Source organism: Rhizobacter sp. P2_G4, from assembly GCF_056403575.1.
In genome coordinates, this window is record NZ_JBFUFG010000002.1 from 171,326 (window position 1) to 286,668 (window position 115,343).

At 65.9% G+C, this 115,343-nt stretch carries 99 protein-coding genes (2 of these 99 running past the window's edge); 69 read left to right on the forward strand and 30 right to left on the reverse strand.

Features of this window, described 5'->3' with window-relative positions:
* From lpdA to AC1DYS_RS07445, 15 genes are all read left to right on the forward strand, one after another.
* Nucleotides 1-1,605, forward strand: partial view of a dihydrolipoyl dehydrogenase gene (gene lpdA, locus AC1DYS_RS07375; protein WP_477897593.1) — the 3' portion only. Its footprint begins 162 nt before the window's first position; 1,605 of the gene's 1,767 nt are visible here — the last part of the coding sequence; its start codon lies beyond the left edge, outside the window; its stop codon occupies nt 1,603-1,605.
* A gap of 6 nt (nt 1,606-1,611) precedes the next feature.
* Nucleotides 1,612-2,415, forward strand: a complete 804-nt coding sequence (locus AC1DYS_RS07380) for an alpha/beta fold hydrolase (protein WP_477897595.1) — start codon at nt 1,612-1,614, stop codon at nt 2,413-2,415.
* Complete coding sequence (locus AC1DYS_RS07385; RefSeq protein WP_477897597.1) at nt 2,412-4,715, forward strand: NADP-dependent malic enzyme; 2,304 nt, start codon at nt 2,412-2,414, stop codon at nt 4,713-4,715. The genes AC1DYS_RS07380 and AC1DYS_RS07385 overlap by 4 nt, the downstream gene beginning before the upstream one ends.
* Nucleotides 4,716-4,746: 31 nt before the next feature.
* Nucleotides 4,747-6,132, forward strand: coding sequence for a dicarboxylate/amino acid:cation symporter (locus AC1DYS_RS07390; protein WP_477897599.1), 1,386 nt, complete (start codon nt 4,747-4,749; stop codon nt 6,130-6,132).
* Nucleotides 6,133-6,166: 34 nt separating this feature from the next.
* Nucleotides 6,167-7,501, forward strand: coding sequence for an NAD(P)/FAD-dependent oxidoreductase (locus tag AC1DYS_RS07395; protein WP_477897601.1), 1,335 nt, complete (start codon nt 6,167-6,169; stop codon nt 7,499-7,501).
* Nucleotides 7,502-7,515: 14 nt separating this feature from the next.
* Entirely contained in the window at nt 7,516-8,973 is a 1,458-nt protein-coding gene (locus AC1DYS_RS07400; RefSeq protein WP_477897603.1) for a PHA/PHB synthase family protein, read from the forward strand.
* A gap of 40 nt (nt 8,974-9,013) precedes the next feature.
* Nucleotides 9,014-10,195 (forward strand): acetyl-CoA C-acetyltransferase, encoded by a 1,182-nt coding sequence (locus tag AC1DYS_RS07405; protein ID WP_477897605.1) that lies wholly within the window; start codon nt 9,014-9,016, stop codon nt 10,193-10,195.
* Between the two features lie 30 nt (nt 10,196-10,225).
* Nucleotides 10,226-10,972 carry an acetoacetyl-CoA reductase gene (gene phbB / locus AC1DYS_RS07410; protein ID WP_477897607.1) on the forward strand — a complete coding sequence of 249 codons (747 nt, stop codon included), beginning with the start codon at nt 10,226-10,228 and terminating at the stop codon, nt 10,970-10,972.
* 7 nt (nt 10,973-10,979) lie between these two features.
* Complete coding sequence (locus AC1DYS_RS07415) at nt 10,980-11,666, forward strand: DUF6781 family protein (protein ID WP_477897609.1); 687 nt, start codon at nt 10,980-10,982, stop codon at nt 11,664-11,666.
* A gap of 63 nt (nt 11,667-11,729) precedes the next feature.
* On the forward strand, nt 11,730-13,115 hold the full coding sequence (locus tag AC1DYS_RS07420; RefSeq protein ID WP_477897611.1) for a cytochrome ubiquinol oxidase subunit I: 1,386 nt from the start codon (nt 11,730-11,732) through the stop codon (nt 13,113-13,115).
* A gap of 5 nt (nt 13,116-13,120) precedes the next feature.
* A complete protein-coding gene (locus AC1DYS_RS07425) occupies nt 13,121-14,116 on the forward strand; it encodes a cytochrome d ubiquinol oxidase subunit II (RefSeq protein WP_477899583.1) in 996 nt (331 codons plus the stop codon).
* Between the two features lie 155 nt (nt 14,117-14,271).
* Complete coding sequence (locus AC1DYS_RS07430) at nt 14,272-16,023, forward strand: sensor histidine kinase (RefSeq protein WP_477897613.1); 1,752 nt, start codon at nt 14,272-14,274, stop codon at nt 16,021-16,023.
* Complete coding sequence (locus AC1DYS_RS07435) at nt 16,016-17,377, forward strand: sigma-54-dependent transcriptional regulator (protein WP_477897615.1); 1,362 nt, start codon at nt 16,016-16,018, stop codon at nt 17,375-17,377. The genes AC1DYS_RS07430 and AC1DYS_RS07435 overlap by 8 nt, the downstream gene beginning before the upstream one ends.
* Nucleotides 17,378-17,535: 158 nt before the next feature.
* Nucleotides 17,536-17,784, forward strand: coding sequence for a hypothetical protein (locus AC1DYS_RS07440; RefSeq protein WP_477897617.1), 249 nt, complete (start codon nt 17,536-17,538; stop codon nt 17,782-17,784).
* Between the two features lie 211 nt (nt 17,785-17,995).
* Nucleotides 17,996-19,456: a toll/interleukin-1 receptor domain-containing protein gene (locus AC1DYS_RS07445; RefSeq protein WP_477897619.1), complete on the forward strand. Its 1,461-nt coding sequence runs from the start codon at nt 17,996-17,998 to the stop codon at nt 19,454-19,456.
* A 200-nt stretch (nt 19,457-19,656) separates the two neighbouring features.
* Here the strand turns inward: AC1DYS_RS07445 and AC1DYS_RS07450 are convergent, their stop codons facing one another.
* Together AC1DYS_RS07450 and AC1DYS_RS07455 are read right to left on the reverse strand one after the other, a co-directional pair.
* The gene (locus AC1DYS_RS07450) at nt 19,657-20,955 is read right to left on the reverse strand and encodes an O-acetylhomoserine aminocarboxypropyltransferase/cysteine synthase family protein (protein WP_477897621.1); all 1,299 of its coding nucleotides are present in this window, start codon (nt 20,953-20,955) and stop codon (nt 19,657-19,659) included.
* A 115-nt stretch (nt 20,956-21,070) separates the two neighbouring features.
* Nucleotides 21,071-21,898, reverse strand: coding sequence for an alpha/beta fold hydrolase (locus AC1DYS_RS07455; protein ID WP_477897623.1), 828 nt, complete (start codon nt 21,896-21,898; stop codon nt 21,071-21,073).
* Nucleotides 21,899-21,963: 65 nt separating this feature from the next.
* On the opposite strand from AC1DYS_RS07455, the gene AC1DYS_RS07460 reads away from it, so the two are divergent.
* Together AC1DYS_RS07460 and AC1DYS_RS07465 are read left to right on the forward strand one after the other, a co-directional pair.
* Nucleotides 21,964-22,596 carry a TetR/AcrR family transcriptional regulator gene (locus tag AC1DYS_RS07460; RefSeq protein WP_477897625.1) on the forward strand — a complete coding sequence of 211 codons (633 nt, stop codon included), beginning with the start codon at nt 21,964-21,966 and terminating at the stop codon, nt 22,594-22,596.
* 212 nt (nt 22,597-22,808) lie between these two features.
* Nucleotides 22,809-24,008, forward strand: a complete 1,200-nt coding sequence (locus tag AC1DYS_RS07465; RefSeq protein WP_477897627.1) for a M20 aminoacylase family protein — start codon at nt 22,809-22,811, stop codon at nt 24,006-24,008.
* Nucleotides 24,009-24,053: 45 nt separating this feature from the next.
* On the opposite strand, the gene AC1DYS_RS07470 is transcribed toward AC1DYS_RS07465, so the two are convergent.
* The 4 genes from AC1DYS_RS07470 to AC1DYS_RS07485 form a co-directional block, all read right to left on the reverse strand.
* A complete protein-coding gene (locus tag AC1DYS_RS07470; RefSeq protein ID WP_047498997.1) occupies nt 24,054-24,551 on the reverse strand; it encodes an Lrp/AsnC family transcriptional regulator in 498 nt (165 codons plus the stop codon).
* A 39-nt stretch (nt 24,552-24,590) separates the two neighbouring features.
* Nucleotides 24,591-25,985, reverse strand: a complete 1,395-nt coding sequence (locus AC1DYS_RS07475; RefSeq protein ID WP_477897630.1) for an aspartate aminotransferase family protein — start codon at nt 25,983-25,985, stop codon at nt 24,591-24,593.
* 136 nt (nt 25,986-26,121) lie between these two features.
* Nucleotides 26,122-27,057, reverse strand: coding sequence for a 2-hydroxyacid dehydrogenase (locus AC1DYS_RS07480; protein WP_477897632.1), 936 nt, complete (start codon nt 27,055-27,057; stop codon nt 26,122-26,124).
* Nucleotides 27,054-27,926 carry a GNAT family N-acetyltransferase gene (locus AC1DYS_RS07485; protein WP_477897634.1) on the reverse strand — a complete coding sequence of 291 codons (873 nt, stop codon included), beginning with the start codon at nt 27,924-27,926 and terminating at the stop codon, nt 27,054-27,056. Before AC1DYS_RS07485 ends, AC1DYS_RS07480 begins: the two co-directional genes overlap by 4 nt.
* 583 nt (nt 27,927-28,509) lie before the next feature.
* Here AC1DYS_RS07485 and AC1DYS_RS07490 point away from each other — a divergent pair.
* From AC1DYS_RS07490 to AC1DYS_RS07535, 10 genes are all read left to right on the forward strand, one after another.
* Entirely contained in the window at nt 28,510-29,178 is a 669-nt protein-coding gene (locus AC1DYS_RS07490; RefSeq protein WP_477897636.1) for a haloacid dehalogenase type II, read from the forward strand.
* A gap of 28 nt (nt 29,179-29,206) precedes the next feature.
* Nucleotides 29,207-30,499, forward strand: coding sequence for an NAD(P)/FAD-dependent oxidoreductase (locus AC1DYS_RS07495; RefSeq protein WP_477897637.1), 1,293 nt, complete (start codon nt 29,207-29,209; stop codon nt 30,497-30,499).
* A gap of 55 nt (nt 30,500-30,554) precedes the next feature.
* A complete protein-coding gene (locus AC1DYS_RS07500) occupies nt 30,555-32,177 on the forward strand; it encodes an ABC transporter substrate-binding protein (RefSeq protein ID WP_477897639.1) in 1,623 nt (540 codons plus the stop codon).
* A gap of 16 nt (nt 32,178-32,193) precedes the next feature.
* Nucleotides 32,194-33,150: an ABC transporter permease gene (locus AC1DYS_RS07505; RefSeq protein ID WP_477897641.1), complete on the forward strand. Its 957-nt coding sequence runs from the start codon at nt 32,194-32,196 to the stop codon at nt 33,148-33,150.
* Nucleotides 33,151-33,163: 13 nt separating this feature from the next.
* A complete protein-coding gene (locus AC1DYS_RS07510) occupies nt 33,164-34,048 on the forward strand; it encodes an ABC transporter permease (protein ID WP_477897643.1) in 885 nt (294 codons plus the stop codon).
* A 225-nt stretch (nt 34,049-34,273) separates the two neighbouring features.
* Nucleotides 34,274-35,890 (forward strand): ABC transporter ATP-binding protein, encoded by a 1,617-nt coding sequence (locus AC1DYS_RS07515; protein WP_477897645.1) that lies wholly within the window; start codon nt 34,274-34,276, stop codon nt 35,888-35,890.
* A gap of 13 nt (nt 35,891-35,903) precedes the next feature.
* Nucleotides 35,904-36,992 (forward strand): tartrate dehydrogenase, encoded by a 1,089-nt coding sequence (locus AC1DYS_RS07520; RefSeq protein WP_477897647.1) that lies wholly within the window; start codon nt 35,904-35,906, stop codon nt 36,990-36,992.
* Between the two features lies 1 nt (nt 36,993).
* Nucleotides 36,994-38,460 (forward strand): NAD-dependent succinate-semialdehyde dehydrogenase, encoded by a 1,467-nt coding sequence (locus AC1DYS_RS07525; RefSeq protein ID WP_477897649.1) that lies wholly within the window; start codon nt 36,994-36,996, stop codon nt 38,458-38,460.
* Nucleotides 38,461-38,462: 2 nt separating this feature from the next.
* Nucleotides 38,463-39,755 (forward strand): D-amino acid dehydrogenase, encoded by a 1,293-nt coding sequence (locus AC1DYS_RS07530; RefSeq protein WP_477897651.1) that lies wholly within the window; start codon nt 38,463-38,465, stop codon nt 39,753-39,755.
* Nucleotides 39,756-39,937: 182 nt separating this feature from the next.
* Complete coding sequence (locus AC1DYS_RS07535) at nt 39,938-40,408, forward strand: cupin domain-containing protein (RefSeq protein ID WP_477897653.1); 471 nt, start codon at nt 39,938-39,940, stop codon at nt 40,406-40,408.
* On the opposite strand, the gene AC1DYS_RS07540 is transcribed toward AC1DYS_RS07535, so the two are convergent.
* Nucleotides 40,398-41,129, reverse strand: a complete 732-nt coding sequence (locus AC1DYS_RS07540) for a helix-turn-helix domain-containing protein (protein ID WP_477897655.1) — start codon at nt 41,127-41,129, stop codon at nt 40,398-40,400. The genes AC1DYS_RS07535 and AC1DYS_RS07540 overlap by 11 nt on opposite strands.
* 51 nt (nt 41,130-41,180) lie before the next feature.
* Here AC1DYS_RS07540 and AC1DYS_RS07545 point away from each other — a divergent pair, with 51 nt between their 5' ends.
* Entirely contained in the window at nt 41,181-43,031 is a 1,851-nt protein-coding gene (locus tag AC1DYS_RS07545; RefSeq protein ID WP_477897656.1) for an aspartyl protease family protein, read from the forward strand.
* Between the two features lie 746 nt (nt 43,032-43,777).
* On the opposite strand, the gene AC1DYS_RS07550 is transcribed toward AC1DYS_RS07545, so the two are convergent.
* Nucleotides 43,778-43,981 (reverse strand): hypothetical protein, encoded by a 204-nt coding sequence (locus AC1DYS_RS07550; protein ID WP_477897658.1) that lies wholly within the window; start codon nt 43,979-43,981, stop codon nt 43,778-43,780.
* 92 nt (nt 43,982-44,073) lie between these two features.
* Between AC1DYS_RS07550 and AC1DYS_RS07555 the strand changes: the two genes are divergently transcribed.
* Both AC1DYS_RS07555 and AC1DYS_RS07560 read left to right on the forward strand, forming a co-directional pair.
* Complete coding sequence (locus tag AC1DYS_RS07555; RefSeq protein ID WP_477897660.1) at nt 44,074-44,928, forward strand: SMP-30/gluconolactonase/LRE family protein; 855 nt, start codon at nt 44,074-44,076, stop codon at nt 44,926-44,928.
* A gap of 362 nt (nt 44,929-45,290) precedes the next feature.
* A complete protein-coding gene (locus AC1DYS_RS07560; RefSeq protein ID WP_477897662.1) occupies nt 45,291-45,983 on the forward strand; it encodes a CE1 family esterase in 693 nt (230 codons plus the stop codon).
* A gap of 68 nt (nt 45,984-46,051) precedes the next feature.
* On the opposite strand, the gene AC1DYS_RS07565 is transcribed toward AC1DYS_RS07560, so the two are convergent.
* Nucleotides 46,052-46,366, reverse strand: a complete 315-nt coding sequence (locus tag AC1DYS_RS07565) for a hypothetical protein (RefSeq protein ID WP_477897664.1) — start codon at nt 46,364-46,366, stop codon at nt 46,052-46,054.
* Nucleotides 46,367-46,464: 98 nt separating this feature from the next.
* Between AC1DYS_RS07565 and AC1DYS_RS07570 the strand changes: the two genes are divergently transcribed.
* The 3 genes from AC1DYS_RS07570 to AC1DYS_RS07580 all read left to right on the forward strand — a co-directional run bounded on the left by AC1DYS_RS07570 (nt 46,465) and on the right by AC1DYS_RS07580 (nt 49,114).
* On the forward strand, nt 46,465-48,153 hold the full coding sequence (locus AC1DYS_RS07570) for a glycoside hydrolase (RefSeq protein WP_477897666.1): 1,689 nt from the start codon (nt 46,465-46,467) through the stop codon (nt 48,151-48,153).
* A gap of 87 nt (nt 48,154-48,240) precedes the next feature.
* The gene (locus AC1DYS_RS07575; protein WP_477897668.1) at nt 48,241-48,639 is read left to right on the forward strand and encodes an iron chaperone; all 399 of its coding nucleotides are present in this window, start codon (nt 48,241-48,243) and stop codon (nt 48,637-48,639) included.
* A gap of 40 nt (nt 48,640-48,679) precedes the next feature.
* Nucleotides 48,680-49,114 carry a VOC family protein gene (locus AC1DYS_RS07580; RefSeq protein ID WP_477897670.1) on the forward strand — a complete coding sequence of 145 codons (435 nt, stop codon included), beginning with the start codon at nt 48,680-48,682 and terminating at the stop codon, nt 49,112-49,114.
* Between the two features lie 82 nt (nt 49,115-49,196).
* Here AC1DYS_RS07580 and AC1DYS_RS07585 read toward each other — a convergent pair whose 3' ends face one another.
* Nucleotides 49,197-52,430, reverse strand: a complete 3,234-nt coding sequence (locus AC1DYS_RS07585; protein WP_477897672.1) for a sensor histidine kinase — start codon at nt 52,428-52,430, stop codon at nt 49,197-49,199.
* A 335-nt stretch (nt 52,431-52,765) separates the two neighbouring features.
* Nucleotides 52,766-53,215, reverse strand: a complete 450-nt coding sequence (locus AC1DYS_RS07590) for a hypothetical protein (RefSeq protein ID WP_477899646.1) — start codon at nt 53,213-53,215, stop codon at nt 52,766-52,768.
* Nucleotides 53,216-53,271: 56 nt separating this feature from the next.
* Here AC1DYS_RS07590 and AC1DYS_RS07595 point away from each other — a divergent pair, with 56 nt between their 5' ends.
* Nucleotides 53,272-54,162, forward strand: coding sequence for a glycoside hydrolase family 62 protein (locus AC1DYS_RS07595; protein WP_477899585.1), 891 nt, complete (start codon nt 53,272-53,274; stop codon nt 54,160-54,162).
* Nucleotides 54,163-54,273: 111 nt separating this feature from the next.
* On the opposite strand, the gene AC1DYS_RS07600 is transcribed toward AC1DYS_RS07595, so the two are convergent.
* Both AC1DYS_RS07600 and AC1DYS_RS07605 read right to left on the reverse strand, forming a co-directional pair.
* On the reverse strand, nt 54,274-55,218 hold the full coding sequence (locus tag AC1DYS_RS07600) for an AraC family transcriptional regulator (RefSeq protein ID WP_477897674.1): 945 nt from the start codon (nt 55,216-55,218) through the stop codon (nt 54,274-54,276).
* A gap of 75 nt (nt 55,219-55,293) precedes the next feature.
* Entirely contained in the window at nt 55,294-55,956 is a 663-nt protein-coding gene (locus AC1DYS_RS07605) for a DUF1579 family protein (RefSeq protein WP_477897676.1), read from the reverse strand.
* Nucleotides 55,957-56,277: 321 nt separating this feature from the next.
* On the opposite strand from AC1DYS_RS07605, the gene AC1DYS_RS07610 reads away from it, so the two are divergent.
* The 3 genes from AC1DYS_RS07610 (at nt 56,278) to AC1DYS_RS07620 (ending at nt 62,252) form a co-directional block, all read left to right on the forward strand.
* On the forward strand, nt 56,278-58,056 hold the full coding sequence (locus tag AC1DYS_RS07610) for a response regulator (protein ID WP_477897678.1): 1,779 nt from the start codon (nt 56,278-56,280) through the stop codon (nt 58,054-58,056).
* A 192-nt stretch (nt 58,057-58,248) separates the two neighbouring features.
* Nucleotides 58,249-60,537, forward strand: a complete 2,289-nt coding sequence (locus tag AC1DYS_RS07615) for an ATP-binding cassette domain-containing protein (protein ID WP_477897680.1) — start codon at nt 58,249-58,251, stop codon at nt 60,535-60,537.
* A 275-nt stretch (nt 60,538-60,812) separates the two neighbouring features.
* Entirely contained in the window at nt 60,813-62,252 is a 1,440-nt protein-coding gene (locus tag AC1DYS_RS07620) for an MATE family efflux transporter (RefSeq protein WP_477897682.1), read from the forward strand.
* A 78-nt stretch (nt 62,253-62,330) separates the two neighbouring features.
* Here the strand turns inward: AC1DYS_RS07620 and AC1DYS_RS07625 are convergent, their stop codons facing one another.
* A complete protein-coding gene (locus AC1DYS_RS07625) occupies nt 62,331-64,142 on the reverse strand; it encodes a sulfatase-like hydrolase/transferase (RefSeq protein WP_477897684.1) in 1,812 nt (603 codons plus the stop codon).
* Nucleotides 64,143-64,558: 416 nt separating this feature from the next.
* Here AC1DYS_RS07625 and AC1DYS_RS07630 point away from each other — a divergent pair, with 416 nt between their 5' ends.
* Together AC1DYS_RS07630 and AC1DYS_RS07635 are read left to right on the forward strand one after the other, a co-directional pair.
* Complete coding sequence (locus AC1DYS_RS07630; RefSeq protein WP_477897686.1) at nt 64,559-65,020, forward strand: cache domain-containing protein; 462 nt, start codon at nt 64,559-64,561, stop codon at nt 65,018-65,020.
* Between the two features lie 27 nt (nt 65,021-65,047).
* Nucleotides 65,048-66,607: a methyl-accepting chemotaxis protein gene (locus AC1DYS_RS07635; protein ID WP_477897688.1), complete on the forward strand. Its 1,560-nt coding sequence runs from the start codon at nt 65,048-65,050 to the stop codon at nt 66,605-66,607.
* A 56-nt stretch (nt 66,608-66,663) separates the two neighbouring features.
* Here AC1DYS_RS07635 and AC1DYS_RS07640 read toward each other — a convergent pair whose 3' ends face one another.
* From AC1DYS_RS07640 to AC1DYS_RS07650, 3 genes are read right to left on the reverse strand one after another with little or no spacing between them, the layout of a single operon-like run.
* Complete coding sequence (locus tag AC1DYS_RS07640) at nt 66,664-66,855, reverse strand: hypothetical protein (protein ID WP_477897690.1); 192 nt, start codon at nt 66,853-66,855, stop codon at nt 66,664-66,666.
* Nucleotides 66,852-67,154 carry a DUF1127 domain-containing protein gene (locus AC1DYS_RS07645; protein ID WP_477897692.1) on the reverse strand — a complete coding sequence of 101 codons (303 nt, stop codon included), beginning with the start codon at nt 67,152-67,154 and terminating at the stop codon, nt 66,852-66,854. The genes AC1DYS_RS07640 and AC1DYS_RS07645 overlap by 4 nt, the downstream gene beginning before the upstream one ends.
* A gap of 52 nt (nt 67,155-67,206) precedes the next feature.
* Nucleotides 67,207-68,391 (reverse strand): FAD-dependent oxidoreductase, encoded by a 1,185-nt coding sequence (locus AC1DYS_RS07650; protein ID WP_477897694.1) that lies wholly within the window; start codon nt 68,389-68,391, stop codon nt 67,207-67,209.
* Nucleotides 68,392-68,543: 152 nt separating this feature from the next.
* On the opposite strand from AC1DYS_RS07650, the gene AC1DYS_RS07655 reads away from it, so the two are divergent.
* Together AC1DYS_RS07655 and AC1DYS_RS07660 are read left to right on the forward strand one after the other, a co-directional pair.
* The gene (locus AC1DYS_RS07655; protein ID WP_477897696.1) at nt 68,544-71,465 is read left to right on the forward strand and encodes an ATP-binding protein; all 2,922 of its coding nucleotides are present in this window, start codon (nt 68,544-68,546) and stop codon (nt 71,463-71,465) included.
* Nucleotides 71,466-71,578: 113 nt separating this feature from the next.
* A complete protein-coding gene (locus AC1DYS_RS07660; protein WP_477897698.1) occupies nt 71,579-71,806 on the forward strand; it encodes a glycosyltransferase family protein in 228 nt (75 codons plus the stop codon).
* Nucleotides 71,807-71,810: 4 nt separating this feature from the next.
* On the opposite strand, the gene AC1DYS_RS07665 is transcribed toward AC1DYS_RS07660, so the two are convergent.
* Complete coding sequence (locus AC1DYS_RS07665; protein ID WP_477897700.1) at nt 71,811-72,452, reverse strand: TetR/AcrR family transcriptional regulator; 642 nt, start codon at nt 72,450-72,452, stop codon at nt 71,811-71,813.
* 65 nt (nt 72,453-72,517) lie between these two features.
* Between AC1DYS_RS07665 and AC1DYS_RS07670 the strand changes: the two genes are divergently transcribed.
* The 4 genes from AC1DYS_RS07670 to AC1DYS_RS07685 all read left to right on the forward strand — a co-directional run bounded on the left by AC1DYS_RS07670 (nt 72,518) and on the right by AC1DYS_RS07685 (nt 78,149).
* Complete coding sequence (locus tag AC1DYS_RS07670) at nt 72,518-73,711, forward strand: TCR/Tet family MFS transporter (protein ID WP_477897702.1); 1,194 nt, start codon at nt 72,518-72,520, stop codon at nt 73,709-73,711.
* 173 nt (nt 73,712-73,884) lie between these two features.
* On the forward strand, nt 73,885-74,253 hold the full coding sequence (locus AC1DYS_RS07675; protein WP_477897704.1) for a CopG family transcriptional regulator: 369 nt from the start codon (nt 73,885-73,887) through the stop codon (nt 74,251-74,253).
* Between the two features lie 29 nt (nt 74,254-74,282).
* Nucleotides 74,283-75,482 (forward strand): extracellular catalytic domain type 1 short-chain-length polyhydroxyalkanoate depolymerase, encoded by a 1,200-nt coding sequence (locus AC1DYS_RS07680; RefSeq protein ID WP_477897706.1) that lies wholly within the window; start codon nt 74,283-74,285, stop codon nt 75,480-75,482.
* 21 nt (nt 75,483-75,503) lie between these two features.
* A complete protein-coding gene (locus AC1DYS_RS07685) occupies nt 75,504-78,149 on the forward strand; it encodes an excinuclease ABC subunit UvrA (RefSeq protein ID WP_477897708.1) in 2,646 nt (881 codons plus the stop codon).
* 36 nt (nt 78,150-78,185) lie between these two features.
* On the opposite strand, the gene AC1DYS_RS07690 is transcribed toward AC1DYS_RS07685, so the two are convergent.
* The gene (locus tag AC1DYS_RS07690; protein ID WP_477897710.1) at nt 78,186-80,300 is read right to left on the reverse strand and encodes an ATP-dependent helicase; all 2,115 of its coding nucleotides are present in this window, start codon (nt 80,298-80,300) and stop codon (nt 78,186-78,188) included.
* A 56-nt stretch (nt 80,301-80,356) separates the two neighbouring features.
* Here AC1DYS_RS07690 and AC1DYS_RS07695 point away from each other — a divergent pair, with 56 nt between their 5' ends.
* The gene (locus AC1DYS_RS07695; RefSeq protein ID WP_477897712.1) at nt 80,357-81,322 is read left to right on the forward strand and encodes a DUF72 domain-containing protein; all 966 of its coding nucleotides are present in this window, start codon (nt 80,357-80,359) and stop codon (nt 81,320-81,322) included.
* Nucleotides 81,323-81,442: 120 nt separating this feature from the next.
* Complete coding sequence (locus AC1DYS_RS07700; protein WP_477897714.1) at nt 81,443-82,663, forward strand: hypothetical protein; 1,221 nt, start codon at nt 81,443-81,445, stop codon at nt 82,661-82,663.
* 119 nt (nt 82,664-82,782) lie between these two features.
* Here AC1DYS_RS07700 and AC1DYS_RS07705 read toward each other — a convergent pair whose 3' ends face one another.
* A complete protein-coding gene (locus AC1DYS_RS07705; protein WP_477897716.1) occupies nt 82,783-84,030 on the reverse strand; it encodes an MFS transporter in 1,248 nt (415 codons plus the stop codon).
* A gap of 236 nt (nt 84,031-84,266) precedes the next feature.
* Here AC1DYS_RS07705 and AC1DYS_RS07710 point away from each other — a divergent pair, with 236 nt between their 5' ends.
* The 6 genes from AC1DYS_RS07710 (at nt 84,267) to AC1DYS_RS07735 (ending at nt 91,574) form a co-directional block, all read left to right on the forward strand.
* Complete coding sequence (locus AC1DYS_RS07710) at nt 84,267-85,016, forward strand: SDR family NAD(P)-dependent oxidoreductase (RefSeq protein ID WP_477897718.1); 750 nt, start codon at nt 84,267-84,269, stop codon at nt 85,014-85,016.
* Between the two features lie 11 nt (nt 85,017-85,027).
* Nucleotides 85,028-86,692 (forward strand): alpha,alpha-trehalase TreF, encoded by a 1,665-nt coding sequence (gene treF, locus AC1DYS_RS07715; RefSeq protein ID WP_477897719.1) that lies wholly within the window; start codon nt 85,028-85,030, stop codon nt 86,690-86,692.
* Nucleotides 86,693-86,815: 123 nt separating this feature from the next.
* Complete coding sequence (locus AC1DYS_RS07720; protein ID WP_477897721.1) at nt 86,816-87,685, forward strand: NmrA/HSCARG family protein; 870 nt, start codon at nt 86,816-86,818, stop codon at nt 87,683-87,685.
* Between the two features lie 300 nt (nt 87,686-87,985).
* Nucleotides 87,986-89,512, forward strand: coding sequence for an aldehyde dehydrogenase family protein (locus AC1DYS_RS07725; RefSeq protein WP_477897723.1), 1,527 nt, complete (start codon nt 87,986-87,988; stop codon nt 89,510-89,512).
* Entirely contained in the window at nt 89,509-90,228 is a 720-nt protein-coding gene (locus AC1DYS_RS07730; RefSeq protein WP_477897725.1) for a cupin domain-containing protein, read from the forward strand. The genes AC1DYS_RS07725 and AC1DYS_RS07730 overlap by 4 nt, the downstream gene beginning before the upstream one ends.
* Nucleotides 90,229-90,248: 20 nt before the next feature.
* The gene (locus AC1DYS_RS07735; RefSeq protein WP_477897727.1) at nt 90,249-91,574 is read left to right on the forward strand and encodes an NAD(P)/FAD-dependent oxidoreductase; all 1,326 of its coding nucleotides are present in this window, start codon (nt 90,249-90,251) and stop codon (nt 91,572-91,574) included.
* Nucleotides 91,575-91,622: 48 nt separating this feature from the next.
* Here the strand turns inward: AC1DYS_RS07735 and AC1DYS_RS07740 are convergent, their stop codons facing one another.
* The gene (locus AC1DYS_RS07740; RefSeq protein WP_477897729.1) at nt 91,623-92,525 is read right to left on the reverse strand and encodes a LysR family transcriptional regulator; all 903 of its coding nucleotides are present in this window, start codon (nt 92,523-92,525) and stop codon (nt 91,623-91,625) included.
* A 107-nt stretch (nt 92,526-92,632) separates the two neighbouring features.
* Between AC1DYS_RS07740 and gstA the strand changes: the two genes are divergently transcribed.
* Together gstA and AC1DYS_RS07750 are read left to right on the forward strand one after the other, a co-directional pair.
* Nucleotides 92,633-93,259, forward strand: a complete 627-nt coding sequence (gene gstA / locus AC1DYS_RS07745) for a glutathione transferase GstA (protein ID WP_477897731.1) — start codon at nt 92,633-92,635, stop codon at nt 93,257-93,259.
* Between the two features lie 83 nt (nt 93,260-93,342).
* Nucleotides 93,343-93,672 carry a DMT family transporter gene (locus AC1DYS_RS07750; RefSeq protein WP_477897733.1) on the forward strand — a complete coding sequence of 110 codons (330 nt, stop codon included), beginning with the start codon at nt 93,343-93,345 and terminating at the stop codon, nt 93,670-93,672.
* Nucleotides 93,673-93,728: 56 nt separating this feature from the next.
* Here the strand turns inward: AC1DYS_RS07750 and AC1DYS_RS07755 are convergent, their stop codons facing one another.
* The 3 genes from AC1DYS_RS07755 to AC1DYS_RS07765 all read right to left on the reverse strand — a co-directional run bounded on the left by AC1DYS_RS07755 (nt 93,729) and on the right by AC1DYS_RS07765 (nt 98,007).
* Nucleotides 93,729-94,040 (reverse strand): hypothetical protein, encoded by a 312-nt coding sequence (locus AC1DYS_RS07755; protein WP_477897735.1) that lies wholly within the window; start codon nt 94,038-94,040, stop codon nt 93,729-93,731.
* A 166-nt stretch (nt 94,041-94,206) separates the two neighbouring features.
* The gene (locus AC1DYS_RS07760) at nt 94,207-96,726 is read right to left on the reverse strand and encodes a catalase (protein WP_477897737.1); all 2,520 of its coding nucleotides are present in this window, start codon (nt 96,724-96,726) and stop codon (nt 94,207-94,209) included.
* A gap of 336 nt (nt 96,727-97,062) precedes the next feature.
* The gene (locus AC1DYS_RS07765) at nt 97,063-98,007 is read right to left on the reverse strand and encodes a YicC/YloC family endoribonuclease (protein ID WP_477897739.1); all 945 of its coding nucleotides are present in this window, start codon (nt 98,005-98,007) and stop codon (nt 97,063-97,065) included.
* A gap of 28 nt (nt 98,008-98,035) precedes the next feature.
* Between AC1DYS_RS07765 and AC1DYS_RS07770 the strand changes: the two genes are divergently transcribed.
* Genes AC1DYS_RS07770 through hemW form a run of 5 tightly spaced genes read left to right on the forward strand, consistent with a single transcriptional unit; the run spans nt 98,036 to nt 102,535 of the window.
* Nucleotides 98,036-99,004 carry a serine/threonine protein kinase gene (locus tag AC1DYS_RS07770; protein WP_047498909.1) on the forward strand — a complete coding sequence of 323 codons (969 nt, stop codon included), beginning with the start codon at nt 98,036-98,038 and terminating at the stop codon, nt 99,002-99,004.
* A gap of 13 nt (nt 99,005-99,017) precedes the next feature.
* Nucleotides 99,018-99,932 (forward strand): PP2C family protein-serine/threonine phosphatase, encoded by a 915-nt coding sequence (locus AC1DYS_RS07775; protein ID WP_047498906.1) that lies wholly within the window; start codon nt 99,018-99,020, stop codon nt 99,930-99,932.
* 48 nt (nt 99,933-99,980) lie between these two features.
* Nucleotides 99,981-100,706 carry a ribonuclease PH gene (gene rph / locus AC1DYS_RS07780; RefSeq protein ID WP_477897742.1) on the forward strand — a complete coding sequence of 242 codons (726 nt, stop codon included), beginning with the start codon at nt 99,981-99,983 and terminating at the stop codon, nt 100,704-100,706.
* A gap of 4 nt (nt 100,707-100,710) precedes the next feature.
* Nucleotides 100,711-101,316 (forward strand): RdgB/HAM1 family non-canonical purine NTP pyrophosphatase, encoded by a 606-nt coding sequence (gene rdgB, locus AC1DYS_RS07785; RefSeq protein ID WP_477897744.1) that lies wholly within the window; start codon nt 100,711-100,713, stop codon nt 101,314-101,316.
* A 58-nt stretch (nt 101,317-101,374) separates the two neighbouring features.
* A complete protein-coding gene (gene hemW, locus AC1DYS_RS07790; protein ID WP_477899587.1) occupies nt 101,375-102,535 on the forward strand; it encodes a radical SAM family heme chaperone HemW in 1,161 nt (386 codons plus the stop codon).
* Here the strand turns inward: hemW and AC1DYS_RS07795 are convergent.
* On the reverse strand, nt 102,504-103,451 hold the full coding sequence (locus tag AC1DYS_RS07795; protein ID WP_477897746.1) for a LysR substrate-binding domain-containing protein: 948 nt from the start codon (nt 103,449-103,451) through the stop codon (nt 102,504-102,506). The genes hemW and AC1DYS_RS07795 overlap by 32 nt on opposite strands.
* Nucleotides 103,452-103,554: 103 nt before the next feature.
* On the opposite strand from AC1DYS_RS07795, the gene AC1DYS_RS07800 reads away from it, so the two are divergent.
* The gene (locus AC1DYS_RS07800; RefSeq protein ID WP_477897748.1) at nt 103,555-103,839 is read left to right on the forward strand and encodes a hypothetical protein; all 285 of its coding nucleotides are present in this window, start codon (nt 103,555-103,557) and stop codon (nt 103,837-103,839) included.
* Between the two features lie 14 nt (nt 103,840-103,853).
* Here the strand turns inward: AC1DYS_RS07800 and AC1DYS_RS07805 are convergent, their stop codons facing one another.
* From AC1DYS_RS07805 to AC1DYS_RS07815, 3 genes are all read right to left on the reverse strand, one after another.
* Nucleotides 103,854-104,948: a protein-glutamate methylesterase/protein-glutamine glutaminase gene (locus tag AC1DYS_RS07805; protein ID WP_477897750.1), complete on the reverse strand. Its 1,095-nt coding sequence runs from the start codon at nt 104,946-104,948 to the stop codon at nt 103,854-103,856.
* Nucleotides 104,949-104,980: 32 nt separating this feature from the next.
* Nucleotides 104,981-105,625: a chemoreceptor glutamine deamidase CheD gene (gene cheD / locus AC1DYS_RS07810; RefSeq protein ID WP_047498896.1), complete on the reverse strand. Its 645-nt coding sequence runs from the start codon at nt 105,623-105,625 to the stop codon at nt 104,981-104,983.
* A 61-nt stretch (nt 105,626-105,686) separates the two neighbouring features.
* Nucleotides 105,687-106,559 carry a CheR family methyltransferase gene (locus AC1DYS_RS07815; RefSeq protein WP_477897753.1) on the reverse strand — a complete coding sequence of 291 codons (873 nt, stop codon included), beginning with the start codon at nt 106,557-106,559 and terminating at the stop codon, nt 105,687-105,689.
* A 191-nt stretch (nt 106,560-106,750) separates the two neighbouring features.
* On the opposite strand from AC1DYS_RS07815, the gene AC1DYS_RS07820 reads away from it, so the two are divergent.
* The 3 genes from AC1DYS_RS07820 to AC1DYS_RS07830 are packed head-to-tail and all read left to right on the forward strand — an operon-like array spanning nt 106,751 to nt 108,705.
* Complete coding sequence (locus AC1DYS_RS07820; protein WP_477897755.1) at nt 106,751-107,479, forward strand: GGDEF domain-containing protein; 729 nt, start codon at nt 106,751-106,753, stop codon at nt 107,477-107,479.
* The gene (locus AC1DYS_RS07825; RefSeq protein ID WP_477897757.1) at nt 107,476-108,282 is read left to right on the forward strand and encodes a MinD/ParA family protein; all 807 of its coding nucleotides are present in this window, start codon (nt 107,476-107,478) and stop codon (nt 108,280-108,282) included. The genes AC1DYS_RS07820 and AC1DYS_RS07825 overlap by 4 nt, the downstream gene beginning before the upstream one ends.
* A 21-nt stretch (nt 108,283-108,303) precedes the next feature.
* Complete coding sequence (locus tag AC1DYS_RS07830; protein WP_477897759.1) at nt 108,304-108,705, forward strand: group II truncated hemoglobin; 402 nt, start codon at nt 108,304-108,306, stop codon at nt 108,703-108,705.
* 18 nt (nt 108,706-108,723) lie between these two features.
* Here the strand turns inward: AC1DYS_RS07830 and AC1DYS_RS07835 are convergent, their stop codons facing one another.
* A complete protein-coding gene (locus tag AC1DYS_RS07835; RefSeq protein WP_477897761.1) occupies nt 108,724-109,380 on the reverse strand; it encodes a Smr/MutS family protein in 657 nt (218 codons plus the stop codon).
* 442 nt (nt 109,381-109,822) lie between these two features.
* Here AC1DYS_RS07835 and AC1DYS_RS07840 point away from each other — a divergent pair, with 442 nt between their 5' ends.
* From AC1DYS_RS07840 to AC1DYS_RS07850, 3 genes are read left to right on the forward strand one after another with little or no spacing between them, the layout of a single operon-like run.
* Nucleotides 109,823-112,105: a di-heme oxidoredictase family protein gene (locus tag AC1DYS_RS07840; protein WP_477897763.1), complete on the forward strand. Its 2,283-nt coding sequence runs from the start codon at nt 109,823-109,825 to the stop codon at nt 112,103-112,105.
* Nucleotides 112,106-112,115: 10 nt separating this feature from the next.
* Nucleotides 112,116-113,120 carry a glycosyl hydrolase gene (locus tag AC1DYS_RS07845; RefSeq protein ID WP_477897765.1) on the forward strand — a complete coding sequence of 335 codons (1,005 nt, stop codon included), beginning with the start codon at nt 112,116-112,118 and terminating at the stop codon, nt 113,118-113,120.
* 5 nt (nt 113,121-113,125) lie between these two features.
* A complete protein-coding gene (locus tag AC1DYS_RS07850) occupies nt 113,126-114,052 on the forward strand; it encodes a LysR family transcriptional regulator (protein ID WP_477897767.1) in 927 nt (308 codons plus the stop codon).
* Nucleotides 114,053-114,065: 13 nt separating this feature from the next.
* On the opposite strand, the gene radC is transcribed toward AC1DYS_RS07850, so the two are convergent.
* Nucleotides 114,066-114,740, reverse strand: a complete 675-nt coding sequence (gene radC / locus AC1DYS_RS07855) for a RadC family protein (protein ID WP_477897769.1) — start codon at nt 114,738-114,740, stop codon at nt 114,066-114,068.
* Nucleotides 114,741-114,810: 70 nt separating this feature from the next.
* On the opposite strand from radC, the gene AC1DYS_RS07860 reads away from it, so the two are divergent.
* Both AC1DYS_RS07860 and ispH read left to right on the forward strand, forming a co-directional pair.
* On the forward strand, nt 114,811-115,290 hold the full coding sequence (locus AC1DYS_RS07860; protein ID WP_477897771.1) for an FKBP-type peptidyl-prolyl cis-trans isomerase: 480 nt from the start codon (nt 114,811-114,813) through the stop codon (nt 115,288-115,290).
* Nucleotides 115,290-115,343 carry the start of a 4-hydroxy-3-methylbut-2-enyl diphosphate reductase gene (gene ispH / locus AC1DYS_RS07865; protein ID WP_477897773.1) on the forward strand. It continues 933 nt past the right edge of the window, so the window shows 54 of its 987 coding nt (coding positions 1-54); it begins with the start codon at nt 115,290-115,292; the stop codon falls past the right edge of the window. Before AC1DYS_RS07860 ends, ispH begins: the two co-directional genes overlap by 1 nt.

Below are 115,343 nucleotides of genomic sequence, written 5' to 3' on the forward strand. Positions count from 1 at the left end.
GGGACGGTCAAGGAGCTGAAGGTCAAGCTCGGCGACAAGGTCAGCGAGGGCTCGGTGATCCTGGTGGTCGAAGCGGCGGGTGCCGCCGCACCGGCGCCGGCCGCAGCACCCCCCGCGAAGGCCGCGTCTGCGCCGCCACCTGCTGCGCCCGCGGCAGCGATCCCGAACGCTGCCACGTACAGCGGCAAGGCCGACATCGAGTGCGAGGTGCTCGTGCTCGGCGCGGGCCCGGGCGGCTACTCAGCTGCATTCCGCAGTGCCGACATCGGCATGAAGACCGTGCTCGTCGAACGCTATGCCACGCTCGGCGGTGTGTGCCTGAACGTGGGCTGCATCCCCTCGAAGGCGCTGCTGCACACCGCCAGCGTGATGGACGAAGTCAAGTCGCTGGCCCACCACGGCATCAAGTTCACCGCGCCCGAGATCGACATCGACGCCTTGCGCGGCTTCAAGGACGGCGTCGTCAAGAAGCTCACCGGCGGTCTCGCCGGCATGGCCAAGGCGCGCAAGGTCGAAGTCGTGACCGGCGTCGGCAGCTTCCTCGATCCGCACCATCTCGAGGTCGTCGGCGCGGGCGGCGCCAAGAAGGTCGTGAAGTTCGCCAAGGCCATCATTGCCGCCGGCTCGCAGGCAATGAAATTGCCCTTCATGCCCGACGACGAACGTGTCGTCGACTCGACCGGCGCGCTGCTGCTCAAGGGCATCCCGAAGCGCATGCTCGTCGTCGGCGGCGGGATCATCGGGCTCGAGATGGCGACCGTTTACTCGACGCTCGGCACGCGCATCGACGTCGTCGAGATGCTCGACGGCCTGATGCAGGGCGCCGACCGCGACCTCGTGAAGGTGTGGGAAAAGTTCAACAGCGCGCGCTTCGAGAACGTGATGCTGAAGACCAAGACCGTCGGTGCGAAGGCCACGAAGGCCGGCATCGAAGTCAGCTTCGAGGGAGAGAAGGCACCGAAGGAGCCGCAGGTCTACGACCTGGTGCTGGTCGCGGTGGGGCGCAGCCCGAACGGCAAGAAGATCGCGGCCGACAAGGCCGGCGTTGCCGTCACCGACCGCGGCTTCATCAACGTCGACAAGCAGATGCGCACCAATGTGCCGCACATCTTCGCGATCGGCGACATCGTCGGCCAGCCCATGCTCGCCCACAAGGCGGTGCACGAAGCGCACGTGGCGGCCGAGGCGGCGCATGGCGAGGCGGCGTTCTTCGATGCGCGGCAGATTCCATCGGTCGCCTACACCGACCCCGAGGTGGCCTGGGCCGGCAAGACCGAAGAGCAGTGCAAGGCCGAAGGCATCAAGGTCGGCAAGGCGGTGTTCCCGTGGGCCGCCTCGGGCCGCGCCATCGCCAACGGCCGCGACGAAGGCTTCACCAAGCTGCTGTTCGACGAAGCCACACACCGCGTCATCGGCGGCGGCATCGTCGGCACACATGCCGGCGACCTGATCGGCGAGGTTTGCCTGGCAATCGAGATGGGCTGCGAGCCGGCCGACATCGGCAAGACGATCCACCCGCATCCGACGCTCGGTGAATCCATCGGCATGGCGGCCGAGGTCTTCGAAGGCCATTGCACCGATCTGCCGCCGCAAAAGAAGAAGTAGGCGACCGTGGCACTCAATCTGACCTGCGAAACCACCGGCAGCGGCCCGCCGCTGGTCGTTCTGCATGGGCTGTTCGGCTCGGGCGGCAACTGGCGCGGCGTGGCCCGCGGCTTGGCCGACAGCCATACCGTGCATTGCGTCGACTTGCGCAACCACGGTGCCTCGCCATGGGCCGACTCGATGGACTACATCGAGATGGCCGACGACGTACTGCAGCTGTTCGATCGCCTCGGCCTCAAGGCGCCGGCCGTGATGGGCCACAGCATGGGCGGCAAGACGGCGATGGCGCTGGCGCTGCGCCACCCGGCGCGGGTCGGCCGGCTGATCGTGGTCGACATCGCGCCGCTCGCCTACGGCGACACGCTGATGCCGGTTGCGCACGCGATGTGCAGCGTCGACGTGATGGCCGCCGTGAGCCGCGCCGAGGTGCAGCGCCGGTTGCAGCTCGCGCTGCCCGATGCCGGCATCGCGCCGTTCCTGATGCAGAACCTGGTGACGCACAACGATCACTTCGACTGGCGGATCAACCTGATGGGCATCAGCTCGGCGATGCCCCAGCTGTGCGAGTTCCCTTCCGACTTGCTGGGCGCTCACTTCGGCGGCCCCGTCACGGTGATCGCCGGCGAGAACTCCGACTACGTCGCACAGCGCGATGGCGCGGCGTTCCATCCCTTCTTCAGCCAGGTCCAGATCGAATTCATTGCAGACGCCGGCCATTGGGTCCATGCGGACCAGCCGGCGGCCTTCATGAGCAGCGTCAAGCGAGCCTTGAGGCCCAACAAGACCAGACAACCGGAGAACGAGACATGACCGAAAAGACCGAGAGCCTTCGCGAGGCTGCGCTCGACTACCACCGCTACCCGACGCCGGGCAAGATTTCCGTCACGCCCACCAAGGCGATGGCCACCGCGCGTGACCTGTCGCTCGCGTATTCGCCAGGTGTCGCCGATGCCTGCATGGCCATCGCCGACGATCCGAGCGAGGCCGGCAACCTGACCTCGCGCAGCAACCTGGTGGCGGTCATCACCAACGGCACCGCGGTGCTGGGGCTGGGCAACATCGGCCCGCTGGCCGCCAAGCCGGTGATGGAAGGCAAGGCCTGCCTGTTCAAGAAGTTCGCCGGCATCGACGTGTTCGACATCGAGCTCGCCGAGAACGACCCCGACGCGCTGATCGAGACCATCGCCCGCATGGAGCCCACCTTCGGCGGCATCAACCTCGAGGACATCAAGGCACCCGAGTGCTTCTACATCGAGACGAAGCTGCGCGAGCGCATGAAGATTCCGGTCTTCCATGACGACCAGCACGGCACCGCCATCGTCGCGGCCGCAGCCATCCTCAATGCGCTGAAGCACGTGGGCAAGAACATCGCTGAGGTCAAGCTCGTGGCTTCGGGCGCGGGTGCGGCGGCGCTTGCCTGCCTGGACCTCGCGGTGAGCCTGGGCCTCAAGCCCGAGAACATCTACGTCACCGATGCGAAGGGCGTGGTCTACCTCGGCCGTGCGGAAAGCATGGACCCGAACAAGTCGCGCTACGCCCGCGACACCAGCGCGCGCACGCTGGCCCAGCTGATCCCGGGCACCGACATCTTTCTCGGCCTGTCGGCCGGCGGCGTGCTGTCGCCCGAGATGGTGAAGACGATGGCGCGTGACCCGATCATCCTCGCGATGGCGAACCCGACGCCCGAGATCACGCCGGAGGATGCGCTGGCGGTGCGGCCCGACGCGGTCATCGGCACCGGCCGCTCCGACTACCCGAACCAGGTCAACAACGTCCTGTGCTTCCCGTTCATCTTCCGCGGTGCGCTCGATGCGGGCGCGACCACCATCAACGAGGCGATGAAGCTTGCGGCCGTCCACGCGATCGCCGACCTGACTCATCAAGAGATCCCAGAGATCGTGGCCCAGGCCTACGGCGTGGTCGGCCTGCGCTTCGGGCGCGACTACCTGATCCCCAAGCCCTTCGATCCGCGTCTGATCGAAGCCGTGGCGCCGGCTGTGGCACAGGCCGCGATGGACAGCGGCGTTGCGACCCGGCCGATCGCCGACATGCCGGCCTACCGGCAGCGCCTCTCGCATTTCGTCTACCAGTCGGGCAGCAGCATGCAGCCGCTGTTCGCGGCGGCGCAGCGTTCGCCCAAACGCGTGGTGTATGCCGAGGGCGAGGACGAGCGCGTGTTGCGCGCCGCGCAAGTCGTGGTCGACGAGGGCCTGGCTCGGCCGTTGCTGCTCGGGCGTCCGGAGGTGATCGCCCAGCGGCTGTCGGAGTTCGGGCTGCGGCTCGAGATCGGCAAGGACTGCGACACCATCGACCCGCTCGACCCCGCGGTCTACGGCGATGCGGCTGACGCCTATTTCGAGCTCAAGCGCCGCGACGGCGTGTCGCGCGCAGTGGCGCGGGTCGAGATGCGCAGCCGTGCCACGCTGCTCGCAGCGATGCTGGTGCGCCAGGGCAAGGCCGATGCGATGCTGTGCGGCACCTTCGGCGGCTACAGCGACCATTTGCGCCATGTGCGCGACGTGATTGGCATGCGCCCCGGCACGAACACTCTGGCCGCGATGCAGATGTTGATGCTCCCCGGGCGGCAGCTGTTCATTCTCGACACCCACGTCAACCGGGACCCGACTGCCGAGCAGGTGGCCGAGATCGCGTTGCTGGCGGTCGAAGAGGTTCGCCGCTTCGGCGTGACGCCGAGTGTCGCGCTGCTGTCGCATTCGAGCTTCGGCGGCTCCGATGCGGCTTCCGCAGTGAAGATGCGTGAGGCGCTGGTCCTGATCAAGAAGCGCGACCCGCAGCTCGCGGTGGACGGCGAGATGCGGGGCGACGCTGCGCTCTCCAAGTCCATCCTGGACCGCGAGTTCCCCGACTCGAACCTCACGACCGAAGCCAACGTGCTCGTGATGCCGAACGTCGACGCGGCCAACATTTCCTACAACCTGCTGCGGGTCGCCGCCGGCAATGGCATCACGGTCGGCGCCATCCTGCTTGGCGCGGCGCGGCCGGTGCACATCCTGACGCCATCGTCGACCGTGCGGCGCATCGTCAACATGACGGCGCTGGCGGTCGTGGATGCGACCTCGCAGCGCGCAGTGGCCAGCGACACCGACTGAGCCTGAGCCCACCGATTCCAAGGAGACTTTCGTGAACGACCAGCCCGTATCCAAGCGGTTCTACCAATCGCTGTATTTCCAGGTCATCACCGCCATCGTCATCGGCGTGCTGCTGGGTCACTTCTACCCCGAGAGCGGCGAGGCGATGAAGCCGCTCGGCGATGGCTTCATCAAGCTGATCAAGATGGTCATCGCGCCGATCATCTTCTGCACCGTCGTGGTCGGCATCGCCGGCATGGAAGACATGAAGAAGGTCGGCAAGACCGGCGGGTTGGCGCTGCTGTACTTCGAGATCGTCAGCAGCATCGCACTGGTCGTGGGCCTCGTGATCATCAACCTCGTCCAGCCCGGCTCCGGCATGAACGTGGATGTCAAGTCGCTCGATGCCAAGAGCATTGCGGCCTACACCGGCCCCGGCAAGATGGCCACCACCACCGAGTTCCTGCTCAACGTCATCCCGAGCACGGTGGTCGACGCTTTCGCCAAGGGCGAGATCCTGCAGGTGCTGCTGTTTGCCGTGATGTTCGGCTTCGCGTTGCACAAGTTCGGCGGCCGCGGCACGCTGGTGTTCGACTTCATCGAGAAGTTCTCGCACGTGCTGTTCACGATCGTCGGCTACATCATGAAGCTGGCCCCGATCGGTGCGTTCGGCGCAATGGCTTTCACCATCGGCAAGTACGGCGTGGCGTCGCTGCTGCAGCTCGGCCAGTTGATGGCGACCTTCTATGCCACCTGCCTGTTCTTCATCTTCATCGTGCTCGGTTCGATCGCGCGCTTCCATGGCTTCTCGATCTGGAAGTTCATCAAGTACATCAAGGAAGAGCTGCTGATCGTGCTCGGCACGTCGTCTTCCGAATCGGTGCTGCCGCGCATGATGGCCAAGCTCGAGAACCTGGGAGCCAAGAAGTCGGTGGTCGGGCTGGTGATCCCGACCGGCTATTCGTTCAACCTCGACGGCACGTCGATCTACCTGACGATGGCCGCGGTGTTCATCGCCCAGGCCACCAACACGCCGATGACCCTGGCGCAGCAGTTCACCTTGCTGCTGGTGCTGCTGCTCACCTCCAAGGGCGCGGCCGGCGTGACGGGCAGCGGCTTCATCGTGCTGGCGGCGACCTTGTCGGCGGTGGGCCATGTGCCGGTCGCGGGCCTGGCGCTGATTCTTGGCATCGACCGCTTCATGTCGGAGGCACGCGCGCTGACCAACCTGATCGGCAACGGCGTTGCCACGGTGGTGGTTGCCAAGTGGACCGGCGAACTCGACGTCGAACGCATGCATCGCCACTTGAACAACGAGACGGCCACAGCCGCCGACGCACCCGAAGATGTGCTCGACGCAACCGAGTTCCACATGCCGGCCGCCGGGCACACGGGAGCGGCAGCGGTGATGCCCGCGCGCGACGCGACCGGACGCTGAGCCGGTACGCCCTGTGCGTTCGAAGCAGAGCCTCATGAGCGCCCCGCAAGCCAGGCACCGGATCGTCATCGTCGGTGGTGGCGCGGGCGGGCTCGAGTTGGCGACGAGCCTGGGCGACTCGTTGGGCAAGCCCGGCCGCGCCGACATCACGCTGATCGACAAGAACCGCACCCATGTCTGGAAGCCCAAGCTGCATGAGATCGCTTCGGGCAGCATGGACCTGAGCGCGCACGAGGTCGATTACCTGGCGCAGGCGCACTGGCATCACTTCCGCTTCCGCATCGGCGAGATGATCGGGCTCGACCGCGAGCGCCGCGAGGTGCACGTGGCACCGTGGCTCGACGACGAAGGCCGGGAGGTGACCCCCGATCGTGTGTTCGGCTATGACACGCTGGTGCTTGCACTCGGCAGCCTGAGCAACGACTTCGGCACCCCTGGCGTTGCGGCGCACGCGCTCAAGCTCGAGTCGAAGGCCGACGCGCAGCGCTTCCATTCGCGCATGGTCAACGCGTGCATCCGCGCCCATGCCCAGACCACGCCGGTGCGGCCCGAGCAATTGCACGTGGCCATCATCGGCGCGGGCGCGACGGGTGTCGAGTTGGCGGCCGAATTGCACCGCACCACGCGTGAAGTCATCGCCTACGGCCTGGACCGTGTCGATGCCGACAAGGACATCCAGGTCAGCCTGATCGAGGCGGCCGACCGTGTGCTGCCGGCGCTTCCGCCCCGACTGTCTCGGGCGACGGTCGAGTTGCTGCGCAAGCTCGGCGTCACCGTTCACACCGACGCAAAAGTGGCCGAGGTGCTGCCCGATGGCGTACGCCTGGCCGACGGCCGCAGCCTGCCCGCCGAGCTGGTGGTCTGGGCTGCGGGGGTGAAGGCGCCCGACTTCCTGAAGGACATCGCCGGCCTGGAGACCAACCGCATCAACCAGATCGTCGTGCGGCCCACCTTGCAGGCCACACGGGACGACGACATCTTCGCGCTCGGCGACTGCGCGGCCTGCGCGTGGCCACAGGCCAACGGCGGCAAGGGCGGCTGGGTGCCGCCGCGTGCGCAGGCATCGCACCAGCAGGCGTCGCACATGGCAGCCCAGATCTACCGGCGCCTCGCGGGCCGGCCGCTCAAAGCCTATCGCTACCGCGACTTCGGCTCGCTGGTGTCGCTCGGCGAGTACAGCACCGTCGGGAACATGATGGGCGGCCTGATCGGCGGCAGCCTGATGATCGAAGGCGGCTTCGCCCGCCTGATGTACGTGTCGCTCTACAAGATGCACGAACTCGCGCTGCACGGGTTCTTCAAGGTCGCGCTCGACACGCTCGCGCGTCTGATCACGCGGCGGACCGAGCCGCACGTCAAGTTGCACTGAACGGGCCGACCCCCATGGACGATTCACCCAACCCTGCCGATCCTTTCGGCTGGTTCCAGCAGATGGCGCTGGGCCACCAGCAGTTCGCCACCTTCATGCGCAGCACCGTCGACGCCGCGCCGCTCGACGAGCGGAGCAAGGCCCAGTGGAGCTTTGCGCTGCGCCAGGTGGTCGACGCCGTGAGCCCGAAGAACTGTTTGGCCACCAACCCGGATGTGCTCCAACTCGCACTGGAGAGCGGCGGTTCGAGCCTGGTCGAAGGCGCGCGCCTCTTCTTCGACGATCTCGCCAAGGGCCGCATCTCGATGTCGGACGATCAGGCCTTCGAGGTCGGCCGCAACCTGGCGACGACTCCCGGCAGCGTGGTGTTCGAGAACGAGCTGATGCAGCTCATCCAGTACGCGCCGGTGACGGCCAAGGTGCACAAGCGGCCGCTGGTCATCGTGCCGCCGTGCATCAACAAGTTCTACATCCTCGACCTGCAGCCCGAGAACTCGTTCGTCGGGCACGCCGTGGCCGCGGGTCACACGGTGTTCCTCGTGTCGTGGCGCAACGTCGGCAAGGCGCAGGGCCACTTGAGCTGGGATGACTACATCGAGCAGGGTGTGCTGCAGGCGCTGTCGGTGGCACGCCGCATTCGCCGCGCCGACAAGGTCGACACGCTTGGGTTCTGCGTCGGCGGCACCTTGCTGGCGAGCGCGCTGGCCGTTGCAGCGGCACGCGGCGAGCAACCGGCCTCGAGCGTCACGCTGCTGACGACGATGCTCGATTTCTCGGACACCGGCGAACTCGGCCTGATGGTCGACGAAGCCAGCGTCGCGGCGCGCGAAGCGAGCCTCGGTCGCGGCGGCCAGTTGCACGGGCGCGAGCTCGCCCAGGTGTTTGCCGCCTTGCGCGCCAACGACCTGATCTGGCCGTACGTCGTCAACGGCTACCTCAAGGGCCAGGCGCCGCGCGCCTTCGACCTGCTGTTCTGGAATGGCGACGACACCAATCTGCCGGGCCCGATGTACTGCTGGTACCTGCGCAACACCTACCTCGAGAACCGGCTGCGCGAACCCGGCGGCACGGTGCAGTGCGGCGTGCCGGTCGATCTGTCGCGCGTCGACGTGCCGGCATTTGTCTATGCCTCGCGCGAGGACCACATCGTGCCCTGGCAGACCGCCTACGCCAGCACGCGCCTGCTCGGCGGCGAAACCCGCTTCGTGCTCGGCGCGAGCGGCCACATCGCCGGTGTGATCAACCCGCCTGCCAAGCGCAAGCGCAACTACTGGACTGCCGACCTTGCGCCCGATGCACAGGCCTGGCTCGCCGCCGCGCAAAGCGTCGATGGCAGCTGGTGGCCCGCCTGGACCGAGTGGCTCGCCGCGCACGGCGGCACGCTCGTCGCCGCGCCGCGGCAGCCCGGCAACGCCGAATACGCCGTCATCGAGCCGGCTCCCGGCCGCTACGTCAAGGCGCGGGCCGAATGAACCCGCGGCCGCCCATTCCCACCAACCTGAGGAGATTTGCATGACCGACATCGTCATCGTGGCCGCCCAACGCACTGCAGTGGGCAAGTTCGGCGGCACGCTCGCCAAGACCGCGGCGCCCGAGCTCGGGGCCCACGTCATCAAGGGGCTGCTCGCGAAGACCGGCGTGCCGGCGGATGCGATCTCCGAAGTGATCATGGGACAGGTGCTCGCGGCCGGCGCTGGGCAGAACCCCGCGCGCCAGTCGGTCATCAAGGCCGGCTTGCCGAACTCGGTGCCCGGCCTCACGATCAACAAGGTCTGCGGCTCCGGCCTCAAGGCTGTCATGCTGGCGGCGCAGGCGGTGCGCTGCGGCGATGCCGAGATCGTCATCGCCGGCGGCCAGGAGAACATGAGCGCTTCGCCGCATGTGCTGCTGAATTCGCGCGAGGGCAACCGCATGGGGGACTGGAAGATGGTCGACTCGATGATCACCGACGGCCTGTGGGACGTCTACAACCAGTACCACATGGGGACGACCGCTGAGAACGTCGCCAAGGAGTACGGCATCTCGCGCCCGATGCAGGACGCGCTGGCGCTCGCATCCCAGCAGAAGGCGGCGGCTGCCCAGGAAGCAGGGCGCTTCGCCGACGAGATTCTGCCGCTCACGCTCCCGCAGAAGAAGGGCGACCCGATCGTCTTCGCGAACGACGAGTTCATCAACAAGAAGACCAGTGCCGACGCATTGGCCGGCCTGCGTCCGGCCTTCGACAAGGCGGGCTCGGTGACGGCGGGCAACGCCTCGGGCCTGAACGATGGTGCAGCGGCGGTGATGGTGATGTCGGCACAGCGAGCTGCATCGCTCGGCCTGCAGCCGCTCGCAGTGATCCGCGCCTATGCGAGTGCAGGCCTCGACCCGTCGCTGATGGGCATGGGGCCGGTGCCGGCGTCGCGGCTGTGCCTGAAGAAGGCCGGCTGGATTGCGCAGGACCTCGACCTGATGGAGATCAACGAGGCGTTCGCCGCACAGGCCTGCGCCGTGAACCAGGAGATGGGCTGGGACACCAGCAAGATCAACGTCAACGGTGGGGCCATTGCGATCGGCCACCCGATCGGCGCATCGGGTTGCCGCATTCTGGTGACGCTGCTGCACGAGATGCGCCGCCGTGGCGCGAACAGGGGCCTGGCCTCGCTGTGCATCGGCGGTGGCATGGGCGTGGCGCTTGCCGTAGAGCGAGCCTGAAGCTTTTCAAATCAACCCAAGGAGACAGCGATGAACAAGGAACGAGTGGTGCTGGTGACCGGTGGCATGGGCGGCCTCGGCGAAACGATCTCGACCAAGATGGTCGATGCGGGCTACAAGGTGGCCGTCACCTATTCGCCCGGCAACAAGACGCATGCCGAGTGGGTGGCGCAGATGAAGTCCAATGGGTACGACATCCTCGCCGTGCCGTGCGACGTGTCCGACTTCGACTCGTGCAGCAAGGCCGTGGCCGAGGTGCAGAACAAACTCGGCGCGGTCGACGTGCTGGTGAACAACGCTGGCATCACGCGCGACATGACGTTCAAGAAGATGGACAAGGTGAATTGGGACGCCGTGATGCGCACCAACCTCGACAGCCTGTTCAACATGTCGAAGCAGGTGGCCGACAACATGGTCGAGCGCGGTTGGGGCCGCATCATCAACGTCTCGTCGGTCAACGGCAGCAAGGGTGCCTTCGGCCAGACGAACTACTCGGCTGCGAAGGCCGGCGTGCACGGCTTCACGAAGGCGCTGGCGCTCGAGGTCGCGAAGAAGGGCGTCACCGTCAACACCATCTCGCCCGGCTACATCGGCACGAAGATGGTCACCGCGATCCCAAAGGACGTGCTCGACAGCAAGATCCTCCCGCACATCCCGGTGGGCCGCCTGGGCCGCCCCGAAGAGGTGGCCGGCCTGATCATCTACCTCGCCTCGGAGGAGGCGGCGTTCGTCACCGGGGCCAACATCGCCATCAACGGTGGCCAACACATGCAATGAGACATCCATGATCAAGCACGGCATCGATCAGGAAGCCCTGATCAGCAAGTTCTCGGAAGCCAGCGCACGGCAAGGCGAAGCGATTCGCAAGACCGTCACCGAGGCGACCCTGAAGGCGCTGCAAGGGCGCGAACTCAGCCTCAAGAACATCAAGCAGGTGCTGAACACTGTCGCCTCGGCTGCGGCGACCGGTGCGGCAGGCAGCGCGTTGCCGCAGGCCGACATCGAGACACTGCTGGGCAAGGCAGTGGCCGGCATGGACACGGCACTCGAACAGGCGGTGCAGGCGAACCGCAAGGCGCTGCAGCAGATGGTCGACCAGGGCGCGACCTTGCGGGAGACGCAGGTCAAGAAGGCTTTGGCCGACATCGAGAAGATGGAGGACACGCTGTTCGCCGCGTTGCGCAAGGCGGCGGAGGGTTCGCAAGCCTCGATCGATGGCCCGTGGACGAAAGTGCTGAACGCGGCGCAAGGCAAGGGCACCAGCACCGGTGCCCAGGCCAGCGCGACGATCACGCAGCTGATGGACAGCGCACAGCAGAACCTTCGCGACGGGCGCAATCTCGGCCTGCGTGCGTCGCAGGTGATGTTCGACAGCTACTCGACACTGGTCAGCGGCGTGTTGATCGGGATGTCCGACGCGCTGCAACAAGGAGGTGCTGCGCCGCCGGCGAAGTCTTCCCGCAAGAAGTAGCCGGAACGTGGTGATGGTCGCGCACGCGAACGCGAACGTGAACGTGAACGCAGAAGGGCCGCGATGGACGCACTGATCCTGTCCCGCATGCAGTTCGCGGCCAACATCACGTTCCACATCCTGTTCCCGACCATCAGCATTGGCCTGGGCTGGTTGCTGCTGTTCTTTCGCCTACGGTGGCTGAAGGCTTCCGCCGCGGGCGGCGACCGGCTGGCGGCACAGGGTTGGCTCGACGCCTACCGCTTCTGGACCAAGGTGTTCGCACTCAGCTTCGCGCTCGGTGTCGTCAGCGGCATCACGATGAGCTTTCAGTTCGGCACCAACTGGCCCGGCTTCATGGAGCGGGTCGGCAACATCGCCGGGCCGCTGCTCGGGTATGAGGTGCTCACTGCATTCTTCCTCGAAGCCGGCTTCCTCGGCATCATGCTGTTCGGGCACGGCAAGGTCAGCGAGAAGGTGCACCTGCTCGCGACCTGCTTCGTCGCCTTCGGCACCACGCTGTCGGCGTTCTGGATCTTGGCGCTGAACTCCTGGATGCAGACGCCGGCCGGCCACGAAGTCATCGACGGCGTGTACCACGTGAAGAGCTGGGTCGAGGTGATCTTCAACCCCTCGTTCCCGTACCGCCTTGCACACATGCTGCTGGCGTCGTCGCTGACTTGCGCGTTCCTGCTGGTCGGGTTGTCGGCCTGGCAGACCTTGCGCGGCGTGGCGCAGCGCTCGGCGCCGAGGGTGATGCGCGTCGGCCTCACGCTTGCTGCCTTGGCCATTCCGATCCAGATCTTCGTCGGCGACCAGCATGGCCTGAACACGCTCGAGCACCAGCCGGCAAAGATCGCCGCGGTCGAGGGTGTGTGGGAGACCGAACGCGGTGCCCCACTGCTGCTGTTCGCGATCCCCGACGACCAGGCGCGCAGCAACCACTTCGAACTCAAGTTGCCGAAGCTGGCCAGCCTGATCCTCACGCATGACGTGGATGGCGAGATCAAGGGCCTGAACGACTTTCGCGATGCGCACCCGCCGGCGTTGCCGCTGTTCTTCGCGTTCAGGATCATGGTCGGCATCGGCCTGCTGATGCTCGCGACGAGCTGGCTCGGCTGGTGGCTGCTGCGCCGCGCACGCTGGCAGCCCGGCGGCCTGCCGAGGCGGCTGCTCTGGGGCTTTGCCGGGATGACGTTCTCGGGTTGGGTCGCCACAGTCGCCGGTTGGTACGTGACCGAGATCGGCCGCCAGCCGTTCATCGTCTACGGCCTGATCCGCACGGCCGACATCACGTCGAAGCAGCCGTCTTCGATGATCGGCCTGACGCTCGCGCTTTACATCACGCTGTACCTCGCGCTGATCGTCTCGTACGTCGGGGTGCTGAAGTACATGGCCGAGAAGCCGGAGGAGGCGCTGCAGCTCGAGCCGGGCGACCAAAGGGCAGTCCCGACCGGAGAGCCCGCATGAACTGGATGAGTTTTGACGAGGCACTGCCAGTGATCTTCATGGCGCTGATGGGCCTCTCGATGCTGATCTACGTGGTCAGCGATGGCTATGACCTCGGCGTCGGAATGCTGATGCACCGCGCCACCGATGCCGAGAAGGACGTGCTGGTCGCATCGATCGGGCCGTTCTGGGACGCCAACGAAACCTGGCTTGTGCTCGGCGTCGGCATCCTCTTGATCGCCTTTCCGAAAGCGCATGGCCTGGTGCTGGGCGAGCTGTACCTGCCGGTCGCGCTGATGCTGGTCGGGCTCACTCTGCGCGGTGTCGCGTTCGACTTCAGGGTGAAGGCGCGCGACAGCCACAAGCAGACCTGGGACCGACTCTTCTTCGCCGGCTCGACACTGGCATCGGTCTCGCAAGGCTGGATGCTCGGGCGCTACGTCAGCGGCTTCGGCAGCGGCTGGAACTACCCGCTCTTCGCCGCCGCGATCGCCATTGCACTGCCGATGGCCTACGTGATGATGGGCGCCACCTGGCTGGTCATGAAGACCGACGGCGAACTGCAGCGGCGTGCCGTGCAGTGGGCCAAGATCGCCTGGCTGCCGATGGTCGTCGGCCTGGTGCTGATCTCGATGGCAACGCCGTGGATCAGCGCGACAGTGCGCGGGCGCTGGTTCTCGCTGCCCGAGTTCATCGCGCTGCTGGCGATTCCACTGATGACCGGCGTCGCACTGCTCGCGGCGCGCGCCTTGCTGAACACGCGCGCGGTGCTGGGGCCGCTCGCCTGGCTGCCATTCGTGCTGCTCATCCTGGTGTTCCTGCTCGGCTTCCTTGGCCTCGCGTACAGCATCTATCCCTACGTGGTGATCGACCAGCTGACGATCTGGCAGGCCGCCAGCAGCCCGGCGGCGCTGAAGGTGATCCTGATCGGCGTCTGCATCTCGGTGCCGGCAATCGCCGCCTACACGGTGTTCTCGTACCGGGTGTTCCGTGGCAAGACCGGTGAGCTGAAATACGCGTGAACTCGAGTGCGTGTGGGTCGCTGTTTCTCCTGCGGAAGGAGAGAATACCCGGGGAGGTCGGGGGTCCCATGGCGCTGTACGATGCCTCGCCCATGAGGTCATCCGTGCCGGCACTTCGTCTCGATCCGCCTTCCCGCCGTTCGCGGTGGCGTGGCATGCCGCGCTGGTGCGTCGCGCTGGCGCTCGTCGCCGCTGCGGCCTATGTCGGCCATGAGGTCGCGCTCCAGGCCGGCCTTGCGCGTCTGCGAGAAGCCGCCGAGCACCGCCTGGACATGCTCGCGACCGGTCTCGATGCCGATCTGGCGCGCTACGACTATTTGCCCGCGTTGCTCGAGATGACACCCGCCGTGGCGGCGCTGCTCGATGCGCCGGCCAATCCGCAGGTACGCGATGCCGCGAACCGCTACCTGTACGGCGTCAATGCAACGGTCGGCGCCGAGATGCTGTACGTGCTCGACAGCAGCGGCACGTCGGTCGCTGCATCCGACTGGGACCAAGCCGGCACCACGCTCGGACAAGACCTGTCGTTCCGGCCCTATGTGACCGACGCGGTGCAGAAGGGGCGTGGCCGCTTTTACGGCGTCGGCATCACGAGCCGCAAGCCCGGCTACTACCTGTCGTATGCGCTGCGCCGTGGCGAAGGCGTGCGCGGCGTGGCTGCCGTGAAGATCAACCTCGGAGAGTCCGAGTCCGCATGGGGCAAGCTGCCCGGCAATGTGTTGCTGGTTGACGAGCGCGGCGTCGTCATCCTGTCCACCCGTGATGAGCTGAAGTACCACCCGGTCAAGCCGCTCGACGCCGTACAGCGCGCCGAGGTGCAACGCTCGCGCCCTTACGGCGACGCACCGCTCGATCCGCTGCAGTGGACGACTTTGCAATCGCTGACGCCGGAAGCGCAACTGATCAGCCTCGAAGGGCAGCCCCAGCTCGCGTCGACGCGGCATCTGCAACGCGCCGCGTGGCAGCTGATCGCGCTCGACGACATGAAGCCGGTGCAGCTGACCGCGCGCTACGCTGGCATGACCGCAAGCCTCGCGATGGCGGTGCTGCTGCTGCTGGCGGTGACGCTGTGGCAGCGCCGGCGCGCAGTGCGTCACAAGCTCGCGAGCCAGGCGGCACTGCAGGCGGCACATGACAGCCTCGAGTCCACCGTCGTCGCACGGACGGCGCAGTTGCGGGCGGCGCAAAGCGACCTGGTGCACGCCGGCAAGATGGCGGCGCTGGGCCAGATGTCGGCCGGTCTCGTGCATGAGCTGAACCAGCCCTTGACGGCGCTGCGCACGCTGTCCGACAGCGCCGGCATGCTGCTCGACCACGACCGCCCCGACGATGTGCGCGGCAACCTGCGTCGCATCTCCGGCATGGTCGATCGCCTGGCACGCCTCACGTCGCGGCTTAAGACCTTTGCGCACAAGAGCGACGTGCCGCCGCAGCGCGTGGCGCTCCTGCGCAGCATTGCCGACGCCCAGGCGCTGCTCGGCGCGGAGCTGGAGGAGCGCGATATCCGCGTCGAAGTCGACGTTCAGCCGCCCGAGCTCAGCGTGATGGCCGATGAGGCCGCCATCGGCAGCTTGCTCAGCAACCTGATGCGCAATGCGGTCGACGCGATGCAAGGCTCACCACAGCGCCTGTTGCGGGTCGAAGCCCATGCAGTTGGCGAGCGCGCGATCCTCACGGTGACCGACACCGGCCCGGGCATTCCCGCCGACATCCTCGCGCGCCTGTTCGAGCCCTTCGTGACCAGCAAGCCGGCCGGTGCCGGGCTCGGCCTCGGGCTCGTGATCTCGGCCCAGCTGGTGCGCGCGGCAGGCGGTACGCTTCGCGCCGGCAACCGGGACGAAGGCGGTGCGTGCTTCACCGTCGATTTGCCATCCGCCATTTCTCAGGAGCACATGCAGCGTGAGTGAAGTCATTCAAATCCGGGTCCTGCTCATCGACGACGATGACGACGTGCGTTCGAGCACCGAACAGGCGTTGACGCTGAACGGATTCAAGGTCGAATCGTTCGCCAGTGTCGAGCGAGCCCGCGGGCTGATCACCTTCGGTCTGCCGGCGATCGTCATCTGCGACGTGCGCCTGCCGGGCTTGAGCGGCACCGATTGGCTGCCGGAGATTCGCAAGATCGATCCCGAGATCCCGGTAGTTCTGGTGACGGGGCATGGGCACGTGGCGATGGCCGTGCAGGCGATGCGCGAAGGGGCCTACGATTTCGTCGAGAAGCCGTTCACGTCCGAGCGGCTGCTGGCCGTCGTTCGCCATGCGATCGAGCGTCGCCAGCTCACGTTGCAGGTTCGCGTGCTGCGCGATGCACTCGACAACTGGCACGGCATCCAGGCGGTGCTGATCGGCCGCTCTGCGCAGATGCAGCAGGTACGCCGCACGGTGATGACGCTCGCGGACACATCGGCCGACGTGTTGATCTACGGCGAGACCGGCACCGGCAAGGAGCTCGTCGCACGATGCCTGCACGACCACAGCGAGCGGCGGCGCCAGCATTTCGTGCCGCTGAACTGTGGCGGCCTGCCCGAGGCGCTGGCCGAGAGCGAGCTCTTCGGGCACGAAGCCGGCGCCTTCACGAGCGCCAACCGCGTGCGGGTCGGCAAGTTCGAGCACGCCCATGGCGGCACCTTGTTCCTCGACGAGATCGAGAGCATGCCGATGGCCGTACAGATCAAGCTGCTGCGCGCGCTGCAGGAGCGCAGCATCGAACGCATCGGCTCCAACAAGGCCATCCCGTTCGATTGCCGCGTCGTCGCGGCCAGCAAGGACGACCTGAAGGTGTTGAGCGATCAGCACAAGTTCAGGGCCGATCTGTACTACCGCATCGGCGTCGCCATCATCGAGTTGCCACCGCTGCGCGAGCGGCGCGAGGACATTCCGCTTCTGTTCGAACACTTCACCTTGATGGCCGCGAGCCGCTATGAGCGGGCGGCGCCGCTCGTCAGCAATGCGCAACTCGCCGATCTGATGGCCTACGCCTGGCCCGGCAACGTGCGCGAGCTGCGCAACGTCGCCGACCGCTTCGTGCTCGGCTTGCTCGGCGACCGCCTGACGCAGGTGCGTGTCGCCGAAGAACACCCCGAGCTCCCACGAGGGCTGCCGCAGCAGGTCGAGAACTTCGAGCGCTCTGTGATCGTCGAGGAGCTGAGGCGACACAAGGGCGATCAGCCGGCCACCGCAACCGCACTCGGCATCGCGCGGCAGACCTTGCACGACAAGCTTCGAAAGTTCGGGGTGGCGGCAGACGAGTTCAAGCACTGAGCGACTTGTTCAAGTGCATCGACGGCATGGAGACGCCGCTGGTCGGGCGCCAGGATCACATGGCCCGCTTCAAGGCGGCCGTCGGTAGCTCGACGCGGGCATTGGCCCACGGGAAGTCGATCCGGGACTATGCTGCCTGAAAACTACGGAGACATCCCTTGATCAACACCACGTTCAAACCCGCTTACCTCAATTCGCTCATGACAGCCGGAGCGAACCTCGAACTTGCCTACAACGATCTGGCGCCTCACGCCAACGACAGGATGACTGCCGCCTTGGAGCTTGCGAAGCACGCGAAGGAAACCCAGCGAAACCTCAAGTTCGTTGCGATCAGTGCAGGCACGTCGGGGATCAAGCACCTTGCTGAGGAGGGTGCCGGCTACGTCACCTTCTCTCTCGTGTACTGATCCATCGAGGTGTTCCCGGCCAGGTAGTTGCGATGTTCCAGATCGCTCTGTCTGTTCTTTAGCCCTCGTACGATGCCGACTGTCGAACGCAAGCTATCGGCCAGCAGCAGACACTGGCTTTGCCAACGCAAGGCGGTCAGTCAGCTGCGCGGGCGTCGAGAGAACTGTGCAGCAAATGCAAACCTAAAATGCTTTCATTGGGGGAGAGTCGATGAGCGCGAGCAAAGAACATCCCAAGGTATTCATCTCATACAGCTGGTCGGGCGCCGAGCACGAGCAGTTCGTCATGGAGCTTGCAACCGCACTGAGAACACATGGCGTCGATGCCATTCTCGACAAGTGGCGATTAAAGCCTGGTCAAGACAAGTACGTCTTCATGGAATCGATGGTCACCGATCCATCAGTGGTCAAAGTTCTGGTGCTCTGTGATCGCCAGTATCAGGAGAAGGCCAACAGGCGTTCTGGGGGCGTCGGCACGGAAAGTCAGATCATCTCGCAGGAGCTGTACTCCAAGGTGGAACAGACGAAGTTCGTTCCAGTGGTGTGCGAGCGCGGCGAAAACGGCGAGGAGTTCCTGCCGGTGTTCATGAAGGGCCGCATTTATGTTGACCTGTCGTCAGACGAGCGATACGGCGAAGGCCTCGATGAGTTGCTCCGCCAGATATTTGACCAACCGCTTTACCCAGAGCCTCTGCTTGGCGATGCACCCGCATTCCTGAAGCCTGAGGGTGGTGGCCTTCCAATGGCGAAGGAGCTTGCTGGCGCCCTACGCGCGATAAAGGAGGGCAAGGCCAGCCGGGAGGGTTTAGAGATGCTGTTCGTCCGCAGCATAGTTGCGGAAGTCAATCGGCAGTACGTCCGACCAGAGGGGAAGGACGGGTATGACGAGGATATCTACCAAGCGATCCTGAGGACGAAAGGGTTGCGCAATCAGGTGTCTGAGTACGCCGAAACGTTCGCATCGTTCTCTGGCGACGATCGCAAGACCCTAAAAGCTTGCACTTTCCTTCTGGAACAGTTGGGCCAAAAATTCGGCCCACCGATAGAGAACGGCACATACGTGGAAGGCTGGGCCGACCTCTATCGGTTCTTTGCTCTTGAAACAGTTCTTGTGATAACAGCTGCCCTACTTCGCTACGAGCGTTGGCAGTCTCTGCGTTCCTTGCTGAAGTACCCGTACCTTGTGCGCACTGACCACAGCGGCAATAGGACCAACGACATCACCGCCTTTGATTCATACATCGTGTCGATGGACGAGCACCGCAACAACCGCATGCGCACAAACCGGGCTTGCCTGACGGCAGACATGCTGAAGGAACGGTGCTCGACTGAACACACGCCCTTTCAAGAAATCGTGCAAGCTGATGTTTTCCTAGCTCTCTACGGGGTAGTTCACGCAAAGGAGTCGCAAGCCGAGGGGACGCATCGCTTCTGGGCGCCTCGTACTAGCGTGTATAGCGACGCCCGGCGCTTGCCCCTATTTCTCAAGGCCGTTGACCCAGACATTCGCGACGGCATTCGTATCGCGGTGGGCGCGTCCGATGCCACAGACATGGCGACACGGGTTGAGGAAGCGCGTCTCTTGCTGGATGATTTCAAGCACCTCTCAATCGGTCGGTTTCCGCGATTTAACTTCGCTGATGCGACCAACCTGCAGACATTGATGAAGTGACGTCACCAATCGGCCCCCTTCTCTAGAGTGTCGGTCCGATGCACGCACTGCCCTGTCTTGGACAGCAACACGATCTGGACAGGGCCTAACAACGTTTGACGCGCCAGTTGAGCGACTGCTTCCATCGCAGTCTGACGACCGCCATGGGTCGATAACAGCCTCCCAGCACCCCGGCAGACGTTGCCCCAATCGCACTCTGTCTACACCGCCGCCAGCGCCTGATCGAGGTCGGCAACCAGATCGTCGATGTGCTCGATGCCGACCGACAGCCGCACCGTGTCTTCACCCACCCCTGAGCGCGACAACTCCTCGGGGTTCAGTTGGCGGTGTGTGGTGGAGGCGGGATGGGTGGCCAGTGACTTCACGTCGCCGATGTTCACCAGCCGTGTGAAGAGGTGCAGCGCGTCGAGGAAGCGCGCACCGGCTGCGCGGGCTTCGCCTGGCGCGCTCTTCACGCCGAAGGTGAGAAGCCCGGAAGCCTGGCCTGACAGGTACTTCTTCACCAGGTGGTGATCCGGGTGGTCTTCCAGGCCGGCGTATTGCACCCACGACACCTTCTTGCTCAAGCGCAGGTGCTGCGCGACCTTCAGCGTGTTGCTGCTGATGCGGTCGAGCCGCAAGGCCAGTGTCTCCAACCCTTGCAGGATGAGGAAGGCGTTGAACGGCGACAGCGCGGCGCCGGTGTTGCGCAGCGGCACGACACGCGCGCGGCCGATGTAGGCCGCCGGGCCGAGGGCCTCGGTGTAGACCACGCCGTGGTAGCTCACGTCGGGTTCGTTCAGGCGTTTGAAGCGCTCCTTGTGCTGAGCCCACGGGAACTTGCCCGAATCGACGATGGCGCCACCGATGCTGTTGCCATGACCGCCGATGTACTTGGTGAGCGAGTGCACCACGATGTCGGCACCGTGCTCGAAGGGGCGGCTGAGGTAGGGGGAGGGCACGGTGTTGTCGACGATCAGCGGCACGCCGTGCTTGTGCGCAATGGCAGCCACGGCCGCGATGTCGGTGATGTTGCCCTGGGGGTTGCCGAGCGACTCGACGAACACCGCCTTGGTCTTGGCGTCGATCAGTGACTCGAAGCTCTTCGGGTCGCGGTGGTCGGCAAAGCGCGTCGTGATGCCGTACTGCGGCAGGGTGTGGGCGAAGAGGTTGTAGGTACCGCCATACAACGCGGTCGACGAGACGATGTTGTCGCCGGCCTCCGCGATGGTGAGGATCGAGTACGTCACCGCCGCCTGGCCCGAGGCCAGCGCGAGTGCACCCACGCCGCCTTCGAGTGCCGCGAGCCGCTGCTCAAGCACGTCGTTGGTCGGGTTCATGATGCGCGAGTAGATGTTGCCCGGCACCTTCAGGTCGAACAGATCGGCCCCATGCTGCGCGCTGTCGAATGCGAACGCGGCCGTCTGGTAGATGGGCACCGCGACCGCCTTGGTGGTGGGGTCGGGCTGGTAGCCCGCGTGCAGGGACAGGGTCTCGAAATGCCAGTTGGGTTGTGCCATGGGGTGACTTCCATTCAAGAGAGGAAGCGAGAGTAGGCACACAGCGTGGTGACGTGAACTGCTCTCTGCGCATATGCATGCTCGGTATGCGTTGTCGGGCGATGAGCCGTTCGCTCTAGGCCGCGAGGTGTGACGAGGCGAACTCGAGCACGCGCCGAACCACTCGAGGGTCCTCGAGCAGCGTCTTGTAGTGCCCCAAGCCGTCGAGGAGCAGCCACTCAGCGCCAGGCCAGATCGCCGCGGCGGCCTGGGCGCCTTCGTGGGGGACGACCTTGTCATCGGATGCGTGGATGAACAGCACTGGCTGGCGCATCGACGCAGCCTGTCGGCGCATGTCGATCCGGTCTGGATGGACGCCGATCAGCTCTTGCAATCGGTTCAGCACATGCGTGACGGTGTCGCCGTCTAATCGTGCTTGCCGTGCCATCGCGCGCACAAAACCGCCATAGTGGGTCGGTGTTGCCAGGAGAGCCACACGCTCCACCTGCAGGCCTTCTTCCAAGGCCTGCACGATGCAGGCCCCTCCGATCGAGTGCCCGACCGCAAGTGCAAGCGGCCCGGCGACACCCTCGACCGCTCGCAGTACACGCGCCGCCAGCGGGATGGACAGGCGCTCTCCGCCAGAGCTGCCATGGCCGGGCAGGTGCGGGGCCCACACGGTGAAGCCCGACGCCACGAGCGCGTCGCTGATCTTCTCCATGTCGGACGTTCTTCCCTGCCAGCCGTGGACGAGCAATGCGTGGGGGCCACGGCCGCGCTTTCTCACATGCACCATCACTTCTGTTCCGTCAGGCCACGCTCCGGGAGTGTCGACGTACAAGGGAATGAGCTCGACATCTGCTGCCGGCGTGTCCTCGAGCGGTCGCTTGATGCGCAGCAGCGCGTCGATGAAGGCTTCGACTCCGGCGTTGGCGTCGACAGCAGTGCTTTGATGCGATGACATGGCTGGCTTTCGATGTGTACAGGTCTGTTCCTTTAAATATAGGTACAGACCTGTACCATTGTCAAATGGAGACCGCCATGACGACCTCAAACATTGCTGCCAAAGACGTCCGCTCACGCCGCGGCGCGCCTGCGAAGGGAGAGCCGACCGCCCGGGAACGCATCCTGGCCATCGCGCTCGATGCCTTCTATCGGGAAGGCATTCTTGCGACGGGCGTGGACACCATCGCCGAGCGGGCAGGCGTGTCCAAGACCAGCCTCTATCGCAACTTCAGCTCCAAGGATGAACTGATCGAGGCGGTGCTCAAGGAGCAGAACCGCTTGTTCTTTGCCTGGTGGGACGAGATGATGGGGCGCCACCCTGACGACCCACGCGCGCAGCTGCGGGGCTTGCTGAATGCGTTCGGCAAGCTGAGTTCGTCGCCCAGGTTCCGGGGCTGCCCATTCATCAACGCTGCCACCGAATTCCGCGGCCTCGATCACGTCGGCAAGACGCTGGCTACGCAGAACAAGATCGAGGTGGTGCGACGGCTTGCCGACATGTGCCGGTTGCTCGGCGTCGCCGATCCAGCGCGGGCCGCTCGCCAACTGCTGCTCCTCATCGACGGTGTTTTGACGGACGCACAGTTCGGTGCCGAACTGCACTTCAGAGAAGGACTCGCCGATGCGGCGTTTGCCTGCATCGGACTGGACGCCTAGGACGGACGGTCATGCCCGAGGGCAGCGCAAGAGCTGCCACAAGCGAAATGTTTCGCTCTTCATCTCAAAACAGCAGCCGATGCCGTCGCGACGACATGGTTCGGTGCACATGCGGGTCCGCCAGTCCGTAACCTGACGCATTGATTGCACTCAGTGGAGCCGGTTATGGCGCTGCAGGATTTTCGGGAACTCACATTCGCAGGGGCCCGTGTATGTTGACGGCAGCGGACGACATTGACGACCTGCTGCCCGAGCTGGTCGTGCTGCGGCGCGATCTGCACGCGCACCCCGAGCTCGCGTTCGAGGAACGGCGCACGGCGGGAGTCGTTGCCGCGGCGCTGCGCCTGTTGGGGCTCGAGCTCCACGAAGGCCTGGCCGGCACCGGCGTGGTGGGCACGCTGCGCAACGGCCGCGGTACGCGCGCGGTCGGCTTGCGTGCCGACATGGACGCCCTGCCGATGGCCGAACAGTCACGCCTGGGTCACTCGAGCCGCCATGCCGGCGCGCACCACGGTTGCGGCCACGATGGTCACACCGCGATGCTGCTCGGTGCCGCCCGCCAGCTGGCGCGCACACGCCGCTTCGACGGCATCGTGCACTTCATCTTCCAGCCGGCCGAGGAGGGGCGCGGCGGCGCGCGCGTGATGGTCGAGCAGGGCCTGTTCGAGCGCTTTCCGTGCGATGCGGTCTACGCGCTTCACAACTGGCCGGATCTTCCGCTCGGCCATGCGCAGACGCGCGAGGGGCCGATCATGGCGGCGGCCGACCGCTTCGACATCGTGCTGCGCGGCCGCGGCGGCCATGCGGCGCAGCCGCACCGAACGCCCGACGTGCTGCTGGCCGCGAGCCAGCTCGTTGTGCAGCTGAACACCATCGTCTCGCGCCGCATCGACCCGGCCGAGTCGGCGGTGCTGTCGGTCACCCGCATGGTGGGTGGGAGCAGCCACAACGTGCTGCCGGCCGAAGCGACCCTCACCGGCACGGTGCGCAGCTTTGACGCGCAGGTGCAAGACCGGATCGAGGCCGCGTTGCGCGATGCCGCAGCCGGCGTTGCGCTCGGGCATGGCATCGAGGCCGACGTCACCTATCACCGCTACTACCCTGCGACGGTGAACACGCCGGCCGAAGCGCGGCTCGCGCTGCAGGCGGCTTTGGCTGCGGGGCTTCAGGCAAGCGTTGCACCTCGGCCGGCGTTCACCTCTGAGGACTTCGCGTTTCTCTTGCACGAACGGCCGGGTGCTTACCTCTGGCTCGGCCAGGGCCGCGCCACGCCGGGCGAGGGCGGCGAACGCCCGCTTCACCATCCTTGCTACGACTTCAATGACGATGCGCTGCCGCACGGCGTGCGCTGGTTCTGTGCCGTCGCCGAATGGGCGCTCGCCATCGAACCTCGGTCACTCACGACACCCTGAGCATCCCCGTCCTGGACCGGGCGCCTCAGAGCGGCCGTGCCGCGCTCATTCCGAACGCTCTGGAAACAGCCGCTCGATCGGACAGTGCGTCTTGATGAACGGCGATTTGATGACGATGTAGCTGAAGTACTTCTCGATGCCGATGTTGCGCTCCAGCAGGCCTTCGATCACCTGCTGGTAGTGGTTCACGCCACGCGTCAGAAAGCGCAGCAGGTAGTCGTAGCCACCGCTGACGAGGTGGCATTCCATGATCTCGTCGACCTCGCGGATGGCCGTCTCGAAGCGGATGAAGTCTTCGCGATGGTGGTCTGCGAGGGTGACTTCGGTGAACACGGTCAGCGTGTCGCCGAGCTTTGCCAGCCGGAGGTGCGCACCGTAACCAGCGATGTAGCCGGCCTGCTCCAGCCGCTTCACGCGGATCAGGCACGGGCTCGGCGAAAGGCCGACCGCGTCGGCGAGGTCGACGTTGGTCATGCGGCCGTTCTTCTGCAGCTGCGTCAGGATGCGCAGGTCGAGCCGGTCGACCTTGAAGGTTTCAGACATGGCAGTGGTCGGCAGTTGCGATGGACGTGATTCTGCGGCTCAGGCGAGCGCGGCGCGCACCTCGGGAGCGGCCAGCACGTCGTCCAGCGTTCGGCGCAGGCGCAGGAAGAGCTGGTCGAACTCGGCTTCGGTGAAGGTGAGCGCAGGTGCAAACCCGAGGACCGCATCGCCGAAACAGCGGAAGATCACCCCATTGCGATAAGCCGCGGCGAACAGGCGGTCGGGCAGCCCGAGCGACGCGTCGAAGCCGCGTTTGCTGGCCTTGTCGCTCACGAGCTCCAGCGCACCGAGCAGGCCGCGGTGGCGCGCGTCGCCGACCAGCGGGTGCTCCCGCAAGGCGTTGAGCCCGGCAGCGAAGTGGCGGGCCACGCGCTGGCCGTTGGCGAGGATGCCGCCTTCCTCATACAGCCGCAGCACCTCCAGCGCAACGGCAGCGCCGACCGGGTGGGCCGAGTAGGTTGCGCCATGGCCGATCGGGGCGCCGGCTGGCGCGGCGTCGGCAATGGTGGCGTAGATCTCTTCCGACAACATCGTCACACCCATCGGCACGTAGCCGGCGGTCAGGCCCTTGGCGAGCGTCATCAGGTCGGGGTCGACGCCTTCGGCGGCACTCGCAAACATCGGGCCGGTGCGACCGAAGCCGGTGATGACTTCGTCGACGACAAACAGGATGTCGAGTTCGCGTGCCGCTTCGCGCATCGCCTTCAGCCAGCCGGCGGGAGGCACGATCACGCCGCCGGAGCCCTGGATCGGCTCGCAGAAGAACGCGGCGACGTTGTGGGCGCCAAGTTCGGTGACCTTCGCGCGCAATGCGGTCACCGATGCCGCGATCAGCGCCTGCGCGTCGCCCCCCTGCGGATGGCGGTAGGGGTTCGGCGACGGAATGTAATGCTGCGTTGGCAGGGGCAGGTCGAAGCCGCGATGGAACACCGGCAGCGCGGTGAGGCCCGCGCCGGTCGATGACGATCCGTGGTAGCCGCGCTCCAGCGAGATGAAGTGCTTCTTCGTGGAGCGGCCGCGCGCGTTCCAGTACTGCACGATGAAGCGCACCGCGGCATCGACGGCTTCGGAGCCACCGAGCGTGAGGTAGGCGCGTGTCAGCGACGGTGGCGTGATCTCCACGAGCTTGGCCGCCAGGCGGATGGCCGGCTCGCTGGCGAAGCCGAAGTAGCCGGTCGCGTAGGGCAGCGTGCGCAGCTGTGCCGTCGCGGCCTGCACGACGCTCTCCTGTCCGTAGCCGATGTTGACGCACCACAAGCCCGCAAATGCGTCGAGCATTTCGTGGCCGCGCGCATCGGTGAGCCACGAGCCCTGGCCCGACGCGAGCACCATCGGGCCGCGCTCCTCGTGCTGGCGCCAGGCGGAGACGGGATGAACAAGATGCGCGCGGTCGAGGGCGGCGAGGGCATCGGGGGCGAGGCGGGTTGAGCTCATGGATTCAGTTCCACAACAATGGCGTGCTGCAAAGCTTAGGACCGGGCGTGCACCGTGTGGTGCTGCTTTGGAGGCCTCGCGCCGCGCTAGATGTTGTTGTGGACCCGGCTTCCGCAGATGATGCTGCGGGCTTGGATCAGTAGCCGCGCCCGCGGTCGACCAGGCCCACCAGCGGTTCCCCGCGCTCGAATCGACGCAGGTTGTCGATGGCCACACGCGCTGCCGTCTGCGGCTGCGTCATGCTCGCGATGTGCGGCGTGATGCGCACGCGCGGATGTGCCCACAGTGCGCTGTCGGCCGGCAGTGGCTCGGGGTCGGTGACGTCGAGCACGGCTTCAGCGAGATGCCCTTCATCGAGGGCCTGCAGCAGATCGTGCGCTACGAGTTGCGGCCCGCGGCCGACGTGCACGAGGCTCGCGCCCTTTGGGCATTTCGCGAACAGCGCTGCGTTCAAGAAGCCGCGTGTCGCATCGGTCAGCGGCAGCAGGCAGATGAGGATGTCGCTGCGTGCAAGAAAACTGTCGAGCTCGTAGGCGCCAGCATGGCAGCGCACGCCAGTCACCTCGTGGCGAGAGCGGCTCCAGCCTGCGCAGTCGAAGCCGAACGAGACGAGCTTCTCCAGCACCGCCTGCCCGAGCGAGCCCAGGCCCAGCACGCCGACCCGGCGCTCCGACGCCGGCCGCACGGCAATCACTTGCCATTGCCTCTGCTGTTGAGCGCGGCGATAGGCTGGCATGTCCCGGTGCAGGTCGAGCACCGCATGTGTCACGTACTCGACCATGCCATGCACGATGCCCGGCTCGACCATGCGGACGACCGGCAGGCCGGGTGGCAGCACGGCGAAGTCGAACTGGTCGACGCCGGCACCGGTGGAGAGCAAGAGCTGCAGGTTCGGGAATCGGGTTGCGAGGTCGGCGGGCGGCTCCCACGCGGCGAGATAGCGGACGTCAGCCGCGTTGCCGACGTCGGCCCACAGGCGGAAGTCGATCTCCGGCGCCTCCTCGCGGAAGATTTCCGCCCATTGCCGCCCGCGCTGCGGGTCGGCCTTGTAGACGAACACCGGCCGCGTCATCCGAGCGCTTGCGTGGCGATCGCGTACAGCCGCGGCCCGGTGGCGCGTGTGGCCAGCGGTGCGCCGCGCAGCATCGACGTCGGTGCGTCCACGCGCAAGAGGCCCAGTGTTTCGAGCCACTCGGCCAGGCCGCTGCCGAAATCGATGTCGATGCGTGTGAAGCGGCCGGCGTTCAGGCCGGACAAATGTGCGATCAGCGCCTTCGCGCCTTCGGCATCGGGCGCGACCACCGGCCCGATCGCGTAGCCCCGGCCGAAGCGGCGCAGCATCGCGAAGCCGCAGGCGGTGGCGTCGTGATCGAGCACGACGGTGGCCTCGGCATCGCGAAGCAGTTCGTCGATCAGCGCGTCGCGCGGCATGCCGCGCGCCTCGGCGTCGAGCGCGCGCAGTGCCGGCAGGTCAGCCTCGGTCGCTGGGCGCAGGCGCCAGCCGGCATCGAGTGCGATCAGTGGCGTCGGCAGCGCGTTGCCCTGGTGTTGGCGCACCTCTCCGATGCGCACGAAGCCGAGCCGCTCGTACAGGCCGCGGCCTTCAGGCGTCGCATGCAGCAGCACCGTGTGCTGGTCGAGGCCATCGAGCATCGCCGTCATCAGGCGGTGGCCGATGCGGCGTCCCTGGCATTCGGGTGAAACGACGACCAGGCCGATCGTCGCGTGCTGCGGTCCCCAGCGCCAGCGCAAGGCGGTGCCGACGACCCGCCCGTCACGCTCGGCCACGACGCCCTCGCCGTGGCGGAATGCCTGTTCCCAGTCGGCCGGCCGATGCGGCCAGCGAAATTCGCTCGTCAACGCATGCGCGGGCTCGAGGTCGGCCTTGCTCATTGCGCGCAGCGAAACGCCGTCGGACGTCGGTTCGGTGTTTGCACTCATCGTTTTGTTCTCCCAATGCATCTATGGCGCTTATGTTGGGTGCAATCGCGACGCCGCGCCAGCCCGTAGACGGGTTCATCCGCAATTCGACAGCATGCGCTGCGGCAGGGGGTCGCTTTGCGATAACGGCGCTGTGCGCGCGGTCTCAACGAACACAAATGCTGTGGTGCCGCGCCTAGCATGTAGGCGATATCCACAACGCCGTCAGCGAGATGTCCCCCTTCGACCTTGCCCCCGTTAAGGTGCCTCGTGGCCGCTTCATTGGCGGCCGTGTTGTCGAGGCGCTGAGTGCGTTTGCGCTGCACCGATCCTCCGACGGCCTGGCACCTGCGGCGCTGCCGATGGGAGACGCCCAGGGAAGCCTGACGGTCGAAACCCGACCTGTGTCACACGAGCGTTCTGATCGACTTCGGGGCGTCGTGCGGTGCATGGCGCACGCGATCGGGGCACACCGCACGGCATGCCGTGCAGGGACGGCCAAACGGCAGCTTCGTCGCTGCGCAGGCCCCAAATCACGATATGCGTACGGTGACCCCGTGCTGCAATGACGCCATCAGCAGAGCCCCTCAACACACCGCCCATCATGAACATCATCCGACCCAAATACATCACCTTCGACTGCTACGGCACGCTGACGCGCATGCGCATGGGAGACATGGCGCGCGAGATGTTTGCCGACCGCATCCCGGCCGAACGCATGGAGCAGTTCCTCGCCGACTTCACGGCCTACCGCTTCGACGAAGTGCTGGGCGACTGGCAGCCCTATGAAGTGGTGCTGAAGAACGCGATCCGCCGCCTGTGCCGCAAATGGAAGCTGCAGTACCTCGACGCCGAGGCGCAGCAGTACTACGACGGGGTGCCGACCTGGGGCCCGCACGCCGACGTGCCGGCCGGTCTGGCCAAGGTCGCGAAGGAGATCCCGCTGGTGATCCTGTCGAACGCCTCGGACGACCAGATCCAGCGCAACGTGGCCATGCTGGGCGCGCCGTTCCACCGCGTCTACACCGCGCAGATGGCGCAGGCCTACAAGCCGCGGCTGCAGGCCTTCGAGTACATGCTGGATTCTCTCGGCTGCAACCCCGAAGACGTGCTGCACGTGTCGTCCAGCCTGCGCTACGACCTGATGTCGGCCGACGACATCGGCATCGTCAACAAGGTGTTCGTCAACCGCGGCCACGGCCCCGGCAACCCGGCCTACCGCTACACCGAGATCGCCGACATCGGCGGCCTGCCTGGCGTGGTCGGCCTCTGATCGCCCGTCCGCCCCGAGGTATCGAACGATGAAGCTCGAGTCGTACTGGACTGCCTCCGCGCCGGCCTTCGTGCCGCGCGCAGCGGACCTGCCGTCGCAGTGCGACGTGGCGATCGTCGGCGGCGGTTTCACCGGGCTGTCGGCAGCGCTCGCGCTGGCACGGCGCGGCGCATCAGTCGTCGTGCTGGAAGCGGGTGAGCGTGTTGCCGCCGAGGCCTCCGGGCGCAACGGTGGCCACGTCAACAACGGTCTCGCCGTCGACTATGCCGACGTGGCTGCGAGGGTTGGCGTTGAGCGAGCGCGCGGCTGGTACCACGCCTACGACCAGGCGGTCGACACGGTCGAGCGCATCGTGCGCGACGAAGCGATCGCCTGCGATTTCGTCCGCCACGGCAAGCTCAAACTGGCGGCGAAGCCGGCGCAGCTGGAAGTGTTGTCGCGCAGTGCCGAGCGCCTGGTGCGCGACGGCGTCGACAGCGATGTGGAGATCCTGGATGCAGCGCGCGTGCGGTCCGAAGTCGGCAGCGACCGCTTCGCCGGTGGCATGCTCTACAAGCGCAGCGGCCAGATGCACATGGGTCGCTTCGCCGGGGGCCTCGCGCAGGCGGCCGAGCGGCGCGGCGCGCAGATCTGCACCGCCACCTGCGTGCAGCGTCTGGAGCGGCTCGGTGGAAGCCAGGCGCATCGCGTCCACACCAGCCGCGGAACCCTGCAGGCGAAGCAGGTTCTGCTCGCAAGCGGGGCCGCACGGCATGGAAGTTATGCGAGCTTCGGCTGGCTGCGCCGGCGCATCGTGCCGATCGGCAGCTTCCTCATCGTCACCGAGCCGTTGGGCGCAGAGCGGGCGAGTGCGCTGCTGCGCGAGCGCCGCACCTACGTGACGGTCGCCAACATCCACCATTACTTCCGCCTCACACCCGATCACCGGCTGGTGTTCGGCGGGCGCGCACGCTTCGGGATCAGCGACCCGGTGTCGGACGCGCGCTGCGGCGAGATCCTGCGTGCCGGCATGGCGGAGATCTTCCCGTCGCTGGCGGGTGTCGGCATCGACTACTGCTGGGGCGGCCTGGTCGACATGACGCAGGACCGCCTACCGCATGCCGGCGAGCGCGACGGGCTTTTCTATTCAACCGGCTACAGCGGCCACGGCACGCAGATGTCCGTGATGATGGGCGAACGCATGGCCGCAGTGATGGCCGGCGATGCGTCCGCCAATCCGTGGCGCGACCGCGACTGGCGCGCGATCCCCGGCCACCTGGGACCGCCCTGGTTCCTGCCCGCAGTAGGACTTTATTTCCGCTTGAAGGACCGTCTCGCCTAAGGGCGGCCTTTATTTCCACGATCCCGCGACAAACCCATCACCAGGAGCGAGCACCATGACAGATCGCAAGTCCATCGACACCCTCGTCGGCCCCCAAGAAAGCGGGCGCCTGTTCGGTGCGCTGCAGCGCGGCGCAAGCCGCCGCGACGTGCTCGCGATGCTGATGGCCGGCGGCATGCAGGCCACGCTTGCCGGCGGCCTCGCGAGCACGGCGTTCTCCGTGCACGCGCAGACCCCAAAACGCGGCGGCAAGATCCGCGTCGCCGGCGCCACCGCCGCCGCGACCGACACGCTCGATCCGGCCAAGCAGTCGAACAGCACCGACTACTCGCGCTGCAACATGCTCTACAACGGGCTGACTTCGCTGGACGGCAGCCTGACGCCGCAGCCCGCACTCGCCGAATCGTTCAACACGACGGACGCCAAGACCTGGGTCTTCGCGCTGCGCAAGGGCGTGACCTTCCACGACGGCAAGGCGCTGACGCCGGCCGACGTCGTCTTCTCGATCTCTCGCCACAAAGACCCGGCCACCGCGTCCAAGGCCAAGGTGCTGGCCGACCAGATCGAGAGCGTGAAGGCGACCGGCCCGAACGAAGTGACGGTCGTGCTGACCGCGCCTAATGCCGACCTGCCTGTCATCCTCGGCACCTTCCACTTCCACATCGTCAAGGAAGGCACCACCGACTTCACCGCCGGCATCGGCACCGGCCCATACAAGCTCAAGGAGTTCAAGCCCGGCGTGCGCTCGGTCGTCGTGCGCAACGATCGCTACTGGAAGCCCGGCAAGCCCTATCTCGACGAGATCGAATTCGTCGGCATCAGCGACGAGAGCGCGCGTGTCAACGCGCTGTTGTCCGGTGGCATGGACCTGGTCGGCTCGATCAACCCACGCTCGCTGGCACGCGTCACTGGCACGCCGGGGTATGCGGTGACCAAGACGCAGTCTGGCCAGTACTCCGACCTGGTGATCCGCAAGGACACGGGACCCGGCGCCAACCCCGACTTCGTGCTCGCGATGAAGCACCTGTTCGACCGCGAGCAGATGAAGAAGGCGATCGCGCTCGACCAGGCGGTGCTCGGCAACGACCAACCGGTCGACCCCACCAACCGCTTCCACTTCGCCGGGCTGCCACAGCGACCGTTCGACCCGGAGAAAGCCAAGTTCCACCTGAAGAAGTCGGGTATCACTGGCGCGGTGCCGATGGTCGCGTCACCAGCGGCGTTGTACTCCGTCGAGATGGCGCTGGTGCTGCAGCAGACGGCCAAGGGCATTGGCCTGGACATCGACGTCAAGCGCATGCCTGCCGATGGCTACTGGAGCAACCACTGGCTGAACAGCCCGGTCGGCTTCGGCAACGTCAACCCGCGGCCGAGCGCCGACATCCTGCTGACGCAGTTCTTCAAGTCCGACGCGCAGTGGAACGAATCGCGCTGGAAGAGCGAGAAGTTCGATCAGGTGCTGGTCGCCGCGCGGGCAGAGACCGACCTCGCCAAGCGCAAGCAGATGTATGCCGACCTGCAGACCATGATCCACCAGGAGGCCGGCATCGGTATCCCGCTGTTCCTGACCAGCCTCGACGGCCACACCACGAAGCTCAAGGGCCTGTCGCCGATCCCGGTGGGCGGCCTGATGGGCTACAACTTCGCCGAGAACGTGTGGCTCGAGAGCGCAGCCTGACGCGGAAGCCACAGCGATGAATGCCCTCGTCCTCAAGCTGCTGGCCCAGCGCATCGCGCTGGCGCTGCTGTCGCTCCTGGTGGTGTCGGTGATCGTGTTCGCGATCACCGCGGTGCTGCCCGGCGACGCGGCACAGGAACAGCTCGGCCAGGATGCGACGCCCGAAGCGCTGGCCACGCTGCGTGCCCAGATGGGCCTGGACGTGCCGGCGACACAACGCTATGTGCAATGGCTCGGCGGGTTGCTGCGCGGGGACCTCGGCATGTCGTCAACATCGCGCGTGCCGGTGGGCGAGCTGATCGGCAGCCGGCTGCCGAACTCGCTGCTGCTCGCCGCTGTGACCGCGCTGTTCTCGGTGCCGATCGCGTTGTCGCTCGGCATCGCGTCGGCGGTGTGGCGCGGGTCATGGTTCGACCGTGCCGCCTCCACCGGTGCGGTCGCGGTCGTCTCGGTGCCCGAGTTCCTGGTCGCGACGCTGGCGGTGCTGGTGTTCGCGGTCCAGCTGCGCTGGCTGCCGGCGCTGTCTTACGTCAGCGACATCGAGTCGCTCGGCCAGCTGCTGCGTGCGTTCGCGATGCCGGTGCTGACGCTGTGCTGCGTGATCATCGCGCAGATGATGCGCATGTCGCGCGCTGCAGTGATCGACCAGCTCGAGGCGCCGTACATCGAGATGGTGCGCCTGAAGGGCGCGTCGCCCCTGCGCATCGTGCTCGCGCATGCGCTGCCCAACGCCGTCGGCCCGATCGCCAACGCGGTGGCGCTGAGCCTGTCGTACCTGCTCGGCGGCGTGATCATCGTCGAGACGATCTTCAACTACCCCGGCATTGCCAAGCTGATGGTCGATGGCGTCTCGCAGCGCGACATGCCGCTGGTGCAGGCCTGCGCGATGCTGTTCTGCGCCGGCTACCTGATCCTGGTGACGACGGCCGACATCTTCGGCATCGTCACCAACCCGCGCCTGCGGCACCGCTGAAGAAAGGTCTCCGATGTCGTTGATCACCACCACCAACTCGAGCGGCTTCTTCGCAAGCAAAGCTCACCCGTGGCGGGCGCTCCTTGCCCAATTCGGTCCGTCCGGCTGGCTGGGCCTCGCGATCGTCCTGTTCTGGACGCTGGCCGCCATCTTCGGTCCGGCGCTGCTGTCGCGCACCGGGGCGGCCGGCGGCGGCGAGGTGTTCGCACCGATCAGCGCGGCGAACTGGCTCGGCACCGACTACCTGGGCCGCGACATGCTGGCACGTGTGATCGAGGGTGCGCGCTACACCGTCGGCGTCGCCTTCCTTGCGACGCTGCTGGCGAGCGGCACGGGCACGCTGCTGGCACTGCTGGCCGCGGCGAGTGGCCGCTGGATCGACACCGGATTGAGCCGCGGGCTGGACACGCTGACCGCGATCCCGAGCAAGATGTTCGCGCTGTTGATCGTGGCCGGTTTCGGCTCGTCGGTGCCGATCCTGGTCGCTGCCGCTGCCGTCATCTACGTGCCCGGTGCCTTCCGCATCGCTCGCTCGCTGGCCGTGAACATCAACGCACTCGACTACGTGACGGTCGCGCGCACCCGCGGCGAGCGCACGGGCTACGTGATGCTGCGCGAGATCCTGCCCAACATCGCCGGGCCGATGCTCGCGGACCTGGGGCTGCGCTTCGTCTACGTCGTGCTGCTGCTCGCGAGCCTGAGCTTCCTCGGGCTGGGCGTGCAGCCGCCGAACGCCGACTGGGGGTCGCTGGTGCGAGAGAACATCCTGGCGCTGTCCGATGGTGGTGCGTCGGTGATCGCGCCGTCGCTCGCGATCGCGAGCCTGACGATCGCCGTCAACCTGGTCATCGACAACCTGCCGGGCCGCGCCGCCCGCGAACGTGGAGCAAAACGATGATGACGTACGCCCACCCCCGAAGCGCCTTCGGCGCTCCCCCTCAAGGGGGCCGAGCCCGGACACGGAAGGTTCTGCATACCTTGCGTGCCTGGCGAGGGGCCGCGCCCCGCGGCCCGGCGCGGCCTGCAAGGCCCGCCAGCGGCCCGACAAAGCCGGTTCCGCGGCGGCCGCTTGATGGGTTGGTTGTTGCGTCGCGGGTGTCGCGATTTTTCATGGAGCATTGATATGGGCAGCCCTGTTGTCGTCGACAAGCTCACCATCACCGCCGGCGGTACGACGCTCGTCGATGCGTTGAGCTTCACGATCCAGCCCGGCGAGGTGCTCGCCCTGATCGGCGAATCCGGTTCCGGCAAGACCACCACCGCCCTGGCGTTGATGGGCTACGCGCGCCGTGGCTGCAGCATCAGCGGGGGCAGCGTGCGCATTGGCGACATCAACGTGCTGTCGCTCGATGCGCGCCAGCTGCGCGCGCTGCGCGGGCACACCGTCACCTACATCGCGCAGAGCGCGGCCGCGTCGTTCGATCCGTCGCGCATGCTTCTCGACCAGGTGGTCGAGCCGGCCTGTCTGCACGGCACGCTGAGCCGCGCCGAGGCCGAGCGGAGGGCTATCGCGCTGTTCCGCGAGCTCGCGCTGCCCGAGCCCGAGACGATCGGCCTGCGTTACCCGCACCAGGTGTCCGGCGGGCAGCTGCAGCGCCTGATGGCGGCCATGGCGCTGATCACCGATCCCGAGGTGGTCATCCTCGATGAGCCGACGACGGCGCTCGACGTGACGACCCAGGTCGAGGTGCTGCGCGCCTTCCGCCGTGTCGTGCGCGAGCGGCGCGTGACGGCGGTCTACGTCAGCCACGACCTCGCCGTCGTCGCGCAGATGGCCGATCACATCCTCGTGCTGCGCGATGGCTGCATGCGCGAGGTCGGCGCGACGGAGCGGCTGCTGCTGGCGCCGCAGAACGACTACACCAAGAGCTTGCTGGCCGCCGCGCGACCGGCGCCACGCGCGGCCGCCGCCGAAGCGGCCGATGCCGAGGTGCTGCTGCGCCTGCGAGGCCTCAGCGTGGGCTACGGCCGAGGCAAGCAGTCGGTCAAGATTCTCGAGGGCATCGACCTCGAACTCCGGCGCGGGCAGGCCATCGGCGTCATCGGCGAATCGGGATCGGGCAAGACCACCCTGGCACGTGCGGTCGCCGGCTTGTTGCCGCCGAGCGCCGGCACGATGGAGTTCCACGGGCGCGAGTTGACGCCCGCGCTTGCGCAGCGCACGAAAGACGAGCTGCGGCGCATCCAGATCGTGTTCCAGTCGGCCGACACGGCGCTGAACCCCTCGCACACCATCGAGCGCATCCTGGCGCGGCCGCTGCAGTTCTACAAGGGCCTCAAGGGAGCGGCGCTGCGACGACGCATCGACGAGCTGCTCGACCTCGTGAAGCTGCCGCGCACGCTGGCCGACCGCCTGCCCAACGGGCTCTCGGGCGGGCAGAAGCAGCGCGTGAACCTGGCACGCGCGCTCGCGGCGGAGCCCGACCTGATCCTCTGCGACGAGGTGACCTCGGCGCTGGACACCGTGGTCGGTGCCGCGGTGCTCGACCTCATTGCCGAGTTGCGCCGCGAGCTCGGCGTGTCCTACCTTTTCATCAGCCACGACCTGCACACCGTGCGCTCGGTCTGCGACGAGATCGTCGTCATGCAGCACGGCCGCAAGCTGGCGCAGGTGGCGCGTGCCGACTACGAGCGCGGCCCGCACCACCCCTACTACGAGCAGCTCGCGCGCGCGGTGCCCGAGCTGCGCCGCAGCTGGCTGGACGATCTCGATCGACAACGACCGGCGCTCGTCGCCTGAAGGAGTGAACGACATGACACCCACATTCCGCATCGCCGCGATTGCCGGCGACGGCATCGGCAAGGAAGTGCTGCCCGAGGGCCTGCGGGTCGTCGAGGCGGCCGCCGAACGCTTCGGCTTCGCGCTCGAGATCCGAGAGATCGAATGGGCCAGCTGCGACTGGTACGCCCAGCACGGGCAGATGATGCCGGACGACTGGAAGCAGCAGCTCGAAGGCATCGACGCCATCTACTTCGGCGCGGTGGGCTGGCCCGCCACGGTGCCCGACAACGTCTCGCTGTGGGGCTCGCTGCTCAAGTTCCGCCGCGAGTTCGACCAGTACATCAACCTGCGCCCGGTGCGGTTGTTCGAGGGCGTGCCATGCCCCTTGGCCGGCCGCAAGCCCGGTGACATCGACTACTTCGTCGTGCGCGAGAACACCGAGGGCGAGTACACCAACCTCGGCGGCGTGATGTACCCCGGCACCGAGCGCGAGATCGTGATCCAGGAGTCGGTGTTCTCACGCTTCGGTACCGACCGCGTGCTGCGCTATGCCTACGAGTTGGCCAACTCGCGCCCACGCAAGCAGCTGACGGTGGCGACCAAGAGCAACGGCATCGCGATCAGCATGCCGTGGTGGGACGGTCGCGCCGACGAGATCGGCAAGGACTACCCCGGCGTGAAGGTCGACAAGCAGCACATCGACATCCTGAGCGCGCGCTTCGTGTTGCAGCCGCAGCGCTTCGACGTGGTGGTGGCGAGCAACCTGTTCGGCGACATCCTGAGCGACCTCGGCCCGGCCACGACCGGCACGATCGGGCTGGCACCCAGCGCGAACCTCAACCCGGAGCGCAGCTTCCCCTCGCTCTTCGAGCCGGTGCACGGCTCGGCGCCGGACATCTACGGCCAACGCATCGCAAACCCGATCGCGATGATCTGGTCGGGCGCGCTGATGCTCGACTTCCTGACGCAAGGGCAGGGCGCTGGCCGCGCAGCGCACGACGCGATCGTGAATGCCATCGAAGCCGTGCTCGCCCGCGGGCCGCGCACACCGGACCTGGGTGGCCCGGCTCATACCGAAGACGTCGGCCGCGCGATCGCCGACCTTGTGAAGGAACTCTGACATGCAGCTCTCCATGACCCGTGACGACCTGCTGCCTGGCCGCAATTTCATCGGCCGCTGGAGCGAGGCCGATGAGGGCCGCCGATTCGACGTGGCCGACCCAGCCACCGACACGGTGTTCGCAAGCGTGCCCGACAGCGGCGCGTCGGACGCACGCGCCGCCCTCGATGCAGCGCATGCCGCCTTCACCACCTGGCGCGCGGTGCCGGCGAAGCAGCGGGCACAGATCCTCAAGCGCTGGAACGACCTCATCGTCGCGAACCAGGAAGACCTGGGACGCCTGATTTCCCGCGAGCAGGGCAAGCCGCTTGCCGAAGGCCGCGGAGAGGTCGCCTACGCGGCGAGCTACGTCGAATGGTTTGCCGAGGAAGCGACACGCGCCAACGGCGACGTGATCTCCGCGCCGGTGGTGGGGCGCCGCATGTTCGCGCTGAAGGAGCCGGTGGGCGTGGTGGCCGCGATCACGCCGTGGAATTTCCCAGCCGCGATGATCGCGCGCAAGATCGCGCCGGCACTGGCCGCCGGTTGCACGGTGGTCTGCAAGCCCGCAGAAGACACGCCGCTGACCTCGCTCGCGCTCGTCAGGCTTGCCGAAGAGGCTGGCGTGCCGCCGGGCGTGCTGAACATCGTGACCACCTCGCGCGAACGGGCTGCCGAAGTGGTCGACGTCTGGCTCGACGACCCGCGGGTGCGCAAGATCAGCTTCACCGGCTCGACACCGGTCGGCAAGCACCTCGCGCGCCGCAGCGCCGACACGCTGAAGAAGCTCTCGCTGGAGCTCGGCGGCAACGCACCCTTCATCGTGTTCGACGACGCCGACCTGGACGCCGCGGTCGATGGCCTGATGGTCGCGAAGTTCCGAAACGGTGGCCAGACCTGTGTCAGCCCGAACCGGGTGTTCGTGCAGTCCGACGTGCACGACGCGTTCGTCGACAAGCTGGCCGCACGCATCGCTGCCCTGAAGGTCGGCCCGGCCAGCGACCCGGCATCGCAGATCGGGCCCATGATCAATGCGCGTGCGGTCGACAAGATCGAGCGCCATGTGCAAGACGCCGTCGAGCACGGCGCCCGCGTCATCGTCGGTGGCAAACGGCTGGCGGCGCTCGGCCGGAACTACTTCTCCCCGACCTTGCTCACCGGCGCCGATGCGACGATGGCTTGCGCATGCGAAGAGACCTTCGGCCCGGTCGTGCCGGTGACACGTTTCCAGACCGAAGCTGAAGTGATTGCAGCTGCGAACGGCACGCCCTATGGCCTGGCGGCCTACTTCTACTCGAGCGACGTGCGCCGCATCTGGCGCGTGGCCGAGGCGCTCGAAGCCGGGCTGGTCGGGATCAACGAAGGTGCGCTCGCCGCCGAGGCGGCGCCCTTCGGCGGTGTGAAGGAATCCGGCTACGGCCGAGAGGGTTCGGTGCACGGTCTCGACGACTACATGCACCTGAAGTACCTCTGCCAGGGCCAGCTCTGACCATGAAAGTTGCGGTTCTCGGCGCCGGGGTGATCGGCGCGTCCACCGCCTGGCATCTGGCACACGCTGGCGCAGACGTTGTCGTCCTGGACCGGCAGAACGGCCCGGCTTTGGAAACCAGCTTCGCCAACGCGGGGCAGGTGTCACCCGGCTATTCGACCCCATGGGCCGCACCCGGCATTCCGCTGAAGGCCTTGAAGTGGCTGTTCCAGCGCCATGCGCCGCTGGCAATACGGCCCGACGGGTCACTCGCGCAGTGGACATGGCTGGCGCGCATGCTCGGCCAGTGCACGGCGCAGCGCTACGCGACCAACAAGGGCCGCATGATGCGCCTGGCCGAGTACAGCCGCGATGTGCTGCGCGAGTTGCGCGCCACGGCGCAGCTGTCTTACGAGCAACGCAGCGGCGGAACGCTGCAGCTCTTTCGCAGCGCGGCGCAGCTGGACGCGGCGGGCCGCGATGTCGAGGTACTGCGTGGCTTCGGCGTGCCGTTCGAACTGCTCGCCCCGCACGAACTTCAACGTGCAGAGCCGGCACTTGCGCGTGTGGCGCATCGCTTGAGCGGTGGCCTGCGCCTGCCCAATGACGAGACCGGGGATTGCCACCTGTTCACGCGCCAGCTGGTCGAGCGCGCGGTGGCGCTGGGCGCACAGTTTCGCTTCGACTCGGTCGTGAGCGGGCTCGAGGTCGAAGGCGGCCGGGTCGTGGCGGTGCGTGTGGGCGACGAGCGGGTGGCCGTCGACGCGTGTGTCGTAGCGCTCGGCAGCTATTCGCCGGCGCTGGTGGCGCCGCTCGGCATCCAGGTGCCTGTCTATCCGGTCAAGGGCTACTCGCTGACGATCCCTGTGTGCGATGAAGCGTCTGCGCCGGTATCAACGGTGCTCGACGAGACTTACAAGGTGGCGGTCACGCGCTTCGACCGGCGCATCCGCATCGGCGGCATGGCCGAACTCGGGGGCTACGACCTGACATTGCGCCCACAACGTCGCAAGACCCTCGAGATGGTCGTGCAGGACCTGTTCCCCGGAGCCGGCGACATCGCCGCCGCGGAGTACTGGACGGGTCTGCGCCCGATGACGCCGGACAGCACGCCGATCATCGGTGCGACACCGGTCTTCGGCCTGTTCCTCAACACGGGGCATGGCACGCTCGGGTGGACGATGGCCGCCGGATCGGGCCGGTTGATCGCCGACCTCGTGCTGGGCCGGCGGCCGGACATCGACATGGAAGGCCTCGGCATCGAGCGCTATCGCCGCAAGTCACCCGCACGCTGGCAAGTGCAGCCCGCGACGTGAGTCGATCGACGCGCTGTTGCCGGTAAGCAGCGCGCGCGCCGTGCACGCCTCGGCGTGTCAGCCGCAAGGTGAATTCGGTTCAAGACGGGCAGCGCACCTCGCACCAAACTCATCTCACTCAGGTGGTGACCGCGCTCCGTGCCGGATAAACCCCCTGACATCCGATCGACTGAGGAGGTGACATGAGCGAACCATTGGACCGATTGCATTCGTACTTGCCTGCGCGCGTTGCCGGTGTCTCCGACAGCCCCTGGGTGCCGTCCGACACGCCGGGAAAGTCCGCTCGGCTGCTGCGTTTCCTGCCCAATGACGAAGGCTTCGTCGAACTGCTGCGCATGGAACCAGGGGTCGCCATGCCGCTGCACCGCCACAGCGGTGAAATCCATGCGTACAACGTCAGCGGCTCGCGGCAGCTGTGCACGGGAGAAGTGATCGGCCCCGGCGACTACGTCTATGAACCGGCCGGCAACGTGGATTGGTGGCGCGTGGTCGGCGATGAACCGATGATCGCTCTCGTGGTCGTGCGGGGAACGGTCGAGTTCCTGGCCGCCGACGGCAGCGTGCGCTCCACCGCGAACGCGCTCACCCAGCGCAACGAACTCGAGCGCTACTGTCGGGCGCAGGGATTGACCATGCCAGACCTCATCGGCTGACCATCGCCCCCGCAGCGCTTCGGCGCACTTGCGAGGCCGCCAGGCCGGTCATGCGGCGGACGGCGCGGCTCATGTGCGCCTGGTCGGCGAAACCACACTGTGCCGCCACCGCTGCGAGGCTGGCATCGCCTGCCGCGATGTGGCCCAGTGCGCGATGCGTGCGCTGAAACAGCCGATAGGTCGCCGGCGTGACGCCGAAGACCTGCTGAAAGCCCCGCGCGAGGCTGCCGGGGTGCAGGCCTAGTTCACGCGCCCACGACGCCACCGGCGCATCCGGATCGTGTCGCAGGCGTGCGGCCAGCAGCTCGGGCCAATCCTGTGGCGGCGCGAGGGACGCTGTCAGGCCGTTCTCCAACAGGCCCAGCGCGGCAGGGAGATCGCGCTCGGCCAGTCGAACGATCGCGTCGGGGTCAGGCGCGATGGCATGGGTCGGCCCGTCCCATGCGGCGGGCAAGGGCAGGATGAGCACCTGGGCGCCGGTGCCGGCAAACTCGTCCAGGTGGTACTCCCACCGGCGGTGGACGAGAACATCTCCCGCACGCAGGCGATGCCGCCCGGTATCACCGGCCTCGACGTAGGCGCCGGCAAGCACCACCGCAACGAAGGCCTCGTCGTGCCGATGCCGGCCCAGCCGCTCGTGGGGCGGGTGCCTCATCGGCCCGGCAGTCAGCGGGCGGGCCGCCGGGCTCGGCATGCCATTCGGAGTGTGAATTCGGTTCAAGACAGGCTGCGTGTTCGGCACCAAACTGACCGCATTCTGATGGATGAATGCATGACCTCCTTGTCGAAACTCAGTGGCTCGCTGGTGACTGCCGCGCTGCTTCTCATGCCCGCGGCGTCGGGCGCCACGAGTGCACACGATGTTCTGGCTGCGCACCGCGCCGCGACGGGTGACCCTGGACGCGCGCGCACCCTCGAGCTGCGCTACGCCTACTCCGGCCAAGGTCTTCAAGGCACCGTCGTCACGCAGTTCGACACGGCCAACGGTGCCAACGTCACCCAGAGCGAGCTCGGCCCGATCACCGTGGCCAACGGCTTCGACGGCCGCTTGCCCTGGATGCGCGATATCTCGGGCGCCTACACGCCGCAAGAGGGCGGCGATCGGGTTCCCCTCGCCGTCAATGAAGCCTTTCGCCTGGCCAACCTGTGGTGGCGTGCCGATCGCGGCGGTGCGCGCATCGAGCTGGTGGGGCGAGAGACGCTGGAAGGCCGCACGCTGGATCATCTGGCGGTGACGCCTCGCGGCGGTCTGCGTTTCGATGCCTGGTTCGACGCCGAGAGCCGGCTGCTCGCCCGCATTGCCGAGCGCCAGATGTTCTTCGACACCCGCACCTCCTACGAGAACTACGTGCGCCGCGACGGGATGCAGATCGCAAGCCGCATCGTCGTCGATGGCGGCACGGGGGAGGCTGACGTGGCGACGATGCGCCTCGTCGACCGCACGCAGAAACCGCGCCGGCCACGCACGGCCTACGCCATGCCAACGGACGTGCCGGGAGGCGTGACCATCGACGACGGCGCCTCGAACGCCGTCACGCCGTTTCGCCTGCTCAACAACCATATCTACGTGGAGGCCCGCGTGAACGGGCAGGGCCCCTTCACGTTCCTCGTTGACACCGGCGGCCACACGATCCTGTCCTCGCGCGTGGTCGCGGAGGCCGGCCTGAACTCGCAAGGGGCCACAGCGTCTGCGGGTGCCGGCGAGAGGACGACGACCAGTGGCTATGCCAAGGTGCGCGAGATCGCCATCGGCCCTGTGCGCATGCACGACCAGACGGCGATCACCATGGACATCTACGACCCGGCGGTCGAGGGCATCCGGGTCGACGGCATGGTCGGGTTCGAATTGCTTCGGCGTCTGGCCTTGCGCATCGACTACGGCGCCAGCACGCTCACCTTCAGCCGCTTCGCTGCGTTTGATGCAGCGGCTGCCGGCACGGCAATCCCCTTCAAGTTCTACGACCACCTGCCGCAGGTCGAAGGCAAGGTGGGCGAGATCCCGGCGCTGTTCGACATCGACACCGGCTCGCGCAGCGAGGTGGACCTCACGAGCCCATTCGTCGTGTCACGCCGGCTGCGGGAACACTTCCCCGGCGCCGTCACGGCAATGACCGGCTGGGGCGTCGGCGGCCCATCGATGTCGGACGTGGTGCGGCTGCCATCGCTCTCGATCGGGCCGGTCGTCATCGCGACGCCCGTGGCCGGGTTGTCGAGTGCCAAGGCGGGCTCCTTCAGCGACGCCAACTTCGACGGCAACATCGGCAGCGGGCTGCTGAAGCGATTCGTGACCAGCTTCGACTACTCGCGGCAGCGCATGTACCTCAAGCCCATCGTCCCGCCGCCGCAGGACACAGGCACCTTCGATCGCTCCGGCATGTGGCTGAATGCGGCCGAGGAAGGGTTCGTCGTGACCTATGTGTCACCCGGCGGTCCGGCCGAGGCGGCGGGCATTGATGCGGGCGACCGGATCGTGACGCTTGATGGCCACGCGACACGTGGAGAGGAGCTTTCAGCTGCGCGATCGCTGCTGCGAACTCGGCCAGACGGCAGTCGGATCACGCTGGACATTCGGCATGGTGACGAGCTTCGCAGCGTGGTGCTGGTGCTGCGGGATCGGCTGTAAGTCGCCCGGAGAGCGGTCTTCAGCTCCAGCGAGCACTGCGCTTTGTGGATCGCGGTCATCTCGAGGCCGCGCAGATCCGTCATCCCGTCGAATTTCGAGTTAGACCGTCAGTCGCCAGCAGGACAAGTCCGCCACCTGGAAAAACGCTGCGCATCCGCGCATGACGATGTTCACGTACTACGTGATGAAGTCGGCGGTGAACTACACCGAGGCGAGGCTGAACTGGTGGCGATGAACAATGCCGCAACGCTCAACCGCTATCTCGTGGACTGGCGCTTCCTGCTGCAGACGGACCCAGGGCTACTACAAGAGGGTGGCGTGGGGTTGCGCTGATACGCCTTCCTCCACAGGGCGGCTGGCGTCTGCCGGCCGCCGTACGGATGAGGGAAGCAACCAGAGCTCGGTGATGTGGCGCGGGGCCCGGCGAAGCGCGCCATTGCGTTGCCGAGCTGATACCAAGACGCATCTGAGATGCGGCGGGTCTGCGTCTGAATCCGCCAGACGACGCGCCGTTCGATGTGAATCGAATCGGTCTGAATTTGCATCCTGTTGCATAGCGTCTCGCCCCGCCAACGCTGCACTGGCTTTCGCCGGTTCGTCACAGTTTCATCAATGTTGCCCGATGTCGCGGCCCACACAATCGCGCCGGGAATCGAGAGCGTGGCACGTCGAACGACATGTGCGCGCGGTAATTTGACGCCACAGGAACTTCACGATGAGCATGCCAAGCCAGCGCTCGACACGCGTCACTGCGAGTAGCGCTCTGCTGTGCGCACTGGTGCTGTCTGCCTGCGGAGGCGGCAGTGACTCGAGCACCCCGGCGCCACCCGTCGGCTCTGCACCGGCGCCAGCGCCAGCACCAGCACCGGCTCCTGCTCCTGCACCTGCACCTGCACCTGCACCTGCACCTGCACCTGCACCTGCACCTGCACCAGCGCCAGCGCCTGCACCTGCGCCTGCGCCAGCGCCAGCGCCAGCGCCAGCGGCCAGCATTTGCCCCGGAGGGCCCTATGCCAGCAAGCCGGTGCCCAGTGGCTCGACGGTGACCCGCCTGAACAACGCGCTGCCCAACGACAACTACCAACCCCAGTTTGGCAACGTCGAGGGTGCCGTGTGGTTGGATGGTGCGCTCTACGTCAGCGAGTTCGGCCCCGGCAACAACCCGCCGCCGAGCCGCATCGTGAAGATCGACAGCAATGGCATCGGTACCGTGGTGGTGCCCGCTGCCGGTACCAACGGTTTGGCGGTGGACAAGGCCGGGCGCCTTTACGGTGCCAGCCACAAGGTGGGCGGCGTCGTTCGCTTTGCCTTTCCCGGCGGCACCGAAACTGTGGTCGTCAGCAGCTACAACGGTGCTCGCTTTGGCTCTCCGAACGACCTGACCTTCCGCACGGACGGCACCCTCTACTTCACCGACCCGAACTGGCAGGCCGCCTCGCCCAACCCTCAGCCGCGCACCGGCGTCTACCGGGTAGCGCCGGACACCAGCATCGCGGTGCTGGTGGATGGCAATCGAAGCAATCCGAACGGCATCACGCTGTCGCCCGACGAGAAGACGCTCTACCTGACGGCACAAGATGGCGTGTTCAAGTACGCCGTTGCCGCCGACGGGTCAGTGGGCACGGCCGAGCACTTCGGCGGCGGCGTGGTCTCCAGTGGAGACGGCATGGTGGTGGACTGCGCCGGCAATCTGTACGTCACCTCGACCGACGTGATCGTGCTGAGCCCCGATGGCAAGGAAGTGGGCCGCATCCTCATGCCGAGCGGCGCCGGCTCGGTGACCAACGTGGCCTTCGGGGGCCTAGATCGCAAGACCTTGTTCATCACGGCCATGGGCTCCGGCAGCGCCCGCGGCGTCTACAAGGTGGATCTGGCCATTCCTGGCTATCCGTACTGACACTGAAAATCCGGGTTGGGACTGAGATGAACAAGAAATCGAACCGCCTGGGTGCGGCAAGCGCGTTGTGGATGTCACTCGCTTTGGTGGCCTGCGGTGGCAGCGGGAGTGACACATCGGGTACGTCGGTGAGCGGCGCACCGGCACCGGCACCGGCACCAGCGCCAGCACCAGCACCAGCACCAGCACCAGCACCAGCACCCAGTCCTGCCCCTGCACCTGCACCTGCACCTGCACCTGCACCTGCACCTGCACCTGCACCTGCACCTGCACCTGCGCCTGCGCCTGCGCCTGCGCCGGTTTCTTCCAACAGGAGCGAGGGATGTGGAGGAGCCGCGAAGTTTTCTGACGGCAAGTACAGCTTGATTTCAGACGGCATTACGCGCGAGTTCTGGGTCAAGCTTCCGTCGGCCTACAAGCCCAGCAATGCGTATCCGTTGATCGTTGGTCTCCACTGGCGTGATGGCAGTGCGACGGATGTCTACAACGGAAACAGCTGGGCGAGCGGCAAGGCTTTCTATGGATTGAAGGACCTCTACGGCGAGACCGCGATCTTCGTGGCGCCTGCCGGACTGGATGCGGGCTGGGCCAACACGAATGACCGCGATATTCGCTTCATCGGCTCGATGGTCAACCAGCTCAAGCAGGGCCTGTGCTTGGACACCAGCCGAACCTTTGCAACCGGCTTCAGCTTTGGCGGAATGATGTCGAACGCCATCGGTTGCCAGATGGGCAACGTCTTCCGCGCCGTGGCGCCGATGTCCGGGTCTGTGTGGAGCGGCTGCGCAGACTCCTCAAACAAGACCGCTGCCATCTTGTTGCATGCCAAGGAAGACTCTGTCGTGGCTTTTCAGTTTGGCGAAGAGGCGCGAGACAAGTTCATTTCCAAGAACAGCTGCACCAGAACCACCGCCGCCATCGGAGCCAATGGCTGCGTGATCTATCAAGGCTGCAGCACCGACAAGCCGGTGGCCTGGTGCGGGTACAGCAATGGTGGTCACTGGCCACCCAGCTTCGCCGCGACGGAAATCAAGTCCTTCTTCGACCGCTTCTGACCTTCGCTTGCTGACACTGCCACCAACACGTTACGAACTGGAATACAGCTTGAAAACAAACACGACGCTCACCCACCACAAGCCGAAAGCAAGCGTGCTTCTGTGCCTCCTCTTGACCTCCGCGCTCGCGGCATGCGGCGGAGGAAAGAATGACAGCGAGCCTCCGACCGGATCGGCACCTGCACCTGCACCTGCACCTGCACCTGCACCTGCACCTGCACCTGCACCTGCACCTGCACCGGCACCGGCACCGGCACCGGCACCGGCACCGGCACCGGCACCGGCACCGGCACCGGCACCTGCACCTGCACCTGCACCTGCACCTGCACCTGCACCTGCACCTGCACCTGCACCTGCACCTGCTCCAGCACCAGCACCAGCACCAGCGCCAGCGCCAGCGCCAGCGCCAGCGCCAGCTGGGCAAATTACCTGGCCTGACCCGGCAGCCATCGATTGGGGTACGGCACTCAGTTCGGCCCAGTTGAACGCGAAATCGAGCGTCCCTGGCACCTTCACCTATTCACCCGCCGTGGGCGCGAAGCCCGAGGTCGGCGCTCAAACGCTGTCGGTCACGTTCACGCCCCAGGACACCACGAAGTACTCGACGAGTACCGCCACGCGGAAGCTGACGGTCAACAAGGCCCAGCCGCCGGTTCGCTGGGATCTCCCCGCAGCGGTGCTCCAAGGTTCTGCACTCACGTCCGCACAGATCACCACGACGCCCTATGCGCTGTACGGCGTGCAAGGCACGGCCGACCCGTCGTCTTACATGACCGTCGATGGGAAGGCCCTGGGCACGGCCACGACGGCCGTCGCCGGGACCGCGCTTGTTCAGGCCACGTTCGTCCCCAAGGACAGTGCGCACTACATCTCGTCGGTCATTACCACCGCGCTGACCATCAAGCCAGCTTCGACCGCCGCCGCCATCGACTTCGGCGACGCGAAGCAAACCATCCAGGGCTTCGGCGGCTCGGCAGCCTGGTACTACAGCAAGATGTCGGAGGATCGCCTGAACGTCCTGTTCGGCACCAGCGTTGCCGACAGCCTCGGGTTGAACATCATTCGACTGCGCATCGCGCCCGCCGATTGGAACGCTTCCGCGAAAACGGCTGACACCAACCAGTGGACCGCTGAGCTGGAAAACGGAGTCGCTGCCCAAGCGCGCGGTGCCCTTGTGTTCGCTTCCCCGTGGTCACCCCCGGCGAGCATGAAGATCGTCAACACGGAGCGCACGAACTCGCTCTACAGCGGACGTCTGGACCCGGCGATGTATGCCAACTACGCTCAGTACCTGAACGCCTACATCCGCTATGCCGCGACGCGCAATGTGAAGATCTACGCCGTGTCGCTCCAGAACGAGCCGGACTGGGACCCCAAGGACTACGAGTCCTGCCTGTGGAACGCCGAAGAAATGAAGACCTGGGTCGGCGACCACGGTGCGACGGCCATCGCCGGGACCACGGCCAAACTCATGGCGCCGGAGTCGTTCTACTACTCGCAGGCCACCACCGACACGCTGCTTGCAGACACCAAGGCGGCCAACAACCTCTCGATCGTCGGCGGTCACCTGTACGGCGGCACGCCGAACTATTCCTCCGCGGCTCAGAAGCTCGGCAAAGACGTCTGGATGACCGAGCACTTCCTGGATTCGGTCAACAAGGCTGCCTCCAAGACCTCGTGGCTCACGAGCGTGGACGATGCCATCGCCATGGCCAAGGAGATCCATGACGGCCTGACACTCTCGCAGTACAACGCGTACGTCCATTGGTGGCTCGTCAATTCCAACGACTCGACACCGGAAGGCTTGATCAGCACCAACAACAAGCTGACGTACTTCGGAATCGGCATGAAGCACTTCTCGTACTTCATCCGCCCCGGCTACGTGCGCTACGACGCGACATCGCTCCCGCAGAAGGGGGTTCGCGTGTCGGCGTACGGAACACCTACCGGCGCTGCTGACAGCAAGGCCGTGGTGGTGCTCGTGAACGAGAACACGGCCGACGTCACCCTCACGACGTCGATCAGCCCCGCGGGTCGGTCGTTGACCAGTCTGACGCCGTACCGCACGACCGCGACCGCCACGTTCGAGCGGCAGCCAGCGGTCGGCGTGAGCGCCAATGTGTTCTCCATTTCGCTGCCGGCAAAGAGCATCACCACTTTGGTGAATTAGCGTTCCGTTTCATACTCCGCCTTACCTCATTTGCAGACGAAGCCTTCACACATCGCGATGTGTGAAGGCCGGTCACATCGGAGCAATATGGCAACCGAGCGCGGCGTACCTGAGAGCATCGACGAGTACATCGCTGCCTTCTCGCCGGACGTTCAGGCGATCCTCCAGCAGGTTCGTCAGGCAGTGCACCGCACCGCGCCCGAGGCGCAGGAAATCATCAGCTATCAAATGCCCGCGTTCAAGTTGAACGGCGTTCTCGTTTACTTCGCAGCATTCAAGAAGCACATTGGGTTCTATCCTCCGTGCAAAGGCGACGCGCGCCTCGAAAAGGCCGCTTCACCCTACGCAGGGGAGAAGGGCAACCTCAGGTTTCCACTCGATCAGCCGATTCCCTTCGCGCTGATCGAACGCATAACCAAGTTCCGCGTGAAGCAGGACGTGGCCAAGCCGACAACGCGGGCCAAGAAGGCGAAGGCGCGTGCGTGAAAGTGCGGTGCGTCAGCAATGAAGCGAGGAAAGGAAGGACATGACGCTTAAACGGATGGACAACGTCCTCATCGTTGTCGACGACCTCGAAGCCGCCAAGGCGTTCTTCATCGAACTGGGTCTCAAGCTCGAAGGCGAGACGACAGTCGAAGGGCCTTTGGTCGGGGCCTTGATCGGGCTCAAGGATGTGCGGTCCACTGTCGCGATGATGCGGACTCCCGACGGGCAGGGCATCGAACTGGACAAGTTCCACACGCCCGATGCGATCAGGTTCGGGCCCGTGGACGCCCCGGTGAACACGCTGGGCATCCGTCGCATCATGTTTGCTGTCGACAACATCGAGGACATCGTTGCACGCTTGCTCGCCCGTGGGGCCGAGCTCATTGGCGAAATGCAGTACGAAAACACGTACCGGCTGGCCTACATCCGCGGGCCTGAGGGCATCATCGTCGCGCTTGCCGAGCAGCTCGGTTAAGGCGCGCTCGGTGGCAGCGAGACGCGGGTTGGCAACCAGGGGCAAGCTCGGCGTGAACTGATCTGCGCCTCGGGTGCGAGTTTCACCGTTCGGCGTTGTCCGCGGGCGCGCGCTTGCGCCGAAATGCATCCCGCCAATGCCAAGTACGCGCGGCCGCTTCGTAGGCGTTGCTGCCGGGCACCCGGAGTTCCACCTCGGTGCTGCGCCCCATCACGCTGCGGACATCCAGCTGCCCACCGATGATGGCGGCGCGCTCGCGCATGCCCGGCAACCCGAAGTGGCTGGCGGGCTGCTGGCCCTCGATCGTCGCCGCTTCGATGCCTTTGCCATCGTCGACGACTGTCAGCCGGAACTGCCGCGCGCCGTAGTGCAGCGTGACGGTGACGTGCCGTGCGTCGGCATGGTGGAAGCTGTTGCGCATCGCCTCGCCTGCGATGCGCCACGCCTCCTCGCGCACGAGTGGGTTCAAGTTGCGCGACGCGCCGTCGAGTGCGACGCCGATGACTGGTGCGTCGGCCGCCGGATGGGCGCCGGTCAAGTCGGCGCCGATCGCAGCGATCGCCTCGGCGAGGTCGTTGACCTCGACGGTCGAGGCGCGCAGGCCCTGCACGGCGTCGCGCCCTTCGACGATCGCCGACTCCGCCCGGTCGAGAGCGAGCTCGAGCCGCTGTTTGGCTTCGAGCGGCCGCTCCGGCAGCGCGTTGAGCGCCGTACGGAACCAGAGAAGCGACGCCTGATACGTTTGAAGCAGTGTGTCGTGCAGCTCGCGCGCGATGCGTGAACGCTCGCCGAGCCGCGCATAGAGTGCGATCTCGAACCGGCGCTGCAACTGGCGGACGCGCAAGCGGTACACGAGCCAGAGCGTCGTGAGCAGCAATGCGGCGACCAGCATCCGGAAGTACCACGTCGCATACCACGGCGGCGGAATGCGGATCTTGAGCGCGATCTCGCTTTCGTTCCAGTCTCCGCGTGCGCCGCGAGCCTGGACCAGAAACGTGTAATCGCCCATCGGCAGCGTCGTGTACGTCGCACTGCGCCGGGCGCTGTCTGTCTCGTTCCATTTCGTCTCGAGCCCTTCGAGCCGGTACCGATAGCGTGTGCGCGCTGGATCGGCATAGTTCAAGGCGGCGAAGTCGAACGACACGATGCTGCGCGATTCCAGCTCCAGCGCCGTAGCGGACCAGATGGGCTGCTTCAGCGGCGTGCTTCCCGGCTGCACCGGCTCGCCGAACAAGCGGAAGTCGGTCAGGAACACCGGCAGCGCGAGCTTGCGCTCCACGACCTGTCCGGGGAAGAACGCCACCAGCCCCTTTTGCGAGCCGAAGAACATCTCCCCGCTCGAGCTCTTGGCGGAAACCACGGGCGCAACGAACCCATCGGTCAACAGGCCGTCCGACGCGTGGTAGTTCGTGAAGGTTTCGGCATACGGATCGAATCGCGACAGCCCGTTGGGGGTGCTGACCCATAGGCGTCCGTCGTCCTCTTCGAGGATGCCGACGACCGTGTCGGCGGGAAGCCCGGAGCGCGAGTCGTACGACGTGAATGTCGCGCTGCGGGGATCGAGCTTGCCGAGCCCGCGGAAGGTCGCGGCCCACACCGTGCCCGCGCGGTCGACGTGAACCGAATTGACGCGGTTGTGGCCGGGCGGATGCGCGGCGCGGAGTTCGGCATCGAAGACCCTGAACGTGCTCGTGCTCGGATCGAATCGATGCACGCCGCGTGACGACGTTGCCAGCCACAGGGCACCGTTCCCGTCCTCCGCGATCGAGCGGTACTGGATCAGACTTTTCGGTTGCGGGCTGAAGGTGGAGAACTCCTCCGACGCCGGTTCCCAGCGGCTCAGGCCGAAATCCGTCGCGACCCACACGGTGCCGTCGCGATCGACCCGCAACGCTGTGACTCGGTTGTGGTTCAGCGAACGCTGATTGGATGCATCGTGGACGTACGTCGTGTACCGGCCCGAGCGAGGATCAAAACGAACGAGACCGTTGCCGTTCGTGCCGAACCACAGGTTGCCGGAACGGTCCTTCGCGATCGCGCTGACGCCTCGCACGAAGGATGGCTGGTCGACTTGCGTGACCTGATCCGTCGTGCGGTCGACACGGTTCAAGCCGCGGTCCGTGCCGATCCACAGCGTGTCGGGGTCGTCTGCGTACGCCGCGGTCACCGAACCTCTGCCCAGGCTCTGCGTGCTGGCTTGCTGGTGGCGGTACGACCGGAAACGCGCACGCTCGGTGTCGAAGCGGTAGACGGCGCCCGATTTCGTCGTCGACCAGAAACTCCCGTCGCGATCCTTGTACAGGCCGACCACCAAGTCACCGCGCAAGCCGTCGGGATCATCGGGGTTGCTCTGGTACCAGATTGCCTCCGTGCGTTCTGGCGTCAGCTTCACGAGGCCAAGTTTGTCGGTGCCGAGCCAGAGCGCCCGGTCGCGATCTTCCTGAATCGACATCACGCCGGAGGACGCGTTCGGCGCCAGCCCGCCGTTGCGGAACGCATAGACGGTGACTTCGCCGCTGGCGACGTCGACCGAGGCCAAGTCGCCTCCGGAAGACAGACCGAACCACAACCTTCCTGTGCTGTCCTGAAACGGTCTCGACGGAAAGCCCGTGGAGACGAACTTGCGGCCGGAAGGCGTCTCGAGCTTGATGTGGCGCGTGACCTTGCCCGAGCGCCGATCGAGCGCGTAGAGCCCCTCGCTGCTGGTGATCCACAGCGTGCCGTCGGGAATAGCGGCCATCGCGATGATGCGCGTTTCGCCGACCCCGGGCGTGTAGCGTGGCCGATGGCACGTCGTCTTCGACGTGGCCGGGTCGAGGGCCGTCACGCCGTCGTCAGTCGCAAGCCAGATCACACCGTCTTGGTCTTCGATGATGTCGTGAGCGATTGCGACGGTGCCGCAGTCGTTGTTGGGCGAGCGGTATTGCTTGAAACTGCCGGTTGCAGGGTCGTACCGATTGAGCGAGTCGTCGGCGCCGATCCACAGACGGCCCGCGCGGTCCCTCGCCAGCGAGTTGCCGATGAGGAAGCCGACGCTGTTCGCGCTCTGGCCATCCGGAACCTTCATGAAACCGTAGCCGTCGTAGCGCCGCAATCCGTCCGCGGCGCTCAGCCAGAGAAACCCCTGCCGGTCTTGCACCATCCGTCGCACCCCAGGAGGCGCGGAGGGTGACTGCAGCGGGTGAAACTGGATCGGTGCGCCCGTGACGAGAGCGACGTCGACGACGGGGACATCTTGCGCTCGAGCGAATCCACAAGTCGCAAGCGCGGCAAGAGCGGAGAACAGCGCAACGAAGTTACGGCGCCAGCTCTTCATACACCCGTACCTCTCCGCCCTCTGGCAGCGCCGCTTCTGCGGATGAGCGGTGGAACGCGCACGTTGTGGGCGACCTGGAGTTTAGGCGCTTAGAGGGTGCGATAACCAGCGCGACCACCGCCCTCGCAGCATCGAGATCGATATCAATCGATGTGGCCTGAATTTGCATCCTGTTGCATGGCGTCTCGCCGCGCCAACGCTGCGCGTGGCTTTCGTCGTTCGTCACAGTTTGATCAATTTCGCCCCATGTGGCGCCCCACACAATCGCGCCGGGGAAACGAGAGCGTCGCAAGTCGAACGACATGTACGCGCCGCACTTTGACGCAATAGGAACTTCACGATGAGCATGCCAAGCCAACGCCCGACACGTGCCACTGCAACGAGCGCACTGCTGTGCGCACTGGTGCTGTCAGCCTGCGGCGGAGGCAATGACTCGAGCACCACAGCGCCACCCGTCGGCTCTGCACCTGCTCCGGCACCAGCACCAGCACCAGCACCAGCACCAGCACCAGCACCAGCACCAGCACCAGCACCAGCACCAGCACCAGCACCAGCACCAGCACCGGCACCGGCACCGGCACCGGCACCGGCACCGGCTCCTGCTCCTGCTCCTGCTCCTGCTCCTGCTCCTGCTCCTGCTCCTGCTCCTGCTCCTGCTCCTGCTCCAGCACCAGCACCAGCACCAGCACCAGCACCAGCACCAGCACCAGCACCAGCACCAGCACCAGCACCAGCACCTGCACCTGCACCTGCACCTGCACCGGCACCGGCACCGGCACCGGCACCGGCTCCAGCTCCAGCTCCAGCTCCAGCTCCAGCTCCTTCGCCTGCGGCCTGCGATCTGCCTTCCACTTTTTCGTGGGTCTCTACGCAAGCCCTGATTGCGCCGAAATCGCCCAACTTCGTGTCGATCAAGGATCCGACGATCGTTCGCTACAACGATCTGTACCACGTCTTTGCGACGGTCTACGACACGTCGAGGAAGGCTTGGAGCGCCGTCTACATGAATTTCGGCGACTTCTCACAGGCCTCGAGCGCGGTGCAGGTGCCGCTGGCCAACAAGCCGATGGGCGACACAGTTGCGCCGCAGGTCTTCTACTTCCGGCCGCACAACAAGTGGTACCTGATTTCGCAATGGGGCGCCAAGTACTCCACCAACACCGACATTGCCAATCCCGACGGATGGAGCGCGCCCAAGCCACTGCTGAGCGGCGGTCCCGGCAACGGAATCGACTACTGGGTCATCTGCGACAGTGCCAATTGCCATTTGTTCTTCTCGGGCGACGACGGGAAGCTCTATCACTCCAAGACTGCCATCGGCAACTTCCCCAATTTTTCCGGCTACGAAGTGGTGATGTCGGACCCGGTGGTGGGCAACCTGTTCGAAGCCAGCAACGTGTACAAGGTCGAAGGCACGAACAAGTACCTCTTGCTGGTCGAGGCCTACGGGCCGCGCTACTTCCGGTCGTGGACGTCGACCAGCCTGGATGGCCCGTGGACTGCCTTGGCAGACAAGCAGTCCGCCCCCTTCGCGGGCGCTGCAAACGTCTCGTTCGACGGAGCGAAATGGAGCAACGACATCAGCCACGGCGAAATGATTCGCGCTGGCTACGATGAAACGCTCACCATCAACGCCTGCAACATGCAGTTCCTGTATCAAGGGGTCGACCCAAGCTCGAAGGCGGACTACGAGCAGCTTCCATATCGCCTCGGAGTGATCCGGGCGCGGTAGGGTGCTCTGACAATCAGGGTGCGAGCCCGATTTGCTTCATGAAGAAAGGGTTGTCCATCATCAGCCATTCCTCGACGATCACGCCACGTGCTGGCATTCGGTGCCGAGCCGTCATGGCCGGTCGGCTTGCGAGCGCAGTGTTCCCGGCGGCACGCCGAACAGGCGCTTGAAGGCGCGGCTGAAAGAGGCTTCGGACTCGTAGCCCAGCCGCTGGGCGATGTCTGCGACGGTCGACCTGCCATGACGCAGCCATGCGCCGGCCACGTGCATGCGCCAGTGCGCGAGATAGCGTGCCGGCGACAGACCCACGGCGGTGGTGAAGCGTTCCGTGAAGGTCGAACGCGACAGGCCTGCGATCTCCGCCAACGCCACCACGGACCAGAAATGGCCCGGCTGTTGATGGATCGCCGCCAGCGCGCGGCCAATCGGTGCGTCCCGCGCACCCGCCAGCCATCCCTCCAGCTCCGCTGCATGAGTCTCGGCCCAGCTGCGCACCATGGCCGTGACCGCCGCGTCGGCGAGCCGCGCCATCATGGTCGCGGCGCCAACACGCTGCGCGGCCACCTCGGCCGCCATCAGAGACAACAGCGTGGGCAGCGCCGGGTCGTTCGCGTCGGCACGCCGCAGCACCAGCACCTCGGGCATCAGTTGAGTGAGCGGGTGCACGGCCGGCTCGTCGAATTCGAGGGCGCAGCAGACGATCAGCGAGCGCGCACCGCCACCGCCAGCACGCATGTTGTGCGTGGTCGGACCGATCGAATCCTGGTCGAACTCCTCGAGCGGCCGGGCGGGCGTGGTGGGCGCGTCGGCAATCGCGTGGCCGATGCCGCGCGGCAGCAGTGCTACGTCGCCCGGGCCGATCCAGAAAGGCTCTTGCGACTGCAGCCTCAGCCAGCACCCGCCGTCGACCACGAAGTGGAAACACACGCCGTCCTGTCGCGGGATCTGCACGCCCCACGGTGCCGTCATGTCAGTGCGGCAGTACGACGCACGCACCAGCCGCAGGTCCTGAAGAACAGGACTCAGCAGATCGAGGTCGGGTGATGAGGCGCTCATGGCTGGAGAGTTTGCGCGGCACGCGAGCGTGAGTCCAGCAACGGGTCTTCGGGCGTCTCCGCCCAGTCCCCCGGGTCACGGGCCGGTTCGCGTGTAGACGGCGCGGGTGGCGAGCGCCTCTGCTTTTCCGGGTGGCGTGAAGTAGAGCTCGATGACGTGGCGGTCCGGGCCTTCGATGCGTATCAGCGTGCGCATCGGAACCGTCTTGCCGACGAAGTCTTCACCCGCGACACCTTGGTCGACGAAGGTGCCTAACAGGTCAATGCGTGTCTGCGGGCCTGACCCGGTGCTGCTGACGTAACGCATCATCCCGGCGTTCGTTTCGTCGATGGTGACCCACTCGTAGCGGGCGGCCATGTTGTCGTAGCCCAGCCAGCCGCGGCGCCAGTAGTGCGACTTTGCAAGCGTGCCCTCCGTCGTGTCCTCGAGGTAGCGGCCGCCGGCCACCCATTGGCGGCGCGTGACGATGTCGTCGGAGGTGATCGGCGGTGCATCGGGACTCCGGCCGAGGGTTGCGTAGATGCCCATCTGCACGCGCCAAGTTCCCGCCAGAGGCGCGAGCGTGGCGTGGCCGGGGCCCGGTAGTCCGCGGCGCACCCATGCCGGCAAGTCGGTGGACGCCGCGGCGGACGGCGCACTGGCGTTCTGCTTGTCCTGGGCTTGCGTGGCTTCGAGCGCCAAGCCGAGCGCTGCGATGCCGATGACCGTCGTGCGCATGCCCTTCCAGAAAATTGTCACAGGGCGCCTTTCGTGAACACAAGCGCTCAGTTTGCTCACTGACGCGTCTCCGGGCCATGGCCTGCTGACCGGTTTGCTTGGCCGTTCGTCCTGTGGCGATGAGCGGCGGGCACAACGGCGGCCCGCCACGCGTGTGCCCGACTGGTAGCTCTGCGCCGACGAATGGATGCCGACCGCAAGTCGGGCAAATGCGGTGCTGCCTCCCTCGGGCGCGGGCGTACAGTAGGTCGTCTGCGGCCTGATCGTGGCTGCCCCACAAAAGGTCACGCCAGGCGAGATGGGCGAATGACAAAAGATCTGACTCGCATCCAGGTTCTTTGTGTGGACGATCACCCGATCGTGCGGCAGGGCATCGCCATGCTGCTTTCCGTGGAGCCGGACATGGCCCTCGTGGCCGAGGCGGCGAACGGACGCGAGGCGATCCAGCAGTTCCGTGCGCACCGCCCCGACGTCACGCTCATGGATCTGCAGATGCCCGGGATGGGCGGCCTGGAGGCGATCGGTGCGATCCGGGCCGAGTTCCCGGACGCCCGCATCATCGTGCTCACCACCTACGTCGACGACGCACAGGCGCAGCGCGCGCTGCAGGCCGGCGCCAGCGGCTACCTGCTGAAGAACGCGCTGCACAAGGAACTGCTGGACGCCATCCGCGCCGTGCACGGCGGCCGCAAGGCGCTTCCCTCGGAGGGGTCGTTCGAGCTGGCCGAGCAAGCCACGCACGAGGCTGCTCTCACGTCGGCAGAGATCAGCGTCCTGCGCTTCATCGCACAGGGCGAGGCCTATCCCGAGATCGCCCGGGTGCTGGCCCTCAGCGAAGACAAGGTTCAAGGCCAGGTGCGAAACATCCTGGCCAAGCTGGACACCCAGGATCGCTCGCAGCCCGTGTCGGCGGAGTTCAATCGCGAGATGGTCCAGACCGAACGCGCCGCCCGGCATGCCGCCGAGGCGGCCAACCGCGCGAAGAGCGAGTTTCTGGCCGGCATGAGCCACGAACTGCGCACCCCCTTGAATGCCGTCCTCGGCTATGCGCAACTGCTCGCCATGGACGGTGGCCTGAGCCCACGGCAAGCACGCGGCCTGGACGTCATCCACCAGAGTGGCGAGCACCTTCTGGCGCTGATCAACGACATCCTCGACCTGGCGCGCATCGAGGCCGGCCGCACCGAGCTGAACCTGGCACCGGTGAAGCTGTCCGGCCTCCTGCAGTCGGTGGTGGAGCTCATGCGGGTGAAGGCCGACGAGAAGCGCCTGGCCTTCGCGTTCGATGCCGGGGTGGGCCTGCCCGAGGCCGTGCTGGCCGACGAGCGCCGGTTGTCCCAGGTAGTGCTCAACCTGCTCGGCAATGCGATCAAGTTCACAGACAGCGGCAAGGTCAGCCTGCGTGCCTCTGCCGAGCCCAAGGACCCGGGCCAGGTGCTGCTGCGGCTGGATGTCGAGGACACCGGCGTCGGCATGCGGCCTGACGACCTGGAGCGCATCTTCAAGCCCTTCGAGCAGGTGGGCGACGTGCAGCGCCGCAGCGGTGGCACCGGGCTCGGCCTCGCGATCACCCGCGCGCTCGTGAACGACATGGGCGGACAGGTGCGGGTGAGCAGCGAGTTCGGCCGCGGCACCCGGTTCCGCGTGGAACTGCCCTTGCCGCTGGCGCAACCGACGGAGGCCGCTGCCCGCAAAGTGCTCGGCACAGCGCGCTACCAGGGGCCTGTAAAGCGGGTGCTGGTGGTCGACGACGTGGCGGCGAACCGCGCGCTGATGTGCGACTTCCTCGTCAACGCCGGCTTCGACGTGGCGCAGGCGAGCGATGGCAGTGAAATCCCGGAGGCCGCGAAGAGCTTTCGGCCGGACCTGATCCTGATGGACAGCGTGATGCCGTCGGTCGGCGGCGTGGAGGCCACGCGCCGGCTGCGTCGGGATGCCGATCTGGCCACGGTGCCCGTGATCGCTGTCTCGGCCGCGGCCACCGCCGAGCACCGTGCCGCCTGTCTGCAGGCCGGCGTCAACGTGTTCCTGACCAAGCCCGTGTCCTTGGACGCGCTGCGGGCACATATCGGGGAGCAGCTCGGTCTGCAATGGATTGAGCCAAGACCAAGCGCTGACTGAACGGCGGCAACAGGCGGACTGCTGGCGGCATGCCGTATTAGTTCAGTCGCGCTCCGTCGGGCCGGCCTTCCTATCGCTGAACAGCGCCGCAGTCGCTCGATCTGTCAGAGCGGCCGGGAGCGCTGATTGCTCCGGGCGGTCATGCCCAAGAAACCGACCTCAAGCCCAAATCGCTCACCCCAACCCACAGACGTGATCCGCATCGTGGGCGCCCGGGAAAACAACCTGCGCAACGTCAGCGTCGACATACCCAAGAAGCGCATCACCGTGTTCACAGGAGTTTCGGGCTCCGGCAAGTCGTCGCTGGTCTTCGACACCATCGCGGCCGAATCGCAGCGGCAACTCAACGACACGTTCTCCACCTTCGTGCGGCATCGCCTGCCGCACCATGCGCAGCCTGACGCCGATTCGCTGGAGAACCTCTGCGCCTCCATCGTCATCGATCAACGCCGCCTGGGCGGCAACGCGCGTTCGACTGTCGGCACGGCAACCGACATCCTGGCGCTCCTTCGATTGCTGTTCTCACGTGTCGGGCAGCCCTTCGTGGGCTACTCCAATGTCTTCTCGTTCAACCACCCCGAGGGCATGTGCCCGCGCTGCGAAGGCCTGGGGAAGATCGACACCGTCGACACGGATCGGCTGTTCGACAGGCAGCTGTCGCTCAACGAGGGCGCTATTCGATTCAGTGCCTTCGCGGTCGGTGGCTACCGATGGAAGCGCTATGTGGAAAGCGGCCTCTTCGACAACGACAAGCCACTGAAGGACTTCACCGAGGACGAGTGGCAGACACTGCTCCATGCCGAGGACGTGCCGATCACCAACCCCGGGCCAGGCTGGCCGGCAACCAGCCGCTACGAGGGCGTGCTCCCACGCATCCGCCGCAACTTTCTCAGCCGCAACATCGATGAGATCAAAGGCCTGGACCGCGCGGAATGGGATCGGCTGGTGACTGCCGGCCCGTGCCCGCTGTGCCATGGGGCGCGCCTCAACGAGCGGGTGCGGAGCTGCCGGATCGATGGCCGCAATCTGGCCGATTGGTGCGCCCTGGAGGTGGCCGAGCTGCTCCCGATCGTGCGCAGTGTCGATGCGCCCCTGGCGAGCACTCTGGTGCCTGCGATCGACTACCGGCTACAGCACGTGGTCGACATCGGCCTGGGCTACCTGAGCCTCGGCCGCGAGACCACCGGCTTGTCGGGCGGGGAGTCCCAGCGCGTGAAGATGGTTCGCCACCTGGGCAGCAGCCTGAGTGACATGAGCTACATCTTCGACGAGCCCAGCGTCGGCCTGCACCCGCGTGATGTGGCGCGCCTGACCGCGCTGCTGCGCCACCTGCGTGACAAGGGCAACACCGTGCTGGTGGTGGAGCACGACCCCGATGTGATCGCGATGGCAGACCACGTCATCGACATCGGGCCGGGCGCCGGCGACGCAGGCGGCATCGTTGTCTTCGAGGGCAGCGTGGCCGCGCTGCGGCGCGCCGATACGCCCACTGGGCGCTGCCTGTCGCGCCCCGCGCGGATCAACACGGTGCCGCGCACTCCTTCAGGCTGGCTGCCCTTGAAGCAGGTGAGCCTGCACAACCTGAAGGACGTGAGCGTCGCGATACCCGAAGGCGTGCTCACCGTGGTCACCGGCGTCGCCGGCTCAGGCAAGAGCAGCCTGATCAATGGCGCCTTCGTCCGCGCCTACCCCGAGGTGGTGTGCATCGACCAGGGAGCAATCGGCGGCTCGCGCCGCTCGAACCCGGCCACCTACACAGGCATTCTCGACCACATTCGGCGACTCTTCGCGCAGGCCAACACGGCCAGCGCATCACTGTTCAGCGCCAATTCAGGGGGTGCGTGCCCCGTCTGCAAAGGGATCGGCACCACCGAGACAGACCTCGCATTCATGGAACCCATCGTCAGCATCTGCGAGCGGTGTCGGGGCCGCCGATTCACCGACGAAGTGCTGCAGTACCGCCTGCGCGGCAAGAACATCGGCGAGGTCTTGGCGATGCGCGTCGCAGAGGCGAGGGGGTTCTTCGACGAAGCCGACATCCAGCCCGCGCTCGCGCGGCTCGATGAAGTGGGGCTGGCCTACCTGTCGCTGGGCCAGCCGCTCTCCAGCCTGTCAGGCGGTGAACGGCAACGCCTGAAGCTGGCCACCGAGCTTGCGCAGTCGGGGCGGCTCTACGTCTTCGACGAACCCACCTCCGGCCTGCACCTTTCGGACATCGACCGCCTGCTGCGTCTGCTTGATCGGCTCATCGAGCGCGGCGCCACGGTCATCGTGATCGAGCACCAGCTCGACGTGATCGCGAGCGCCGACTGGCTCATCGACATGGGCCCGGAGGCAGGTTATGCGGGCGGGCGCGTCATGTTCGAGGGAACCGTGGCGGACATGATTGCCAACGGCTCCGGCGAGACGGCCACGCACTTGAGGCGACACGCCAGCCAGGGACCCCACGCCATTGCCCATGAGGCTCCGCAGGCGGAATGAACACCCGCATCAGCCGGGCTCGGAAATTTGACGCCAGCTCACAAAGGGTCATTGCCCCGATCAGCAGTCATCTACGATCATTGCCTTGAGCGATTGCCTGGCATCGTCGGGACGAGCGCTCGCGAGCGATGCTTTGGCCAAAGCCATCGAATCGCCACGAAATTTTCTTCTCGCGTTACATGTCACGTGTCGATCTCGGCACACCTCATTCGTCGTCTCCTTGTCAGGCGCAAAGAGAGGGCGGCGCGGGCCGCATGCCACTTCATGGAGATCCGATGAGTTCGACTGAACAATCCGCCGTTGTCTCGACTGCCGTTCCTGTCACGCAGAACCGTTCTCTTTGGCGCGAACTCCTCGACGCCATTCGCGGCACGAACGCCGACTACACGAAGATTCCGATGCGGCGTGCCGTGCTGCTGCTCGCGGTGCCGATGGTGCTGGAACTCGTGCTCGAGTCGACCTTCGCCGTCGTCGACATCTGGTTCGTGGCCAAGCTCGGCCCGTCGGCGGTGGCAACGGTGGGACTGACCGAGACCTTCCTGTTCCTGCTGTACGCCATCTGCATCGGCCTCGCGATGGCAGTGACTGCCATCGTCGCGCGGCGCGTCGGTGAAGGGGACCGCGAGGCCGCTGCGTTCAGCGCCGCACAGGCGATCTGGATTGCGGTTCTGGCGTCGCTGCCGTTCTCCGTCGCAGGCATCGTCTGGGCGCGTGAGCTGCTGCAGCTCATGGGCGCCGACGCATGGACGCTCACGCACGGCGTGCGCTACATGCAATGGATGCTGGGCGGGAATCTGGTCGTCATGCTGCTCTTCGTCTGCAACGCCATCTTCCGGGGCGCTGGCGACGCGGCTGTGGCGATGCGCGTGCTGTGGGTGGCCAACGGGCTGAACATCGTGCTGGACCCGATTCTGATCTTCGGCTTCGGGCCCGTCCCTGCGTTCGGCGTCGAGGGTGCGGCGATCGCCACGGTCATCGGTCGCGGCATCGGCGTGTCGATGCAGTTGTGGATCCTGCTGCGCGGCAGCCGCCACATCCGCATTGTCAGTTCGCACTTCAGGCTCGAGGCGGCCACGCTCTGGAACATCGTGCGCACGTCGCTCGGGGGCGTCGGCCAGATGATCGTTGCCATGACGGCTTGGATTTTCCTGATGCGCATTCTGGCGGCGATTGGCAGCGAGGCGGTGGCCGGCGCGACGATCGCGATGCGTCTGATGATGTTCACGCTGATGCCGGCGTGGGGCATGTCCAACGCCGCGGCCACCCTGGTGGGCCAGAACCTGGGCGCTGGCCAGCCCGACCGCGCCGAGGCGTCGGTGTGGCACATCGGTTGGTACAACATGGCGTTCACCGTGGCCGTGTCGGTGGTGTTCTTCATGTTCCCGCGCGAGCTGATCGGCATCTTCACCGACGAGTCGGGCGTCGTCGACATTGGGGCCGAGTGGTTGCGCATCCTCTCGTACTCGTACTTCGTCTACGGGTGGTGGATGGTCGCGGTGCAGGCGTTCAACGGCGCCGGCGACACGGTCACGCCCACGAAGATCAACCTCGTCTTCTTCTGGCTGATCCAGATCCCGCTGGCGTGGCTGCTCGCCTTGCACTTTGACCTGCAAGCAACGGGCGTGTTCTGGGCGGTGTTCGTCTCCGAGACCTCGGTCGGCGTTTTTACGCTGTGGCTGTTTTCCCGCGGCACGTGGAAGACGGCACGAGTCTGAGCGGCCTGGTCCGTGCCGCGAGCCGCGCAAGTCGCAATGGCTGTTGGCGCCGGCTGACTGCCGAGCCCATTGCAAGACTCAAGGCGGACCGAACTCCATGAGGTCTGCCCACAGGTACGAGAGATAGGCCTCGCGTGCTCTGGGCGTCTGGCACGCCTCCAACAAGCCGATGCACTGGGTTCTTGCCCATATGTTGGCGGCGAGCCAATCGTCGATGGGCGCGCCTGCAGTTTGTGCGAGCAGGCCGGGCAGGAAGACGAGGTCCAGGGCACGCGGTGCCTTCGCCGGCACCCGCTCGGGCCGGTTGCTCGCCACCTCGTACCAGGTCTGGTACTTGGCTGGCACCGTGCCGGTCTCCGTTGGCAGCGATTGCATGCGTTGCCTCAGGGTGATCGCGTTAGCGAACGGTGGCTGATGGTCACCGAACCACGCGAGCACCGCGGGCCTCTGCGTTCCGAGAACTGCCGCGCGCGTGATGGCCATCTCGCGCTCGAACTCGCGGCTGCGCCAGACATAGTCGGCGACGCTGCGGGCTTCGGCTGCGGAGGTGAAACTCTTGGACGCTTCGGCGCGCAGGGCGGCCGGTACACGGTCCATCTCCACGCCATGCTCAGCATGGTTGAAGAGGGTGAGCGCAAACAGGAACACCGGTTGATCGCGCTTGCGCTCGAGCGCAAGAACGCGCCGGGCGGCTTCGTGCACCAGCGCATCGGGGGTGCCCCAGGTCTCGGGCAGGCCCACCTGCGAAGCGTCGAGGAACTCGTCGAAGCCGTATCCGGCATACGCGATGCGGCCGTTCATCATGCCGCCGCGCGTCGGGTACATGGCCACGGTGCGGTAGCCGGCCGCCTTCAGTGAGCGGACGAAGGAGCGTTTGACGTGAGGCGCAATGCTGAACGGTGCGAACTCGCCCGCGGGCCCGAACGCGTCGTGGGGCACACCCGTCGCGAACGCGAACTCCGACAGCCAGGTGCTGCCGCCGAAGATGTGCACCTGCAGCGGCCCGTGCGCGATCGTGCCGCTGGAGGCTCCGAACGCATCCAGTTGGCAGAGCGTCGCAGGGCAGCCCGCAATGGTCGCCGGATTGAATTGACTCTCCTGCAGGAAGACGACGATGTCGGCCGGCGTGGACTTCGCCTCGGCCGAAACCAGCTTCAGGCTGTCTTGCCGGAAGGCTGTGGTGTCGGTGTATTCCACGTCCCACCGGGGCTCGAGCGACGTCGTCGCAAAGAAGGCGACAGCCGGCCGTTCGTGCAGGCCTTCTCCGACAAACCAGGCACCTGCCGCATTCAGCTTCGACACCTCGTTCGCAAACAGGACCCCGCTGTGCGCGATGAGCAGAGTGGTAAGCGCCGCGGCCGTGATGGGGGCTGGCCAGCCCACGCGGCGGCCCGCGGGGTTCCATCGCCATGCCATGAAGCAGCCCGCGATGGCAAAGCCCAGGGCCGCCGCTGCATACCAGACCAATGTCGGCTGGGTTCCCAGCACGCCGACGTTGTCGGCGAACTGCCGGAAGAAGAACCGGATGTCCTGCCACGTCAGCGGCGTGCCGGCGAATTGCTGCTTGAGGCGGATGCTCGCCAGCAGCAGCGCGGTCGCCATGCTTCCGGCCACGGCAGCGAAGCGCGGCCGCAGCGTGAGGAGATAAACCACCAGGCAAGCCACCAGCAAGGCGTGCGAGCCCACCTCGGCATCGACCCAGGGACCGGCCAGTGGCGGCAGGGCCAGCACGATGGCATCGCCAAGCCGCCGCCGGCCGACGTAGGCCACCAACGCAGCTGCCGCAGACAGCCCGAGCGGCGAGTCGAGGAACGACCAGGAATGTGGCGCGAGAAAGAAGCCACCGCAGATCAGCAGCAGGGCCGCGCCGACCGCCAGTTGCGTGGACAAACGGTGGTCTTGGCGGCTTCGAGCGTCTGGCGAGAGCTGCCCTTCAATGCAGTCTCGTGCCGTTGCCGAAGCATTCTTTTGAGCCGTTTCTGATGGAGAGTTGCGCCTCCGCGCCGCGGCGAGCAACCGGGCGATGGTGTTGCGATGCATGGAAAAATCGGTAGTCACGGATCAGCGTACGGCAGTTTCCCACGCGACCACCATGGCGCCATCCGATCAGACCCCAAGAGGCCCGAGGCGTCTCGCCGGGGCGGCCAAAAGCCCCCGGATGTGACTTCTGGAACATGCAGCCTGCCTACGCAGTGACTGGGTTAACCCCACGCTCAAGCGCTGGTCCATCCAGCCGATATACCAGCCACCTGCCCCTTGTGGGGGCCGGGCTACCTGCAAACACCTCTTTCCAGAAGGACCATCCAATGAGTCTCCAACTGCAACGTCGCCTGCTTCTGATCTGCGCCTGCTTCGCCGCCACCGCCGCGTGGGCCGCCGATCCGGTCCGCGGCACCAAGGAAGAAGCCAAGGCGCTCGCCGAGGCCGCCGCCGCCCACGTGAACAAGGTCGGCAGCGAGCAGGCATTCAAGGACTTCGCCGATGCCAAGTGGCACCCGAAGGACATGTACGTGTTCTCGCAGAACATGGACGCGGTGATGATCTATCACGGCGCCAACGAGAAGCTCGTCGGCAAGAACTTCACCGAGGTGAAGGACTCCACCGGCAAGGAATTCAACAAGGAAATGATCGCCACGGCCAAGAAGGGCGGCGGCTGGGTCGACTATCAGTGGGCGCACCCGACCACGAAGAAGATCGAGGACAAGAGCAGCTACGTCGTGCGCATCACCAAGCCGGACGGTTTCGTCGGCGTGGGCATCTACCGCTGATCGACCCCATTCACCTCCGGAGCCATCGTGTTCAAGAGCCTGAACGACCTGCCCATCGCCGCCAAGGTGGCCACGGCCCCCGTGCTGGTGGCGGTGTGCCTGCTTGTTTCGTCGGGGTCCGCGTACCTGACGAACGTGCGAACCGCCAGCGCCGTGGAACTGATCTCGAGCCAGGGCTTGCCCAACGTGGCTGAGACCAGCGCCTTCAGTGAGCACGCCACGCAGGCCTACGGGCTCGTGATGCAGAGCCTGGCCTATGAAGGCGCCGGCATGAAGCCCGACACGGTAGCCCGCATCGACGCGCAGATTCCGAAGCTCTTCGGCACGATGCACGGCGACCTCAAGCGCATGAAGGAAGCAGCCGCAGGGCGGCCCGACGTGCAGCAGCGCTGCGATGCGGTGGAGGCCTCGCTGAAGAAGCTGGAGAAGTTCTCGGCCGACGCGCTGGACATGAAGAGCGGCGGCCTCGCGGCAGCCGCGATGTTCATGACCGGCGCGGAGAGCGCGTTTGCCGAGCTGAAGAAGCAAACTGCCGCGCTGACTGAACAGGAAGTGGCCTCGGGCCGCGCACAGGCGGCGGCTGCTGCCGATGCGGTTGCGTTCGGCAACCGCGTGACGATTAGTCTCGCCGCAGTGGCGCTGCTGCTGTCGGCTTTCGTGACCTGGCTCTGCGTGGGCGTGATCACCGGCCCATTGCAGCGCGCTTTGAAAATTGCGCGTGACGTGGCAAGCGGCAACCTGCAGCGCCAGCAGATCGAGGCCGGGAGCGACGAAACGGGGCAGGTGCTCAATGCGCTCGACCAGGTGTCGCTGCAGCTCAACCGCACCATCAGCGACATCCGGGGCGCGGCCGACCAGATCGACACCGCGTCGAGCGAGATCGCGCAGGGCAACCTCGACCTCTCCACCCGCACCGAACAGACCGCATCGGCCTTGCAGCAGACCGCAGCCACGATGGCGCAGCTGGCCACGGCGATCCGCCAGAACGCCGCCACCGCACAAGAGGCGACCCGCGTTGCCCAGGAAGCGTGGGCCTTTGCCCGCGAAGGCGGCACGGCGGTGGACGACGTGGTGAGCACGATGAGCGGCATCAACTCGCAGGCCAAGCGCATCAGCGAAATCATCGGCGTGATCGACGGCATCGCCTTCCAGACCAACATCCTCGCGCTCAACGCGGCGGTGGAAGCGGCCCGCGCCGGCGAACAGGGCCGCGGCTTCGCGGTTGTGGCCCAGGAGGTCCGTGCGCTGGCCGGACGCAGCGGCACGGCCGCGAAGGAAATCCGCACCCTGATCGGCGCCTCGGTGGAGCAGATCGGCAGCGGCTCGCACAAGGTTCAGCATGCGGGCGAGACGATGCAGAAGATCGTCTCGTCGATCGAACGGGTGTCGGCCATGGTCACTGAGATGTCTACTGCCAATTCCGAGCAGGCGTCGGGCTTCGAGCAGGTCAACACGGCGGTCGGCCACATGGACCAGGCGACGCAGCAGAACGCGGCGCTGGTCGAAGAGGCGGCTGCGGCGGCGGAGTCGCTGAAGCAGCAGTCGAAGGGACTGATGCGGGCGATCGAGGTATTCAAGACGGCGTAAAGCAGGCGCGACCCTCCTCACCGCAGGCGTGAGGGACAGGAGTCGACGCGGGCCGGCTAGCCGCCACCTCTGGCCGCCGACGCGGCGGCTGGTGGGTCAGCTCCTGCCACGGCGCGGGATTCGCGATCGACGTTCGGTGCCTGTGGCGAGTAGTTCAGCAGAAAGCTGCTCGGCGGGACGGCCATCACGGAAGCAAGCGCGCCAAGGGATGCCATGCAGACGGCGATGAAGTGTCGGACCGGTTTCACGAGGCGCTCCTGCAAGACGCTGCCGATCGCGTCGGTGGCACTGCTTCGCGCCGAGGCCGTTGCGGTGCGCGTGTTGTCGTGATCCTGCCTGCCAGGCTTCCGGCTTCTACCGCTGACCGGATCTCGCCGCGGGTCAAACCGATGTCCGCGAGTTGGTGGTCGTTCATGTCTGACAAGGACTGCACAGTCAGCCGTTCGAGCTGCACCGCTGCAGCGCGCTGCAGGGCGTTTCGCAAGGCCCGTGTGAGCCAGGTTAACGGCGCGTGCCACGTGTGGATGAACAGGCGATTCGATGGCATGGCGCTCTCCTGGCATTTGGGGCGATGACGTGACGAGAATTTCCGCGCCTGTCTACCGATAGACGAGGCCTGACAAGCGCCACGCCAGCTGACGCCGCACTGCCGGCAAGCGGGACACGGTCGACAACAGCAGGTTGCGCAAGCTGCGCAGTCCGGGGCGGATCGTCGCCATGCGCGTCAGCCGATCGGCCAGTGCGACGATCTGCTGGGCCACCGGGCGCCGCTGCGCGCCGTAGGCATCGAGCGCGCTGGTGTGGCCGGCGAGGGCGGCCTCCAGCCCGTCGGCAAGGCTCATCGCATCGAGGATGCCGGCGTTCATGCCCTGGCCGCCAGCCGGGCTGTGCACATGGGCGGCGTCGCCGGCGAGCACCACACGCCCAGCGCGGTAGGCATCGGCGATGCGGTGCTGCACCCGGAAACGCGAACCCCACAGCACCTCGTGCACGACCGCCTTCTCGCGCTCTGGCCCACGCGTGTCGAGCAGCGCCTGTACGAACGCCACGTCGGGATGCTCAGGCGCTTCGTCGACGGTCGAAACGATGCGATGCACACCCCCGGGCAGCGGTGCCACCACGACCATGCCGGCCGGTGAAAAGTAGAGGATCACCTCGTCGCGCGGCACCGCGCCGGTCAGTCGCACGTCGGCAAGCGAGAAAGACTCGTCGTAGCTTCCGCCGGAGAACGGGATGCCGGCCAGCTGGCGCACCGCGCTGTGCATGCCATCGGCACCGACCACGTACCGCGCGGACACGCGGCTGCCATCGTCGAGCAGCGCGGTTGCCTTCGTTGCGTCCTGCGTGAGGCCGACCAGCGTGCGCGGCCGTTGCACGCGCCCGCCCAGGCGGGTCAGGCGTTGAAGCAACACGCTTTCGGTGTCCGCCTGAGAAATCATCAGCGTGTACGGATACGGCGTCGGCAGGTCTTCGAAGCCGATCGGCACCAGCACGCGGTCGCGATCACGAATGGTGAAGCGCTGTGCCGGGATGCCACGCGAGACGAGCGTCTGCGCCACACCCAGCGGTTCGAGCACCTCGAGCGTCCGAGCGTGGACGACGGCAGCACGCGAGGTGTTGGCCCCGGCAGCCTGGCGGTCGATGAGGGTCGTGCGCACGCCTTTGGCGGCGAGTGCGGCGGCGAGCGTCAGTCCGGTCGGGCCGGCACCGACGATCAGCACGTCGGTGTCGACGTGCGGGGCAGAGGTCATGGCGTGGGCTGGCGCAGGGGCAATCGGGTTCATGTCGGTTCCTGTGGGTGTGCGGTGCATCGATGGGGTGAGGGACGGATGCAAGTCTCCGCATGTCACCCGTCGGTGTCGTCGCGGAACGGTGTCGAAACCGTCTCGAAGCGGTGGCGTGCCGGCTACATTTGCGGCAACCCCTGCGACCCCCCATGAGCGAACCCGAGCCCCTGCTTCTGCGCTTCGCCGAGTTCGAACTCGACGAGGCCAATGCGCGGCTGAAGCGCCAGTCGCGGGTGCTGGACGTGGCGCCGCGTGCGTTCTCCGTGCTCTGTGCGCTGGCGCGCCGCCCGGGCCAGCTGGTGACCAAGGATGAACTGCTCGACGCGGTCTGGGGACACCGCCACGTCACCGAGTCGGTGCTGAAGTCGGCCATCCGGCAACTGCGTGCCGTGCTCGACGACGACGCGAAGCAGCCGCGAATCATCGAGACCGCTTGGCGGCGCGGCTACCGGTTCATTGCCAAGGGCGGTGACGGTGATGTCGCGCCGGTGCCTGTCGTCACCGCGCAGGCTCCATTGGTTTCGGCGCCTGCGGCCGGAACCCCCGCTGTACCCCCGATCACCGGCCGTGTGGCAGCGTTGTCGCGACTGCAGGCTGCGTGGGGTCGTGCGTCCGCCGGCCAGCGCCAGCTGTGCTGGCTGGCCGGCGAAGCCGGTGTCGGCAAAACGACCTTGGTCGATCACTTTGCTGCTTCACTCGGCCCTGTGGCGGTCGCGCGAGGCCAGTGCGTAGAACAACACGGACCCGGCGAACCCTATCTGCCGGTGCTGGAGGCGCTGGGCTCGCTCGCGCGCGACGAGCACCACGGGCGCGACCTCGCCGCCTTGATGCGCAGCGTCGCACCGACCTGGCTGCTGCAGCTGCCCTGGCTGTGCAGCGAGCCGGAGCGCGAGGCGCTGCGACGCGAACTCGCCGGCTCCACCCAGGACCGCATGCTGCGCGAGTTCGGCGAGCTGCTCGACCGCTGGGCCAGGGAGACGCCGCTGCTGCTGGTCACCGAAGACCTGCAATGGAGCGACCACGCCACCGTGAACCTGATCAATCACGTCGCGCGCCGGCGCGGCACGGCGCGCTGGATGTGGCTGGCCACCTTCCGCGTGGCGGAGGTGATCGCCGACGACCACCCGGTGCGAGCCGTGCGCCATGAGCTGCGACTGCACCGCCTGGCCGACGAGGTCCTCATCGACTCATTCTCGGAGCAGGAGCTGGCCGCCTACGTCGCCCGCCGACTCGATGGTGCCGACTGGCCCGAGCCCCTGCTGCAGGCGCTGCACCGGCACACCGACGGGCTGCCCCTCTTCGTGGCCAACGTCATCGACGATTTGCTGGCGCAAGGCGCGCTGCCTGCGCGCGTTCTGTCGGGTGATGCGCAGCTGAGTTTCGACGCACTGTCAGTTCCGGAGAGCCTGGCCGGCGTCATGGAACGCCAAATCGCACGCCTGCCTGGCGAGCAAATGGCCTTGCTGGAAGCGGCCAGCGCCTGCGGCGTCGAGTTCAGGCCCGCCGTGGTGGCCCAGGTGCTCGGGCGCGACGCCGAGTGGGTGGCCGCGCAGTGCGACCTGCTGGCGCACCGGCAGCAGTGGCTCGCCTCGACCCAGGTGGAGCGGGCTGCGGATGGCGAGCTGGAAGCGCGCTATGCGTTCCGGCATGCGTTGGTCCGGCACGTGTTTCACGACCGCATGGGCACCCTCGCACGCGCTCAGTTGCACCGCCGCGTGGCGCGTGCGCTTGCAGAAACGTCTGGTGCCGCAGCCTCGGCTGCGGAGCTCGCGACCCAGTTCGAATTGGGGCAGGACCCGGATGCGGCACTTCCTTACTGCGCAGCTGCGGCCGAGGGTGCGCTGCAGCAGTTCGCTCCCGCAGATGCACTGCGGCTGGCCGACCGCGGCCTGTCGTTGGCCAAGCGATGCCAGCCCGGCGCCGCGGTGCAGGAGCTGCTGGCCACGCTCCACACCTTGCGCGGCGCCGCAGCGGCCCAGGTCTTGGGCGTCACCGCCGACGCCACTCTGCAGTCGTTCGAGCAGGCGCACGCCGCGATGGATGCCTTGCCGAACCACCGGCTGCGAAGCATGGCACTGCATGGGCTGGGGCTCGGTCTCTTCCTGCGTGGCGGGCCGCAACAGGCGCGCGAACTGGCTGAACGCTGCCTGGCCCAAGCGCGGCAGCGCCAGGATCCCGTGCTGACCGTGGCGGCCTGCGACCTGCTCGGCCAGATCATCAAGCTGGAAGGGCCACCCGGCGACGCCATCGCCGTGCTCGAACAGGGGATCGAGGCCGCAGCAGCGCTCGACGAACGCCTGCTGCAATCGGCCTTCGTGCTGGACCCGCTGGTCAACATGCAGGCGGCGCTGGCGCTGCCGCTGCTGCTGGCGGGCTTCGACCAGCGCTCCAGGACCGTGTCCGACCTCGCCCTCGCACGGGCCCGGGCCTTGAAGCAACCCATGGCCCGCATGATTGCCACGTGGCTTGCGCTGCTGTGCGACATCCGCCGCGGCGCGCAAGACCAGGTTGCCGCGAGGACGGAGCAACTGCGCAACATTACCGACGAAGGGGCGCTGGCGGCGAGCCAGGGCCCGAGCGAGTGGTTCGCCGGGCTGGCAAAAGCTTGGTTGGACAGTCCCGTGGACGGCCATGCCCAGATTGAACGCGCCCATCGGCACAGTGTGCTAACTGGCCTGCTGCACGGTGGTTCGGAGGTGCTGGGCTACGCCGCCGAAGCGGCAATCCTGGCGGGCGACTGGAACGTGGCCGTGCAACACGTGGACGAGGCACTTGAGCTGACGACGCGCCTGCACGAACACCGCTACCTACCGCAATTGCTGTTGCTGAAGCGCCGGATCGCACTTGCCCAACACGCGTCAACGGACGCTCATCATGCCGCCCACCAGGCGCTGATCGAGGCCCGACGCCAGCGGTCACCGTGGCTGGAGCTGACCGTGTTGGTCGACCTGTGCGAAGGCCCACACGCGAGCTCGGACGACATCGAGTTGCTGCGCGGCGTGGTCGCGAACCTGGAAAGCAGTAGCGCCCCGTTGGTGCGCCGCGCGCAGGCGCTGTTGGCACGTGCCTGAGGGTCTTCGGCGGCGCTTGACACCGAATCAACACGGTTTCATCACGACTCAATGGCCATGCGCGCCTACGCTGGTGGTTCCACGCGCGATCCAGCGCACTGCCGCCACATGCCATGACACTGAATCCGATCCCGTCCCATCCAGGCAGCCTTTGCTACATCGTGAAGTTGCACCGCGACTCTCAGCCCGAACAGGGCCAAGTCTCTGGGCTGCTTGAGCATGTCGGCACGGGCGATGTCGTCGCGTTTGCCGATGCCGAAAGCCTGGTGGCGGCGCTGATGGCACATGCCGTTACGGAGGCAGCCCAGTCCTATCGCGATGAGGGCGCGGGCGTGCCATGAGTCTTCAGGCGTAGGCCGTGCCGGCCAACGCAGCCTTGGCTCCGATGCTTCCCTTGTCGACGAGAGCGAGAAAGAGGGCTGTGGCTTCCTTCGCGTCTCGCCTGTGTCGATATGTCCCTTGCGCTTGGATCAGGGCCACGGTCCACGTTGCCAGGAGCAGGCCCGCGGCCAGATGGGCGGCGGGATCACCCGGCTCCCGCCCGACGGATTCGGACATCGCTACTGCAACGACTTGCGTGATCTCGTCACGTATCGCTCTGGCTCGCGCCTTGAGGGTTTCGCTGCCCTCGATCGTCTTGATGAAGTTCTGGCTCTCGTCAGAAAAGTTGACGTAAGGGGTCTGCTGCTCCACCAGCCGATGCACCAGCAGGCGCAGCGTCTCGATGGGCGAGACGAGGGGATCGCGCTGGCGCAGGGCCTCACGCAAGACCTCGCGGGCTTCATCGTCGCGGTCGAAGAACATGTCCTCTTTGCGGGGAAAGTGGTTGAACACCGTCATGCGCGCCACACCCGTGGCTGCCGCGATCTCGTCCACCGTCACCCGATCGAAACCGCGTTCCCAGAAAAGGCGCGTGGCGGCATTGGAGATGTCCTGCCTGGTGGCAAGGCGCTTGCGGGATCGGTGGCTGGATGGGGGCACAGACATGGTTTCATTGTACTGAGTACAATTTATGTACTCAGTACATTTTCAGCGCTCCATGCGCGCTCACCATGAACAAGCCGCTCGTCGTCATCTTCACTGCCATCGTCCTGGATGCTGTCGGCATCGGCCTCATCTTTCCGATCCTGCCTTCGCTGCTGAAGGACGTGACTCACGCGGATAACGTGGCCCCGTTCATCGGCATCATGATGGCGCTCTACGCGACGATGCAATTCGTCTTCGCACCGGTGCTTGGTTCGCTGAGCGACCGGCTCGGCCGGCGCCCGGTGCTGCTGATTTCGCTTGCCGGCGCGGCGGTGAACTACCTGTTCCTGGCGTTCGCGCCCAGTCTGTGGATGTTGTTGCTCGGCCGCGCCATTGCCGGGCTGACGAGTGCCAACAGCTCGGTGGCCGCCGCCTACATCACGGACATCTCTCCGGAGGACAAGCGCGCACGCCGCTTCGGCCTCATGAATGCCATGTTCGGCATGGGCTTCATCGTCGGCCCCGTCCTGGGCGGCACCCTCGGTGACCACGGGCTGCGGCTTCCGTTCATGGCGGCGGCCGTGCTGAACGCCTTCAATCTGCTGCTGGCGTTCTTCATGCTGCCGGAGTCGCGCACTCCAACCAGGGAGCCCATCGATCTGAAGGCGCTGAATCCCCTGCGGCCACTGCGTTGGGTCTTCTCGGCGAAGAGCCTGCTGCCCGTCACCCTCATCTTCTTTGCCTTCAGCGCCGCCGGCGAGGTCTATGGCACCTGTTGGGCTCTATGGGGGAGCGACGCCTTCCAGTGGAACGGGCTTTGGATCGGCCTGTCGCTGGGCGCGTTCGGGGTCTGCCAGACGCTTGCGCAGGCATTCGTTCCCGGACCCGCAGTGAGACTGCTCGGCGAACGCGCGACCATTTTGACGGGCGTTGCTGCCGCGTGCGTTGCGCTGATCGTCATGGCCTTTGCTACCCAGGCCTGGATGATCTTCGCGGTCATGCCGGTCTTCGCGCTCGGCGGCATTGGAGCACCTGCGTTGCAGTCGCTGGCGACAAGGCAGGTCGACGAGAGCCAGCAGGGCGAGTTTCAAGGCGTGCTCGCTTCAGCTGTCAGTCTGGCCTCGATCGTCTGTCCGCTTGCGTTCTCGAGCATCTATTTCGGCGTCAGAGCGCAATGGCCGGGCGCGATCTGGCTGTCGGCCCTGGTTGTCTACGCGATCGTGGTGCCGCTCGTGCTGGGTCTGCGCTTTACGAGGCCGGTGGTGGTACCAACGGTGTAGCGCGTCGGCAGTCAAAGCAGTCGTTGCGATGAGGGCTGCGGCCAACATGGTCTTCTTGCCGCCGCTTCTTGATTCCGGGCGTCTTATGCTCCAATTGGAATCTAATTGGATTCCAATAGGATGTTATGGGCGCAATCATCGAACCTCGGCCGCGAGCCGGCGAGACGGAAAAGATGACCGTCAACGTGGGCGTGGTCGATCTTGGCCACGTCGATTTGCTGGTGCAGGAAGGCTTCTATTCGAATCGCTCGGATCTCATCCGAACCGCGCTTCGCAACCAGCTGGCTCTGCATGCCGACATCCTCAAGCAGACGGTCACGCGCCGAACACTGACGGTGGGCCTTCAGCACTACAGCCGAGCCGACCTCGAGCGGGCCGTGGCCGCAGGCGAGCGCCTGCAGGTGCAGGTCGTCGGCCTTGCACGAATCGCCGACGACGTGACGCCCTCTTTGGCGCGCGAAGCCATCGAGTCGGTGACGGTTCTGGGCGCATTCCAGGCCAGCCCCGAGGTGCGAAAGGCCTTGGCAGGTCGCATCCATTGATCTGCTCCTTCAACAACCGAAAGAGACTCATGCAATACCGCTTCAACGCACGATCACCGGCATTCGATGCCGACGCGATCAACGAAACGATTCAGCGGGCGCTTGCCTCCGCCGGGCTCGACACCACGGCGGGGCCCCTGCACAACGTCGCCGAGACCATCAGGAGTGCACTGGCATCTGCGGGCTTGGGTGACACGCCAACCGCCCCAAGGTCGACCGAGTCGGTGATCGATGTGGAAGCCCGCGTCGTTGGCACCGCCGATGCTGATGGAGAAGCCAGACCAAGCAATCGCCCATCAACCGATGGGATAGGGGCACCAGGCAGCTTCGAAACACATGAGTTCAGCAACCATGCCGGTACGCGCTCCTACAAGCTCTACGTGCCGGCCGGCGCTCATGAGTCGTCGCTGCCCGTGATGGTGATGCTGCATGGCTGCACCCAGTCGCCTGACGATTTCGCGGCGGGAACGCAGATGAACCGCCTTGCCGACGAGCACGGCTTTCTCGTGGTGTACCCCGAGCAACCCGCGCGCGCGAACACGTCGAAATGCTGGAACTGGTTCAAGCAACAGGACCAGCTGCGCGACGCTGGCGAACCCTCGTTGATCGCCGGCATCGTGCGCGAGGTCGCAACGCGCCATGACGCCGACCTGCGTCGCATGTTCGTCGCCGGTCTTTCTGCTGGTGCGGCCATGGCCGTCGTCTTGGGCGAAACCTACCCCGAGCTTTTTGCGGGCGTCGGCGCGCATTCCGGCTTGCCTTATGGCAGCGCACATGACATCCCATCGGCAATGGCCGCAATGAAAGGCGGCCGCAGTGGGCTCGCACGCGCACAGGGAATGCCGAGCGCTGCGGCTGCCTCACCAAAGAAGGCGGTGCAGCCTGTGCCCACGATCGTCTTCCATGGCGACCGCGATCACACCGTGCAACAGACCAATGGCTCGGAGATCGTCAAGCAGGCGAAGGACGCGTACCTCGCCCAGGCGGGCGACGTGCCTCTCACCTCCAGCACTCAGACCGGCAAGACGCCCGGTGGTCGCGGCTACACACGCACGGTGCATTCTGACGCGGAAGGGCATGCGCTGATCGAGTCGTGGGTGCTGCACGGCGCGGGTCACGCGTGGTCGGGCGGGGACGCCCGCGGCTCATACACCGACCGCACCGGGCCAGACGCGTCGGCCCAGATGGTTCGCTTCTTTCTTGCCCTGCCGCGCGCGGGATCGGCCTGAGCGCTGTCAGGAGACTAACGGATGAAGCAAGCGGACTCAGAACACCGCGGCATGGTCAGCGTCAGGGGTGCGCGCGAGCACAACCTGAAGAATGTGGATGTCGACGTACCGCGTGATGCGCTGGTGGTCTTCACCGGCGTCTCGGGGTCCGGCAAGTCATCGCTGGCGTTCGGAACCATCTATGCCGAGGCGCAGCGACGCTACTTCGAGTCGGTCTCACCCTACGCGCGACGCCTGATCGATCAGGTCGGCGTGCCCGACGTGGATTCGATCGACGGGTTGCCTCCCGCGGTCTCGCTTCAGCAGCAGCGCGGCACGCCGAACGCGCGTTCGTCGGTGGGGAGCGTCACGACCCTCTCGAGCCTGATTCGCATGCTGTACTCGCGTGCGGGGACGTACCCGGCGCGCCAGCCCATGCTCTATGCAGAGGATTTCTCGCCGAACACCACCCAGGGCGCGTGCCCCGAGTGCCATGGCCTGGGCCGCGTGTTCGAGGTCAGCGAGCGAACCATGGTGCCGGACGACTCGCTGACCATCCGCGAACGTGCCGTTGCGGCCTGGCCCACAGCGTGGCAGGGCCAGAACCTGCGCGACATCCTCGTGACGCTCGGGTACGACGTCGACCGGCCGTGGAAGCAGCTGCCTAAGAAAGACCGCGACTGGATCCTGTTCACGGACGAGCAGCCCACCGTGCCCGTATATGCCGGCTTCACACCTGCGGAAACGCGAGCCGCGCTGCGGCGAAAGGCAGAGCCGAGTTATCAAGGCACGTTCATCGGCGCGCGCAAGCATGTGCTGCACACCTTTGCAACCTCGCAAAGTGCGCTGATGAAGAAGCGGGCGTCTCGCTTCATGATCGGGACCACCTGCCCGATGTGCCATGGAAAGCGTCTGAAGCGAGAAGCACTCTCGGTCAAGTTCGCTGGGTACGACATCAGCGAGTTGTCGCAGATGACACTCGACCAGATGGCGTGTGCGCTCGAGCCGGCGTCGCGTGGCGAGTTCGGCCCGGACGCAGGACTCAAGAGCCCATCAACGCTGAGTCGTGCCCGAGCCCACGAAGACACGGCCAAGCGAGTTGCAGCCGGTGGCTCTGCCCATCACGCGGCGAACGATGCGAGACGAACCGCCAACCTCTCGCAAGAAAAGCGCATTGCGGCACAGCGCATCGCGGCCGATGTGCTGGAGCGCCTGGCATCGCTGCGGCGGCTTGGCCTCGGCTATCTCTCGCTCGACCGCAGCACGCCGACGCTTTCACCCGGTGAACTGCAGCGCTTGCGGCTGGCCACGCAGATTCGCTCGAATCTCTTTGGTGTCGTCTATGTGCTCGACGAACCCTCGTCGGGCCTGCACCCGGCCGACAACGAAGCCCTGATGCAGGCGCTTGAAGAACTCAGGCAGTCCGGCAATTCCATCTTTGTGGTGGAGCACGACCTCGACGTGATGCGGCGCGCCGACTGGCTGGTGGATGTAGGCCCCGATGCTGGCGAGTTGGGAGGGCAGGTGCTCTACAGCGGCCCGCCGAATGGCCTGCAGCAGGTTACCAATTCGCACACTGCGCGCTATCTGTTTGCGGCGAATCCTGACGCAGCCAGAGTCCCACGGGAGCCGAAAGCGTGGCTGGATGTGCGTGGCATCACGCTCAACAACCTGAAGGGCGTCGACGCAAGGTTTCCGCTGCATGCGCTGACGGCCGTGTCGGGCGTGTCGGGCTCCGGCAAGTCGAGCCTCGTCACCCAAGCGCTGGTCGGTCTGGTGCTGGAGCACCTGGGCAGCGAGCCCGCGGTCGACGAAACCGACTCGGAAGCAGGGCAGCTCGAGTCGAACCCACGCGCGGGTGGCCGCATTCATGCAGGCATGGAGGGAATCCGGCGGCTGGTTCAGGTCGATCAGAAGCCCATCGGCCGAACGCCTCGTTCGAACCTGGCCACCTACACAGGCCTGTTCGACCACGTGCGCAAGCTGTTCGCAGAAACTGGGGCAGCGCGCGCACGCAAGTACGACGCAGGGCGCTTCTCGTTCAACGTGGCCAAGGGCCGCTGCGACACCTGCGAGGGCGAGGGCTTCGTCTCCGTTGAGCTTTTGTTCATGCCCAGCGTGTACGCGCCTTGCCCGAGCTGCCATGGCGCGAGGTTCAACGAAGCGACGCTGAAGATCCTGTGGCGCGGCAAGAGCATCGCCGACGTGCTGGCCATGACGGTCGACGAGGCCCACACCTTCTTTGCGGATGAGCCGGTGGTGGCGAGGCCATTGAGCCTGCTGCGAGACATCGGCCTCGGCTACCTGCGCCTGGGGCAACCGGCCACCGAACTCTCTGGTGGCGAGGCGCAGCGCATCAAGTTGGCGACCGAGCTCCAGCGCGCGCAGCGCGGTGACGCGCTCTATGTGCTGGATGAACCGACCTCAGGGCTGCACGCCTTGGACGTGGACAGGTTGATGGCGCAGCTCGAGCACCTGGTGAACGCCGGCAACACCGTCATCGTGGTGGAGCACGACCTCAAGGTGATCGCCGCTTGCGACTGGCTCATCGACATGGGCCCTGGTGGCGGCGACGCCGGTGGCCAAGTGGTTGCCAGTGGAACGCCGAGCCAGGTGGCGCGAAGCGACAGGAGCCGAACCGCGGTCTACCTGAGGCGGGCCAAGAACCAGGAAACTGCTCGACCTTGAAGCCCACGCTCATGGGCCGTCTGGGAAGCCCGGTCCTCAGTCCCACATCGCTCGCAACTTGATGCCGATGTCGACCACAGGTGCTGGCGGTTGGGCTTCGATGCGATCCGGCACCGCCACCGGATTGATCCGTTCGAACAGACGCGCCACCTTTCCGGGGATGAATCGCGTCAGCGTTGCGTTGATGTAGCTGTCGCCACCACGCCGCTGCTGGCGGACGTAGAACCGCTGGGGCGTTATCAACGCGAGGTGGTGCTTCGCGCGGGTCATGGCGACATACAGCAGCCGACGTTCTTCTTCGATGTCTTCGTCGCGGCCGGTGGCCATGTCCGATGGCATGCAGCCATCCACCGTATTGAGCACATAGACCGCATTCCATTCCTGCCCCTTGGCGGAATGGATGGTGGACAGGATCAGGTAGTCCTCGTCGAGATGCGGCGCTCCCGATTCATCGCTGCTGGCCTGCGGCGGATCGAGCGTCAGCTCGGTGAGAAACCGCTCCCTGCTCGAAAAGCCCTGAGCGATGCGAGCGATCTGCTCGAGATCGGCCAGCCGCACCTCGGCATCGTCATGCAGCCGCTCGAGGTGCGGCTGGTACCACTCGATGGCCCGCTCCAGATCGGCGGGCCATTCACTCTCGTTCGACAAGGCCACGATCAATTCGGACAGCTGCGTCCAATCGGCCGATGCCGCCTTGGGTGGCGTAAACGCCTGGATCACCGTGAGCGGGTCTGCCTGCTGTTCCATCTCATCGAGCAGCCTGCCTGCCGTGACGGGCCCGAACCCCGGCAGCAACTGCGACACCCTGAAGCCTGCCAGCCGAGCCCGCGGGTTCTGCGCCCAACGAAGAATGCTGAGCACGTCTTTGACATGCGTCGACTCCAGGAACTTGAGCCCACCGAACTTGCGGAACGGGATGTTGCGGCGGGTCAGCTCGAGCTCGAGCGGCGCGCTGTGGCTCGAGGTCCTGAAGAGCACCGCTTGCTTGATCAGGCGGATGCCTTCTTCACGGCGCAGCAGCACCTGATCGGCCACCCAGCGCGCTTGCGCCCCTTCATCTGGCACGGCCGTGATGCGCGGCAGTTCGCTCGAGGGTTGATCAGACCAGAGATCCTTGGCATGGCGCTTCTTGGCCAGGCCGATCACGGCGTTCGACGCCTCCAGGATCGGTTGCGTGGAGCGGTAGTTCTGCTCCAGCGCCACGATGCGCGCAGGTGGGTTGAACTGGTTCGGGAAGTCGAGGATGTTGTGCACGTCCGCGGCGCGGAAAGAGTAGATGGCCTGGGCATCGTCGCCCACCACCGTGAGGTTCTCGCCCTGCGGCTTCAAGCCCAGCACGATCGCGCCCTGCAGGCGATTGGTGTCCTGGTACTCGTCGATCAGCACGTGGTCGAAGCGGCCGCGAATGTCGGCCGCCACGCCGGGGTCACCCATCATGTGGCTCCAGTACAGCAGCAGGTCGTCGTAGTCGAGCACCTGCTGCTGGTGCTTGGCATCGGCGTACGCCTTGAACAGCTGCTTGAGCGCGTCGTGCGACTCGAAGCACCAGGGGTAGTGGGTCTGCAGCACCTGGTCCAGGCGCGACTGGCTGTTGACCACGCGCGAGTAGATCGCCAGGCAACTGCCCTTCTGCGGGAAGCGCTCCACCGTCTCGGCCAGGCCGCGCTCCTGGCGAACCAGGCCCATCAGGTCCTCAGCGTCGGAGCGGTCCAGGATGGTGAAGTTGGGCGCGAGGCCGATGCGCTCTGCGTAGTCGCGAAGAAGCCGCGCGCCCACGCTGTGGAAGGTGCCGCTCCACGGGAAGTGCGGTGGCGCTTGCGTCGACCCGTACCCGAGCAGCCGGTGAAGAAGCCGGCCGACCCGCTGCTCCATCTCCCCGGCCGCGCGGCGCGCGAAGGTGAGGAGCAGGATGCGCTGCGGGTCTGCGCCGGTTTGCACCAGCCGCGCCACCCGGCTCGCCAGCGTCTTCGTCTTGCCGGTGCCTGCACCTGCGATGACGAGCAAGGGCCCGCGCTCTTCGTCTGATGCCAGCCCGTGCTCGACCGCCTCGCGCTGGCGATCGTTGAGCTCTGCAAAGACGTCGCGCGCCTTGCTCACCGCCTCAGGGAATTGGGGCGGCTTGCTGGATGGAGATTCGGAAGGGTCGCCCATGGAACTGCCTGCGGGCGGATCATATACTGTATGAATTCACAGTTAACGAGGCAGGCATGAGCATCTGGATCGGCACGGCTTCTTGGTCTCACCCAGCGCTGATCGACTGCGGTCGCTTCTATCCCTCGGCGGACATGAGCGCCGAGGCACGGCTGCGTTACTACGCGTCTCAGTTCCCGCTGGTCGAGGTCGACTCGAGCTTCTATGCGCTGCCTGCGCCCGCGATGACGCGCCGCTGGGCCGAGCGTACGCCCGAAGGCTTCGTGATGAACGCCAAGGCGTTCCGGCTCTTCACCGGGCACCAGACCTCGCCCGAAGCGCTGCCGGCGGACATTCGCGAAGCGCTTCCCACCACGCTGCGCGACAGCTCGATCCTGTATTACCGCGATGTACCGCCCGAGCTGCGCGACGAGCTGTGGGACCGCTTCATCGACGGCCTGGCGCCGCTGCGTTCGGCCGGTCGCCTGGGGCTCGTCCACTTTCAGTTCGCGCCCTGGGTCGTGCGCAACCGCGCTGGCCACGCTCACGTCGAGCATTGCGTGGAGCGGATGCTGAATCAGACGGTGAGCGTGGAGTTCCGCAACTTCAGCTGGTTCGACGGCGTCAATGCGTTCGAGACGATCGAGTTCGAGCGGCGCCTGGGTGTCGTGCACACCATCGTTGATGAGCCCCAGGGCTTTGCCAACACCGTGCCGCCGGTGTGGCAGGTCACACATGACGAGTACGCCCTGGTGCGCATGCACGGGCGCAATGCCGACACCTGGAACAACAAGAGCCGCACCTCGTCGGGCCGCTTCAACTACGAATACGACAGCGCCGAGCTCGAGGGGCTGGCTTGGCAGATCAAGGAGATCGACAGGCCAACGCTCCGGCTGCAGGTTGTCATGAACAACAACGCCGAGGACTACGCGCAGGCCAATGGCAGGCGGCTCGGTGAAGTTCTGCACACGGCGGGTGCCCAGGTCGTGGCTGCATCGAGTACCCAGCTGACAGCCGGAGAGAGTCTGCTGGACTTGTGCTGAAACAAGGCTCGGACTCCCTGTCAGTCGGCGGCTGCAACCATTGAAACCAAGGCTTGCGCAGCTGCCATTCGATTGAAACCTCGACGCTGGAAAGTTCGGTCCTTCACAACAAGGACCCGAATGAACTTCCTCGTCTGGGCCTGCGGGCTGATCGGTGCGTTGCTGCTGTTGTGCCTGGGCAGCAACGTGGTTGCCAAGCCTCGCAGCAACGAAACGCTTTCCCACGGCCCGTTTGAGATCACAGCCGCAGGCCGCCGCATTTCATCGGGCGGCTTCGGCACCGGCGGCGGCCTGTTCTCCACCATGGAAGTCACGTCCTTCAGCGTGCGATGGCAGGGTAAGGAGGTGGTGATCGGCGGGCATTCCCACTTCTGGCGTGTGCTGCGTCTGCCCGACGCCACGCGCCCGGCGCTGCTGCTCGTCACCAGCCACTTTCGGCTGATCTACGAAGACGAGGGCCAGCTGGTGGTGAAGGACTTCGGCCAAACCTCAGGTGGCATGGCGTACGCGCAGTGGCTGGACGAGCAACAAGGCCAGCCCGGCGAGAGCACGATGTACGGTGTGCAGAAAGTGTCGATGGCAACGGGCACAACGCTGCAAGGAGGCCGGTGGTTGCGGCTGAGCGACCGCACGGTGATCGATGTGCACACGCTCGCCACCTACACGTTCAAACCCTGGGTCGAGCGTGACCAGCCGCTGGGGGGCGCCAATGCGGGCACCAATGCGACGGCCTTGGTTTTCTCCCCCGGGCATACGCAGTTCGTGGCCAGCGGCAGTCTGAATCCCTTGCCTGGACAGAACAAAAGCGCACCCGCGCTGGTGGTGATCGACGTGCCGAGCGGCAATGCGTATGGGCTGGCCATCGACGCCCATGGCATGCGCTATCGCGACTCGCGTGACGTCACTCCGGCCTGGCTCGAGCACTACTTTCAATGGCAGCGCGACGCACAAGGTCACGAGCGCCTGGTGCAGCGCCCGAACGTGAAACCGGCGCCCTGGCAGGGGAGCATCGTCGACTTCGGCGACCGCATCGAATACAGGGTGGCACCGGTTGCTTCTGGCATGGAGCAGGTGTTCAAGCGCTTTCTCATCGAGCGCATGGGGGCGCAAGTCGCCAAGGAGGGGGCTTACAGCTCGAAGCCCGACGATCGCACCTTCACGCTGCCCGGCTGCGACCACGTGGTTGCCGTCGGTGCGCACGACGACCACGTCGGCCTGTTCGCGCCGCCGCCCAAGGAGCCGCCGTGGGTACGCTGCCAGGACAGCATCCGGCAGATCGCAACCGCCTTCGACGCCGAGCTCGCCACAGGCCGCCTCGATGACCTCTTTGTCTCACGGTAGGTGGATTCACCAGCGCAGGAACACGTCGAGCCGCGATCGGCAAGCGGATCTCGGATCGCGTTGGCCATGCGAGTCACACGAACAGGTTGATGTCGAAGATCGATTGGGCCTGTGGGCCGTCAAGCCGCCACAGATTCTTTGCCCTGCTCGTGTGTGCTGCGGTAGGCCCAAAACCGCGGCAAGGCGAAACCCGTCAGGACGACGCACACAAGGCAGATCACGCCACCAACCCACACCGAGGCTGACACCCCCCAGGCGTCCGCCATGAAACCGGCCCGCGCATTGCCGATGAGCGGGCCGGTGAGGTAGCTGATCATCTCGATGCCGGCCAAGCGCCCGCGCAAGGTGTTGGGGATGGTCTGGTTCCAGATCGTGCCGCGGAATACGCCGCTCACCATGTCGGCGGCACCGGCCACGGCCAGGCACAGAAGACCGAGTGCCAGGCTCGGCGCGAAGCCAAGCGCCACGATGCCGACCGCCCACACAGCCGCGGCGATGACGACCGCCCGGCCATGGCGCGTGACCTTGCCGGTCCAGCCGCTGAAGACACCGATGGCGAGCGCCCCGACCGACATCGCCGACAAGAGCCAGCCCACCGATTCGGTGCGTCCGTCTGCTGCGGCCATGGCCGGGAAGAGCGCGACGGGAAAGGCGAAGGCCATCGCGACGATGTCCACCACGTAGGTGCCCATGAGCTCGGGGCGTGCCCACGCGAAGCGCAGGCCTTCGGCCAGATCCGCCAGCAGATGAGGGCGTTCGCCGGGCGCGTCGGTTGGCTCCATGGCCACGGCGGGAATGCGGTAGATGAAGAACAGCGCCGCCAGGAAGGTGCAGAAGTCGAACAGGTAGGCGCCGACTGCACCCCAACGTGCCAACAGCAAGCCAGCCAGCGCCGGGCCGGCCACCATGCCCACGGTGCCTCGCACCGACGAGAGCGCAGCAACCGCGGCGAACTCCTCCGGGCGGGCAAGCTTTTGCGTCAGCGCCTCCAACGCCGGGCGGTGGAAGCCGCTGGCGCCCTGCAGCACAGCCACCAGCGCGTAGATGGCGAGCACGCTGGGCGCGGCGACCAGCGCGTTGGCCAGCAGGCCCGCCAGGCACATCGCCATCAACGCTTCGGACCCGATCAGCAGTCGCTTTCGGTCCACGCGGTCGGCGACTGCGCCACCGAGCAGCCCGCAGATGACCACCGGCAACAGTTGCACGAGGCCCAGCAGGCCGACCTGGGCGTTGGAGTGCGTCAGCTGGTAGAGCTGCCACGGCACGGCGACGTAGCTGACCATGGTGCCGAGGCCCGAGATGAACTGGCTCGCAAAAAGGCGGCGGAAGGCCGTGTTGTGGCGCAGCGGACCGATGTCGAGAAACATTCAGACAAGCCTTGGTGTCAAGGCGAGGGAAGGGTGGCACCCATCTTCTCGCCGCTCATTCGGTTGGATGCGGGACTCTAAAGGAACCGTCGAGGAACAGGCTTCTTCGCATGTACGAATTCGATGTCGCGCGGCAGCGGCTTCGTCTGACAGGCGACCGCCGAACGAAAACGCAGGGTGCGGACTCCGTATGACAACGGGTCTTTGCAGGAGGCGGCATGAGATTGCAAAACCGGGTGGCCTTCGTCACGGGCGCTACGCAGGGGATAGGCCAGGCGATCGCGCTCAGGCTGGCACAAGAAGGCGCTGATGTCGCAATCAATGCGCGGCACGACGATGAGCGCGCGGCGGCCACTCGCGAACGCGTTCGCTCGATCGGCCGCCGCTGCATCACGGTGGTTTGCGATGTCTCGCGGCCAACGGCGATGCGAGAGGCGTTCGAGCGAGCGGTCGAAGAACTGGGCCCGGTCGACATCCTGGTCAACAATGCCGGCGTCGAGAAGCATGCTTCTGTTTTCGATGTCACGGAGGCCGACTACGACCTCGTGCTGGCGGTCAACCTCAAGGGCCCTTTCTTTCTGAGCCAGGCCTACGCGGCGATGTGCCGGCGCATGCAGCGCGGAGGGCGGATCATCAACATCAGCTCCGTGCACGAGGAGCTTCCTTTTCCCAACTTCACGCCGTATTGTCTGAGCAAGGGTGGTTTGAAGATGATGACGCGCAATCTCGCCATCGAGTTGGCGCCGATGGGCATCACCGTCAACAACATCGCACCGGGCGCCATCGATACGCCGATCAATGCGCAGCTCACTCGCGATCCGACATTGCTCGCGCCGTTACTCGCCAATATCCCGTTGAACCGGCTCGGCGCGCCGGACGACGTGGCCGGTGCCGCGGCCTTTCTCGCCTCTGACGACGCTGCCTATGTCACCGGCACCACCATGGTCGTGGACGGCGGCCTGCTGTGGAACTACGCAGAGCAGTGAACAATGCGCCGATGCATCACGGCACCGCAGCGGCACGTTCGGCACAACAACGCCACGACTGCGCCGCGTGCACACCCGCCCCGGATGAACTGACGCCCGCCGATCGGTATCAGGAGCTGTTCGTCGCGGTGCAGCAGGGGCGTGTCTTCAATGACAGCAAGACCTTTGTCGACTGTGCCCCTCGGGGCAGGCCGGTCGACATATTGGCGGCCTATCGCGCCGAGTCGGCGGCGGCCGGTTTCGACCTCTCACGCTTCGTGCATGCCCATTTCCATTGTTTGCGGCCAGCGCCCAGCGAGTACGTGTCCGTTCCCGGGCAGCCGCTGCGTGAGCACATCGCGTCCCTCTGGCCCGTGCTGACGCGGCATCCTGACGCGCATCCACCGGCTTCGTCATTGCTTCAGCTTCCGCATCCGTATGTGGTGCCAGGCGGCCGCTTCGGCGAGCTGTACTACTGGGATTCGTACTTCACCATGTTGGGCTTGGCCGCTGATGGCCACAAGCAGGTGCTGGCCGACATGGTCGAAAACTTTGCCTACCTCATCGATACCTACGGCCATGTGCCCAACGGCACGCGCACCTACTACCTCGGGCGCTCGCAGCCGCCGGTGTTCGCCCTCATGGTCGAGCTGGCGCAGGAGCAGGGCGCCTGCGAGGCCGTCGATTTTTTGCCGCAACTGCGGCAGGAGCACGCCTGGTGGATGCGGGGTGCCGAGGGCTTGCCGATCGGTCAGGCCCGCCATCGCGTGGTGCGGCTTGCAGATGGCGGCTTGCTCAATCGCTATTGGGACGATCGCGACACGCCGCGCGAAGAGTCCTGGCTGGAAGATGTGACGACGGCGCGCCACGCGGAGCGAGAGCCGGCCGAGGTCTATCGCGATCTGCGTGCGGCCTGTGAGTCCGGCTGGGATTTCTCTACTCGCTGGCTGCGCGAACCGCTCACTGGAGTGACCGGGCACTCGGGCATGACAGCCGTCTCGCTCGCGAGCATCTGCACCACCGACATCCTGCCGGTGGACCTCAATGCGCTGCTGTACCGGTTGGAGCTGCAGATATCCGCACTCTCCGAGAAGGCCGGCGATGCGGCGACGGCCCATATCTTTCGAGCGCACGCAACCCGTCGCTGCGTTGCAGTCCAGGCCCTCATGTGGAATGAAGAGGCCGGCGCCTTCTTCGATTACGACTGGAGGCGTGGTGTTCGGCGCACCTCTCTGACAGCGGCATGCGTGGTACCCCTCTTCGTCGACCTGGCAGACGACCGTCAGGCCACGGCGTTAGCGCGCACGCTGGAGCAGCGGCTTCTCGCGCCCGGCGGACTCGCCACGACGGAGTGCTGCAGTGACCAGCAATGGGACCGTCCCAACGGCTGGGCGCCGCTGCAGTGGATGGCTGCGATGGGTTTGTGCCGCCACGGTCAGACCCGGCTCGCCGACACCATTGCGCATCGCTGGCTCGCCACGGTCGCGGCGCTGTACGAGCGCGAGGGGAGGCTGGTCGAGAAATATGCGTTGCGAACCGTCGAGCACGATTCGACACAGGGAGGCGGCGGCGGCGAATATCCGCTGCAGGACGGCTTCGGCTGGACCAACGGGGTGACGGCCGCGATGCTGGCGCTTCACGAGACGCACACGGCCCATGGTTCTCGGGCACACACCGAGAGCAGCTCGCACCGGTAGAGGTCTCCTTGTCGATTTGACGATGTGTTCCATCCATGGGACGGCGCGTCTATGTTTGGCGTCTAGCGGACAAGAGGTGGAACACACAAGATGGAGGCTCCTTCAACGAAACGGAGCAATTCCATGACCATCCTCATCACTGGCGCGACCGGCAACGTGGGCCGCCAAGTTGTCCAGCAGCTCGTCAACCGTGGCGCCAATGTGCGCGCCCTCGTCCGCGATCCGGCAAAGGCAAACCTCCCTGCGGGAGTCGACGTCGTGCAGGGCGACCTGCTCGATGTCGACGCCCTGCGCCGAGCCTTTGACGGTGTCTCCACGCTGTTCCTGCTCAATGCCGTGGTGCCCGATGAGTTCACGCAGGCCCTGATCACGCTCAACGTGGCACGCGAGGTGGGTGTCGAGCGAGTCGTCTACCTGTCGGTGATCCACAGCGACCGCTACCTGAACGTGCCCCACTTCGCAGGCAAGTTCGGCGTCGAGCGGATGCTGGAACAGATGGGCTTCGGCGCCACCATCCTGCGGCCGGCGTACTTCATGGACAACGACCACACCATCAAGGACGTGGTGAAGGGCTACGGCGTGTACCCCATGCCCATCGGAGCCAAGGGCCTCGCGATGATCGATGCACGTGACATCGGCGAGATCGCGGCCATCGAACTGCTCCGCCGTGAGCGCGCATCCGGGCCGCTGCCGCTGGAGCGGATCAACCTGGTCGGCCCCGATACGCTGACCGGCGACGCCGTCGCATCCATCTGGTCGTCGGTTCTGGGTCGCTCGATCGCCTACGGCGGTGACGATGCCAGCGGTTTCGAGAAGAACCTGCGGAACTTCATGCCGGCGTGGATGGCGTACGACATGCGCTTGATGAGCGAACGCTTCGTGACGGACGGCATGGTCCCCGAAGCAGGCGACGTGGAGCGCCTGACGAAGCTCCTGGGCCGCCCGCTGCGCTCGTACCGCGACTTCGCTGCCGGGATCGCGGCTTCGGCCTGAGCTCCGGCGCTCAGGAGCCAGGCGGGCCTGTGGAGGAGCAGGCCCTGCTTGGCAGCGACAAGGCTACAAGAGCGCACTCTGACGTTCACACGACGGCATGATCTGCTGTAGCGGCTTGCACAACCGCAGCCTCCTTTGCGCAAGGCCCTCATTGCAGCACCGGAGCGAGGGGCATGCGACCTAAACTTTTCGACATCAAAAGGCCCGACTTCGCAGCCCATCCGATTCCCATCATCCGTGGCCACGCATTCATGGATGGCAATGAGCAACCTTGACGCCGTATCCCAAAGGACGCACTCAGTGAACTCCTCCAYCATCGAGCACCTCAGGAGCGCTGGCCGCCTGGATCGCCTGTTCATCGACGGCGAATGGGTGGTGCCCCAGGGGCATGCTCGTGCCGCCGTCGTCGACCCCTCGACAGAAGAGCAGATCGCGGAGATCGCGCTGGGAACCGCAAGCGACGTTGCCGCCGCGGTGGCTGCTGCGCGACGTGCGTTCAAGACGTGGTCCGTGAGTTCGGCGCAGAGCAGGGCCTTGCTTCTCGATCGTGTCCATGCCTTGATCCTTGAGCGGGCTGAACTGTTCGCCCAGGCGATCTCACTGGAAATGGGCGCCGCCATCAGCATGGCGCGTAGTACACAGGTGCCGTTGGCGGCGGAGCACATTCGCGTGGCGCGTGACCACGCTGGCAGCTACCCGTTCGTCACCTATCGAGGGGACATGGCCATCATGCGCGAGGCCATCGGCGTGTGCGGCCTGATCACGCCGTGGAACTGGCCGCTCTACCAGATCACGGCCAAGGTCGGCCCGGCCTTGGCCGCGGGATGCACCGTCGTCCTCAAGCCCAGCGAGCTGTCGCCGTTGAGCGCCTTGCTGTTCGCCGAGGTGGTGCAGGACGCCGGCGTCCCTGCGGGAGTTTTCAACCTGGTGAACGGCAAGGGGCAGGAGGTCGGCGCCGCGCTGTCGGCACATCCGGACGTGGACATGATCTCTATCACCGGCTCGACGAGGGCTGGCGTGCTGGTGGCTCAGGCGGCCGCGCCGACGGTCAAGCGCGTGGCCCAGGAACTCGGTGGCAAATCGCCCAACGTGATCCTGCCGGACGCGGACCTGGCGCGTGCGGTTCCCGCAGGAGTGGCCGCTGCCTTTCGCAACGTTGGCCAGTCGTGCAGTGCTCCGACTCGGATGATCGTGCCCCGCGCACGCCTCGAAGAAGTCGAACGGCTCGCGCTCGACGCGGTGTCCAGCATCGTCGTGGGGGACCCGAGTTCGCAGCACACCACGCATGGCCCCGTCGCCAACCGCGCTCAGTTCAATCGGGTACAGGAAATGATCGGTATCGGAATAGCCGAAGGTGCGCGGCTCCTCTGTGGCGGCCTCGGCCGGCCGGAGGGCCTCAAGCGCGGTTTCTACGTTCGCCCGACCATCTTCTCTGCGGTGCATACGCAGATGAAGATCGCGCAGGAGGAGATCTTCGGGCCAGTGCTCGCGGTGATTCCCTACGACACCGTGGACGAGGCCGTGGAGATTGCCAACGACACGGTCTATGGGCTCGGCGCGCACGTCCAAGGCCAGGATCTCGGCGCGGCGCGCGCGGTCGCCGCGCGCATCCGGTCCGGGCAGGTGCACATCAACCATCCGGCCTGGAACCCCGAGGCCCCGTTTGGCGGATACAAGCGGTCGGGCAACGGCCGCGAGTACGGAAGAGAAGGCCTCGAGGAATATCTGGAAACCAAGGCCATCCTCGGCTTCCGGGATGGCGCAGCACCCAGCCTCGCCGAAGAGACATCGGTGAAATCAACGCGCGACGCGCAGGAGCAATCATGACCGTGGCCCTCGTGCTGCATCGCGCCGATGGCGCACCCCTTTCAACCTCTTTTCGCGAGGCCGCCTTCGGCAAGAACGACCCCTTTGCGAAACATCGCGAGATCGCGTGGGAAGGGCCAGGTTCCATGGCCGCGGGGCGGATCAGCTTCATCGGTGAGCTTGAGGTCGCGAGCTTCCCTCACATCGAAACCATCGTCGTGGTCGAGGGAGAACTCACCCTGACCGCAGCCGGAGCGGCTCCGCTTGTGCTCGGCCCGGATGCGGGTGCGGTGATCGGATGCGGCACGGCGCTTCGCATCCAGGCTGCATCGCAGGCGCGAATCGTGTTTTGCGCGGCCGCCTGCGACAAACCGACGAAGCGCGGGATCTTCCCGCTGCGCGCCGACGCCGACTTCAAGCCGTCCAACTCGCTGCCGGCGGAGATCCTCCTCGGTCCGGTGCCGCAATGCCGCAGCGACAACGTGTTCACCGACGACGCCGCGCACTATCTCGCGGGTGCCTGGGATTCGACTCCGTACCACCGGATCGTTCGTCCGCATCGACTCAACGAATTCATGCATCTGCTGGCCGGCAGCGTGCGATTCGCAGCGCCCGACGGCAGCGTGCTGTCCGTCGGCACCGGTGATGCGCTCTTCGTGCCGCAGGGCGCGCCGATCGGATGGGAAAGCAGTGAGCGTGTCGCGAAGTTCTACGTGTGCCAGAACGTCCCCGCGTGAACGCGCGAGCGAGATTCATCATGTCCCCTCCGCTGCAGCACATCCAGACTTCGCCCACACCGCCGGCATCCGCTGACGTCGTCGTGATCGGCGGCGGCATCATCGGTGTCTTCACCGCCTACTACTTGGCCCAGCGCGGCGTGTCGGTCGCCTTGGTCGAAAAGGGACTGATCGGCGCCGAGCAGTCGAGCCGCAACTGGGGCTGGTGCCGCCAGCAGAACCGAGACGCCCGCGAACTGCCGATTGCAAGCAAAAGCCTCGATCTCTGGGAGCGCTTTGCCGCAGAGAGCGGTGAAGACGCGGGCTTTCACCGCTGTGGGCTGCTCTATCTCAGCAACGACGAGGCCGAGATTTCACGCTGGTCCAAATGGCACGACTTTGCCAAGACCGCCGGCGTGACGACCTACATGCTGAGCAGCCGTGAGGCCGCTGAGCGAGGGCGTGCGACCGGCCGCGCCTGGAAGGGGGGCGTGTTCTCGCCCACCGATGGCACTGCCGATCCCGCGAAGGCTGCGCCGGCCGTGGCCGCTGCGCTCATCAAGCTCGGCGGCAGCGTCCACCAGAATTGCGCTGCCCGCGGCATCGAGATGGAAGGCGGACGCGTCAGCGGCGTCATCACCGAAGCCGGCGTCATCAAGACCAAGACGGCGGTGCTCGCCGGGGGCGCCTGGGCTTCCTCGTTCTGCCGGCAGCTTGGCATCCGATTTCCACAGGCTTCGATCCGGCAATCCATTCTGAGCGTGTCCCCGGTGGAGCATCGCTTGCCGGATGCGGTGGTGAGCGGGAACGTGTCTGCCACGCGCCGCAACGACGGACGCTACGCACTGGCCATCAGCGGCCGCGCGCGCGTGGACGTGACGCCGCAGTTCATGCGATTCGCTCCGCAATTCGTGCCGATGTTCGCCAAGCGTTGGCGCAACCTTCGTCCGGGCGGCCTGGAAGGCATTCGTGGTGGCCACGAAACGCTAGCTCGGTGGCGGCTCGATGCGCCGACGCCCATGGAGCGGGTGCGTATCCTCGATCCGAAGCCCGATTTGCCCACGATCAGGGAGACCCACCGCCGCGCCGTCGAGCTGCTGCCCCAACTTCGCGACGCCAAGATCACGCACGCCTGGGCCGGCTACATCGACAGCACGCCAGACGGTGTGCCTGGCATTGGCGAGGTGCCGGGCATGGCCGGATTCATTCTGGCCGCGGGCTTTTCTGGACACGGTTTCGGCATCGGCCCCGGCGCAGGCCACCTCATTGCGGACCTTGCCACCGGCGCCGAACCGATCGTCGATCCGGCACCGTACCGGCCAGGGCGCTTCAGCGAATCGGCATGGGGCAAGGTCGCTGAGTTCTAGCGTTCTTCGTGTGCCCAGCGTTGATGTCTGAGCGGTTTCATCACCGGCTCACGCAGGCGAGGGCACCCCTTCGAGCAACGACCTGCGCTTCTCAAGCCATGTCGTGGCAAACGCGACAAAGGCTCGAACCCGGGCGACCCGCCGCAGGTCGGGGTGTGTCAGCAGCCAGAGCGCGGATGCCATCTCCTCCATCGGCGGATTCAGGCGCTTCAAGCGCGGGTCGGGGTCAGCCAGGCAACAAGGCAAGGCTGCCACGCCCAAGCCTTGGCGCGCTGCCATCGCGAGGCCCATCAGGGTGCTGGAACGGAAGGTGATGCGCTCGGGCGCGATCTCACGCGCGATCCAGCGGGCCGAGGCAAGGTGCGACAGGCTTTCGTCTGGCGCCACCCACGGGAGCTCGCGGATGTCCGTCCCGCGCTTGAGCAATTTCAGGTGCGCAGCCGTGCCGTAGAGACTCGTCGCAAGTGTGGACAGGCGGCGTCCGACCAGGTGCTCGGGCACCTCTGCCGAAGGTCTCAACGCGACGTCGGCGTCGCGCCGTGACAGCGTGAAGAACGTGTTGGATGCGGCCAGCTCGATGGTGATCTCTGGATGCTCGGCCTTGAACGCCGCCAGCATCGGGCCGAGGAAGTCCACCAGTGTGTCGGTCGTGGTCAAGCGCACCGCACCGAACGGCCGCATGTCGGCTCCGGCGAGTCGCGTGTGCAGTGCATCGATCTCGTCGATGAGGTGACGCGCAGTGGCCAGTGCGGCTTCGCCGGCCGGGGTCGTCGCATAGCCAGCGCGGGCTCGCTCGAAGAGTCTGGTGCCGAGCCGCTGCTCCAGTGAACCCAGGCGCCGAAAGGCAGACGAGTGGTCTAGGCCGATGCGCCGCGCTGCGGCCGACAAGGAGCCGCCCTCGGCGATGGCGCGGATCAGGTGCAGGTCGTCGATGCTGAGTTTTGCTTGCATTGCTTGCAAAGTCTACTTGCAAGATCGCCGTATTCACTTGCGCTGATCGCCAGGTCAACATTCGTCATCGCTCCTCTGACCCCGCTCACATCGCAAGGACCCACACCATGAAGCTGTACTTCGCCACAGGCACCTGTTCGCTGTCGCCGCGCATCGTCGCCGAGGAGGCGGGCATCACGCTCGACGCCGATCGCGTCAACATCGGCGTCAACCCACACCGTACGGCGGCGGGGGTCGACTTCTCGACCATTCACCCGAACGGTTATGTGCCCGCGCTGGCACTGGACGATGGGTCGCTGCTTACCGAAGGAGCCGCCATCGTTCAGTACTTGGCCGACCTGAATCCAGGGGTCGGCCTCATCGCGCCGGCTGGAACGATGGCGCGCTATCGGCAGCAGTCGTGGCTGAACTTCGTCGCAACGGAACTGCACAAGATGTACAGCCCGTGGTTGTTCCACCCGGAGTACGGTGATCAGGCGCAGGGCGTGGCACGGAGCAAGCTTGCCGAGCGGCTGGCCTACGTCGAGTCTGAACTCAGCAGAGGCGGCCCGTACCTGACGCCCGCTGGGTTCAGCGTCGCCGATGCCTACTTGTTCGCGATCGTCAGCTGGTCCGCATTCGCCCGGGTGGGTCTGGATGGCTTTCCGCGGCTGCGGGAATTCATGGCGCTGGTAGGTGCCCGGCCCGCGGTGCGCCGGGCCATGCGCGCCGAAGGCATGAAGGTAGCGGACTGAGCCCGCCATGGCATCGACCTGCTCCCTCGTCAGAAGCTTCCCCCGCTATTGGGGCATCTTGTGATCAGACCGGAGATCACGGCATGACGGCTTCCATGGCTTGGCTGGCTCTGGGCGTTGCTGGCCTGCTCGACGTGGCCTGGGCCATCTCGATGAAGCAGTCGCAGGGCTACACGAGGCTGGGTTGGACGCTCGTTTCGCTCGTCCTGCTGGCCCTGTTCGTGTTCCTCCTTGGCAGGGCGCTGCAAATGCTGCCCATGGGCGTGGCCTACGCTGTTTGGACCGGCATTGGCGCCGTCGGAACCGTGCTCGCAGGCTGGTTGCTTTTCAACGAAGCGTTGGGCGCCGCCTCGATCTTCGGTGTCGCGCTGGTACTGTCAGGAATCGTGGTCCTGAAGCTTGCGCACGGCTAGTCTCATCCGCCGAAAAACTGTATGCCTGCTACTCGACGTCTCCAGTCAAGGACGGATCACTCGCCTATAGCGGTCGACTGTCCGAGAGAGTGGCCGGCACCGAGCTGGTTGCGCACGGAAATCGCGTAAGCGCGGAGGGCATCCAGGCACGGAACGACTTCCAGCCGGATGCACCATTCCTTGAATTGCGGCGGACTCAGTTGCAGAGGTCGGCTTTCCAAGCCCGCCGCAGCGGCGGCCGCGTTCGCCCGGGATATCAGTTCGGTCCAGCGTTCCCAGGTCTTTGGAAACACGCCGTCGGCACCGCAATACGCTGCGAGCAGTTCGAACTCTGAGTGACTGAGCGTCAGGCCTGCCAGATCTTTCATGTCTAACTCCTGAATCACATGGTTCGGCCCGAATCATCACCGACAAACCGCCCGCCCGCCAGACTTCTTGGCGTAGTCTTAGGCGAGCACCACCCACCGGCCTCACCACATTGGTCTGCGGATGCCGTCAGGCTGCCTCGAACGGCGTCCGGGACATGCCCGCCGCTCACACGCGGGGCGGGTCGGTCTCGCGCGCGTAGTGCCGGTGCTTGGCTACGCCCGCAATGAAGGCTTGGAGCGACCCGTTGTCGGCGGGCGTCGCCTTGCCTTTGGCATCGGCAGGCGGCATCAAGAACAGACCGGGGTCGGCCGATCCGTCGGGCAACTGCGTGTCGATGCCCGCTTCAGCCAGCACGGCGCTCGCGTGGCCCAGCGCCAGAATGGGCTTGCAGTGCCGGTACTGGTCTTTCACGAACTCGATCACCTGGCCCTGATCGGCAAGTGCGGTGGCCGCCACTTCACCGTCGGGCAGCACCACCGCATCCCACACGACCGAGGGAGCCGCTTCGAGCGACACCTCCACGTGGATCGGCGTGCCGTCGTTGCCCTGCACTGCCCCGAGGCGCAGCCCGACGAAGCGCGGTGCTGCCTCTGCCTTTGCCAGCGCCGCGTGCGCGGCACGGATGCTCGTGCTGTCGACGCCTTCGGCAACGATCAGGGCGACACGCCGTCCACGCACCGTCTGTTCGCCGGGGCGGGCCATCAGCGAGAGTGCCGGCGACATGTCCACTTCCGACTTCACTGGTTCCTTCAAGGCGCGCTCCTGCGCAGGCGGCACCGGGATGCCGAGGCCGCTCGCCACTTTCTCCGCGAGTGTTGCGTCGACATTGGCCAGCACCGAGACCACGCGCTCGCGCACGGCCTGCGTCTGCACCTTCGTCAGCTCGAAGCGAAACGCTGCGGCGATGTGGTTCTGCTCGGTGGGCGTCTGGCTCTTCCAGAACAGCGTGGCCTGCGAGTAGTGGTCGGCGAAGCGCTCGGGCTTGCCGCGCACCTTGTCTTCAAGCACCGGCTCGGGGAAAGACACGAAGCCCATATTGCCGGCCTGGAACGGGCAGCCGCCGCCGAGTGAGTTCGGCTCGTAGCTGACGCGGCCGCGCGCGATGCCCTGGCGGTGCATGCCGTCGCGCTGGTTGTTGTGGACCTGCGCGATCGGTGCGTTGATCGGGATCTCGTGGAAATTGGGGCCACCCAGCCGTGAGAGTTGCGTGTCCACATACGAATGGATTCGGCCCTGCAGCAGCGGGTCGTTGCTGAAGTCGATGCCCGGCACGATGTGCGCCGTACAGAAAGCCACCTGTTCGGTTTCGGCGAAGAAGTTGTCCGGGTTGCGGTTGAGCACCAGCCGGCCCACCTTGCGGACCGGCACCAGTTCTTCGGGGACGAGCTTGGTGGCGTCGAGCACGTCGAAGCTGAAACCATTGGCCTGCACTTCGCTGAACACCTGCAGTCCGAGTTCCCACTCGGGGTAGGCACCGGCCTCGATGGCTTCCCACAGGTCGCGGCGATGGAAGTCCGGGTCGGCTCCGCTGATCTTCACCGCTTCGTCCCACACCAGTGAATGCGTGCCGAGAGCAGGCGTCCAGTGGAACTTGCAGAACACCGATTCGCCCTTGGCGTTGACGAGGCGGAAGGTGTGCACGCCGAAGCCCTGCATCATGCGGTAGCTGCGCGGAATGGCGCGGTCCGACATCGCCCACATCAGCATGTGGGCCGACTCGGGCATCAGCGACACGAAGTCCCAGAAGGTGTCGTGCGCACTTGCGGCCTGCGGCATCGCGTGGTGCGGCTCCGGCTTCAGGGCATGAACCAGGTCGGGGAACTTCATCGCGTCCTGGATGAAGAAGACAGGCATGTTGTTGCCCACCAGGTCCCAGTTGCCGGCTTCGGTGTAGAACTTGACGGCGAAGCCGCGCACGTCGCGCGCGGTGTCGGTGGAGCCTCGCTCGCCCGCCACGGTCGAGAAACGAACGAACACCGGCGTGCGCTTGCCCGCGGCAGAAAAGGGCACGGCCATGGTGAGGTCGTCGAGCGCGTCGTAGCACTCGAAGTAGCCATGCGCGGCGGAGCCACGCGCATGCACGATGCGCTCCGGAATCCGCTCATGGTCGAAGTGCGTGATCTTCTCGCGCAGCACGAAGTCTTCGAGCAGCGTGGGGCCGCGCAGCCCGGCCTTGAGCGAGTTCTGGTTGTCGGAGATGCGAACACCTTGATTCGTCGTCAGTGTCTGGCCGGTGCTGTCGACGCGAACGCGGTCCAACGGCCCGTTGCTTGGGTTGTAGCCGGGCTGCACCACACCATTGCCGACCTTGTCGGAGGCCGCGTCTTCCTGCACGGTGCTGCTGCGCACCAAGTCGTCCGCGGCTTCAACGCACACACCCGGTTGAGGCGAGTGGCCGTTGGCGAGCCCGTGCTCTGCGGCCTTCAGCGGGTTGGCGGGCAGGGCGGTCGCCAGGCCGTTGGTGCCGGCTTGGCGCAGTGCCAAGCGCTGCTGTGCCTCGGTGTCGAGTTGCTCGGCGTCTTTGGGTTCGAAGTGACTCGTGGAGGGCCCGGACACGGTGCTCAGTACCGTCCCCAAGCTTTCCAGCGGCGGCACTTCCGCTCCGCGCGGCGCTCTATGGGCGACAAGCTTGGTCGTGCTTGTCTTGATGGGTGCGGTCTTCGCGGGCGATTTGCGAGTTGCCATGTGAACCTGCTTTCTCGTGGAATGTGGGATGCAGGCGCTGTTCAGCAAACGTCGCTCCGTTCGGCACGCTTCCTTCACGGCCGAGGCAGAAAGTGGGGAGGTCCCAGTTCGAGGGGGAATGCGTGAAAGGGCGCGTCGACCCAGTCAGCAAATCGTGCCGCTCTTCTTCCCGGCTGTCGGTCGATCGCGTACGTCGAAAGACATGCGGCGGCTACTGCAAGTCAGAGCAGGAGCGCGGCGGGGGCTCAGTGCCGTCGTTAACGGCGGCACCGGCGGGGATCTTCAGCTCCGCGCTGGCAAGTCTTTTCAGGGATTGCTTGGAATCCCTTAGAAAAGCTACTCCAAGTTTTGAACCTGCTCCCGCAGTTGTTCGATCAGAACCTTCATCTCCACGGAGATATTGGTCAGCTCCAGCGTCGACGACTTGGAGCCCAAGGTGTTGGCTTCACGCAGCAGCTCCTGGATCAGGAAATCGAGGCGCTTGCCGACCTCGCCACCGGCCTTCAGCAGGCGGGCGATCTCTTCGGTGTGTGCACGCAACCGGGCCAGCTCTTCGGCCACGTCGATGCGGATGGAATAGGCGGCGGCCTCGTTGAGCGCGCGCTCTTGCAGCGCTTCGCGAGAGATGCTCTGCGCTGCGCCTGTCGCGACCAGCGCTTCTTGCCAGCGTTCCAGAAATCGCTGCTGCAGACGTTGTACGACAGCAGGCACCAGCGGTTCGGCCTGGGTCGCCAATTCACGCAGGCGGGTCACGCGTTCCATCAGCACGGTCACGAGCTTTTCGCCTTCGCGGGCTCGCGCTTCGGCCAGGCCGGCGACGCAGCGTTTGGCGGCGTCGAGTGCGACTTCGTCGAGCCGCTCGGCGGGGGCGCCGCCCTTGCACCACTGCATCACCTCATGGACCGAGAGGGCTTGTGCCTTGGGCAGCCACCCCTGGATCGTGCTTTCCAGGTGGGACAACCGGTTCATCTGCTCCGGCTGCGGGTTCGGCCAGACGGTGTCGGTTTCGGTCTTGGTGTTGAGTCGCAACTCGATCTTGCCGCGGCGGAAGTTGCCGGTCAGCAAGTCGCGAAGAGCGGGCTCCAGAGAGCGGAACTCGTCGGGTAGACGAAACCCTAAGTCGAGGAAGCGCCCATTGACGGAGCGCAATTCAACCGTCACGCTGGCCGCTGACGAAGCGGCAGGCCGTGCGGCCGCAGCCTCGGAGGAGCCTGTGCTTTCTGTCGCAGAATGCGCCCCGGCGGTGGCGCTTGCATACCCGGTCATGCTGTAGACTGGCATTCAACTTATCGCATTGCAAAATCGGATTATGTCAAAGCCGAAACCTGCCCCCTTGCCATCAGGCACCGTGGTCGGCGGGTACCAGATCATCAAGAAACTGGCAGCCGGCGGCTTCGGCGTGGTCTATCTGGCCGAAGACTCCGACCGCCACCTCGTGGCCGTGAAGGAATACCTGCCTTCATCGCTGGCCGAGCGCGCTCCTGGCGAATTGATGCCGCGGGTCAAGCCCGAGAAGCAGCCGCTGTATCGCCTGGGCCTCAAGAGCTTTTTCGAAGAGGGCCGCAACCTCGCGCAGATTTCTCACCCGAGCGTGGTCTCGGTGTTGAATTTCTTCCGCGAGAACGACACCGTCTACATGGTGATGAACTACCTGCAGGGTGACACCTTGCAGGATTTCATCGTCACCGCGCGCGACCTCAAGCGCGACAAGGTGTTCCGCGAGTCGACCATCCGCTCGCTGTTCGACGAGATCTTGCGCGGCTTGCGCATCGTGCACCAGCACAAGATGCTCCACCTGGACATCAAGCCGGCCAACATCTTCATCACCAACGAAAACAAGGCGGTCTTGCTCGACTTCGGCGCCGCGCGCGAAGTACTGAGCAAGGAAGGCAACTTCATTCGCCCGATGTACACGCCCGGCTTTGCCGCGCCCGAGATGTACCGCCGTGACGGCACGCTCGGCCCTTGGACCGACATCTACGCGGTCGGCGCGTGCATCTACGCCTGCATGCAGGGCTACCCGCCCAACGACGCGCCGCAGCGAATCGAGAAAGACCGTCTGGCGCTGTCGCTCTCGCGGCTGCGCAACGTGTACTCCGACAACCTGATCGAAGTTACCGAGTGGTGCATGTCGCTCGATCCCCTTTCGCGCCCGCAAAGCGTGTTCTCGCTGCAAAAAGAGCTGGCGCGCGAGACCGAGCGCCGCTATACCAAGTTGAGTTTCAGTGAACGTCTGAAGCTTCAGCTTGAAAATCTGACCACTGGCGCGAAGGCGTAAGGCAAGCATCGACATGCAATTCACGGTCTATCAGGTCAGCCGAAAAGGCGGCCGCGAGAAAAACGAAGACCGCATGGGCTATTGCTACACGCGCGATTCGGGCTTGTTCGCCCTGGCCGACGGCATGGGTGGCCATCCGGAAGGCGAAGTCGCTTCGCAGCTCGCCTTGCAGACGCTGGCAGCCATGTTCCAGCGCGATGCCAAGCCGACGTTGAAGGAGCCGATGCGCTTCCTGCACGAAGCGATCATCGCCGGCCACCATCAATTGCTGCGCTACGCCACGCAGAAGGCGCTGATCGACACACCGCGCACGACGATCGTGGCCTGCGTGCTGCAGGGCAACAACGCCTACTGGGCGCACTGCGGCGACTCGCGGCTGTACCTGGTTCGCGGCGAGAAGCTGGTGGCGCGCACGCGCGATCACTCCTACTCCGAGCTGCAAGAAACCATGAGCCATGTCGTGCCCATGGGCGAGCGCTTCAATCGCAACGTGCTGTTCACTTGTCTGGGTAGCCCTGGCAAGCCGGTGGTCGACACCGTCGGGCCTCTGGTGCTGCAAAGCGGCGACCGCCTGCTGCTGTGCTCCGATGGCCTGTGGGGCACGGTGACCGACGCCGAGATCACCGACCAGCTGGCCAAGAACACCATTGCCGACGCTGTACCCGAACTTGTCGAACAAGCGCTGCGCAACGGTGGCGCGAAGAGCGACAACGTGTCGGTGCTGGCCGTCGAATGGGAATCGGCTGAAGACCGCGACAGCCAGAGCGCTATTTCCACCCAGACGCTTGGCGAAGAGGTGTTCGCCTCGACCATCCAGGCGAGCGTGCTCGGCCAGGACCCTCCCGACGAACTCGACGAGGCTGAGATCGAGCGCTCGATCCGCGAGATCAACGAGGCCATTCGGCGCTCGTCCCAGAAGAAGTCCTAGAAGCCCGGCCCCCACCGGACTCGCGGGGAGCGTGGACAATATGCCCCCATGACATTCCAACGCACCCAAGCCCGGGCCGCGGACGCACTGCGCCCGGTCACCATCACCCGCCACTACACCAAGTACGCCGAAGGTTCGGTCCTGATCGCCTTCGGTGAAACCAAGGTGTTGTGCACCGCCTCGGTCGAAGAGCGGGTGCCGCCGCACAAGCGTGGCAGCGGCGAAGGCTGGGTGACGGCCGAGTACGGCATGCTGCCGCGCGCAACGCACACCCGCGGTGACCGCGAAGCAGCGCGTGGCAAGCAGAGCGGTCGCACGCAGGAGATTCAGCGCCTGATCGGCCGCTCGCTGCGCTGCGTCTTCGACCTCAAGAAACTCGGCGAGCGCACGATTCACCTCGACTGCGACGTGATCCAGGCAGACGGTGGTACCCGCACTGCTGCCATCACCGGCTGCTATGTCGCAGCAGTCGACGCCGTGCGCTGGCTGCAGAAGCAGGGCTTGATCGTGAACTCGCCGATCCGCGAAGCCATCGCAGCCATTTCGGTGGGCGTGGTGGAGGGCACACCTTTGCTCGACCTCGAATACGTCGAAGACTCGGCCTGCGACACCGACATGAACGTGGTGATGACCGAATCCGGCGGTTTTGTCGAAGTGCAGGGCACGGCCGAGGGCGCTGCCTTCTCGCGCTCCGAGATGGACGCGCTGCTGGGGCTTGCCGACAAGGGCATTCGCGAACTGGTGGCCGCGCAGCGCGTCGCATTGGCTGTTTGACACCATGCGCCTCGTACTGGCGTCCAACAACGCCAAGAAGCTCGTCGAACTGCAGGCGCTCTTCTCGCCGCTCGGCCTGGAGCTGGTGACGCAAGGAAGCCTTGGCATCTCTGAGGCCGAGGAACCTTACGTCACCTTCGTCGAGAACGCGCTGACCAAGGCGCGCCATGCGGCGCAGCACGCGGGCGCCGCTGCCATTGCCGACGATTCGGGTTTGTGCGTCGATGCGCTGGGCGGTGCACCGGGCGTGCTGTCGGCGCGCTACGCCACGCTGTTTGGCCGACCTAAGAGTGATGACGAGAACAACCGTGTGCTGCTCGAGAACCTGACGACTCATGACGATCGACGCGCGCGTTTCGTCAGTGCCTTGGTCGCCGTGCGGTCGGCTGACGACCCGGAACCGCTGATCGCTTTCGGCCGCTGGGAGGGCGAGGTACTGCGGGAGTTGCGAGGCGAGGGCGGATTCGGCTACGACCCGCTGCTGTTCATCCCGGCGCTCGGGCAAACGGTGGCCGAACTGAGCGCCGACAGCAAGAACCTCCACAGTCACCGCGCCATCGCATCGCGCCAGATGCTGGCGCTGATGCGCGAGGTCTGGCGCCTTGGCTGACATCCCCATCGCTGCAGCGTCGGGGGTCGAGAACGCCGCCGATCTGCTATCGCGCTACATGCGGCCGGGCGTGCTCAGCCTCGGCGCGATGCCGCCGCTGTCGCTCTACGTGCACCTGCCATGGTGCTTGAAGAAGTGCCCCTACTGCGATTTCAATTCCCACGAGCAGCGTGACGGCCTTCCCGAGGCCCGCTACCTGGAAGCCCTCCGCGCCGACCTGGAAGCCGCGTTGCCCTTCATCTGGGGCCGCCGTGTGCACAGCATCTTCATCGGTGGCGGCACGCCCAGCCTGTTCTCGCCGGGCAGCATCGACCAGCTGATTACCGACATCCGCGCTCGCCTCCCCTTGGAGCCGGGCTGTGAGATCACGCTCGAGGCGAACCCCGGCACCTTCGAGCGTGACCGGTTCCGCGGCTACCGCGCCGCGGGCGTCACGCGCCTGTCAGTGGGCGTGCAAAGTTTCAACGACGAGAAACTCGAGGCCATCGGCCGCGTGCACGATGCCGCGCAGGCGATGGCCGCGGTGGAAGAAGCGCGTGACGCCTTCGACACCTTCAACATCGACCTGATGTACGCCTTGCCCGGGCAGACGCCGGATGAGCTGCGGGCCGACCTGCGGCAAGCGCTGGCGTATTCGCCGCCGCACCTGTCGATCTATCACCTGACGATCGAGGCCAACACCTTTTTCGCCAAACACCCTCCGCAGGTGCCCGACGACGACACGGCCTTCGACATGCTGGACATCATCACCGAGCAGGCCGCGGCGTCGGGCCTCGAGCGCTATGAGGTTTCGGCCTTTGCCCGCCCCGGCCACCGTTGCGTCCACAACCTGAACTACTGGCAGTTCGGCGACTACCTCGGCATCGGTGCAGGCGCACACAGCAAGCTCAGCTTCCCGCACCGAGTCGTGCGGCAGACGCGCTATCGCGACCCCGCGAAGTACATGGATCAGGCGCTGGCCGGCGCCGCGATCACGCAAGACGAAGAAGTGCCGCGCGAGCAGCTGCCCTTCGAGTTCATGCTGAACGCACTGCGCCTGAAGGAAGGCTTCGAACTCGCCCGCTTCACCGAACGCACCGGCCTGCCCTTGACGGTGCTGCGTCGAGCATTGGACGAAGCCGAAGCCAAGGGCTGGCTCACGCGCGATTTGCAATGGGCCCAGCCCACGCCCCGCGGATTCGACTTCCTCAGCGACTTGCAGGCTTTGTTCTTGCCCTAGTCTTTTTCGTTGGCGGGTGCAGCGCCCGCATCGATGCCTCCAGCTCGTCGCGCAACCACTGGCGCAGGGCATCCAGCGGTGGCCAGTCGCGCAAGGCGGGCGGGTACACCAGGTGGTAGGCGTACGCAGCCTCGAAGTTGATGGTGAGGGGCGACAGTTGGATCAGCCGCCCGTCCGAGAGTGCATCGGCTGCCAGCAGTTCACGTGACACGGCCAACCCCAGGTTCTGTTCGGCGGCCTGCAACATCAGGCCGGCGTCGTTGAAGCTGGCCACCGGAACGACGCGGGTTCGCAAGCCCGCGGCCGAGAACCATGCCTCCCACACGTCGCTGTCTCCCAGCAAGGGCTCGCGCGCCAGCGCTTCGGGTTGGGCTCCGAGAAGTTGTCGTGCCGCAGTCGGCGAACCCACCACGACGAAGGGCATCGGCTTGTCGAACAGCCGCTCGGATGCCAGTCCAGGCCAGGGGCCGATGCCCTGGCGCAGCGCTGCGTGAAACCCTTGGCGCTGCAAATCAACGATCTGAGGTGTGGCGTCGATCTCGATCGCGAGTTCGGGATGGCGTTCTCGCCATCGCCCCATGCGTGGCAGCAGCCAGCGGTTGGCGAACGACGGCAGCATGGTCACACGCAACCGTTGCGCTGCACCGCTGGCTGCGGCTGCCGCAGCTTGCACACCGTCGTCGAGCTGGGCGAGGGCCGGCTCCACGCTGCGCAGCAGCGCTTCGCCGGCCGCATTGAGCACCACGCGCCGGCCGCGGCGGTCGAACAGGTTGAAGCCCAGCTGCTCTTCCAGCCCGCGGATCTGCTGGCTCACGGCACTGTGGGTGAGGTGGAGCGTCTCGGCCGCGGCGCGCAGGTTTTGCGCCTTTGCCACGGCGCGGAAGGCGGGCAGGGCTTGCAGTGTGAGTCTGGCCATCTGGTAAGCATAACTTACCAATCAGTGCAGAACTATGCGTTTCCATCCCAGCTGATGGGCTCCTATGCTTACCAGCATGCTGAAAACAAACCGGAGCTGCACGATGAACACCACTCAACTTTGCTGCGATAACGTCGGTGTGTCACGCGTCGCGATGCACCGCCCGGTCAACCCGATCGCACGACTCTGGCAAGCGATTGCCGCGCGCTGGGCCGCCCACCTCGAAGCGGAACGCGAAGCTCACGCGTTTGATCTGGTGGCCGACCTGAACGCCGACACGCTGCGCGACATCGGAGCCCCCGCGCAGTTGATTTCGCGCGCCGAGGTGCGCCAGGAAGAACGCGATCGGCGTGTCCATGAGCCACTGAGGCAGTGGCTTCACGGCTGAGCGGCCGGAGCCGTTCAAACCCGGGTGGTCGACAACCCGGCGGTGCTGCGCAAGCGCTCGATCAGCTTGGGCGCGATTTGCGTGAGGGGCAGCACTTCATGTGCCGCGCCGGCGTTAATGGCCTCGCGCGGCATGCCGAAGACCACGCAGGTGGCTTCGTCCTGAACGTAGTTGTAGCTGCCGGCATCGCGCAGTTCCTTCATGGCCTTGGCACCGTCAGCACCCATGCCGGTGAGCATGATCCCCAGCGCGTTGGGGCCGACAACGCGGGCGGCAGACTTGAACAGCACCTCGACTGATGGCTTGTGCCGGTTCACCGGCTCGCCGTCTTGCACGCGGGCGATGTAGTTCGCGCCGCTGCGCTCCACGCTCAGGTGGAAGCCGCCGGGTGCGATGTAGGCATGGCCGGGCAGGATGCGCTCGCCGTCGCGCGCTTCGGCCACGCGGATCTTGCAGAGCCCGTCGAGTCGTGCCGCGTAGCTCTTGGTGAAGCCGGGCGGCATGTGCTGCGTGATCACCACCGCCGGCGAATCAGGCGGCAGGTTGACCAGGAATTCCTTGGTCGCTTCGGTGCCGCCGGTGGAGGCGCCGATGAAGATGATTTTCTCGGTCGACAGCCGACCGATGGACGTCACCGGTGCCGCAGGTTTGGCAGAGGCCGCAGCCGTGCCAGGCGCTGGCGCCGGCACGTGGTGTGTCTTGCGGATGTGTGCCTTGGCGGCGATGCGAACCTTGTCGGTGATGTCTTCGGCCAGCAGGCGCAGGCCATCGGCCACACCGATCTTGGGCTTGGCGACGAAATCCACCGCACCGAGCTCCAGCGCGCGCAGGGTCACGTCGGCACCGCGCTCGGTCAGCGTCGACACCATCACCACTGGCATCGGCCGCAGGCGCATCAGCTTGGCGAGGAAGTCGATGCCGTCCATGCGCGGCATCTCCACGTCGAGCGTGATCACGTCCGGGTTGAGGTTGCGGATCATCTCCCGCGCCACCAGCGGGTCGGCCGCAGCGCCGACGCATTCCATGTCGACCTGTCGGTTGATGATCTCGGTCAGCAGGCTGCGCACCAGCGCCGAATCGTCCACTACCACCACGCGTGTCTTTGCCATGTTGTCTCTCTTGTCCGCAATGTCTCGTTGCGTCAGAACAGGTCCACCGAGCCGCCGCCGGTGCTTGCCGGTACGGCCTTCTGTGCCGCTGCGCGGTCTTGTGCCAGCAAGGCGTCGGTGTTCGTCGGCGCCAGGCGCTTGACCATTGCCTTGCCGCTGCCGGGCAGGTAGCACACCTTGCGCGGATAAACATCCAGCACGTCTTTCGAGACGATGGGGATGCGCTCGGTCTTCAGATAATCCATCACGAAGTTGGTGTTGCGCTCGCCCACGTTCATCGTGGTCATGCCGCTCACGACCTGGCCGCCGCCGAAGACCTTGGCTTCCATGGTCATGCGCGTGGCGCCGCGTTTCATCATCTCGTTGATCAGCAGTTCCATCGCATACGAACCGTAGCGGCCGGAGTCGCCGGCACCGTCGGGCAGCATGAAGTGGTTCATGCCGCCAACCTTGGCGTTGCGGTCGTACAGGCAGGCGGCGATGCAGGAGCCCAGCGTGGTCATGATCAGCATGTCTTCGTTGTGCACGAAGTACTCGCCAGGCAAGATCTTCACCGCGTCGTTCTTGAAGTGCGCGTCGTAGAAGAAGAACGAGGCCTCGCCCGGTTTGCGCGCCTGTGCCTTCAGCTTTTCAAGGCGTGAACCGGCAACAGGGTTCGAGGATGAGATCAATGCCATGGTGTTCCGATATCGGTGTGGAATGGGCTCGGCTTGAGTGCTGGCGACGTAGGGCCTGCGCTCAGACCCGCTCGTAAACCGTCTTGCCACGCAGGCGGAACAGGTCTTTCGCCTCGGTGAAGTTTTCCGAGTGGCCCACGAACAGAAGGCTCTTGGGTTTCATCACACCATGGATGCGCTCCAGCACGCGTCGCTGCGTGGGTGCATCGAAATAGATCATCACGTTGCGGCAGAACACGATGTCGAAGGGCTCGCCCAGCGACCAGCGTGCTTCCATCAGGTTGTGCGTGCGGAACTCGATCAGGCGGGCCAACTCTGGCTTCACGCGGATGGAGCCGCTGTTGGCACCCTTGCCGCGCAAGAAGTGCGCACGCAGCCGTTCGGGTGACAGGCCGCGCGCATCGGCACCGTAAACACCGCGGCTGGCGGTGGCCAGCACCTTGGTGTCGATGTCGCTCGCGACAATCTTGAGGGAGCCGGTGGAGCTCAGCGCCTCGGCGCAGGTCATCGCGATCGAATAGGGCTCCTCGCCCGTCGATGCCGCATTGCACCAGACGCGCAGGCCTGGGCTGCTGCGTGTCTTCAGTTCGGCGGCAAGCACCTGGAAGTGGTGCTCTTCGCGAAAGAACGAGGTGAGGTTGGTGGTCAGGCAGTTCACGAACTCCTGCCATTCCGGGTCCGACGCGGCGGTGCTTTCCAGCGACTGCAGGTACTGGCCGAACGAGCGTTGCCCGGTGTCGCGCAGGCGGCGCGACAGGCGGCTGTAGACCATCGCCTGCTTGCCCGCATGCAGGCTGATGCCGGCGTGCTGGTAGATCAGCTGGCGCACGCGGTCGAAATCAGCGGTGCTGAAGCCGAACTCCTGTTCCCCGCGATCGGCACCCACCACGTTGCGCAAGGCGGACAGTTCGGCGGGGGATGCAGCTGCACTCATGAAGGCTCCAGACAGGGTCGCTCTTGTGGATGGCCCGCCGCTTGTTCCGCACGGGGTCTCCGGGGTTTATCGGTCTGAAGTCTGCGGTGCTTGAGGCGTGACAAAACCCCAAGTTGGCAGGTATTCACGTTTCAAATCGATGCGATCGGGTAAGGCGAGCGCGATAGACTGGCCCGTAACAAATACAGGCCGTGTCCCAATCACCAGCACCCACAGAACCCTCACAGCTCAAGCTGGGAGCGGCTCTGCAGTTGCTGACGCAGTCGGGCCATGCGCTGCCCGACTTGAACGCGGTCGGTTCGGCCGCGTGGCTGCAGGCCGTGATCGACGCGCTCTGCGACCTTTCCAGCCGTGACCCCTTGACCGGGCTGGCCAATCGCCGCCATTTCGAAGTGGCGCTGTCACGCGAGATCGACCGCGTGGCCCGTGCCGGTGAGCCGGCGCTGGTGCTGATGGTCGACATCGATCGCTTCAAGCTCGTCAACGACACCCACGGCCATGCCGCCGGCGACCTGGTGATCCAGGCGGTGGCGATGTGCCTGATGGAATGCGTGCGTCCGATGGACACGGTGTCGCGTTTCGGTGGTGAAGAGTTCGCCATCATCCTGCCCAACTGCCCTCCTGCTTTCGGGCAGACCGTGGCTGAGCGCATCCGCCGCAAGGTCGAGCAGCGGGAGGTCGTGATTGCGCTGAACGAGATCCTGAAGGTCACCATCAGCCTCGGTGGCGCCTTTGCCCCGCAGTGGGTGCGCTCGTCGGCGCCGCTGTGGATCGAGCGTGCCGACCAGCAGCTCTACCGCGCCAAGCACGAAGGCCGCAACCGCGCCTGTCTCGAGATGCCGCCGGTCTCGCTGGTCAGTGCGGAAGAAAAGGGCCTGTTGTTCGCCACCTCGCAGTTCCCCGATATCGAGAATCCATGAGCACCGCCACGAACCCCACCGCGTCGCCGCCTGCCAAGCGTGCCCGCATCCTCGCCGTGACCAGCGGCAAGGGCGGCGTGGGCAAGACCTTTGTCTCGGCCAATCTGGCCGCAGCGCTGGCCCGCCGCGGCGAGCGCGTGCTGGTGCTCGACGCCGACCTTGGGCTGGCCAATCTCGACGTGGTGCTCAACCTCTTTCCCAAGATCACGCTGCACGACGTGTTCACCGGCAAGGCCTCGCTTGAAGAAGCCATCTTGCCCGCGCCTGGCGGCTTCTCGGTGCTGCTGGCCGGCTCGGGGCTGGTGGAGTATTCGCGTCTCACCGCCGAAATCCGCGAACAGCTGCTGAAGATCATCGAGGTCGTGGCTCCTCGCTACGACCGCATCCTGCTCGACACCGGGGCTGGCATCTCAGACGTGGTGCTGTTCGCTGTCTCGCTCGCGACCGAGGTGCTGGTCGTGGCCACGCCCGAGCCGACCTCGCTCACCGATGCCTACGCCACCATCAAGGTGCTGGCAACGCAGCAGCAGCGCAGTGCGATTTCTCTGGTGGTCAACCAGGTCAGCCGCAGCAACGAGGGCCGTGTGGTTCGCGGCCAGCTGCAGCAGGTCATCGACCGCTTCGTCACGCCGAACCTGCCGGCCGGCAGCCCCGCCGTCAAGCTGGAGTTGCTCGGTGAAATTCCCACCGACACGGCGGTGCGCGAGGCCGTGCAGCGCCGCCAGCTCCTGCTGGAAACCTTTCCGGGCAGCGAAGCGGGCAAAGGCATCGTGGCCGTTGCCGCCAAACTCGCCGGTCCCTGACCCGGCCTTGCACCTCACCTGATGAACGACACGACCCGACCCGCAACCGCATATGAATGGGTGGGCGGCGAAGCCGCTGTTCGCGCACTCGTCGACCGCTTCTACGACCTGATGGACCTGGAGCCCGCATTTGCCGGGCTCCGCGCATTGCACCCCGCGGAGCTGGATGGCTCGCGCGACAAGCTCTTCTGGTTCTTGTGCGGCTGGCTGGGCGGCCCGGCTCACTACGTCGACCGCTTCGGCCACCCGTTCCTGCGGGCGCGGCACCTGCCGTTTGCCATCGGCATCGCCGAGCGCGATCAGTGGATGGCGTGCATGAAGCAGGCGATGGACGAGGTGATCGTTGACCCCGTCCTGGCGCAGCGACTTGAAGAGTCGTTCTTCAAGACGGCCGATTTCATGCGGAACAAGCACGGGGCCTAGAGTCGCCCCGGCGTCGCTTCAGGCAGCGGCGCGCAGCAACACGACGAGCGCGCCGCTTCCACCTTCGGCCGGCCGAGCCTGCACGAAGGCGAGCACTTCCTGCTTCTGAACCAACCAGCTGCGGACCTTGGTCTTCAACACCGGTTCGCGGCCCGGCGAGCCATGGCCTTTGCCGTGGACCACGCGCACGCATCGCAAGCCGCGCTGGGTGGCATCCCGGAGAAACTCCGCCAGCTGATCGCGTGCCTCGTCGCGGCGAAGGCCGTGCAGGTCGAGCTGCGCCTGGATCGTCCAGCCGCCGCGGCGAAGCTTGCGCACCACGTCCAGCCCGATCTCCATGCGCCGGTACGACAGCGTGTCGTCGGTCTCCAGCAGGCTGTCGACGTTGAACTCGTCCGAGATGGTTTCGCGCAACGCGGCCTGCTCGTCGCGCTGGCGTTGAAGTGGTTCTGCTTCGGGTGGGCGAGGGGCGGTGCGGGCACGGCGTGCATCCGGCAGGGCCTGTACCGGGCCCACGCTGAGCGAAAACAGGTTGCGCTCGCGGCGCAGGCGGGCGTCTTCTTCACGCTGACGGGCCACGCGTTGAGCTTCTTCGCGGGCCGCCTTCTGCAGAGCGGTTTTGATCGCACCGAGGTCACTCAGGCTGCGTGCTTTCTTGGGGTCGTTCGCGGTCACGGTGACAGCTTACCTTCGGGCAGCAAGAGGGCAGGCCACGGCGCTCGAGACGACAAAGTTTGGTCCAAGCATCGCCATTGCCAATAAGGCCCATCGCAGTTGCAACGAGATGCTGCCAAGAAGTGTCAGCTCGAACACAAAAACACCACTGGCAATGAATTGGTATGCAAACTGCTGCCTGTTGTCCGCTGGTGAACAAGTGTGTCGCGGGCTCGATGCGATCACTGGTTCAAAGACACACAGAAGCCCACGCCTCGCTGCGATGGGCTCAATCAAAAAGAAGTGCCGGGAGTTCTGACACATGAAGAGTTGGAAGAAGTCGTCGCGCCTGCGTGCGGGCCTTGCGGCGACCGTGCTGATCCTGCCGCTTGCAATTGCCTTATCGGCGTGTGGCGGCGCCCAAAGTGGAAGCGGTTCCACTTCTCCGGCCGATTCGGGAGGAGTGCCATCCACGCCCGTCACACCACCAATCACGCCGCCGGTGACGCCACCGGTCACGCCGCAGGATCCACCCGTCGTCACGCCTGCGGGCTACACGCCGCTGAGCTGGGCCGAGCAGCAACCCGCCACGCAGTACACGCTCGCTGACGGCACGCTTGTCACCCGCGTCGGCGGCCGCACGCGCGATCGCCACGCGCGCGAGCAGCCCGACCCGGCTGCCAATGGCGTCGGCGACCCGTACACCAACTTCGCGGCGCACTACTTCGAGCGGCGCTCGCACGAGGTCACGATCTACGACAACGCGGCGCCGGACAACTCCGGCAACCGCGTGCTGACCATCGTCGTGCGGCCGCAGTGGTGGCTGTACGGCACCAACTTCCGCCACAGCTACATCGGCCGGCGAGATGGCGACAAGCCGGGGCCTACTGCGGTCGCGCTGTATGGCGACAACGGCGGCATGAAGCTGCTGCCGGCGTTCTCGCTGCCCTCCGGCAAGGAGTACGCAGCTCCCATCTCGCAGAAGGACTACGACGCGCTGCCTGGCGACCCGCCACAGACCAACGACGCGCAAGACCTGAACGTACCCCCGAAGGATGGCGAGTTCGTGCTGATCAAGCGCATCACCCGCTCGGCCGCGCTGAACCGCAACTTGAAGGCGGGCGACCTGATCGAGTTCGAGCTCGGCATCTTCCTGTCCGGCAAGCACGACGACGTGCTCGGCCGCTTCAACTACTACTCCGACGTGATGGCCTACCAGGTCGGCAAGACCGGTGTATTGCCCTGGTACCGCGGACCGGTGACCGACGTGGCGATCCCGTGGGATTCGCACGCGATCCCCATAGGCGCGTTGAGCGGCGGCACCATGATGACGCTGCAAGAAGACGCGTCCAACAACCCCGAGGCGAACTTCCTGCAGGCCGGTACCAACATCGCCGGCATCAACATCCAGCCCTTCCTCGAAGGCCGGCGCCTCTTCCACACCTCCTTCCTGACCGGCTCGCATACCGAGACAGGCAACCCGACGCTGTTCAGCACCCAGGCGGGCAAGGCCGGGCCGAACTTCCAGCAGACGTCGTGCATCTCCTGCCATTTCGCCAACGGCAAGAGTTCGCCGGCCCTGCAGACAGCGCTGTCCACGATGGTGGTTCTGACGGGTGACGTCGATGCGAGCGGCAAGTTGGCGCCCGACGCGCGCTTCGGCGGCCGCTTGTCGCAAGGCCTAGTCACCGAGAACAAGCTCACCTTCGACGGCCGCCAGGCGCTGCTGAAGATCGACAGCTACCAGGAGACCGCCGGCCAGTACGGCGACAAGACCGCCTACACGCTGCAGAAGCCGCGCTACACGCTCACCGATGTGAGCGGCAAGGCACTCGACCTGCCGGCACGCATGTCGGTACGCACCGCGCCGCACCTGGCCGGCATGGGCCTGCTCGAGGCCGTGCCCGAAGCGCAGCTCGAAGCGCTGGCCTCCGCCAGTGCGAAGGATCCGGACGGCACCGTTGGCCGCCTGCAGATCGTCACCGACCTGATCGACCCCTCGCTCAAGCGCGTGGGCCGATTCGGCTGGCGAGGCACCGCTGCCAGCGTGCTGCAGCAAACGGCATCTGCGCTCAACAGCGACATGGGCGTCACCACCACCTTGCTGCCGAAGCACTTCTGCGGCCAGGCCACCGATGGCACCGCATGCCGCAGTGCCGATGCCAAAGGCGCGGAGCTGAACGACAAGGACCTCGAGCTGCTGGTGCGCTACACCAGCCTGCTTGCCGTGCCGCCGCAGCGCCACTTCAAGGGCGAACAGCCGCTGGCCGTCTACAACGAGACCATCGTCGCGCAGACGCCCCAGCAGACTGCTGCACAGGTTGCTGCCGAAAACTCTCTTCAAGACCAAGTCGAGCGAGGCGGCCAGCTCTTCGCACAAGCCCGCTGCACGGCCTGCCATGTGCCGGCGCTGACGACGGGTACCCAGCACCGTTTTGCCGAGCTGAAGAACCAGACCATCCGTCCCTACACCGACCTGCTGCTGCATGACATGGGGCCGGACCTGGCCGACAACTACCCGCAAGGCGTGGCTTCTTCGCAGGAATGGCGCACCGCGCCGCTGTGGGGCATCGGCTTGCTGCCGAGCCTCGATGCCAAGACGCGCTACTTGCACGACGGCCGCGCGCGCACGCTCGAAGAAGCCGTCCTCTGGCACGGCGGCCAAGGCCAGGCCAGCCGCGACCGATTCAAGGCGATGAGTGCTGACGATCGCCAGAAGCTGATCGATTTCTTGAAGTCTCTCTGAGAACCGACCCATGAACCCTGTATCAGGCCCAGGCCTTCTTGCCCGCCGCCGGCTGATGGTGGGCACGCTGTTCGGCAGTGTGCTTGCAACGCTCGCTGCTTGCGGTGGTGGTGGGAGCGAGGGCGCTGCACCCAGCCCCGCGGCGCCCACACCGCCTTCGCCACCGGCACCGCCTCCTCCAGCACCTCCACCATCGGGCCCAGGCCCTGCGCCTTCACCCGCTGCACCCAAGAGCGCAAAGCGCGGCATCGCCTACGACCTCTCCAGCGTGGCCGACATGGCGGCGCTCGCCCCCGGGGTCAGCTGGTGGTACGGCTGGGGCTCGAAGCCGAACGGCAACGCGCCCGCCGACCCGGTCGCGGCCTACGGCATGGACTTCGTGCCGATGCTGTGGAACGACGATTTCAACGCGGCCGACGTCACCGCGTGGTTGAAGGCGCGTCCGGCGGTCAAGCATTTGCTGCTGCTCAACGAGCCCAATCTCTCTGGCCAGGCGACCATGACGCCGCAGAAGGCCGCAGGCGTGTGGCCGCGCTACGAGAAGATCGCGGCCGACACGGGCGTGAAGTTAGTCGGGCCGCAGATCACGTATGGCAACCTGGCGGGCTTCACGACGCCAGTTGCTTGGCTCGATGCGTTCTACGCTGCCTATCGCAGCGCCAACGGCGGGCGCGACCCGCACATCGACTACATCGGTTTCCACTGGTACGACTACGGTCTAGCGGGCAAGCTCGATGAACTGCTCAAGTACAACAAGCCGTTCTGGGTGACCGAGTTTGCCAACTGGCACAACGGCGATGGCAGCGCGCAGATCGACACGGTCGAGAAGCAGAAGGCACAGATGACCGACATGGTGGCCATCTGCGAGAACCGCGCCGACGTGTTCCGCTATGCCTGGTTCACCGGCCGCTGGAGCAATGACACGCACCACACCAGCCTGCTCGGCGCCGACGGCGTACTGACCGCACTCGGCCAGCACTACCTGTCGCTGCCTTTCTCCAACCCAACACCCTGACAGTCATGCGCGACGGGTTCACATTCGATCAATTGAAGATATTCCTGGCTTGCGTCGAGCGGGGCAGTTTCTCGGCTGCGGCGCGCAAGCTGGGGCGCTCGCAATCGGTGGTCAGCGAGAGCATTGCGCAGCTCGAGCAGCAGCTCGGTGTGAGTCTGTTCGACCGCAGTGGTCGCCTACCTGTCCTTACCGACGAAGGGCGCGCGCTGCTGTCCGATGCACGGGCGCTGGCGCGTGGTGTCGACGGCTTCAAGGCGCGCGCACGCAGCCTCAGCGAAGGCATGGAGCCCGAGCTGTCGGTCGCGGTCGATGCGCTGTATCCGCTCGAGTGGCTCACCGAAGCGGTCGGTGACTTTCGACGCGAGTTTCCCGGCACACCGCTGCGCCTGCAGATGGACGTGCTCGGGGCCGTGCTGCAGCCGCTGATGGACGCGCAATGCGACCTGGCGGTCATCGGCCCGCAGCCCGAGCTGCCTGAGGGTGTGTTGTCCGAGCACATGCTCCATGTGCCCGCGGTCACGGTGGTGGCACCGGAACACCCGTTGGCGGCGTACCGCGGACTCATCCCGCGGACGGTGACGGAACAGCACGTGCAACTGGTCTCGACGGATCGCTCCGGGCTCACATCGGGCCGCGACTACGACGTGCTGTCGCCGTTGACGTGGCGGCTGGCGGGCGCCGGCGTCAAGCAGCAGTTTCTGCGCGCCGGCTTCGGCTGGGGCCACATGCCGCGGCCGCAGGTGGAAGCTGACATCGAACAAGGCTTGTTGCAGACCATTCAAGTGGAAGGCTTTCCGTTCGAGGCCTCTCAGTACCCGATTCGTGCCGCCTACCGCAAGGACACGCCACCTGGCCGCGTGGCCCGGTGGTTCCTGCAGCGCCTCACACGTGCGCATCACGTGGTCGACGTGGCGCTCGTGCGCGTCGGCTGAAGCGCGAGACGCGCTACAGCAGGCCGCGCTCAGCGAAAGACACGGCCTCGCTGCGCGTGACGACCAGGTGGTCGAGCACGCGCACGTCGATCAAGCCCAGTGCCGATTTGAGTGTCTGCGTCAGAAATTCGTCGGCACGCGAGGGCTCGGCCGCGCCGGATGGGTGGTTGTGCGCGAGCACCACCGCAGCGGCGTTCAAGTCGAGCGCGCGCTTGACCACCTCGCGCGGGTAGACGCTGGTTTGCGTCAGCGTTCCGCGGAATAGTTCTTCGAGGCGGATGAGCCGGTTCTGCGCATCGAGAAACAGCACCACGAACACCTCGTGCTCGCGCCCGCCGATCTGCAGCCGCAGGTACTCCTTGACCCGTGTCGTCGAATCGAACAGCGGGCGCTGCATCAGCTCTTGCGCCAGTGACCGTCGAGCGAGTTCGAGCACGGCGCTCATCTCGGCACGCTTGGCCGGCCCCAGGCCCTTGATGCGCTTGAGGTCGTCCGGCTCGGCCTGCAGCAGCCCGGTCAGCCCGCCGAATTCGGTGAGCAGCTGCTGCGCCAGTTGCAACACCGAGGTGCCCGGCAGCCCGGTGCGCAGCAGCAGGGCGATCAGCTCGGCATCGGCCAGCGAGGCGGGGCCTCGTGCAAGCAGTTTTTCTCGGGGTCTGGCATCAGGGGGAAGGTCTTTGAGCACCATGGATTCGGCCTGCCAGGCAAGGCACCTAAAATTGAGCGCAGTCTAAGCGGCGCATGGCGCGGCTTCGGCGATGCCTTCATCACCAGGAAATTCTTTGAACCACGTTGTCAATCACGTGCAGCAGGGCTCGTTCCTGACCCTGCACTACCGGCTGAGCGGCCCCGATGGCGCCGACATCATCAACACTTTCGCCGACAAGCCGGCCACGCTGTCGCTCGGCTCGGGTGAACTGGCGCCGGCGATGGAAGCGCATCTGATGGGCCTGGCCGAAGGCACACGCACTTCCTTCCAGCTGCCCGCAGGCGAAGCCTTCGGCGAGCGCAACCCCGACATGCTGCAGCGCGTGAAGCTCTCGCTGATGCATCAGCTGGGCGACCCCGACGAGCGCTACGGCGTTGGCGACGTGGTCCAGTTCCCCACGCCGGACGGGCAGGGTGCCTATGCCGGCGTCGTGCGCGAGGTGGGCAGCGACTGGCTGCTGTTCGACTTCAACCACCCGCTCGCCGGTCAGCCGGTAACGTTCGAAGTGCATGTGATCGGGGTGCTGTGATGACTGCTGAAACGCGAACTTTGGAAGAAGTGCTGCTGGCCGAGCCACGCGGT

Coding starts and splice junctions, on each gene's coding strand:
- AC1DYS_RS07515 (WP_477897645.1), top strand. CDS start 34,274: ATGGGCAGCCCTGTTGTCGTCGACAAGCTCACCATCACCGCCGGCGGT.
- AC1DYS_RS07720 (WP_477897721.1), top strand. CDS start 86,816: ATGACCATCCTCATCACTGGCGCGACCGGCAACGTGGGCCGCCAAGTT.
- rdgB (WP_477897744.1), top strand. CDS start 100,711: ATGCGCCTCGTACTGGCGTCCAACAACGCCAAGAAGCTCGTCGAACTG.
- AC1DYS_RS07600 (WP_477897674.1), bottom strand. CDS start 55,218: ATGAGCGCCTCATCACCCGACCTCGATCTGCTGAGTCCTGTTCTTCAG.
- AC1DYS_RS07585 (WP_477897672.1), bottom strand. CDS start 52,430: ATGAAGAGCTGGCGCCGTAACTTCGTTGCGCTGTTCTCCGCTCTTGCC.
- radC (WP_477897769.1), bottom strand. CDS start 114,740: ATGGTGCTCAAAGACCTTCCCCCTGATGCCAGACCCCGAGAAAAACTG.
- AC1DYS_RS07510 (WP_477897643.1), top strand. CDS start 33,164: ATGTCGTTGATCACCACCACCAACTCGAGCGGCTTCTTCGCAAGCAAA.
- AC1DYS_RS07805 (WP_477897750.1), bottom strand. CDS start 104,948: ATGGCAAAGACACGCGTGGTGGTAGTGGACGATTCGGCGCTGGTGCGC.
- AC1DYS_RS07685 (WP_477897708.1), top strand. CDS start 75,504: ATGAAGCAAGCGGACTCAGAACACCGCGGCATGGTCAGCGTCAGGGGT.
- hemW (WP_477899587.1), top strand. CDS start 101,375: ATGCGGCCGGGCGTGCTCAGCCTCGGCGCGATGCCGCCGCTGTCGCTC.
- AC1DYS_RS07660 (WP_477897698.1), top strand. CDS start 71,579: ATGACACTGAATCCGATCCCGTCCCATCCAGGCAGCCTTTGCTACATC.
- AC1DYS_RS07645 (WP_477897692.1), bottom strand. CDS start 67,154: ATGCCATCGAATCGCCTGTTCATCCACACGTGGCACGCGCCGTTAACC.
- AC1DYS_RS07545 (WP_477897656.1), top strand. CDS start 41,181: ATGACCTCCTTGTCGAAACTCAGTGGCTCGCTGGTGACTGCCGCGCTG.
- AC1DYS_RS07490 (WP_477897636.1), top strand. CDS start 28,510: ATGAACATCATCCGACCCAAATACATCACCTTCGACTGCTACGGCACG.
- AC1DYS_RS07575 (WP_477897668.1), top strand. CDS start 48,241: ATGGCAACCGAGCGCGGCGTACCTGAGAGCATCGACGAGTACATCGCT.
- AC1DYS_RS07395 (WP_477897601.1), top strand. CDS start 6,167: ATGAGCGCCCCGCAAGCCAGGCACCGGATCGTCATCGTCGGTGGTGGC.
- AC1DYS_RS07470 (WP_047498997.1), bottom strand. CDS start 24,551: ATGTCTGAAACCTTCAAGGTCGACCGGCTCGACCTGCGCATCCTGACG.
- AC1DYS_RS07580 (WP_477897670.1), top strand. CDS start 48,680: ATGACGCTTAAACGGATGGACAACGTCCTCATCGTTGTCGACGACCTC.
- AC1DYS_RS07850 (WP_477897767.1), top strand. CDS start 113,126: ATGCGCGACGGGTTCACATTCGATCAATTGAAGATATTCCTGGCTTGC.
- AC1DYS_RS07455 (WP_477897623.1), bottom strand. CDS start 21,898: ATGTCATCGCATCAAAGCACTGCTGTCGACGCCAACGCCGGAGTCGAA.
- AC1DYS_RS07525 (WP_477897649.1), top strand. CDS start 36,994: ATGCAGCTCTCCATGACCCGTGACGACCTGCTGCCTGGCCGCAATTTC.
- AC1DYS_RS07700 (WP_477897714.1), top strand. CDS start 81,443: ATGAACTTCCTCGTCTGGGCCTGCGGGCTGATCGGTGCGTTGCTGCTG.
- AC1DYS_RS07420 (WP_477897611.1), top strand. CDS start 11,730: ATGGACGCACTGATCCTGTCCCGCATGCAGTTCGCGGCCAACATCACG.
- AC1DYS_RS07445 (WP_477897619.1), top strand. CDS start 17,996: ATGAGCGCGAGCAAAGAACATCCCAAGGTATTCATCTCATACAGCTGG.
- AC1DYS_RS07765 (WP_477897739.1), bottom strand. CDS start 98,007: ATGCCAGTCTACAGCATGACCGGGTATGCAAGCGCCACCGCCGGGGCG.
- AC1DYS_RS07705 (WP_477897716.1), bottom strand. CDS start 84,030: ATGTTTCTCGACATCGGTCCGCTGCGCCACAACACGGCCTTCCGCCGC.
- AC1DYS_RS07495 (WP_477897637.1), top strand. CDS start 29,207: ATGAAGCTCGAGTCGTACTGGACTGCCTCCGCGCCGGCCTTCGTGCCG.
- AC1DYS_RS07815 (WP_477897753.1), bottom strand. CDS start 106,559: ATGAGTGCAGCTGCATCCCCCGCCGAACTGTCCGCCTTGCGCAACGTG.
- AC1DYS_RS07460 (WP_477897625.1), top strand. CDS start 21,964: ATGGAGACCGCCATGACGACCTCAAACATTGCTGCCAAAGACGTCCGC.
- AC1DYS_RS07730 (WP_477897725.1), top strand. CDS start 89,509: ATGACCGTGGCCCTCGTGCTGCATCGCGCCGATGGCGCACCCCTTTCA.
- AC1DYS_RS07450 (WP_477897621.1), bottom strand. CDS start 20,955: ATGGCACAACCCAACTGGCATTTCGAGACCCTGTCCCTGCACGCGGGC.
- AC1DYS_RS07480 (WP_477897632.1), bottom strand. CDS start 27,057: ATGACGCGGCCGGTGTTCGTCTACAAGGCCGACCCGCAGCGCGGGCGG.
- AC1DYS_RS07655 (WP_477897696.1), top strand. CDS start 68,544: ATGAGCGAACCCGAGCCCCTGCTTCTGCGCTTCGCCGAGTTCGAACTC.
- AC1DYS_RS07405 (WP_477897605.1), top strand. CDS start 9,014: ATGACCGACATCGTCATCGTGGCCGCCCAACGCACTGCAGTGGGCAAG.
- cheD (WP_047498896.1), bottom strand. CDS start 105,625: ATGGCATTGATCTCATCCTCGAACCCTGTTGCCGGTTCACGCCTTGAA.
- AC1DYS_RS07825 (WP_477897757.1), top strand. CDS start 107,476: ATGAGCACCGCCACGAACCCCACCGCGTCGCCGCCTGCCAAGCGTGCC.
- AC1DYS_RS07650 (WP_477897694.1), bottom strand. CDS start 68,391: ATGAACCCGATTGCCCCTGCGCCAGCCCACGCCATGACCTCTGCCCCG.
- AC1DYS_RS07520 (WP_477897647.1), top strand. CDS start 35,904: ATGACACCCACATTCCGCATCGCCGCGATTGCCGGCGACGGCATCGGC.
- AC1DYS_RS07795 (WP_477897746.1), bottom strand. CDS start 103,451: ATGGCCAGACTCACACTGCAAGCCCTGCCCGCCTTCCGCGCCGTGGCA.
- AC1DYS_RS07665 (WP_477897700.1), bottom strand. CDS start 72,452: ATGTCTGTGCCCCCATCCAGCCACCGATCCCGCAAGCGCCTTGCCACC.
- AC1DYS_RS07535 (WP_477897653.1), top strand. CDS start 39,938: ATGAGCGAACCATTGGACCGATTGCATTCGTACTTGCCTGCGCGCGTT.
- AC1DYS_RS07750 (WP_477897733.1), top strand. CDS start 93,343: ATGACGGCTTCCATGGCTTGGCTGGCTCTGGGCGTTGCTGGCCTGCTC.
- AC1DYS_RS07415 (WP_477897609.1), top strand. CDS start 10,980: ATGATCAAGCACGGCATCGATCAGGAAGCCCTGATCAGCAAGTTCTCG.
- AC1DYS_RS07775 (WP_047498906.1), top strand. CDS start 99,018: ATGCAATTCACGGTCTATCAGGTCAGCCGAAAAGGCGGCCGCGAGAAA.
- AC1DYS_RS07475 (WP_477897630.1), bottom strand. CDS start 25,985: ATGAGCTCAACCCGCCTCGCCCCCGATGCCCTCGCCGCCCTCGACCGC.
- AC1DYS_RS07830 (WP_477897759.1), top strand. CDS start 108,304: ATGAACGACACGACCCGACCCGCAACCGCATATGAATGGGTGGGCGGC.
- AC1DYS_RS07400 (WP_477897603.1), top strand. CDS start 7,516: ATGGACGATTCACCCAACCCTGCCGATCCTTTCGGCTGGTTCCAGCAG.
- AC1DYS_RS07505 (WP_477897641.1), top strand. CDS start 32,194: ATGAATGCCCTCGTCCTCAAGCTGCTGGCCCAGCGCATCGCGCTGGCG.
- AC1DYS_RS07630 (WP_477897686.1), top strand. CDS start 64,559: ATGAGTCTCCAACTGCAACGTCGCCTGCTTCTGATCTGCGCCTGCTTC.
- AC1DYS_RS07620 (WP_477897682.1), top strand. CDS start 60,813: ATGAGTTCGACTGAACAATCCGCCGTTGTCTCGACTGCCGTTCCTGTC.
- AC1DYS_RS07740 (WP_477897729.1), bottom strand. CDS start 92,525: ATGCAAGCAAAACTCAGCATCGACGACCTGCACCTGATCCGCGCCATC.
- AC1DYS_RS07485 (WP_477897634.1), bottom strand. CDS start 27,926: ATGAGTGCAAACACCGAACCGACGTCCGACGGCGTTTCGCTGCGCGCA.
- AC1DYS_RS07680 (WP_477897706.1), top strand. CDS start 74,283: ATGCAATACCGCTTCAACGCACGATCACCGGCATTCGATGCCGACGCG.
- AC1DYS_RS07695 (WP_477897712.1), top strand. CDS start 80,357: ATGAGCATCTGGATCGGCACGGCTTCTTGGTCTCACCCAGCGCTGATC.
- AC1DYS_RS07770 (WP_047498909.1), top strand. CDS start 98,036: ATGTCAAAGCCGAAACCTGCCCCCTTGCCATCAGGCACCGTGGTCGGC.
- AC1DYS_RS07425 (WP_477899583.1), top strand. CDS start 13,121: ATGAGTTTTGACGAGGCACTGCCAGTGATCTTCATGGCGCTGATGGGC.
- rph (WP_477897742.1), top strand. CDS start 99,981: ATGACATTCCAACGCACCCAAGCCCGGGCCGCGGACGCACTGCGCCCG.
- AC1DYS_RS07430 (WP_477897613.1), top strand. CDS start 14,272: ATGCCGCGCTGGTGCGTCGCGCTGGCGCTCGTCGCCGCTGCGGCCTAT.
- AC1DYS_RS07465 (WP_477897627.1), top strand. CDS start 22,809: ATGTTGACGGCAGCGGACGACATTGACGACCTGCTGCCCGAGCTGGTC.
- phbB (WP_477897607.1), top strand. CDS start 10,226: ATGAACAAGGAACGAGTGGTGCTGGTGACCGGTGGCATGGGCGGCCTC.
- AC1DYS_RS07385 (WP_477897597.1), top strand. CDS start 2,412: ATGACCGAAAAGACCGAGAGCCTTCGCGAGGCTGCGCTCGACTACCAC.
- treF (WP_477897719.1), top strand. CDS start 85,028: ATGCATCACGGCACCGCAGCGGCACGTTCGGCACAACAACGCCACGAC.
- AC1DYS_RS07735 (WP_477897727.1), top strand. CDS start 90,249: ATGTCCCCTCCGCTGCAGCACATCCAGACTTCGCCCACACCGCCGGCA.
- AC1DYS_RS07530 (WP_477897651.1), top strand. CDS start 38,463: ATGAAAGTTGCGGTTCTCGGCGCCGGGGTGATCGGCGCGTCCACCGCC.
- AC1DYS_RS07800 (WP_477897748.1), top strand. CDS start 103,555: ATGAACACCACTCAACTTTGCTGCGATAACGTCGGTGTGTCACGCGTC.
- AC1DYS_RS07860 (WP_477897771.1), top strand. CDS start 114,811: ATGCCTTCATCACCAGGAAATTCTTTGAACCACGTTGTCAATCACGTG.
- AC1DYS_RS07500 (WP_477897639.1), top strand. CDS start 30,555: ATGACAGATCGCAAGTCCATCGACACCCTCGTCGGCCCCCAAGAAAGC.
- AC1DYS_RS07755 (WP_477897735.1), bottom strand. CDS start 94,040: ATGAAAGATCTGGCAGGCCTGACGCTCAGTCACTCAGAGTTCGAACTG.
- AC1DYS_RS07690 (WP_477897710.1), bottom strand. CDS start 80,300: ATGGGCGACCCTTCCGAATCTCCATCCAGCAAGCCGCCCCAATTCCCT.
- AC1DYS_RS07760 (WP_477897737.1), bottom strand. CDS start 96,726: ATGGCAACTCGCAAATCGCCCGCGAAGACCGCACCCATCAAGACAAGC.
- gstA (WP_477897731.1), top strand. CDS start 92,633: ATGAAGCTGTACTTCGCCACAGGCACCTGTTCGCTGTCGCCGCGCATC.
- AC1DYS_RS07675 (WP_477897704.1), top strand. CDS start 73,885: ATGACCGTCAACGTGGGCGTGGTCGATCTTGGCCACGTCGATTTGCTG.
- AC1DYS_RS07845 (WP_477897765.1), top strand. CDS start 112,116: ATGAACCCTGTATCAGGCCCAGGCCTTCTTGCCCGCCGCCGGCTGATG.
- AC1DYS_RS07670 (WP_477897702.1), top strand. CDS start 72,518: ATGAACAAGCCGCTCGTCGTCATCTTCACTGCCATCGTCCTGGATGCT.